The organism is Tardiphaga sp. 172_B4_N1_3, assembly GCF_052076035.1.
GTDB classification, from domain to species: Bacteria; Pseudomonadota; Alphaproteobacteria; order Rhizobiales; family Xanthobacteraceae; genus Tardiphaga; species Tardiphaga robiniae.
Genome location: NZ_CP197238.1, coordinates 4602499 through 4715543, shown reverse-complemented (window position 1 = coordinate 4715543; position 113045 = coordinate 4602499). Strand labels below are relative to the sequence as shown.

Annotated in this window: 113 protein-coding genes, 1 tRNA gene and 2 pseudogenes (2 of these 116 only partly in view); 78 read left to right on the top strand and 38 right to left on the bottom strand. The window is 60.8% G+C overall.

Annotated features, from left to right (window positions below):
* Both AB7783_RS22300 and AB7783_RS22295 read right to left on the bottom strand, forming a co-directional pair.
* A protein-coding gene (locus AB7783_RS22300; protein WP_441278827.1) for a 3-keto-disaccharide hydrolase crosses the window boundary here: on the bottom strand, nt 1-194 show its 5' portion. 409 nt of this gene lie to the left of the window's left edge; only the first 194 of its 603 coding nucleotides appear in the window; it begins with the start codon at nt 192-194; its stop codon lies off the left edge, out of view.
* Between the two features lie 65 nt (nt 195-259).
* Nucleotides 260-1180 (bottom strand): LysR substrate-binding domain-containing protein, encoded by a 921-nt coding sequence (locus AB7783_RS22295; RefSeq protein WP_441278826.1) that lies wholly within the window; start codon nt 1178-1180, stop codon nt 260-262.
* A 72-nt stretch (nt 1181-1252) separates the two neighbouring features.
* On the opposite strand from AB7783_RS22295, the pseudogene AB7783_RS22290 reads away from it, so the two are divergent.
* A pseudogene (locus AB7783_RS22290) lies at nt 1253-1528 on the top strand (DUF1127 domain-containing protein); the annotation flags it as partial.
* A 96-nt stretch (nt 1529-1624) separates the two neighbouring features.
* Nucleotides 1625-1912 carry a DUF1330 domain-containing protein gene (locus tag AB7783_RS22285; protein WP_244628685.1) on the top strand — a complete coding sequence of 96 codons (288 nt, stop codon included), beginning with the start codon at nt 1625-1627 and terminating at the stop codon, nt 1910-1912.
* A gap of 6 nt (nt 1913-1918) precedes the next feature.
* Here AB7783_RS22285 and AB7783_RS22280 read toward each other — a convergent pair whose 3' ends face one another.
* Entirely contained in the window at nt 1919-3283 is a 1365-nt protein-coding gene (locus AB7783_RS22280; protein WP_439074221.1) for an MmgE/PrpD family protein, read from the bottom strand.
* A gap of 129 nt (nt 3284-3412) precedes the next feature.
* Here AB7783_RS22280 and AB7783_RS22275 point away from each other — a divergent pair, with 129 nt between their 5' ends.
* On the top strand, nt 3413-4552 hold the full coding sequence (locus AB7783_RS22275) for an FUSC family protein (protein ID WP_089263364.1): 1140 nt from the start codon (nt 3413-3415) through the stop codon (nt 4550-4552).
* On the opposite strand, the gene AB7783_RS22270 is transcribed toward AB7783_RS22275, so the two are convergent.
* Both AB7783_RS22270 and AB7783_RS22265 read right to left on the bottom strand, forming a co-directional pair.
* The gene (locus AB7783_RS22270; protein ID WP_441278825.1) at nt 4536-5078 is read right to left on the bottom strand and encodes a hypothetical protein; all 543 of its coding nucleotides are present in this window, start codon (nt 5076-5078) and stop codon (nt 4536-4538) included. The genes AB7783_RS22275 and AB7783_RS22270 overlap by 17 nt on opposite strands.
* Before the next feature lie 7 nt (nt 5079-5085).
* Nucleotides 5086-5559 (bottom strand): DUF2867 domain-containing protein, encoded by a 474-nt coding sequence (locus AB7783_RS22265; RefSeq protein WP_089263368.1) that lies wholly within the window; start codon nt 5557-5559, stop codon nt 5086-5088.
* Between the two features lie 158 nt (nt 5560-5717).
* Between AB7783_RS22265 and AB7783_RS22260 the strand changes: the two genes are divergently transcribed.
* From AB7783_RS22260 to ccoS, 10 genes are all read left to right on the top strand, one after another.
* Entirely contained in the window at nt 5718-6677 is a 960-nt protein-coding gene (locus tag AB7783_RS22260; protein ID WP_441278824.1) for a tripartite tricarboxylate transporter substrate-binding protein, read from the top strand.
* A 93-nt stretch (nt 6678-6770) separates the two neighbouring features.
* Nucleotides 6771-7145: a nuclear transport factor 2 family protein gene (locus AB7783_RS22255; protein WP_068729987.1), complete on the top strand. Its 375-nt coding sequence runs from the start codon at nt 6771-6773 to the stop codon at nt 7143-7145.
* 240 nt (nt 7146-7385) lie between these two features.
* Nucleotides 7386-9044: a cytochrome-c oxidase, cbb3-type subunit I gene (gene ccoN, locus AB7783_RS22250; RefSeq protein WP_441278823.1), complete on the top strand. Its 1659-nt coding sequence runs from the start codon at nt 7386-7388 to the stop codon at nt 9042-9044.
* A gap of 2 nt (nt 9045-9046) precedes the next feature.
* On the top strand, nt 9047-9787 hold the full coding sequence (ccoO, locus tag AB7783_RS22245; protein ID WP_170849621.1) for a cytochrome-c oxidase, cbb3-type subunit II: 741 nt from the start codon (nt 9047-9049) through the stop codon (nt 9785-9787).
* Nucleotides 9788-9789: 2 nt separating this feature from the next.
* A complete protein-coding gene (locus AB7783_RS22240) occupies nt 9790-9975 on the top strand; it encodes a cbb3-type cytochrome oxidase subunit 3 (protein WP_439065348.1) in 186 nt (61 codons plus the stop codon).
* Nucleotides 9966-10847 (top strand): cytochrome-c oxidase, cbb3-type subunit III, encoded by an 882-nt coding sequence (ccoP, locus tag AB7783_RS22235; RefSeq protein WP_441278822.1) that lies wholly within the window; start codon nt 9966-9968, stop codon nt 10845-10847. Before AB7783_RS22240 ends, ccoP begins: the two co-directional genes overlap by 10 nt.
* On the top strand, nt 10844-11059 hold the full coding sequence (locus AB7783_RS22230) for a hypothetical protein (RefSeq protein WP_441278821.1): 216 nt from the start codon (nt 10844-10846) through the stop codon (nt 11057-11059). The genes ccoP and AB7783_RS22230 overlap by 4 nt, the downstream gene beginning before the upstream one ends.
* Nucleotides 11060-11075: 16 nt before the next feature.
* On the top strand, nt 11076-11876 hold the full coding sequence (locus tag AB7783_RS22225; RefSeq protein WP_439065345.1) for a DUF2189 domain-containing protein: 801 nt from the start codon (nt 11076-11078) through the stop codon (nt 11874-11876).
* Between the two features lie 70 nt (nt 11877-11946).
* Nucleotides 11947-14211 carry a cation-translocating P-type ATPase gene (locus AB7783_RS22220; RefSeq protein ID WP_441278820.1) on the top strand — a complete coding sequence of 755 codons (2265 nt, stop codon included), beginning with the start codon at nt 11947-11949 and terminating at the stop codon, nt 14209-14211.
* Nucleotides 14208-14363 carry a cbb3-type cytochrome oxidase assembly protein CcoS gene (gene ccoS / locus AB7783_RS22215; protein ID WP_089263381.1) on the top strand — a complete coding sequence of 52 codons (156 nt, stop codon included), beginning with the start codon at nt 14208-14210 and terminating at the stop codon, nt 14361-14363. Before AB7783_RS22220 ends, ccoS begins: the two co-directional genes overlap by 4 nt.
* 101 nt (nt 14364-14464) lie before the next feature.
* On the opposite strand, the gene AB7783_RS22210 is transcribed toward ccoS, so the two are convergent.
* Nucleotides 14465-15799, bottom strand: coding sequence for an MFS transporter (locus AB7783_RS22210; protein ID WP_089263383.1), 1335 nt, complete (start codon nt 15797-15799; stop codon nt 14465-14467).
* Nucleotides 15800-15976: 177 nt separating this feature from the next.
* On the opposite strand from AB7783_RS22210, the gene cyoA reads away from it, so the two are divergent.
* From cyoA to AB7783_RS22175, 7 genes are all read left to right on the top strand, one after another.
* Nucleotides 15977-17143, top strand: a complete 1167-nt coding sequence (gene cyoA / locus AB7783_RS22205; protein WP_170849649.1) for a ubiquinol oxidase subunit II — start codon at nt 15977-15979, stop codon at nt 17141-17143.
* A 14-nt stretch (nt 17144-17157) separates the two neighbouring features.
* Nucleotides 17158-19182, top strand: a complete 2025-nt coding sequence (cyoB, locus tag AB7783_RS22200; RefSeq protein WP_439060134.1) for a cytochrome o ubiquinol oxidase subunit I — start codon at nt 17158-17160, stop codon at nt 19180-19182.
* Nucleotides 19179-19811: a cytochrome o ubiquinol oxidase subunit III gene (gene cyoC, locus AB7783_RS22195; protein ID WP_089263389.1), complete on the top strand. Its 633-nt coding sequence runs from the start codon at nt 19179-19181 to the stop codon at nt 19809-19811. Before cyoB ends, cyoC begins: the two co-directional genes overlap by 4 nt.
* Nucleotides 19808-20197, top strand: coding sequence for a cytochrome o ubiquinol oxidase subunit IV (cyoD, locus tag AB7783_RS22190; protein WP_093757703.1), 390 nt, complete (start codon nt 19808-19810; stop codon nt 20195-20197). Before cyoC ends, cyoD begins: the two co-directional genes overlap by 4 nt.
* Complete coding sequence (locus AB7783_RS22185; RefSeq protein ID WP_441278819.1) at nt 20197-21018, top strand: SURF1 family protein; 822 nt, start codon at nt 20197-20199, stop codon at nt 21016-21018. The genes cyoD and AB7783_RS22185 overlap by 1 nt, the downstream gene beginning before the upstream one ends.
* A gap of 174 nt (nt 21019-21192) precedes the next feature.
* Nucleotides 21193-22476: an ATP-binding protein gene (locus AB7783_RS22180; RefSeq protein WP_441279748.1), complete on the top strand. Its 1284-nt coding sequence runs from the start codon at nt 21193-21195 to the stop codon at nt 22474-22476.
* Nucleotides 22466-22999, top strand: coding sequence for a response regulator transcription factor (locus AB7783_RS22175; RefSeq protein ID WP_231078731.1), 534 nt, complete (start codon nt 22466-22468; stop codon nt 22997-22999). Before AB7783_RS22180 ends, AB7783_RS22175 begins: the two co-directional genes overlap by 11 nt.
* Before the next feature lie 39 nt (nt 23000-23038).
* Here the strand turns inward: AB7783_RS22175 and AB7783_RS22170 are convergent, their stop codons facing one another.
* The 4 genes from AB7783_RS22170 to AB7783_RS22155 are packed head-to-tail and all read right to left on the bottom strand — an operon-like array spanning nt 23039 to nt 27176.
* Nucleotides 23039-24478, bottom strand: coding sequence for an amidohydrolase family protein (locus AB7783_RS22170; RefSeq protein ID WP_441278818.1), 1440 nt, complete (start codon nt 24476-24478; stop codon nt 23039-23041).
* A gap of 13 nt (nt 24479-24491) precedes the next feature.
* Nucleotides 24492-25517 (bottom strand): ABC transporter substrate-binding protein, encoded by a 1026-nt coding sequence (locus AB7783_RS22165; protein ID WP_441278817.1) that lies wholly within the window; start codon nt 25515-25517, stop codon nt 24492-24494.
* Between the two features lie 27 nt (nt 25518-25544).
* Complete coding sequence (locus tag AB7783_RS22160; RefSeq protein ID WP_441278816.1) at nt 25545-26318, bottom strand: ABC transporter permease; 774 nt, start codon at nt 26316-26318, stop codon at nt 25545-25547.
* Between the two features lie 3 nt (nt 26319-26321).
* Complete coding sequence (locus AB7783_RS22155) at nt 26322-27176, bottom strand: ABC transporter ATP-binding protein (RefSeq protein ID WP_441278815.1); 855 nt, start codon at nt 27174-27176, stop codon at nt 26322-26324.
* Nucleotides 27177-27341: 165 nt separating this feature from the next.
* On the opposite strand from AB7783_RS22155, the gene AB7783_RS22150 reads away from it, so the two are divergent.
* On the top strand, nt 27342-28043 hold the full coding sequence (locus AB7783_RS22150; protein WP_320445976.1) for a GntR family transcriptional regulator: 702 nt from the start codon (nt 27342-27344) through the stop codon (nt 28041-28043).
* A 14-nt stretch (nt 28044-28057) separates the two neighbouring features.
* On the opposite strand, the gene AB7783_RS22145 is transcribed toward AB7783_RS22150, so the two are convergent.
* Nucleotides 28058-29452, bottom strand: coding sequence for a PLP-dependent aminotransferase family protein (locus AB7783_RS22145; protein ID WP_441278814.1), 1395 nt, complete (start codon nt 29450-29452; stop codon nt 28058-28060).
* A gap of 275 nt (nt 29453-29727) precedes the next feature.
* Here AB7783_RS22145 and AB7783_RS22140 point away from each other — a divergent pair, with 275 nt between their 5' ends.
* The 4 genes from AB7783_RS22140 to AB7783_RS22125 all read left to right on the top strand — a co-directional run bounded on the left by AB7783_RS22140 (nt 29728) and on the right by AB7783_RS22125 (nt 34506).
* Nucleotides 29728-31038, top strand: a complete 1311-nt coding sequence (locus tag AB7783_RS22140) for a hydroxymethylglutaryl-CoA reductase, degradative (protein ID WP_441278813.1) — start codon at nt 29728-29730, stop codon at nt 31036-31038.
* Between the two features lie 165 nt (nt 31039-31203).
* Nucleotides 31204-32442, top strand: a complete 1239-nt coding sequence (locus AB7783_RS22135) for a CaiB/BaiF CoA transferase family protein (RefSeq protein WP_441278812.1) — start codon at nt 31204-31206, stop codon at nt 32440-32442.
* Nucleotides 32442-33200: an enoyl-CoA hydratase/isomerase family protein gene (locus AB7783_RS22130; protein WP_441278811.1), complete on the top strand. Its 759-nt coding sequence runs from the start codon at nt 32442-32444 to the stop codon at nt 33198-33200. Before AB7783_RS22135 ends, AB7783_RS22130 begins: the two co-directional genes overlap by 1 nt.
* Before the next feature lie 76 nt (nt 33201-33276).
* On the top strand, nt 33277-34506 hold the full coding sequence (locus AB7783_RS22125) for an ABC transporter substrate-binding protein (protein WP_441278810.1): 1230 nt from the start codon (nt 33277-33279) through the stop codon (nt 34504-34506).
* Between the two features lie 66 nt (nt 34507-34572).
* Here AB7783_RS22125 and gyrB read toward each other — a convergent pair whose 3' ends face one another.
* The 7 genes from gyrB to rpsT all read right to left on the bottom strand — a co-directional run bounded on the left by gyrB (nt 34573) and on the right by rpsT (nt 46408).
* The gene (gene gyrB / locus AB7783_RS22120) at nt 34573-37014 is read right to left on the bottom strand and encodes a DNA topoisomerase (ATP-hydrolyzing) subunit B (RefSeq protein ID WP_089263407.1); all 2442 of its coding nucleotides are present in this window, start codon (nt 37012-37014) and stop codon (nt 34573-34575) included.
* Nucleotides 37015-37240: 226 nt separating this feature from the next.
* Entirely contained in the window at nt 37241-38335 is a 1095-nt protein-coding gene (locus AB7783_RS22115; RefSeq protein ID WP_441278809.1) for an FUSC family protein, read from the bottom strand.
* Between the two features lie 153 nt (nt 38336-38488).
* Nucleotides 38489-40600, bottom strand: a complete 2112-nt coding sequence (locus AB7783_RS22110) for a hypothetical protein (protein WP_441278808.1) — start codon at nt 40598-40600, stop codon at nt 38489-38491.
* 160 nt (nt 40601-40760) lie between these two features.
* Nucleotides 40761-41909, bottom strand: coding sequence for a DNA replication/repair protein RecF (gene recF, locus AB7783_RS22105; RefSeq protein WP_089263410.1), 1149 nt, complete (start codon nt 41907-41909; stop codon nt 40761-40763).
* Nucleotides 41910-42119: 210 nt separating this feature from the next.
* Nucleotides 42120-43238, bottom strand: a complete 1119-nt coding sequence (gene dnaN, locus AB7783_RS22100; RefSeq protein ID WP_089263411.1) for a DNA polymerase III subunit beta — start codon at nt 43236-43238, stop codon at nt 42120-42122.
* Between the two features lie 244 nt (nt 43239-43482).
* Nucleotides 43483-44916, bottom strand: a complete 1434-nt coding sequence (gene dnaA, locus AB7783_RS22095; protein WP_089263412.1) for a chromosomal replication initiator protein DnaA — start codon at nt 44914-44916, stop codon at nt 43483-43485.
* 1225 nt (nt 44917-46141) lie between these two features.
* Nucleotides 46142-46408, bottom strand: coding sequence for a 30S ribosomal protein S20 (gene rpsT / locus AB7783_RS22090; RefSeq protein WP_068729934.1), 267 nt, complete (start codon nt 46406-46408; stop codon nt 46142-46144).
* Nucleotides 46409-46763: 355 nt separating this feature from the next.
* On the opposite strand from rpsT, the gene AB7783_RS22085 reads away from it, so the two are divergent.
* From AB7783_RS22085 to AB7783_RS22070, 4 genes are all read left to right on the top strand, one after another.
* Entirely contained in the window at nt 46764-47078 is a 315-nt protein-coding gene (locus AB7783_RS22085; RefSeq protein ID WP_441278807.1) for a hypothetical protein, read from the top strand.
* A gap of 185 nt (nt 47079-47263) precedes the next feature.
* A complete protein-coding gene (msrA, locus tag AB7783_RS22080; RefSeq protein WP_439078722.1) occupies nt 47264-47920 on the top strand; it encodes a peptide-methionine (S)-S-oxide reductase MsrA in 657 nt (218 codons plus the stop codon).
* A gap of 183 nt (nt 47921-48103) precedes the next feature.
* Nucleotides 48104-48730, top strand: a complete 627-nt coding sequence (locus AB7783_RS22075) for a polysaccharide biosynthesis/export family protein (RefSeq protein WP_089263414.1) — start codon at nt 48104-48106, stop codon at nt 48728-48730.
* A 227-nt stretch (nt 48731-48957) separates the two neighbouring features.
* Complete coding sequence (locus AB7783_RS22070) at nt 48958-49959, top strand: Bug family tripartite tricarboxylate transporter substrate binding protein (RefSeq protein WP_439078721.1); 1002 nt, start codon at nt 48958-48960, stop codon at nt 49957-49959.
* A gap of 162 nt (nt 49960-50121) precedes the next feature.
* Here AB7783_RS22070 and AB7783_RS22065 read toward each other — a convergent pair whose 3' ends face one another.
* Nucleotides 50122-50793, bottom strand: a complete 672-nt coding sequence (locus tag AB7783_RS22065; RefSeq protein WP_439078720.1) for a dienelactone hydrolase family protein — start codon at nt 50791-50793, stop codon at nt 50122-50124.
* Between the two features lie 75 nt (nt 50794-50868).
* Nucleotides 50869-51210, bottom strand: coding sequence for a hypothetical protein (locus AB7783_RS22060; protein ID WP_093757685.1), 342 nt, complete (start codon nt 51208-51210; stop codon nt 50869-50871).
* 214 nt (nt 51211-51424) lie between these two features.
* On the opposite strand from AB7783_RS22060, the gene AB7783_RS22055 reads away from it, so the two are divergent.
* Nucleotides 51425-52519, top strand: coding sequence for an HD-GYP domain-containing protein (locus AB7783_RS22055; RefSeq protein WP_089263417.1), 1095 nt, complete (start codon nt 51425-51427; stop codon nt 52517-52519).
* Between the two features lie 12 nt (nt 52520-52531).
* Here AB7783_RS22055 and AB7783_RS22050 read toward each other — a convergent pair whose 3' ends face one another.
* Nucleotides 52532-54100 (bottom strand): AMP-binding protein, encoded by a 1569-nt coding sequence (locus AB7783_RS22050; RefSeq protein ID WP_441278806.1) that lies wholly within the window; start codon nt 54098-54100, stop codon nt 52532-52534.
* A 149-nt stretch (nt 54101-54249) separates the two neighbouring features.
* Entirely contained in the window at nt 54250-54663 is a 414-nt protein-coding gene (locus tag AB7783_RS22045; RefSeq protein ID WP_320445961.1) for a VOC family protein, read from the bottom strand.
* 154 nt (nt 54664-54817) lie between these two features.
* On the opposite strand from AB7783_RS22045, the gene AB7783_RS22040 reads away from it, so the two are divergent.
* Nucleotides 54818-55807, top strand: a complete 990-nt coding sequence (locus AB7783_RS22040) for a Bug family tripartite tricarboxylate transporter substrate binding protein (RefSeq protein WP_089263420.1) — start codon at nt 54818-54820, stop codon at nt 55805-55807.
* Between the two features lie 158 nt (nt 55808-55965).
* On the top strand, nt 55966-56223 hold the full coding sequence (locus tag AB7783_RS22035; RefSeq protein ID WP_309941896.1) for a DUF3551 domain-containing protein: 258 nt from the start codon (nt 55966-55968) through the stop codon (nt 56221-56223).
* A 24-nt stretch (nt 56224-56247) separates the two neighbouring features.
* Here AB7783_RS22035 and AB7783_RS22030 read toward each other — a convergent pair whose 3' ends face one another.
* Complete coding sequence (locus AB7783_RS22030) at nt 56248-56928, bottom strand: spermidine synthase (RefSeq protein ID WP_439074250.1); 681 nt, start codon at nt 56926-56928, stop codon at nt 56248-56250.
* 425 nt (nt 56929-57353) lie between these two features.
* Between AB7783_RS22030 and AB7783_RS22025 the strand changes: the two genes are divergently transcribed.
* Together AB7783_RS22025 and hutH are read left to right on the top strand one after the other, a co-directional pair.
* Nucleotides 57354-57683, top strand: coding sequence for a GCG_CRPN prefix-to-repeats domain-containing protein (locus AB7783_RS22025; protein ID WP_231078751.1), 330 nt, complete (start codon nt 57354-57356; stop codon nt 57681-57683).
* A 160-nt stretch (nt 57684-57843) separates the two neighbouring features.
* A complete protein-coding gene (gene hutH, locus AB7783_RS22020) occupies nt 57844-59370 on the top strand; it encodes a histidine ammonia-lyase (protein WP_441278805.1) in 1527 nt (508 codons plus the stop codon).
* A 15-nt stretch (nt 59371-59385) separates the two neighbouring features.
* Here hutH and fliI read toward each other — a convergent pair whose 3' ends face one another.
* From fliI to AB7783_RS22005, 3 genes are read right to left on the bottom strand one after another with little or no spacing between them, the layout of a single operon-like run.
* Nucleotides 59386-60717: a flagellar protein export ATPase FliI gene (fliI, locus tag AB7783_RS22015; protein ID WP_089263423.1), complete on the bottom strand. Its 1332-nt coding sequence runs from the start codon at nt 60715-60717 to the stop codon at nt 59386-59388.
* A 28-nt stretch (nt 60718-60745) separates the two neighbouring features.
* Nucleotides 60746-61516, bottom strand: a complete 771-nt coding sequence (flgF, locus tag AB7783_RS22010; protein ID WP_089263424.1) for a flagellar basal-body rod protein FlgF — start codon at nt 61514-61516, stop codon at nt 60746-60748.
* Between the two features lies 1 nt (nt 61517).
* Nucleotides 61518-62300 (bottom strand): DUF1217 domain-containing protein, encoded by a 783-nt coding sequence (locus AB7783_RS22005; RefSeq protein WP_089263696.1) that lies wholly within the window; start codon nt 62298-62300, stop codon nt 61518-61520.
* Nucleotides 62301-62454: 154 nt separating this feature from the next.
* Here AB7783_RS22005 and motA point away from each other — a divergent pair, with 154 nt between their 5' ends.
* The 36 genes from motA (at nt 62455) to AB7783_RS21825 (ending at nt 91831) form a co-directional block, all read left to right on the top strand.
* The gene (gene motA / locus AB7783_RS22000; protein WP_256461226.1) at nt 62455-63360 is read left to right on the top strand and encodes a flagellar motor stator protein MotA; all 906 of its coding nucleotides are present in this window, start codon (nt 62455-62457) and stop codon (nt 63358-63360) included.
* Nucleotides 63360-64295: a FliM/FliN family flagellar motor switch protein gene (locus AB7783_RS21995; RefSeq protein WP_089263426.1), complete on the top strand. Its 936-nt coding sequence runs from the start codon at nt 63360-63362 to the stop codon at nt 64293-64295. Before motA ends, AB7783_RS21995 begins: the two co-directional genes overlap by 1 nt.
* Nucleotides 64276-64560: a hypothetical protein gene (locus tag AB7783_RS21990; RefSeq protein WP_089263427.1), complete on the top strand. Its 285-nt coding sequence runs from the start codon at nt 64276-64278 to the stop codon at nt 64558-64560. Before AB7783_RS21995 ends, AB7783_RS21990 begins: the two co-directional genes overlap by 20 nt.
* A 33-nt stretch (nt 64561-64593) precedes the next feature.
* The gene (fliN, locus tag AB7783_RS21985; protein WP_089263428.1) at nt 64594-64992 is read left to right on the top strand and encodes a flagellar motor switch protein FliN; all 399 of its coding nucleotides are present in this window, start codon (nt 64594-64596) and stop codon (nt 64990-64992) included.
* A gap of 12 nt (nt 64993-65004) precedes the next feature.
* Nucleotides 65005-66042: a flagellar motor switch protein FliG gene (locus AB7783_RS21980; protein WP_089263429.1), complete on the top strand. Its 1038-nt coding sequence runs from the start codon at nt 65005-65007 to the stop codon at nt 66040-66042.
* Nucleotides 66043-66054: 12 nt separating this feature from the next.
* Nucleotides 66055-67131, top strand: a complete 1077-nt coding sequence (gene flhB / locus AB7783_RS21975; protein WP_089263430.1) for a flagellar biosynthesis protein FlhB — start codon at nt 66055-66057, stop codon at nt 67129-67131.
* Between the two features lie 93 nt (nt 67132-67224).
* A complete protein-coding gene (gene flgB / locus AB7783_RS21970) occupies nt 67225-67602 on the top strand; it encodes a flagellar basal body rod protein FlgB (RefSeq protein WP_089263431.1) in 378 nt (125 codons plus the stop codon).
* Between the two features lie 11 nt (nt 67603-67613).
* Nucleotides 67614-68030 carry a flagellar basal body rod protein FlgC gene (flgC, locus tag AB7783_RS21965; protein WP_089263697.1) on the top strand — a complete coding sequence of 139 codons (417 nt, stop codon included), beginning with the start codon at nt 67614-67616 and terminating at the stop codon, nt 68028-68030.
* Between the two features lie 2 nt (nt 68031-68032).
* Nucleotides 68033-68353, top strand: coding sequence for a flagellar hook-basal body complex protein FliE (locus AB7783_RS21960; RefSeq protein WP_068729891.1), 321 nt, complete (start codon nt 68033-68035; stop codon nt 68351-68353).
* Between the two features lie 9 nt (nt 68354-68362).
* The gene (flgG, locus tag AB7783_RS21955) at nt 68363-69151 is read left to right on the top strand and encodes a flagellar basal-body rod protein FlgG (protein WP_089263432.1); all 789 of its coding nucleotides are present in this window, start codon (nt 68363-68365) and stop codon (nt 69149-69151) included.
* Nucleotides 69152-69175: 24 nt separating this feature from the next.
* Entirely contained in the window at nt 69176-69652 is a 477-nt protein-coding gene (flgA, locus tag AB7783_RS21950) for a flagellar basal body P-ring formation chaperone FlgA (RefSeq protein ID WP_093757673.1), read from the top strand.
* Complete coding sequence (gene flgI, locus AB7783_RS21945) at nt 69652-70752, top strand: flagellar basal body P-ring protein FlgI (RefSeq protein ID WP_176454519.1); 1101 nt, start codon at nt 69652-69654, stop codon at nt 70750-70752. The genes flgA and flgI overlap by 1 nt, the downstream gene beginning before the upstream one ends.
* A 66-nt stretch (nt 70753-70818) precedes the next feature.
* Nucleotides 70819-71475, top strand: a complete 657-nt coding sequence (locus AB7783_RS21940; protein WP_244558224.1) for a MotE family protein — start codon at nt 70819-70821, stop codon at nt 71473-71475.
* Between the two features lie 5 nt (nt 71476-71480).
* Nucleotides 71481-72176, top strand: a complete 696-nt coding sequence (gene flgH / locus AB7783_RS21935; RefSeq protein WP_089263698.1) for a flagellar basal body L-ring protein FlgH — start codon at nt 71481-71483, stop codon at nt 72174-72176.
* Between the two features lie 12 nt (nt 72177-72188).
* Nucleotides 72189-72674, top strand: a complete 486-nt coding sequence (locus AB7783_RS21930) for a flagellar basal body-associated FliL family protein (RefSeq protein ID WP_441278804.1) — start codon at nt 72189-72191, stop codon at nt 72672-72674.
* Nucleotides 72671-73405: a flagellar type III secretion system pore protein FliP gene (gene fliP, locus AB7783_RS21925; RefSeq protein ID WP_068729883.1), complete on the top strand. Its 735-nt coding sequence runs from the start codon at nt 72671-72673 to the stop codon at nt 73403-73405. The genes AB7783_RS21930 and fliP overlap by 4 nt, the downstream gene beginning before the upstream one ends.
* A 222-nt stretch (nt 73406-73627) precedes the next feature.
* Nucleotides 73628-74929, top strand: coding sequence for a flagellin N-terminal helical domain-containing protein (locus AB7783_RS21920; protein WP_439083848.1), 1302 nt, complete (start codon nt 73628-73630; stop codon nt 74927-74929).
* 129 nt (nt 74930-75058) lie between these two features.
* Nucleotides 75059-76702 carry a flagellar basal-body MS-ring/collar protein FliF gene (fliF, locus tag AB7783_RS21915; RefSeq protein ID WP_093757669.1) on the top strand — a complete coding sequence of 548 codons (1644 nt, stop codon included), beginning with the start codon at nt 75059-75061 and terminating at the stop codon, nt 76700-76702.
* Nucleotides 76699-77394, top strand: a complete 696-nt coding sequence (locus tag AB7783_RS21910; RefSeq protein ID WP_441278803.1) for a hypothetical protein — start codon at nt 76699-76701, stop codon at nt 77392-77394. Before fliF ends, AB7783_RS21910 begins: the two co-directional genes overlap by 4 nt.
* Before the next feature lies 1 nt (nt 77395).
* Nucleotides 77396-78733: a MotB family protein gene (locus tag AB7783_RS21905; RefSeq protein ID WP_441278802.1), complete on the top strand. Its 1338-nt coding sequence runs from the start codon at nt 77396-77398 to the stop codon at nt 78731-78733.
* A complete protein-coding gene (locus AB7783_RS21900) occupies nt 78730-79917 on the top strand; it encodes a chemotaxis protein (RefSeq protein WP_441278801.1) in 1188 nt (395 codons plus the stop codon). The genes AB7783_RS21905 and AB7783_RS21900 overlap by 4 nt, the downstream gene beginning before the upstream one ends.
* Nucleotides 79914-81146, top strand: coding sequence for a flagellar hook-length control protein FliK (gene fliK, locus AB7783_RS21895; protein ID WP_441278800.1), 1233 nt, complete (start codon nt 79914-79916; stop codon nt 81144-81146). The genes AB7783_RS21900 and fliK overlap by 4 nt, the downstream gene beginning before the upstream one ends.
* A gap of 43 nt (nt 81147-81189) precedes the next feature.
* Nucleotides 81190-81675 (top strand): transglycosylase SLT domain-containing protein, encoded by a 486-nt coding sequence (locus tag AB7783_RS21890; RefSeq protein WP_441278799.1) that lies wholly within the window; start codon nt 81190-81192, stop codon nt 81673-81675.
* Nucleotides 81676-81749: 74 nt separating this feature from the next.
* Nucleotides 81750-83000 (top strand): flagellar hook protein FlgE, encoded by a 1251-nt coding sequence (locus AB7783_RS21885; RefSeq protein ID WP_120287537.1) that lies wholly within the window; start codon nt 81750-81752, stop codon nt 82998-83000.
* A gap of 32 nt (nt 83001-83032) precedes the next feature.
* Nucleotides 83033-84502, top strand: coding sequence for a flagellar hook-associated protein FlgK (gene flgK, locus AB7783_RS21880; protein WP_441278798.1), 1470 nt, complete (start codon nt 83033-83035; stop codon nt 84500-84502).
* A 5-nt stretch (nt 84503-84507) separates the two neighbouring features.
* Nucleotides 84508-85551 (top strand): flagellar hook-associated family protein, encoded by a 1044-nt coding sequence (locus AB7783_RS21875; protein WP_441278797.1) that lies wholly within the window; start codon nt 84508-84510, stop codon nt 85549-85551.
* Nucleotides 85552-85591: 40 nt separating this feature from the next.
* Nucleotides 85592-85939: a flagellar biosynthesis regulator FlaF gene (gene flaF / locus AB7783_RS21870; RefSeq protein ID WP_068729866.1), complete on the top strand. Its 348-nt coding sequence runs from the start codon at nt 85592-85594 to the stop codon at nt 85937-85939.
* Nucleotides 85940-85947: 8 nt separating this feature from the next.
* The gene (gene flbT / locus AB7783_RS21865) at nt 85948-86355 is read left to right on the top strand and encodes a flagellar biosynthesis repressor FlbT (RefSeq protein WP_441279747.1); all 408 of its coding nucleotides are present in this window, start codon (nt 85948-85950) and stop codon (nt 86353-86355) included.
* A gap of 15 nt (nt 86356-86370) precedes the next feature.
* Nucleotides 86371-86778, top strand: coding sequence for a flagellar hook assembly protein FlgD (flgD, locus tag AB7783_RS21860; protein WP_441278796.1), 408 nt, complete (start codon nt 86371-86373; stop codon nt 86776-86778).
* A 3-nt stretch (nt 86779-86781) separates the two neighbouring features.
* The gene (gene fliQ / locus AB7783_RS21855) at nt 86782-87048 is read left to right on the top strand and encodes a flagellar biosynthesis protein FliQ (protein ID WP_089263448.1); all 267 of its coding nucleotides are present in this window, start codon (nt 86782-86784) and stop codon (nt 87046-87048) included.
* Nucleotides 87049-87123: 75 nt separating this feature from the next.
* Entirely contained in the window at nt 87124-89211 is a 2088-nt protein-coding gene (flhA, locus tag AB7783_RS21850; protein WP_441278795.1) for a flagellar biosynthesis protein FlhA, read from the top strand.
* Entirely contained in the window at nt 89208-89954 is a 747-nt protein-coding gene (gene fliR / locus AB7783_RS21845) for a flagellar biosynthesis protein FliR (protein ID WP_441278794.1), read from the top strand. Before flhA ends, fliR begins: the two co-directional genes overlap by 4 nt.
* Nucleotides 89955-89960: 6 nt before the next feature.
* Nucleotides 89961-90356: a hypothetical protein gene (locus AB7783_RS21840; protein ID WP_089263451.1), complete on the top strand. Its 396-nt coding sequence runs from the start codon at nt 89961-89963 to the stop codon at nt 90354-90356.
* A 36-nt stretch (nt 90357-90392) separates the two neighbouring features.
* Nucleotides 90393-90857: a rod-binding protein gene (locus AB7783_RS21835; protein ID WP_309941951.1), complete on the top strand. Its 465-nt coding sequence runs from the start codon at nt 90393-90395 to the stop codon at nt 90855-90857.
* A 33-nt stretch (nt 90858-90890) separates the two neighbouring features.
* A complete protein-coding gene (locus AB7783_RS21830; RefSeq protein ID WP_441230991.1) occupies nt 90891-91382 on the top strand; it encodes a hypothetical protein in 492 nt (163 codons plus the stop codon).
* Complete coding sequence (locus tag AB7783_RS21825; protein ID WP_089263453.1) at nt 91379-91831, top strand: hypothetical protein; 453 nt, start codon at nt 91379-91381, stop codon at nt 91829-91831. Before AB7783_RS21830 ends, AB7783_RS21825 begins: the two co-directional genes overlap by 4 nt.
* 169 nt (nt 91832-92000) lie before the next feature.
* Here AB7783_RS21825 and AB7783_RS21820 read toward each other — a convergent pair whose 3' ends face one another.
* The 3 genes from AB7783_RS21820 to AB7783_RS21810 form a co-directional block, all read right to left on the bottom strand.
* Entirely contained in the window at nt 92001-92714 is a 714-nt protein-coding gene (locus AB7783_RS21820; RefSeq protein ID WP_089263454.1) for a response regulator transcription factor, read from the bottom strand.
* A 902-nt stretch (nt 92715-93616) separates the two neighbouring features.
* Entirely contained in the window at nt 93617-94501 is an 885-nt protein-coding gene (locus AB7783_RS21815; RefSeq protein ID WP_175369204.1) for a hypothetical protein, read from the bottom strand.
* Nucleotides 94502-94972: 471 nt separating this feature from the next.
* Nucleotides 94973-95629, bottom strand: a complete 657-nt coding sequence (locus AB7783_RS21810) for a hypothetical protein (protein WP_439074267.1) — start codon at nt 95627-95629, stop codon at nt 94973-94975.
* Between the two features lie 487 nt (nt 95630-96116).
* Here AB7783_RS21810 and AB7783_RS21805 point away from each other — a divergent pair, with 487 nt between their 5' ends.
* A complete protein-coding gene (locus AB7783_RS21805; RefSeq protein ID WP_441278793.1) occupies nt 96117-97199 on the top strand; it encodes a glycosyltransferase family 1 protein in 1083 nt (360 codons plus the stop codon).
* A gap of 84 nt (nt 97200-97283) precedes the next feature.
* On the opposite strand, the gene AB7783_RS21800 is transcribed toward AB7783_RS21805, so the two are convergent.
* Nucleotides 97284-97360: transfer RNA gene (locus AB7783_RS21800), tRNA-Arg, on the bottom strand.
* A 383-nt stretch (nt 97361-97743) separates the two neighbouring features.
* On the opposite strand from AB7783_RS21800, the gene AB7783_RS21795 reads away from it, so the two are divergent.
* The 3 genes from AB7783_RS21795 to AB7783_RS21785 all read left to right on the top strand — a co-directional run bounded on the left by AB7783_RS21795 (nt 97744) and on the right by AB7783_RS21785 (nt 100909).
* Entirely contained in the window at nt 97744-98556 is an 813-nt protein-coding gene (locus AB7783_RS21795; protein ID WP_441278792.1) for a class I SAM-dependent methyltransferase, read from the top strand.
* A 186-nt stretch (nt 98557-98742) separates the two neighbouring features.
* Nucleotides 98743-99708, top strand: a complete 966-nt coding sequence (locus AB7783_RS21790; protein WP_309941967.1) for an amidohydrolase family protein — start codon at nt 98743-98745, stop codon at nt 99706-99708.
* Between the two features lie 112 nt (nt 99709-99820).
* The gene (locus AB7783_RS21785; RefSeq protein WP_120287525.1) at nt 99821-100909 is read left to right on the top strand and encodes an acyltransferase family protein; all 1089 of its coding nucleotides are present in this window, start codon (nt 99821-99823) and stop codon (nt 100907-100909) included.
* Nucleotides 100910-100917: 8 nt separating this feature from the next.
* On the opposite strand, the gene AB7783_RS21780 is transcribed toward AB7783_RS21785, so the two are convergent.
* From AB7783_RS21780 to AB7783_RS21760, 5 genes are all read right to left on the bottom strand, one after another.
* On the bottom strand, nt 100918-101418 hold the full coding sequence (locus AB7783_RS21780) for a hypothetical protein (RefSeq protein WP_175369198.1): 501 nt from the start codon (nt 101416-101418) through the stop codon (nt 100918-100920).
* 46 nt (nt 101419-101464) lie between these two features.
* The gene (locus AB7783_RS21775) at nt 101465-101641 is read right to left on the bottom strand and encodes a hypothetical protein (protein WP_231078773.1); all 177 of its coding nucleotides are present in this window, start codon (nt 101639-101641) and stop codon (nt 101465-101467) included.
* Between the two features lie 208 nt (nt 101642-101849).
* Nucleotides 101850-102911, bottom strand: coding sequence for a polysaccharide deacetylase family protein (locus AB7783_RS21770; protein WP_441278791.1), 1062 nt, complete (start codon nt 102909-102911; stop codon nt 101850-101852).
* A gap of 115 nt (nt 102912-103026) precedes the next feature.
* Nucleotides 103027-103431 (bottom strand): YccF domain-containing protein, encoded by a 405-nt coding sequence (locus tag AB7783_RS21765; RefSeq protein WP_441278790.1) that lies wholly within the window; start codon nt 103429-103431, stop codon nt 103027-103029.
* 94 nt (nt 103432-103525) lie between these two features.
* Complete coding sequence (locus AB7783_RS21760; protein ID WP_441279746.1) at nt 103526-105247, bottom strand: putative bifunctional diguanylate cyclase/phosphodiesterase; 1722 nt, start codon at nt 105245-105247, stop codon at nt 103526-103528.
* 612 nt (nt 105248-105859) lie between these two features.
* On the opposite strand from AB7783_RS21760, the gene ssuD reads away from it, so the two are divergent.
* The 4 genes and pseudogenes from ssuD to AB7783_RS21740 all read left to right on the top strand — a co-directional run bounded on the left by ssuD (nt 105860) and on the right by AB7783_RS21740 (nt 109354).
* On the top strand, nt 105860-107017 hold the full coding sequence (gene ssuD / locus AB7783_RS21755) for an FMNH2-dependent alkanesulfonate monooxygenase (RefSeq protein WP_068730429.1): 1158 nt from the start codon (nt 105860-105862) through the stop codon (nt 107015-107017).
* Between the two features lie 18 nt (nt 107018-107035).
* Nucleotides 107036-107842: an aliphatic sulfonate ABC transporter permease SsuC gene (gene ssuC, locus AB7783_RS21750; protein WP_089263466.1), complete on the top strand. Its 807-nt coding sequence runs from the start codon at nt 107036-107038 to the stop codon at nt 107840-107842.
* Between the two features lie 239 nt (nt 107843-108081).
* Nucleotides 108082-108726, top strand: a pseudogene (locus AB7783_RS21745) (ATP-binding cassette domain-containing protein); the annotation flags it as partial.
* A gap of 25 nt (nt 108727-108751) precedes the next feature.
* Nucleotides 108752-109354 (top strand): flavin reductase family protein, encoded by a 603-nt coding sequence (locus tag AB7783_RS21740; RefSeq protein ID WP_439074332.1) that lies wholly within the window; start codon nt 108752-108754, stop codon nt 109352-109354.
* An 83-nt stretch (nt 109355-109437) separates the two neighbouring features.
* Here AB7783_RS21740 and AB7783_RS21735 read toward each other — a convergent pair whose 3' ends face one another.
* The 3 genes in view from AB7783_RS21735 to AB7783_RS21725 are tightly spaced (at most 10 nt apart) and all read right to left on the bottom strand, a layout consistent with a single transcriptional unit that may run on beyond the window.
* Nucleotides 109438-111663: a CHASE2 domain-containing protein gene (locus tag AB7783_RS21735; RefSeq protein ID WP_441278789.1), complete on the bottom strand. Its 2226-nt coding sequence runs from the start codon at nt 111661-111663 to the stop codon at nt 109438-109440.
* Nucleotides 111664-111673: 10 nt separating this feature from the next.
* Entirely contained in the window at nt 111674-112981 is a 1308-nt protein-coding gene (locus tag AB7783_RS21730; protein WP_441278788.1) for an HlyD family type I secretion periplasmic adaptor subunit, read from the bottom strand.
* Nucleotides 112978-113045: the 3' portion of a type I secretion system permease/ATPase gene (locus AB7783_RS21725; RefSeq protein ID WP_120288067.1), read on the bottom strand. The gene runs 1690 nt beyond the window's last position; the window shows 68 of its 1758 coding nt (coding positions 1691-1758); the start codon falls outside the window, past its right edge; it ends in the stop codon at nt 112978-112980. Before AB7783_RS21725 ends, AB7783_RS21730 begins: the two co-directional genes overlap by 4 nt.

Here is a 113045-nt window from a genome sequence, read left to right as displayed (position 1 = left end):
GAGAGCAGCTTGTCGGCGGCGAGCGCGCCGTCCTTCATCTCCCAATTGGCGTCGCCGACCTTGTCCCAGTCGCCCATCTTGGTGCTGTCGACCAGCGTGACCCAGCCATCAGACTGGCTCATGGCAGGCTGGATTGTCGTAAGAGCCGCAACGCCGATGACGAATCCGGCCGCAATCGCTGTAACGCGCAACATAAAGGTCTCCTCCCGTTTGCTTTTTATTGGCGTGACGTTAGCCACGGGCGAATGCGGTTGTAAATCTACTTCACATTGTGCGGTGCGCTAACGCTTGATGCCTTGCGCTTAGCTGCTGGGCCGCGGGTCGTTCGTTCGTCCAGCAGCACTTTTTGCATTGCTTGGACGTTCGGTGAAGCTGCGCCCTTGCGCCAGATCAGCACGGTCTCGGCGTGATTCTCGCCGCGTGGCAGGCGATGCACGGTGAGCCGCTTGCCCTCCGGGAATGTCGACAGCACGCTTTCCGGCAGCAGCGCGATGCCCATACCCGCGACTACGCAGCCGAGCATGGCGTGATAGGAGCCGAGTTCGATGGTGCGCTCGGGCATCTCGCCGCGCTTTGCATACCAGTCTTCCAGCCGCTTGCGATGCGGGCAGCCGTTCTCGAACACCAGTACCGAGCGTGGCGCGCTATCCTTGCGGCCGATCGGCGGATGGCGTGGCGACGACACGATCACCGGCTCCTCGTCGAACGCATGCATGCGGTCGAACGGCGCCGCGGCGATCGGCTCCGCCACGAAGGCGGCATCGAGATCGCCGGCGAGGATGCCCTTCGCGAGCGTCTCCGGATTGCCGATGCGCATTTCGAGCTGCACGCCGGGATAGCGGCGGTGAAATTCATGGAGCGGTCCGGGCAAGCGCACCGCTGCTGTGCTCTCCATGGCGCCGAGGCGGAAGACGCCCCGCGGCCGCGGGTCCTGCACCGCGTCGCGGGCCTCGTCGGCGAGCGCCAGCAGCCGGTCGGCATAGCCGAGCAGCGTTTGGCCCGCGGGCGTTAGATGCAGGCGCTTGCCTTCGCGCACGAACAGCGCCGTGCCGAGATCATCCTCAAGCTGACGCACCCGCGTCGTCACGTTGGACTGCACGCGGTGCAACCGCTCCGCGGCGCGCGTCACACCGCCTTCGCGCACAACGGCGCGGAAGATGCGCAGCTCGGACAGATCCATGCATCTCTCCATGAGATCGAAATGATCTTGATTATTCATTTTATGGGATGAAAAGCGCCGGGTAAACCCGTCATGGCCAACGTCACTCATAAGCGGAAAGGGGCGGACATGATCGACAATGAACCCGAACCGCACGCGCACGATCCGCGCTACCTGACGCCGCTGCAATGGACCGCGCTGAAGCGATCCATCATCCGGGGTATCCACGTCGAGCGTGGCCGGATGTTGCGTTCGGTTGCGATCGCCGTCGTCGCAGCCCTGCGTCACGGCTGGCGATGCCTGCGCGAGCGGCAACAGGCACGTGACCAACTACGCTCCATGAGCGATTACGAATTGCGCGATATCGGCGTGACCCGCGCCGGCATTGATGCCGTGATCCGCCACGGCAATGACGATGCGACGCAGGACGCGCCACAACGATCACATCAAAACTGGAGAGCCATGATGTCAAAAGCCTACTGGATTGTCCGCGTCTCAGTGCGCGACGAGAGCCGCTATCCGGACTATCTCGCCGCGGCCAAGCCGGCGTTCGACAAGTTCGGTGCACGGTTCATCGTGCGCGGCGGCGCCTTCGAAACCATGGAAGGCGTCGCCCGGGATCGCAATGTGGTGGTAGAATTCGCCGACCGCACGACCGCAACGGCCTGCTACCGTAGCCCGGAATACGAAACCGCCAGATCCATCCGGCAAAAATACGCCGAGGCCGATTTCATCATCATCGACGGCGCCTGATGTCCGTTAGCGTCCCATCGCCGTCGCCGTTGCCACGCGGTCGAAAGTCTCGAGCGAGAGGATCGCATCCGCAAATTTCTCGGCGCGATTATTCAGCACGGGGCGCGCGAGCTGCAGGAACTTCTGCTGCATGGCGGCGGCATCGGGAAACGATGTCGGCTCGCCCGATGGATCGGCATAGATGCGCTCATGCACGCCATCCTCGGTGGTGATGCTGACGCGGGCGCCGAACGGATGGCGCTTGCCTTCGAGGCGTTCGTCCTGAACCACGTCGAAGCGGTCGGCCAGCGTGTTGATCGCGCTGTCGCCGAGGCGCTTGTAGTCGTCCCAGCCGAAGCTGCCCTGGTCGAGCGCGAGCGCGCCGGTGAAGAACATCGAGAACTGGCCGCCAACGATGGAGGTCGGATGGCGCTTGGTGGCGGCGTCGCCGGTCAGCGTGATGCCGTTGCGATGCAATCCAATCTCGACGCGCTTGACCTGCTCGGGCGTCAGATTGTGCTCGCGCCGCATCGCCACCAATGCGTCGATGGCCGCATGCGTATAGCGGCAGCTCGGATAGGGCTTGATACCGATCTTCATGGTCTCATAGACCGAACCGAGATCGGCCACGGCCTTCTCCGGATGCGCATTGTCACTGTAACCGACCAGGAGGCCATGCTTGCCCTCGACGGATTCGGTCGCGCCGATGAATTCGTTGCGCGCCAAGGTCGCGGCGATCACGCCGTTCATGGCGGCCGCGCCGACCTGATAGCGCTTGTTCCAGGCGCCGTTGACGAGGAATTGCAGCGAACCCGCCGCCTGGCTGCCCGACACGCCGAAGGCCGAGATGAGCTGATCCTTCGATAGCCCGAACAATTTTCCGGCTGCAGCGGCAGCGCCGTAGGTGCCGGCGGTGGCAGTGGGGTGGAAGCCCTTGGCATAATGCGAGGTCGGATCGAGCGCGTTGCCCAGCCGGCAGCAGACTTCATAGCCGGCGACGATGGCTGTCAGCACCGCTCTGCCGGATGCGCCGACCATTTCGCCGACGGCAAAGGCGGCGGGTACCACGGGAGCGCTGGGATGCAGCGAGGAATCAGCATGGGTATCGTCGAAATCGAGCGAGTGGCCGAGCGCGCCGTTGAGCAGGGCGGCCACGGCCGGTGTCCAGGTCTTGCTGTCGCCGAACACGGTGGATTCGCCCTTGCCGTCCAGCGACAGGGCCTCCAGCATCTTCAGCAGTGAGGGGGTAGATTCGGCCTCGCTGCGGGCACGGATGGTGCTGCCGAGATAATCGAGGGTGAGGACCTTGGCGCGTTCCAGCACGTCCTGCGGAATGTCGTCGAATTTCAGGTCCGCGACATAAGCGGCAAGCGTTGCGGTCTCATTGGCCATTGTGTTTCCTCACTCTTGTTGAAATAGCCTTAGGCGGACCAAATCGGCGTTTCAAGCGGCCATGGCGACGCGTGGATCAGCCATGCTGAAACTGGTTCGTCAAAATCCGTTTCAGGGATCAATTCTGACATGTCCGCATCGAAGCGAATTCTCGGCTTCCTGAAACGGGTGGTTGCCTTCTTCCGGGCGCGAAAGGTCGAACTCGGCCTCGGCGTCCGGGTGACCACGGCGGCGCTTGCTGCGCTGATCATAGCCCTGACCGTCGGGCTGAAACTGCCGCTGTGGGCTGTGCTGACGGCGATCATTGTCACCCAGATGAGTGTCGGGCGGTCGCTGAAGGCAACACGTGATTATCTGGTCGGCACGATCGGCGGCGCCATCTATGGCGGCGCGGTTGCGATCCTGATCCCGCATTCCAATGAAGGTGCGCTGCTCGCGGTGCTTGTGCTCTCCGTGGCGCCACTGGCCTTCATCGCGGCGATCAATCCGAGCCTCAATGTCGCGACCGTGACGGCCATCATCGTGCTGCTGCTGCCGATGATGAACCACAACACGCCGCTGGAATCCGCCATCGATCGTGTGCTCGAAGTCACGGTCGGTGCCGTCACAGGTCTTCTGGTGTCGTTCCTGGTGCTGCCGTCGCGGGCGCATAGCCAAGTCCGGGCCAGTTCGGCGGAAGCGCTCGATCTGATCGCAACGGCGTTGACCGAACTGCTGGCCTCATTGACGCGCGGGCGCGACAATGAGGCACTGCACCGGTTGCAGGACGGCATCGGCCATGCGCTCACCAATCTGAATGCGATCGGAGCCGAAGCCGAACGGGAGCGTGCCGCGCATTTGTCCCGCGGACCCGATACAGGTCCCTTGCTGCGTACGACGCTGCGGCTGCGGCATGACCTGGTCATGATCGGGCGGTCCACGGTGGTGCCGTTGCCATCCGCGTTGCAGGTCAGGCTGGCGGGTCCGCTGTCGCGGGTCAGCGATGCGATGACGACGTTTCTGCATTCGACCGCCGTAGCACTGCGCAGCGGCACCGGCGCGCCGGCGATCTGGCCGGTGCAGACCGCACTACAGGCTTATGCAGGAGAGGTCGGTGCGCTTCGGCAAGAGGGGCTAACGCGCGGATTACCCGGCGATGTGGCTGAGCGCTTCTTTGCGATCGGCTTTTCGCTGGAACAAATGCGACAGAATTTGAAGGATCTCGAACGTTGCGTCGCCGAATGGGCCGAGACGGATCCGGTGAGCAAGGAGCCTACTGACGCGACTTGAGCAATGCCAAGGCGTGGAGCTGCAGCTTTTCCGGGTCGCGCTCCCCGCGCGATGCTTCATCGAGAATACTGCTCGAGAGCAACTGCACGGCGTCCGATGAAATCCGCAGCGGCAATTCATCGAGGCAGCAATCCAGCGCTGTGGACATCGCAGCGACCGTCTCCGGGCCGAACGACTGGTTTCGTTGGTCGTCAGCTTGGGGCGCCAGATCCGGAGATGCGACGTCACGAATGCGGGCGGAAAGCCGCGCCGCCTCGGCGAGTACGCGGAGGTAAATCAATCCGGCCTCGCTGAGCGCCTTTTCATCGATCTGTCCTGACCGCGCCACGGCGACAATCCGCGCGGCAAGGCGGCGGCGGTTCTCGGGCGTGTCCGCGGACTCGCCTTCATGCGTCACAAAGGGCTGCCAAGCGGCGTCAAACGCGTGCGCCAGCGTGACTTTCAGCTCCTCGTTCTGCGGATCAATCTCTGTAAATGGCATATGGGCTAACGGGCTGCGATGACCCAGGTTCCCCACGGCTGCCACGGCAAATTCAGCGCGTGACCTGCCGCAGCATGGAACGGACCACCATTCGGTGAAACGGCTTGATGACCGTCAGGTAGATGCGTCCGAGCCAGTTATGCATCAGCACGACGGTCGTTGCCGTAACGCGCTGGCCGGTACCGTCCGCTGCGACATCGACCACGACGCGAAAATCGAGATGATTGTCATTGAAGCCCGCGATCAGACGCTGCGGCGTCTCGCTGAGCACAGGGAAAAAGCCGACCTTGTCGACATTGGCGTGACGCGCGGATTGCGCCGTCTTCAGCCCGAAGGGCGCAACGATCAGATCCCGCAGCCGCATCAAGGCGTCCACCCAGGGCGGAGAATGGCTGAGCATGCGGGTGGCGGCGTCGCGGGCGGTCAGGTCCGTCGTCTCGGTCGTGATACTGAAGGCGTCGGCGAATTGTGCGCCGGTCAGCAGGCTCTTGGTATCGATCGTTGGGTGAACCATGGAGATGGTCATAGGACCTCCGTAGACGTCAAGGAACGGCGCCGCACGCCGTCGGTTACGCCGCTCTGCAGCATAACATGTCTTTGCATCCGGCGCCGGATACTCCCTAAGATCACGGAAAAATCAGGCAAAGATCTACTTAGACAAGACCTGGTCAGGGAGGATTTGGGATGGCTTGGTTCAGGCTTGCTCCGCTCTGTCTGGTGCTGATCGCGCCGCTGTGTGCATCCGCGCAGGATTATCCCACCCGTCCCATCACGCTCGTTGTGCCATTCGCTGCCGGCGGCAGTTCCGATGTCAACGCACGGCTGATTGCCGAACAGATGAGCCGGCATCTCGGTCAGCCCATCGTGATCGAAAATATCGGCGGTGCGGGCGGGGCCGTGGCGCTGGCTCGCGTCGCGCAGGCCCCGCCTGACGGCTACACCATCGTGCAGGGCAATAGCGGCACCAATACTGCGGTCTACCTGTTCACGCCCGATGTGAAATTCGCGCCGTCGGATTTTGCAGGCATCGGCATGTTCAACAAGAGTTCGGCTATGGTTGCCATCCGGCGCAATTTTCCGGCGGAGAATCTCGCGCAATTCCTCGTCCACGCGAAGCAGAACCCCGGCAAGCTGAATATCGGCCACTCCGGTGTGGGCTCGCAGAACTATCTGTTCTGCAAGGCTTTCGTTCAGGCCGCGGGCATCGATGTCACGCTGGTCGGCTATCGCGGCGGCGGTCCGGCCCTGAATGATCTGATAGGTGGGCAGATCGATGGCATCTGCGATTCCTCGGCCTCTGTGACGCCGGCCATCCAGAGCGGCCTCATTCGCGCGATTGCGCTGGCATCCAGAACGCGCTTGCCGCATCTGCCTGACGTTCCGACCGCCAGCGAGGCCGGGTTGCCGCAATTTGAAATATCCGGCTGGTATGCGCTGTTCGCGCCGAAGGGCACGCCTGCGCCGATCATAGCGAAGCTCAATGCCGCGATGCGCGCTGCCGTTGCCAATCCCGATTATCAGAAACGCCTCGATGATCTCGGCTCGATGCCCGCCGCAGATGCCGAAATGGCGCCGGCCTACCTCGCGGCCTTCGTGCCGCAGGAGATCGAACGTTTTCGAAAGATGCTGGGCGACAGCAAGTGATCTAAGGCCGGATCACCTATGCAACGGTATAGTATGGCCGTCATCGCTTTCGTGTTATAAGAATTTCAGTGCGGCTGTCGGTGGGGGAATAACTTGGCTTACGATCGTTCGACCGTTGAAGCGGTGATCCAGCATTATTTCGACGGCCTCTACGAGGCTGATGCCGACAAGCTTGGCGCAATCTTTCATCCGACCGCGGACCTGCGCTGGGTCGAAAATGGCGAGCTGAAAGTGCTGACCATGCCGGACTGGATGGCCATGGTTCGTACGCGGACCTCGGGCAAGGTCGATGGCAAGACCCGCGATGACCTCATTGTCACCATTGATCGCTCCGACGACAAGACGGCCTTCATCAAGGTGCGTTGCCAGCTGCCGCCGCGTTACTTCACCGATTACCTGATCGCGATGAAGCTGGCCGATGGCTGGCAGATCGTCTCGAAATCCTATCGCTACGACGTGAAGGACTAACAGGCGCAGGCATCCTGTCTGCGCCTGTAGAAGAGACGCGCAGGTTCGGTTGCGCGACATTGGTTGTAAGTATCAAAAATTGCGATTGATCCCGGTCGGAATCCGTTCGCGGGCTTGACCTAAGTCAATCGCTGTGGCGGCGGAGTGAGCTAGTCGTGATGGTGTGAAGATGCTCTGTGCCGATCGGGCGCTGCGCGTCCTGCCTGACGAGCCGCCGCGAGACGAGCTGGGGATGACCGGATGATCGCGCAATTGACCAAATCGGAGCGGCAGCTCGCGCTCGTCATCCTGCTGGCTCTCACGATTTGCGGCCTCGCGATGGCGATCGCCGGCCGCCAGGACCCGCTCGGCGTCCATGGTGCGATTGTCATGCTGGCGGGGATCGCCGGCATCTTCGGTGTCATTTATGTCTATTACGAGCCAGAGCCGGACGAGGCCCGGCTCGCGCTGTATTACGATGACCCTACCAAATTGGCGATCATTCTGGCGATGATCTGGGCCGTCATCGGCATGTTCATCGGCGACTGGGTTGCCTGGCAGCTGGTGTTTCCCAATCTGACGTTCGATGCCGGCTGGTCGAGCTTCGGCCGCATCCGCCCCGCGCATACCAGCGCAGTCATCTTCGGCTTCGGCGGCAATGGGCTGATTGGCACCTCGCTCTATGTGCTGCAGCGGACTTCGCGCGCGCGGTTGCCCGATCAGATCAGCCCGTGGTTCGTGTTGCTCGGCTACAATCTGTTCTGCGTGCTCGCCGCCACCGGCTACTTCATGGGCGTCACCCAGTCGAAGGAATATGCCGAGCCGGAATGGTGTGCCGACCTCCTGCTGGAAATCGTCTGGATCGTCTATTTCGTCATCTATATGCGGACGCTGGCGCGGCGGAAGGAGCCGCATATCTACGTCGCCAATTGGTACTACATGGCCTTCATCCTGGTGGTGGCGATCCTGCATACCGTCAATAATCTTGCGATGCCGGTCTCGTTCGGTCACGCCAAGAGCTATTCGGCCTTTTCCGGCGTGCAGGATGCGATGACCCAATGGTGGTACGGCCACAACGCCGTCGCCTTCTTTCTCACCTCCGGCTTCCTCGGCATGATGTATTACTATCTGCCGGTGCGGGCGGGACGGCCGATCTATTCCTACCGGATGTCGATCATCTCGTTCTGGGGCATCACCTTCATGTATATGTGGGTGGGCTCCCATCACCTGCATTACACAGCGCTGCCGCAATGGGTCCAGACGCTCGGCATGACTTTCTCGCTGATGCTGCTGATTCCGTCCTGGGGCTCCGCCGGCAATGCCCTGCTGACGCTGAACGGCGCCTGGTACAAGGTGCGCGACGATGCGACGCTGCGTTTCATGATGGTGGCTGCGGTGTTCTACGGCCTCACCACGTTCGAGGGATCGTTCATGGCGATCCGCTCGGTGAACTCGCTGTCGCATTACACCGACTGGACCGTGGGTCATGTCCATGCCGGCGCGCTCGGCTGGGTGGCCATGATCACCTTCGGTTCGATCTATGCGTCGGTGCCGTGGCTGTGGAAGCGCGAGCGGATGTATTCGCCCGCGCTTGTCGAATGGCACTTCTGGCTCGCTGTCGCCGGCCTCTTCACATACGTCTTCGCGATGTGGAATTCAGGTATCATCCAGGGCTTGATGTGGCGCACCTATAACAGCAGCGGCACGCTGTCTTATTCCTTTATCGAGACAGTGATCGCGATGAAGCCCTATTACGTTGCGCGCGCGGTCGGCGGGTTCTTCTTCTTCGCTGGTGCGGTGATCGGTCTCTACAACATCGTCATGACCATCCGCACTGCTGGTCAGCCGGCCGATGAACGCGCCGCAGATCGTCCGGTGGCACGGCCCGCTGGCGTGCCTGCGCTGCAGCCGGGAGAATAGCGATGGGTTTGTTCGGCCTGCACTACAAGCTCGAACGCAAGACGATGAGTCTTGCCATCGGTATCATCATTGCCGCCAGCATCGGCGGCCTCATCGAGATCGTGCCGCTGTTCACGATCCATCAGACCGTGGAAGATGCGCCGGACATGCGCGTCTACACGCCGCTCGAGATCGCCGGCCGCAACATCTATATCCGTGAAGGTTGCTATGCCTGCCATTCGCAGATGATCCGCACATTGCGCGACGAGGTTGAGCGCTACGGACCATATTCGCTCGCGGTCGAATCCAAATACGATCACCCGATGCTGTGGGGCTCGAAGCGTACCGGACCGGATATCGCGCGCCTCGGCGGCAAGTATTCCGACGAATGGCATGTCAAGCATCTGATCAATCCGCGCGACGTGGTGCCGGAATCCGTGATGCCGCCTTATGCCTATCTCACGCGCGCCAAGGCGCGGATCGACGATCTCGGCCTGCATCTGACCGCACTGCGCAAGGTCGGCGTGCCCTATACGGACGAGATGATCGCCAACGCATCCAACGATGCCTATGGCCAGACCTCGCCCGATACGCCCTTCGCCGAAGGCGTCACCAAGCGCTATGGCGAGGCGACCAATGTGCGCGCCTTCGATGGCCAGCCCGGCGAGCCCACCGAGATGGATGCGCTGGTCGCTTACTTGCAGATCTTGGGCAAGCTGACTGATGCGGCCCACAAGGCTAAAACGGCTGCGGCGGGAGAGTGACGATGGAGCACGAGGCCACTGTCTGGTTCGCGAAGTCCTTCGGGCTGTTCTATCTGATCGCCATGTCGATCGGCGTGGTGGTCTATGCATATTGGCCGAAGAACAAAAAGTCGTTCGACTCTGCGGCGCAGTCGATCCTCGATCCTTCCGTTGAGGACAAGCCATACGAGGCGAAGCGATGGCAGTAGAGGAACGCGATCCCGTCTCCGGCTATCTCACCACCGGTCACGAATGGAATGGCATCAAGGAACTGAACACGCCGGTGCCGCGTGCGGTGGTCTTCTTTCTCTGGGCGACCTTTCTCTATTCGGTCGTGTACTGGATCCTGATGCCGGCCTGGCCGATCGGCGTGACCTATACCAAGGGCCTGCTCGGGATCGACCAGCGCAACGTCGTGGCCGAGCAGATCAAGGACGCGGCCTCGGACCGCGCCAAGTGGAGCAAGCTGATTGAGACCGAAAGCTTCGAAGCTATCCAGGCCGATCCGAAGTTGATGAAGATCGTGCGGCAGACCGGCGCGACTTTGTTCGGCGATAATTGCGCTACCTGTCATGGCCGCACCGCCGAGGGCGGCAACGGCTTTCCAACGCTGGTGTCGCAGGCCTTCCTGTGGGGCGGCACGCCCGATGCGATCGCCGAGACGATCCGCGTTGGCATCAATTCGCCGCACAAGGACTCGCGGACCTCGCAGATGCCGGCCTTCGGCCGCGACGGGATGCTGAAGCGCGAGCAGATCGACGATGTCGTCGACTATGTCCGCAGCCTGTCGAATCCCGCGGTGGCCAAGGCGATCGCGCCCGCGAAACTCGCCAGCGGCAAGGCGGTGTTCACCGACAATTGCGTCGCCTGCCACGGCGAGAACGCGACCGGCAATATCGAACTCGGTGCGCCGAACCTGCGCGACAATTTCTGGATCTATAGCGGCGACGCCCAGTCGGTCTTCACGACTGTCTGGGGGGGCCGGCAAGGTCACATGCCGAGCTGGGATTCCCGGCTGTCGGCGCTCGATCGCAAGATTCTCGCGCTCTATCTCGTCAATCTCAGGGCTGCCGGACCATGAGCGCAGCAACGATGAAGCACGTCAACGCGAAGGTCTGGGTCTGGATGGCGATTGCTGCCGGTCTGCTTCTGGTGCTGATGGCCAATGCGCACATGGTCTATGTAGCGTTCTCGTCGCAGCCCGACTGTATCGATCACGTCAAGCGCGGTGCCAGTGTCGCGGAAGCTGGCAAATTCAGTGCGGCGTCCTCGTCATGCACACCGCGTCATTGAGATTGCGAGGTCGAAGATGACTCTTCCAGCCGTTGCTCCTCCGCTACCACCCTCGGTGTCGTGGAATCGCCATGTCGCGCCATCCGTCGCCTTTGACTGGCTCAAAGCCGGCTGGCGCGATCTGACAATTATCCCGTCGGTGAGCCTCAGCTATGGCGTGCTGGTTTTTGCGGTCTCGGTCGTCCTGGTCGGCGGGTTGTTCGCCTTCGGCTGGGACTACATCCTGTTTCCGGCCTTTGCCGGCTTCATGGTGGTCGGGCCGGTGCTCGCCATCGGACTCTATGAGAAGAGTCGCCGGATCGCCGCCCATGAGCGTGTCTCGCTGTTGCAGATGATTCTCGTCCGGCCGAAGTCGGGCGGGCAGCTGCTGTTCGCGGGCCTTTTGTTGTGCTCGCTGATGCTGGTCTGGATCCGCGCCGCGGTGATCATCTACGCGTTGTTTTTCGGCATGAACCCGTTTCCCGGCCTCGATGGCGTCGCTTCCATGCTGTTCACCACACCCGTCGGCTGGGCGATGCTGATCGCCGGCACTGCGGTCGGCGGCATCTTTGCGGCATTCTCCTTTGCGATCAGCGTGTTCGCCATTCCCATGCTGCTCAACGAACGCGTCGATGCGCTCACCGCCATGGGCACCAGCATGGGGATGGTCTGGGCCAATCTGCCGGTCATGCTGACCTGGGCGGGAATCGCGCTGGCTTTGTTCTTGATCAATGTCATGACCGGCCTGCTCGGTATGATCGTCGTGTTTCCCGTGCTCGGTCACGGGACATGGCACGCCTATGTGGCGATGAAGCCGGGTGTCGAGGTGACTGGCTAAAGCATGATCCGGAAAAGCGGGAACCGGTTTTCCGAAAGGATCATGTGTAAAGTGAGAAACGAGGTCTCCGATGAGTTGCTGTGGCTCAGGAGCAGAATTGGCCATACTGGCGGCGCCGGATCCGCGCGAAGTCCTGCTGGTCAGCCGTACCATTGCCGGCGGTTTGAGGCAGACCGATCTCTCGGTGCCGGACGTTCATTGCGGCGCCTGTATTCGCACGGTCGAACAGGCGCTCGGTGCGCTTGACGGCGTGACATGGGCACGCGTCAATCTTTCTACGAAGCGCGTCACCATCAAATGGCGCGCCGATGCCGCACCGCCGCCTTTCATCGAAACGCTGCGCAATGTCGGCTATGAAGCGCATCTGTTCGAAGTCGATGGCGATGCCACGGATACGACGCTGTCAGAACTGATCCGTGCGCTCGCGGTATCGGGCTTTGCGGCCAGCAATATCATGCTGCTGTCGGTCTCGGTGTGGTCCGGCGCCGAGCCTGCGACGCGCGATCTGTTCCACGGCATCTCTGCGCTGATCGCGCTGCCGACGCTGATCTATTCCGGCCGCGTGTTCTTTCGCTCGGCCTGGCAGGCGCTGCGTCACGGTCGCACCAATATGGATGTGCCAATCTCGCTCGGCGTGTTGCTGGCTTTCGGCATGAGCCTGTACGAAACCGCGATCCATGGGCCGCATGCTTATTTCGATGCCTCCGTGACACTGCTGTTCTTTCTACTGATCGGCCGCACCCTCGATCACATGATGCGCGAGCGCGCACGCGTTGCTGTGAAGGGGCTCGCGCGTCTGGCGGCGCGGGGCGCGTTGGTTCTGCAGAGTGACGGTGCGCAGACCTATCTGCCGGTCGGCGAAATCACGCCGGGTATGACCATCATGCTCGCTGCCGGCGAGCGCGTGCCGGTCGATTCGCAGGTCACCAAAGGTTTGTCCGAGCTCGATGTTTCGCTGGTCACCGGCGAGAGCGTGCCGCAGCCGGCACTGCCGGGGTCGATACTGCGCGCCGGCACATTGAATCTGACGGGACCGCTGACGATTGCTGCGATGGCCTCTGCCAACGAGTCGTTCCTCGCCGAGATGCTGCGGATGATGGAAGCCGCGGAGCAGGGCCGGTCGGTCTATCGCCGGATCGCCGATCGTGCGGCCGGGCTTTATGCGCCGGTGGTGCATCTCACCGCAGCTATCACACTCGTCGGCTGGCTCATCGTGTCCGGCGACGTACATCGCGCGATCACCATCGCGGTGGCGGTGCTGATCATCACCTGTCCCTGCGCGCTTGGCCTCGCGGTGCCGATGGTGCAGGTGGTTGCTGCGCGGCGGCTGTTTGAGAGCGGCATCATGATCAAGGACGGCGGCGCGCTGGAGCGCCTCGCCGAGGTCGATACTGTGGTGTTCGACAAAACGGGTACGCTGACGCTCGGCAATCCCCGTGTCGTCAATGCGGACACTATCGCGCCCGCAACGCTGGCGCTGGCCAGCGCGGTCGCCGCATATTCGCGGCATCCTTATTCGCGCGCGCTTGCTGCAGCCGTTCCGACGGCGCAGAGGCCGATTGCGCTCGATGATGTTTCCGAACATCCGGGCTGCGGCATGGAAGCGCATCTCGGCGGCAGCGTGCTGCGCCTCGGGCGGCCGGAATGGGCCCTCACTGATACCAGCGGCATGGATCTCGATGGCTCTTCCGTCGTGTTGTCGCGCGATGGGCGATGCGTGGCGGATTTCCGCTTCGAGGATCGGTTGCGTGCGGGCGCGGCTGAAACGGTCTTCGCGTTGAAGCGCGATGGGCTCGCTGTCGAAGTCGTCTCGGGCGATCGCGAGACGCCGGTGCGGACACTCGCTGCAGGCATGGGCGTGCCATATTTCGCCGGCGTGCTGCCGGGCGGCAAGGCAGCGCATGTGGTGGAGCTGGCGGCTTCAGGCAAGAAGGTGCTCATGGTTGGCGACGGTCTCAATGACACGCCGGCGCTGATGGCCGCGCATGCGTCGATGGCTCCGGCATCGGCCGCCGATGTCGGGCGCAACGCCGCAGATCTCGTCTTCCTGCGCGAGGATCTGTCGGCCGTGTCTCAGGCAATCGCGGTCTCGCGCGAGGCAGGGCATCTCGTGCGGCAGAATCTCGCGCTGGCAGTCGGCTACAATCTCATTGCGGTGCCGATCGCGATCATGGGCCATGTCACGCCGCTGGTTGCGGCGATCGCGATGTCCGGTTCGTCCATCGTGGTTGTCGCCAATGCGCTGCGGCTGCGTGGCCGCGGCAAGTCCGACAAGTCTCAGGACGCGAGCGCATCAACGCCGCGAATGGCGGTCAGAATGGAGCCGGCGGAATGACAGACTATTTCTATCTGATTCCGATCGCCATCGGGCTTGGCCTGTGCGGCCTCGCGGCGTTCCTGTGGTCGCTGAAATCAGGCCAGTATGACGATCTGCAGGGCGCCGCCGAACGCATCCTGCATCAGGATGATGTGCCACTGTCGCATTAGCGAAGTAGATGCCGGTTCGCGTCAGGGAAACGAGTCAAAACAAAAAGAAAGAGCCCCGGTTCTGCTCAGAACCGGGGCTCTTTCTTTAGCGGCAGTGTTGCTTACGGCTGGATCGCCGAGGCGTCGCGGCTGGCGAACTGCCGGTTGATCGAGATCGCAAGCAGGGTCACGACCGCGCCCGACAGCAGATACACGCCCGACGAGGACAGGCCGAAGCGGCTCGACATCACCAGCGCCACGAATGGTGCGAAGCCGGCGCCGAACAGCCAGGCAAGGTCGGTGGTGAGCGCCGAACCGGTGTAGCGGAAGCGCTTCGAGAAGCTCGATGCGACCGAGCCCGAAGATTGACCGAGCGACAGGCCGAGCAGGATGAAGCCGGTCACCATGAAGGCGAGTTCGCCGACGATGCCGCCGTCCAGCATCTGCGGTGCGAAGCCGCTGAACACGGCGATGGCAATCGCCGAACCGGTCAGCAGCGTGCGGCGGCCGACCTTGTCGGCGACATAGCCTGACACGATCATGGCGATGATGCCGAACACGGCGCCGATACATTCGACGATCAGGAAGCGGCCGGGTGCTTCGCGGGTGAACAGGAACACCCATGAGAGCGGGAATACTGTGACCATGTGGAACAGTGCGAAGCTCGCCAGCGGTGCGAAGGCGCCGATCACCACGGTGCGGCCCTGCTGGGCAATCGTCTCGGTGATCGAGGACGGCTCGAGTTCGCGGGCTTCGAACAGTTCGGTGTAGCCCGGCGTCACCACCATGCGCAGGCGCGCGAACAGGGCGACGACGTTGATGGCGAAAGCAACGAAGAACGGATAGCGCCAGCCCCAGTCGAGAAAGTCGTCAGCGGACAGCGTGTCGACGAAGAAGGCGAACAGCGCGCTCGCCACCAGAAGGCCGATCGGCGCGCCGAGCTGCGGGATCATGGCGTACCAGCCCTTCTTGCCTTCCGGCGCATTCAGCGCCAGCAGCGAAGCAAGGCCGTCCCAGGTGCCGCCCCAGGAAATGCCCTGGCCGATACGCGCAGCAGCCAGTAGCCAGGCCGATGCGACGCCGATGGATTCGTGACCGGGCAGGAAGGCGATGGCGACGGTGGCCACGCCTAGCAGGAACAGCGCGATAGTCAGTTTGGCGCCTTTGCCCTGGCTGCGATCGATGGCCGTGAAGATCATCGTGCCGATCGGGCGGGCGATGAATGCCAGCGAAAAGATCGCAAAGGAATAGAGAGTGCCGGTCAGAGGATCGAGATAGGGGAAGACGAGCTTCGGAAACACCAGCACCGAAGCGATCGCATAGACGAAGAAGTCAAAGAACTCGGAGGTCCGGCCGATGATGACGCCAATGGCGATCTCGCCCGGGTTAACCGCTCCGTGGCCATCCGCGTGCAGAAGGCGTGCGTCCCGTTCGATCGTCGATGACGTCTGCGCCATTTTTTCTATCCGTCGGTGGTGTGTTGAAGGTCATGCAATCGACGCCCAAAGGGCGACGCGAAGTTGACGATTTGTCGCGAACCGCGTCTTCGGACCATTGGACAAATTGTCCAATGTTGCCCTGCAGCAAATACGCCTAACCGTGCGCGCGACGGACATTATTGAATGGGTAACACCTTGAGCCGCCTACGGATACTTCTTTTGCTGCCCTTGGTTGCCTTGCTGGGCGGATGCAATTTCGTCGTGATGAATCCTGCGGGTGACATCGCAGTGCAGCAACGCGATCTCGTGGTCATTTCCACGGTGTTGATGCTGCTGATCATCGTGCCGGTGATGGCTCTGATCGTGTTCTTCGCCTGGAAGTACCGGCAGTCGAATGCCGACGCGAAATACGAGCCGGACTGGGATCACTCGACCCATCTCGAGCTCGTCATCTGGTCGATGCCCCTCCTCATCATCATCTGTCTCGGCGCCGTGACCTGGTCCAGCACGCATCTGCTAGACCCGTATCGTCGGCTCGACCGGATTGCGCCCGGCAATGCTGCGAGCCTTCTTGAGCCGCTGCAGGTCGAAGTCGTCGCGCTCGACTGGAAGTGGCTGTTCTTCTACCCGGAATACGGCATTGCTACGGTCAATGAACTGGCCGCGCCGGTCGATCGTCCGGTGCGCTTCAAGATCACTGCTTCGTCGGTGATGAACTCTTTCTATATCCCCGCGCTCGCCGGCCAGATCTACGCGATGCCCGGTATGGAAACCAAGCTGCACGCGGTCATCAACAAGGCTGGCGTTTATGACGGTTTCTCGGCGAACTATAGCGGCGCCGGCTTCTCCGGCATGCGCTTCAAGTTCCATGGCGTCGATCAGGCCGGCTTTGATGCCTGGATCGCCAAGGCCAAGGCGAGCAATGAGACGCTGAGCCGCGAGGCCTATCTGGATCTCGAAAAGCCCAGCGAGAATGTGCCGGTGCGTCTCTACAAGGAAGTCGCGCCTGACCTCTACAAGGCGATCCTCAACATGTGCGCCCAGCCCGGCAAGATGTGCATGAGTGAAATGATGGCGATGGATGCGAAGGGGGGCCTCGGCCTCGCCAGCGCCCGCAACATCCTGCCGCTGAAATACAATATTTCGATGCTTGACGGCTCCAGCTCGACCAAGAACTATGTCGCCAGCGTCTGCACCCTCGCCGAGGCCGCACGCGAAGCAGCCGATCACCGCTCGACGACGACTCCACTCGACCCGACGCCGGTCACCGGTGCTGGTCTCGCGCGCCCGGGTGCCGCCCCCGCGCCATTCAATTTCACGCCTGCGCCGCCGCCTGCCGAGCGGCGCGCTTCCAACACCTGATCGGGTCGATCTAAATGTCTGATACAGCCGCACTGGCAAATACCGGGCTTGCGAAGTTCATCTTCGGCCGCCTGACGCTTGAGTCGTTTCCATATCATGAGCCGATTCTGGTCGCGACTTTCGCGATGGTCGCGCTCGGCGGCATCGTGCTGCTCGGCGCGCTGACCTATTTCAAGCTGTGGGGCTATCTCTGGAAGGAGTGGTTCACCAGCGTGGACCACAAGAAGATCGGCATCATGTATATGGTGCTGGGCATCGTCATGCTGCTGCGCGGTTTCGCCGACGCGATCATGATGCGCGCCCAGCAAGCCATGGCCTTCAACGGCTCCGAAGGTTTCTTGCCCGCCCATCACTACGATCAGGTGTTCACGGCGCATGGCGTGATCATGATCTTCTTCGTCGCGATGCCGCTGGTCACCGGCCTGATGAACTACATCGTGCCGCTGCAGATCGGTGCGCGCGACGTGTCGTTCCCGTTCCTGAACAATTTCAGCTTCTGGATGACCACCGGTGGCGCCATCCTTGTCATGATGTCGCTGTTCGTCGGTGAATTCGCCAAGACCGGTTGGCTGGCTTATCCGCCGTTGTCGAATCTCGGTTACAGTCCGGATGTCGGCGTCGACTATTATATCTGGGCGCTGCAGGTCGCCGGTGTCGGCACGACGCTATCGGGCATCAATCTGATCGCGACCATCGTGAAGATGCGTGCGCCCGGCATGACCATGATGAAGATGCCGATCTTCACCTGGACCTCGCTCTGCACCAACGTCCTGATCGTCGCGTCCTTCCCGATCCTGACCGCCGTGCTCGCGCTGCTCTCGCTGGATCGTTACGTCGGGACCAACTTCTTCACGAACGATCTCGGCGGCAACCCGATGATGTATGTGAACCTGATCTGGATCTGGGGCCATCCGGAGGTTTACATCCTGATCCTGCCGCTGTTCGGCGTGTTCTCGGAAGTGACCTCGACCTTCTCGGGCAAGAAGCTGTTTGGCTACACCTCGATGGTCTACGCCACGCTGGTCATCACGATCTTGTCCTATCTGGTCTGGTTGCATCACTTCTTCACCATGGGCTCGGGCGCCAGCGTGAATTCCTTCTTCGGCATCACGACGATGATCATCTCGATCCCGACGGGCGCGAAGATATTCAACTGGCTGTTCACAATGTATCGCGGCCGCATCCGGTTCGAACTGCCGATGATGTGGACGATTGCCTTCATGCTGACCTTCGTGATCGGCGGCATGACCGGCGTTCTGCTCGCAGTACCGCCGGCCGACTTCGTCCTGCATAACAGCCTGTTCCTGATCGCTCACTTCCACAACGTGATCATCGGTGGCGTGGTGTTCGGCATCTTCGCTGCCATCAACTTCTGGTTCCCGAAGGCCTTCGGCTTCAAGCTCGATCAGTTCTGGGGCAAAGTCTCGTTCTGGGGCTGGGTCCTCGGCTTTTACTTCGCCTTCATGCCGCTCTATGTGCTTGGTCTGATGGGCGTCACCCGCCGCCTGCGCACCTTCGACGATCCGTCGCTGCAGATTTGGTTCGTCATCGCCGCCTTCGGTGCGGTTCTGATCGCGATCGGCATCGGTGCTTTCCTCGTCCAGATCGCCGTCAGCATCTGGAATCGCGAGAAGCTGCGCGATACCACGGGCGATCCCTGGAACGGGCGCACGCTGGAATGGGCAACGTCGTCGCCGCCGCCGGATTACAACTTCGCTTTCACCCCGGTCATTCACGACAATGACTCGTGGTGGGACATGAAGCGCCGCGGTTATACGCGCCCGCTGGAGGGCTTCAGGCCGATCCATATGCCGAAGAACACCGGCACCGGCGTGATCCTCTCGATCTTGGCCACGGCGATGGGCTTCGCCCTGATCTGGTACATGTGGTGGCTCGCGGCCCTGAGCTTCGTTGCCATCGTCGGCGTCGCGATCTTCCATACCTTCAACTACAACCGTGACTTCCACATTCCGTTGGAGGACGTCATCCGTACCGAAGGCGAGCGTACGAAACTTCTCGCAGTGCAGGCCGCGTCATGAACGTACCGACCCAAACGATAAACGGCACTGAAGTGCCGGTCTTCTACGTCGTCGATGAACACGATCATCCGGCCGGTTCCAGCACCATGCTGGGCTTCTGGCTCTACCTGATGAGCGATTGCCTCATTTTCGCGATGCTGTTTGCTACCTTCGGCGTGCTCGGCGGTAGCTATGCCGCGGGGCCGGGGCCGAAGGATTTGTTCGACCTCAAGCTCGTCGCGCTCAATACCGCGATGCTGCTGTTCTCGTCGATCACCTACGGCTTCGCGATGCTGGAAATGATGAAGGGCAGAGTGAAGTCGACCCAAATGTGGCTCGGCATCACCGGCCTGTTCGGCCTCGCGTTCCTCTGCATCGAACTCTATGAGTTCCATCACATGATCCACGAAGGTGCTGGCCCCTGGCGGAGCGCCTTCCTGTCGTCCTTCTTCACGCTGGTAGGCACCCACGGCCTGCACGTCACCTTCGGCATCATCTGGCTGGTGACGCTGATGGTGCAGGTTGCCCGTTTCGGCCTGATCGAGGCGAACCAGCGGCGGTTGATGTGCCTGAGCATGTTCTGGCATTTCCTCGACGTCGTCTGGATCGGCGTCTTCACCTTTGTTTATCTGCTGGGAGTGCTGCGATGAGCGCCGATGCACATGCCGCGCACGGACATGGTCACGATGACCACGGCCACGATGACGGCCGCGACCATGGTTCGTTCAAGTCGTATATGACTGGCTTCGTCCTCTCGGTCATCCTTACCGCCATTCCATTCTGGCTGGTGATGACGGGCGCGATCGAGAACAAGAACTGGACCATCGCGATCGTCGTTGCGTTCGCTGTGGTGCAGATCGTGGTTCACATGGTCTACTTCCTGCACATGAACACGACGTCGGATGCCGGCTGGACCATGATGGCGCTGATCTTCACGATCATCATCGTCGTGATTGCGCTGAGCGGTTCGCTCTGGGTGATGTACCACCTCAACGTCAACATGATGCCGGTTCACGACATGAGGAATATGCCCTGATGGCCACGGCGCGCGCCAACGACGGGATCGTCGTAGGCCGCCCGGCCAGACAGGAGTCGTCTGAATCGAAAATGGAATCCGGGCGGTCGCCACGTAGCGCGACAACCCTCATGGTGCTGGGCCTGCTGGCACTGCTCGGTATCGCGGGATTGACCGCGCTGGGCATCTGGCAGGTCGAACGCCGCGCCTGGAAACTGGATCTGATCGCACGTGTCGATCAGCGCAGCCACGCCGCGCCCGAAGCTGCACCCGGGCCTGCGGCGTGGCCTGCGATCAATCGCAATGACGATGAATATCGTCGCGTCAGCGTCACCGGGCGGTTTGTGCCGGGCGCCGATACTCTGGTGCAGGCTGTCTCGGATCTCGGCGCCGGTTTCTGGGTGCTGACGCCGCTGCGCACCGAGGCCGGATACGCTGTGCTGGTGAATCGGGGCTTCGTCAGCCCGGACGAGCGCAAAGCCGGCGCATTCGCGGCGCCCGCGACGTCGGTGTTGGTGACGGGCCTGTTGCGCGTCACCGAACCGAAGGGCGGGTTCCTGCGCTCAAATGATCCCGCTGCCCAGCGCTGGTATTCCCGCGACGTCGAAGCGATTGCCGCCAGCCAGACGCTCGGCGCCGTCGCCCCCTATTTCATCGATTCCAATGCCGCGCTGGACGCACCGGGTCAGCCCCATGGTGGCCTGACCGTGATCGCCTTCCCGAACAACCACGTGGTCTATGCCATCACCTGGTTCGGCCTCGGTTTGATGCTGGCCGGCGGTGCCCTGTTCGTCGCTCGCGACGAGTGGCGGATTCGGAAAAAATCACTACCTCGCGTATGACGTCTTGGATGATGCGCCGGTCCGATTGAGGCTGGCCGATCAAGCTGACGGGGCGAGATGCCGGGTTTGGGAGCAGAGAGCAAGGTGGGCGCACCAGACGTCACTGGCGTCAGTGGGGTTGCCGCGTCACCGGTCGACGCGACGGGTGTCACCACACCCGTTGCGGTCACGGCTCTGCCGCTCGACGAGACCACCAATATCAAGAACATCAATCTGCTGATCCAGTTGCGCTGGATCGCAGTGGTCGGGCAGGTCCTGACCATCGGCTTCGTGCACCTGGTGATGGGCATTTCGCTACCGCTGATGGCCATGGTCATGGTGCTGTGTGGCTCAGTATTCCTGAACGTCATCAGCCAGGAGTGGCTGCGCCAGCAGACCGACGCGCGTGACCGCGAACTGCTCCTGCTTTTGCTGCTCGACGTCGCGGCGCTGACCGCCCAGCTTTATCTGAGCGGCGGCGCCACAAATCCATTCATATCGCTCTATCTCCTGCAGGTTACGCTCGGGGCGATGTTGCTGAACGGCCGCTCGACCTGGGTCGTTGTTGTTGTTGCCTGTCTGTGCTTCGCCGGGCTGATTGTATTTCATCGCCCCCTCGATCTGCCGGACGCGCTGCGCAACGATCTGTTCCAGTTGCACATCATCGGTATGTTGATCTGCTTCGTACTCGACGCGGCGCTGATCGTCGTTTTCATGACGCGCATTGCAGAAAACTTGCGCGAGCGCGACGAGGGTCTGGCAGCGCTGCGTCAGCAGGCCGCGGAGGAAGATCATATCGTGCGCATGGGTCTGCTCGCCTCTGGTGCCGCGCATGAACTCGGTACGCCGCTGGCATCGCTGTCGGTGATCCTCAGTGACTGGCGCCGGATGCCGGAACTTGCAGGCAACCCGGAGCTGATGGAAGAGATCAGCGAGATGCAGGCCGATGTGCAGCGCTGCAAGTCGATCGTCACCGGCATTCTCATGTCGGCCGGCGATATGCGCGGCGAGGCGCCGGTTGTGACGACCGTCAACGGCTTCTTCGGCGAACTGGTCGAGGACTGGCGCGGCGCGCGCTCGATCAACACGCTGGTCTATGAGAACCGGTTCGGCGAGGACATGCCGATCGTGTCGGACTCGGCGTTGAAGCAGATGATCTTCAACGTGCTCGATAACGCCAACGAGGTATCGCCGCTCTGGGTTCGCCTCGCTATCGAGCGCGATGGCGATTCGCTGGTGCTGAAGGTCAGCGACATGGGACCGGGTTTCGCCAAGGAGATGCTGGCGAATTTCGGCAAGCCCTATAATTCAAGTAAGGGCCAGTCCGGGCGCGGGCTCGGTCTGTTTCTGGTGGTCAATGCCGTCCGCAAATTGGGCGGTACGGTGGTGGCGGAGAATCGTCCTGTGGGCGGTGCCCTCGTGACGTTGTCGCTACCACTATCCGCCCTCGCGATTGGAGCGCGCAAACATGTCGGATGAACGTCTGCTGGTCATTGTCGAGGATGACGAGGGTTTCGCGCGCACGCTGAAGCGATCGTTCGAGCGTCGCGGTTACACCGTGCTGCATTCCGAGGGCTTCGAGACCTTGACCGAGGTGCTCGGCGACAAGGTGCCGGGCTATGCGGTGGTCGATCTCAAGCTCGGCGGAGCCTCGGGCCTGGCTTGTGTCGAGGCGTTGCATGCGCTGAGCCCTGAGATGCTGATCGTAGTGCTCACCGGCTATGCCAGCATTGCCACGGCGGTGGAGGCGATCAAGCTCGGCGCGTGTCATTACCTCGCCAAGCCTTCGAACACCGACGATATTGAGGAAGCGTTTCAGAAGGCGACCGGCGATGTGCAAGTGGCGCTCACGGAACGTCCGACCTCGATCAAGACGCTGGAATGGGAACGCATCCACCAGACGCTGGTGGAGAGCGATTTCAACATTTCGGAGACGGCGCGCCGCCTCGGCATGCATCGCCGCACGCTGGCACGAAAGCTGGAAAAACGTCAGGTGAACTGAAGCCGCTGAAGGTTTGGTGAGCTAGCAGCGCCCCCGCTGCTAGCAACACCCCTGTTGCCGGAACCAGTGCGACACGGCGCTTTCGAACGGTGCCCAGGCGCGTTCGAACGCCTTGAACTGGGGCACGCTCTTGCGATAGAGCCCGCGCAACTCGGTCTCCATGGCCTCTAGGTCGACGCCGGTCGGCTTGCCATCGCGGCTGATGGTGCGCCCGTCGACCACGACATCGCGAACGCAGCTGCTGTTGCCGCGGGCAAACAGCATGTCGATCGGATCGACCGGCATGATGGCATCGCGGTCGAGTTGGCCAATATCGAGAACAACGAAATCTGCGGCTTCTCCGGCCGCGAGTGTACCGGGTCCCGGCGCGCCGATCGACCTGCGGCCATTGCGGATGGCGAGCGTGAGAAACTCCGCGCGGCTCCACGTGCGGTCGAAACCGAGGCCGTCATGCGCCATCTGCACGAGACGCATTTCGCGGATCGCATCATCGTCCTCGTCGAGCGCAACGCCGTCGATGCCCACGGCGATCCGGCAGCCGCGGCGATGTGCATCGGCAATGGGTGCAAGACCGGAATGCAGATGCAGATTGGAGCTGAAATTCGTCACGATGGTCGCGCCGGACTCGGCGATCATGTCGAGTTCGTTCGGCCGGGCATGGATGCAATGCGCCAGTGTCAGGCGGTTGGACAGCAGGCCGATATCTTTCAGGTAGCGCACAATGCCGCTCGGAAAAGCGCGGTCGGCCCATTGCTGCTGATAGATGGTCTCGAGCAGATGCATATGGACGCGCCGGCCGGTCGCCGCGGAGCGCTCGGCGATGGCTTCGAGCAGCGCAGGCGAGCACCACTGGACGCCGGCCGGACCGTATTGCACATCGATCATCGGACCAGCGATGGCTGCATGAATGGCTTCGACACGGTCGAGATATTCGGATGGTGTCGGGCTCGGACGAATGAACATGTCCTGGATCGTGCTGCGATCGTCCTCAGGCAATACGGCGAGCACGTCGGCGCTATCGCCATAGACGATCGGATTCTGGTCGCGTACGGCCAGCGCGAAGGCCAGCCGGATGCCGACATCGTTTGCGGCCTTTGCGATGGCGATCGACTCATCGAGAATCGGCATCTTGCCGCTGGGGCGAGTGTAATGAATCATCGCGCCGCCGCAGCCTGCGCGCGCCGAACGGGCGAGCGAGACAGCGGCGACGAGATAGGGATCGGGCGGCGTGCCGAAGGCCGAACGTGCGATCCACGATTCCAGCGGCATGTTCGATGCGCCGAAGGATGTCATCGATGGACGCGCGTGGTCGTGGGCATTGACCAGCGCCGGGATGACCAGATGGTTCGTCTGCGGCGAAATGCTTGCGCCGGCTGAGACCTTCGTGATCAGGCCATCCGTATAATGGATGCAGGCCTGAGGCACGAGACCGCGATCTGTGCCGGTGAAGACATTCGTCGCAGACGCAACCTGGGTCATGCCACGCGCCCGTTTAGTTCGCGGTGTAGACCAGTTCGCGGTCCTTGCGTTCCGGCAGGAACTCGCGCGAGAAGATTTCCTTCGGGGTCGGCGTGCGCTTCAGATCGTAACCTTCGACGACCATGCCGATGGCGCGGGTCATGCGGTCATCCTTGATATCGCCGACGCCGATTTCCTTCATCTCGGGCGAGACCATCAGCTTGTCGAAGGAATATTGCAGGCGGCGCTTTTCGACGGGAACATCGACGAGATTGTCGAAGGCGACGACCGACGCCATGCCGGCGTTCTGATCCTTGGCGACGGCGATGTTAGCCTTGTTGATCGCGCGGACCAGACCGGCAACAGCCTTGGGATTCGAAGCCAATAGCTTCTGCGATACCATCACGCCGTTGGAATACAGGTCGAGGCCGAATTCACCGAAGGAGAACCACTTATAATCCTTCTCGGGATCCTGGCGGTTCAGGACGAGATTGAAATAGCTGGTAATGTTGAACACCAGCGCGGCGTCGATATCGCCCTTGATCAGCATCGGCTCCTGCAGATTGGGAGCCATATTGGTGACCTTGATCTTGTCGGCCGCGAGGCCGTTCTTCTGGATGAAGACAGGCAACAGACGCGTCGTCGGCGTGCCCTGCGCGCCGCCGAGCGTGTGGCCTTCGAAATCCTTGATCGTTTTGATGCCGCTGGTGTTCTTGGTGACGATCGAGAAGGGAGGCTGGTTCCACATCATATAGACCATCACCGGCGCGTCCTGTGGGCGCGTCGAGGAGTTCTGGATGATGGCATTGACGTCGCCGAAGCCGGCATCCCAGGCGCCGGACATGATACGGGTCACGGTCGCGCCCGAGCCTTCGCCCTGATCGATGACAACGTTCAGGCCCTCTTCCTTGAAGTAGCCTTTGTCCTTGGCATAGAAGAACGCCGCGTCACTGCCCTGGGTTTTCCAGCCCAGCGTGAACTTGATGGTCGTCTCTTGAGCGAAGGCGGAGCCTGTGAGCAGGACGCTGCCGACTGCGAGGGCGGTCAATCTCTTCAACATGACATTCTCCTGGTTGATGTGGGTGGATTAGGTCGCAACGAGATCGTTCTTGCGCGTGGCCCAGCCGGTCACACGCGCCTCGATCAGAGAGAAAATGACGTAGAGCGCCACGCCGAGGATCGCGAGAATGAACAGGCAGGCGAACACCAGCGGGACGTTGAAGTTCGACGATGCGCTCATCATCACATTGCCGATGCCGCGATTCGACGCGACGGTCTCGGCCAGCACGGCACCAACGAAGGCGTAGCTCACCGCGACCTTCAGCGACGCGAAGAAGAACGGCATGGTGCGCGGCAGGCCGACATTCCAGAGAATGTCCATCTTGCTGGCGCCGAGTGCCTTCAGCACGTCTTCCAGCTCGGGTTCGGTGGTCGCGAGGCCGGTCGCGATATTGACGACGATGGGAAAGAAGCAGATCGACAGCGCGGTAAGAATCGCAGGCACGGAGCCCGAGCCGAACCACAACACGAAGATCGGCACGACGGCGACCTTCGGAATCGACGAGAAGCCGACCAGCAGCGGATAGGCGGTGTCATAGGCGACTTTCGAGACGCCGATGACTGCGCCCAGCACGACGCCGAGGCCGACGCCAAGGACGAAGCCGGCCATGGTCGTGCCGAGCGTCTGCAGAATATGCGGCCACAGGATCGGGAAGCGCGCGATCAGTGTTGCGATGATTTCCGTCGGACGCGGAAGAACCAGATCCGACACGCCCGACATGGCGCAAAATAACTGCCATGCGACGAAGAAGATGACGATCAGTCCGAACGACCAGAGTTTTTGACGCAGGCCTACACTCATGACCTATGCCTCCTGCGCTTCGGGAGCGCTGCTCCGGGCGTTGACGATGAGTTCACGAAGGCGCTGATTGAGTGCAACGAAATCAGGCTCGAAAGTCATGGGGATGGTGCGCGGCCGTGGGAAATCCACCGGCCTGTCGTCGAGGATGCGGCCCGGTCGTGCGCTCATCACGCAGATGCGGCTGGCCAGGAAGCCGGCTTCGCGGAGGTCATGCGTGACCAGTAGCACAGTCGGTTTGTGTTGCAGCCAGAGGCTCTGCAGGATCGACCAGAGTTCTTCCTTGGTGAACTGGTCGAGCGCGCCGAACGGCTCGTCGAGCAGCAGCATGCGCGGCTCATGGATCAGCGCGCGGCACAGATTGGCCCGCTGCAGCATGCCTCCGGACAGCTGCCACGGATACTTGTTGCCGAAATCCTTGAGGCCGACCTGGGCCAGCAATGCATGCGCCTTGTCGCGAAATTCGCCTTTGCGCTTGTGTCGATACTCCGACCGGAACGGCTCCACGATCTTGAGCGGAAGCATGATGTTCCGCTCGATGGTCAGCCAGGGCAGCATGGTCGGGTTCTGGAACGCCATCCCAATCCGCAACGCCTTGGCGGCGACCTCACGCCCGCCGACGATGACGACGCCGGTAGTGGGGCGGAGCAGATTACTGACGAGCTTGAGGATCGTCGACTTGCCGCAGCCGGAGGGGCCGACAAGGGCAAGGAATTCGCCGTCGGGGATGATAAGGTTCGTCTCCGCAAGCGCCGGCGTGGCGGTCGGGCCGCGGCCGAACGTTACTGAGGTCGCGGACAGCTCAACGGCGACCGGTCTGCGCTGGCCCTCGGTGGGTCCATTTTCTTGCATACTTGTCATGGCGATAAGTGCATGCAATTGGGGTGCCACTTGAGTCCGGAGCGAAACGTTGTCATTTTACGTTCGCTCGCCATTCCCTGAGGAATTATTGGGCAGTCACTCTCCTCGATTGCATGCACTTCGGGCACGGCCCGGAATGCCAAAATCGCGACAGGTTCGATCTGAATGCCAGAAGCGCCGAATTCAAAAGACAAGGTTGGGGTGATCTGCCGTGCGCTGCGGCGGGCAATCATCGAGCAGGCCCTGGAACCCGGCGCCAAGCTTCCCGAGGACTCCCTGGGTGAGCGCTTTGGTGTCAGCCGCACCATTGCGCGCTATGCACTCGGGCAACTGGCGTCCGAGGGGCTTGTGGAGCTGCGACGTAACCGCATTGCCGTGGTCGTGACGCCGAGCTGGCAGGACGCGCGGGACATCTTCGACATCCGGATGGATCTCGAACGGCTGATCGTCCGCAAGATCGCCGGCAAGCTCAGCAGCAGTCAGATCGCGCGCCTCAAGGCGCATGTCGAGGCGGAGCGCGAGGCGCATGACGGGCCGAACGCCGTGTCCATTCGCCTGGCGACTGAATTTCATATCATGCTGGCGTCGATGACCAACAGCCCGGTGCTGGTCCGCTATGTCAGCGAGATCGCCTATCGCTGCTGTCTGACACTGTCGCTGTTCAGTCGCCCACATTCGTCGGAATGCGGCATCACCGAGCACATCGCGATCATCGAAGCGCTGCAGGAGGGCGACGCCAACAAAGCGATGTCGCTGATGCATTCGCATCTGGACTCGGTTGCCAACCGCGCGCTGGTGGAGCCGACCCCGGCGCGGGGCCGGGATCTGCTCGACGTACTGGCCCCCTATACCGAGGAAGCGACCTGAAGGCGTCGCGGCGTCTATTGCAGCCGGCGCAGCAGAAATTCATAGAATTTTGGATTGTCCGCCCGCGACACATTGATTCTGATCGCCCGCGCCAGCCGACTGTTCTTGTCGAGGCAGAACAGGCTTCCCGGCGCGATGAAGATGCTGTCCTTCGCGCCTTCGCGCGCCAGCGCCATATCGTCGATTCCGTCCGGCAGCAGCAGATACAGGTAATAGCCCGTGCGTGCGTCGGTATAGAGCTGATGTCCGCCGCGCACGAGATTGGCGCGCACTTGGCCCATGGCGGCTTCACTCCGCTGTCCCAGCCGCTTCAGGTGCCGTTCATAGTGGCCGTCCGCGAGCAGTCGGTGCAGCAGCCGCTCCACATGGCCGGAACTGTTGACGGTGGTAAGCATCTTCAATTCGGCCAGTGTTGCGATGCGGTCGCTGCGGGCCGCGATGAAGCCCGATCGCAGGCTTGCCGACAGCGTCTTCGAGAAGGTCCCGATCGAGAGCACATTGTTCAGCTGATCGAGCGTCGCCAGCCGGCTGTTCGTCGCCATCGGCAGATCGGCAAACGGGTCGTCCTCGACGATCACGAGGTTTGATCGCATCGCCGTCTGAAGCACCGCATGCGCCACGGGCAGCGTGATCGACCCTCCAGTCGGATTGTGACCAAGCGACTGCGTGAAAAACAGCTTCGGCCGCTCCGACTGGATCTTTGCGGCGAGGTCGTCGACATCCGGCCCATCCGCCAGGCGGCGAACGCCCACGATGCGAACCTGCGCCAGCGTGAGCTTTGCGAACAGAGGATAATAGCCGGGCTCGTCCACCAGCACCGTATCGCCAGGCGACAGCATCGCGCGGATGATCAGGTCGAGCGCGTGATTGGCTCCGAATGTGAGCAGGAGTCCGTCTTCCTTCACCGCGATTTGTTGGGCTTGCAGCCGCAATGCGATCTGTTGCCGGAGCGGCAGGAATCCGAGCGCGGAGCCATAGGCGTCAGCGGCGGCTGGCAGGATCCGTCCGGTCCCGCTCAGATGGCGCTTGATCTCCGATTGCTCCGTCCACGACGCCGGCGGCCGTCCGTCGCCGACGCGGATCTCGAAATTCTGCGAGAGCTGGGCACTTAGCAGCGATGCGATGTCGACGGCTTCGCTCACGTGTTTCGGTCGCCCGCCATCATCGCCGCGATAGATGACCACGAAACCGGAGCCTGCCTTTGCTGCGACGAGATTGCCAAGCACCAGTCGGTCATAGGCTTCGACCACGGTGTTCTTCGACACGCCAAATTCCCCGGCGGCTTTTCTGATCGAGGGCAGGCGGTTGCCTTCCGACAATGCGCCGGAGAGGATTTGCACACGCAACCGGCCGGCCAAAGTCTCGGCCAGCGTTGTGCTGCGGTCGGAAGGCTCACGAGAAGCAGTCAAGCAATGCCTCCAGGTGCAGTGCTGGACGATCCATCAGAACCGTACCTTTCTCCAAGAGCGACAAGATTGAATTCAATCGTCCAGTCTCATGTCTTCGCGCAGATGGACTTAGTCTGCGTTCCATTTGCACGGAAGAATGCTGCATCCGCGAATACAGAGGTCATATCGCCATGGGTACAGTCTAGGACAATATTTCAGAACTGTCTCTTTCGGACGTCATCCGCGGATGCCTAACGTGCCGCCAACAGAAGACCCTGTGTGTGGGAGGCGCCGCAATGGCCGGTTCGAAGTCGGGCGAACAGCCTGGAAAGATCAATTCGCGTTTGGAAAATCTGCGCAATCTCGCGCCTGCCGAAAGGCTGGCCCGTGTGATCGACGCGACCTCGCTCGGTGATACCGAGCGCGCGGCCTTCGGCCCCGGTGCGCTGCCGCTCGAACTCGCCAATGGCATGATCGAGAATGTCATCGGCACGTTCGAACTGCCGGTCGGTATCGCCACCAATTTCACCGTGAACGGCCGCGACTACCTGATTCCGATGGCGGTCGAGGAGCCGTCGGTGGTGGCCGCGGCATCCTATATGGCACGCATCGTTCGCAAATGCGGCGGTTTCCAGACCTCAAGCTCCGCGCCGATCATGCGTGCGCAGGTGCAGGTGCTGGGCGTGACCGACGTGCACGGCGCCCGTGCGCGCGTGCTACGCGAGCGCGATGCCATCCTTGAGGCGGCCAATGCCAAAGACAAGGTGCTGATCTCGCTCGGCGGCGGCTGCCGCGACGTCGAGGTGCATGTGTTCGAAAACACATCGGTAGGGCCGATGATGGCCGTGCATCTCATCGTCGACGTGCGCGATGCCATGGGCGCGAACACCGTCAACACGATGGCTGAGACGGTCGCGCCGCTGATCGAGAAGATCACCGGCGGCGAGGTTCGCCTTCGTATTTTGTCGAATTACGCGGATCTGCGCATCGCGCGTGCCATGGTGCGCGTCACGCCGGAAGCGCTGAAGACCGACGAATACAGCGGCGAGCGGATCGCCCGCGGCATCGTCGAGGCCTGCGCGTTTGCGATCGTCGATCCCTACCGCGCTGCGACCCACAACAAGGGCATTATGAACGGTATCGATCCCGTGGTGGTCGCCACCGGCAATGACTGGCGCGCCATCGAGGCCGGCGCCCATGTCTGGGCTTCGCGCTCCGGCCGCTACACCTCGCTCACCAATTGGGAAATCGATGGCAGGGGCAATCTCGTCGGCACCATTGAGATGCCGATGGCGCTCGGCCTCGTCGGCGGTGCCACCAAGACCCATCCCGCCGCGCGAGCGGCCCTGAAGATACTTGGCGTGCAGAGTGCGCAAGAACTGGCGGAAGTCGCCGTTGCGGTCGGTCTGGCGCAGAACATGGGTGCGCTTCGTGCACTGGCCACCGAAGGCATCCAGAAGGGGCACATGGCACTGCATGCGCGCAACATCGCCATCGTCGCCGGCGCCACCGGTGACGAGATCGAGAAGGTCGCCGTCGCGCTCGCCGCCAATCACGACGTGCGTGTTGATCGCGCCAAGGAAGTTCTCGAGAAGCTGCGTTCGTAAAAAGTGGAGGCGTTCTAACGCCACTTTGTGCAACGCAACTTCGTGCAGGCGTCACGCTTTCACGCCCGGCGGGTACGAAAATGTATCTTCGATACTCATGCTCTTGTACGAAAACCACGCGTGCCGATGTTGTCGGCGGATATTCGTATGGACTGGGAGGATGATGTGAACACTGCAGAAAAGATAGATGGGCTCAAGGAGCGCAACGGTCCTCTCAAGGGCGTGACGGTGCTTGACGTCACGCGTGTTGTCGCAGGTCCATTCTGCTCGATGTTGTTCGCAGACCTGGGTGCCACCGTGATCAAGGTGGAGCATCCCGGAGAGCCGGATTATGCGCGGACCTTTCCACCCTTCGTCGGCCACGACGATGAGCAACTCAGCGCCTTCTTCACACAGTTCAACCGCAACAAGAGGGGCATCACGCTCAATCTCAAATCCGACGATGGCAAGGCCCTGCTGAAGAAGCTGGTGCAGAAGGCCGACATCCTCGTTGAGAACTTCCGTCCCGGCACGATGGACAAGCTTGGCCTCAGCTACGAGGTGCTGCGCGAACTCAATCCCAGGCTCGTCTACACCGCTATCAGTGGCTTCGGTCGCACAGGTCCAAATTCATCCAAGCCGGCCTATGACAATACGGGGCAGGCGGCCGGCGGCCTGTGGTCGATGAATGGCTATGCCGATATGCCGCCGGTGCGCGTCGGCACGATCATCGGCGACCTCGCCGCTTCCCTCTATGCGGCTATCGGAACGCTCGCAGCATTGCGAGAGGCGGAGAAGACCGGCGTCGGTCAGGTGGTCGATGTATCTCAGCAAGACTCCGTGCTGACACTGACCGAGAACGCCGTGGTCCGTTACACCGCGCAGAAAGAGGTCGCCTCGCCACTGGGCAACGATCATCCGTTCGTTCGGCCCTATGGTCAGTTTCCTTGCAAGGACGGCTACGTTTTCTTCGGCGGCTACACCGACAAGTTCTGGGCGATTACCTGCGCGCTGTTCGGCGAGCCGGAACAGGCCAAAGATCCTGCCATCGATACGATGGAGAAGCGGTTCGATCACGCGGTGGCAGAGACCAGGGTCAAGCCACTGCTGGAACGCTGGTTCGCGAACTACACCAAGGCCGAACTCGAGGAGATGGCCGGCGACAAGATTCCGCTCAGCGCCATCAAGACCATCGCCGAAGTGGTCGAAGACCCGCACATCGCTGCGCGTAACATGATCGTCGACGTTCCGATCGCCGGAAAGCTGATCGGCATGTTCGGTCTGCCGATCAAGCTATCCGGTGCGGGACAGATGTCGTTCGAAAAAGCGCCGCTGCCTGGCGAGGACAATGCAGAGGTTCTCTCCCGGTTGGCGGATGTCACGGCGGCCGAACTGGTGCGTCTCAAGGCGTCGGGAGCGATCTGATGGCGATTGATTTCACCAAGGACAGTCACGTCGCAACGGTCCGGATCAACCGGCCGGACAAGATGAATGCGCTGACGCTCGCCATGTATGACGACCTCGGCCGCGCATTCCACGCCATCAAGGATGACGATGAGATCCGGGCCGTGGTGCTGACCGGTGCGGGCGATCGCGCCTTCTGCGTCGGTGCTGACCTCCGGGAGTCTATTCCTGCACTTGCGGCGGACACGATCGACATCTCTGCCTGGGATTCGGCCCACATCAAGTTTCCCGGATTCTATAAGCCGGTCATCAGCGCCATTCGCGGCATGTGCATGGGCGGCGGGTTCGAGATCATGCTGGCGACGGACATCCGGATCGCGGCGCGCGGCGCTGTCTTTCAACTGCCTGAACCGAAGCACGGTTTCGTGCCGGCGGGAGGCACGCTCGTGCGCCTGGTCCGGCAGATCGGCTACGCGCATGCCATGGAGATCATGCTGACGGCGGAGCGCTTTTCCGCGGATGACATGCTTGCCAAAGGCGTCGTCAACCGGGTTGTCGATTCCGAACAAGTCGAACTGCTGGCCTATGAGATGGCAACCAAGATCGCGGCACTGAGTCCGATCGCCATCCAGACCATCAAGGAAGCGGCGCTGACGCTTCAGGACCTGCCGCTCGCAGAAGCATTTCGCGCGGAGGCCGCGCTCGGTCAGCGCACCTTCACGAGTGCGGATGCCAAGCGTGGCCTGGCTGCGTTTGCGAACAGAGGAAATGAGAAGTGACGATGCGATAGGTCCCTGGAGAGATCGCGCGTCGCAGGCGTATTGAAAAATCAAAAACGTAAAAGGGGTGGAGGATATGAGACGATCTGAACTGGGTGTGTGCTTTACGACGGCGATTGCCAGCGTTTTTCTTTGCACCGTCTCTGCTTTGGCGCAGAACGCACAGGTCTCGGATGGCGTCGTCCGTGTCGGCGTGATCGAGGATATGTCGGGCGTCTATGCCGACATTACCGGCAAGGGTGCCGTGACTGCGGCGCAGATGGCCGTGGAGGATTTCGGCGGCAAGGTCCTCGGCATGCCGGTCGAAGTCGTATTCGCAGATCACCAGAACAAGCCGGACATTGCCGCCAACGCTGCACGCAAATGGTTCGATACCGACAAGGTCGATGCCATTCTCGACGTTGCGTCGTCATCGCCTGCCTTGGCCGTGCTCGAGATCGCCAAGGAGAAGAAGAAGATCATCACGCTGAGCTCGCCGGGATCGACCCGGATCACGAACGAGGTGTGTGGAGCCTATGTGGTTCATTGGGCCTATGACACATTCGCTATCGCGAACAGCACAGGCAAGGCGCTTGTCAGCCAGGGTTTCGATACCTGGTATTTCGTGACGGCGGACTATGCGTTCGGTCAAGGCCTCGAGAAGGACACCGGCGATGTCGTCAAGGCATCGGGCGGCAAGGTCGCCGGTGCGACGAAACACCCGGTCGGGACCGCGGACTTCGCCTCCGTCCTGCTGCAGGCGCAGTCGTCCAAGGCCAAGGTGGTGGCGCTCGCCAATGCCGGCGGGGACACCATCAATTCGATCAAGCAGGCGGCAGAGTTCGGCTTGACGGCAGGCGGCCAGAAGCTCTCGGCGCTGGCGGGATTTATCAACGACGTTCACGGTCTCGGATTGAAAGAGGCTCAGGGGCTGACGATCACCGAGGCGTCGTATTGGGACATGAACGACGAGACGCGGAAATGGTCGAAGCGCTTCTACGGGAAGGTGAACGCCATGCCGAACATGCTTCAGACCGGCACATATTCATCGGTACTGCATTATCTGAAAGCCGTGCAGGCCGCCGGCACCGACAGCACCGAAGAGGTGATGAAGAAGATGCGTGAACTGCCCGTCAATGACGTGTTCTACAAGAACGGCAAGATCCGCGAAGATGGTCGTATGGTCCACGACATGTATCTGTTCGAGGTGAAGAAGCCGAATGAGTCCAAGGCACCATGGGACTATTACAAACTGCTCGCCACGGTACCCGCCGATCAGGCGTTTCAGCCGTTGGCGCAGTCGCGCTGCCCGCTGGTGAAGAAGTAAGATAAACGCAAAAAGGCCCGCCAGAATGGCGGGCCTTTTCAGTTTTATCTCTGGGGTGCGATACGCTTACACGTCCACATTCGCGCTGAGCGAATTGTCCTGGATGAATTCGCGGCGCGGTTCGACCACATCGCCCATCAGTTTGGTGAAGATGTCGTCGGCCTCGTCGACTTCCTTGACCCGGACTTGCAGCAGCGAACGCTCATTGGTGTCGAGCGTGGTTTCCCAGAGCTGGCCGGGGTTCATCTCGCCCAGACCTTTGTAGCGCTGCAGGGCCACGCCCTTGCGGCCGGCGTCGGTGACGGCCTCGAACAGCGAGACGGGGCCGTGAATCGGGAATTCGATGTCCTTGCGGCGCAGGACGCCGGATTTCGGATAGGCTTCCTGCAGGCTGCCGGCATATTCGTCGAGCTTGCGCGCATCGGCGGAGCCGAGCAGGGCGTCGTCGATAAAGGAGACGTCCTTCACACCGCGAATCGTACGTTCGAAGAAGAAGCCCTGGCCTTCGCGGAATTCACCGATCCAGCCACGCTCGACTTCGTCGGCCAGCGCGTCCAGTCGCTTGGCGATGTAGTCGGCAGCGGCATTGGCGGTGGCGAGATCAGCGGTGACCCGCGGATTGAGCACGCCAGCGATTGCGGCCTGCTCGACGACTTTGCGATTATAGCGCGAGTGCAGATTGTTGAGAGTGCCGCGGATGATGCGGGCATCTTCCACCAGCGCTAGCAGATCGCGGCCTGTGCGATCCTCGCCCGAAGCGAGCTTGAAGATGCAGTCGTCGAGACCGGTATCGATCAGGTAATCTTCCAGCGCCCGCTCGTCCTTGAGGTATTGCTCGGACTTGCCGCGCGTCACTTTGTAAAGCGGCGGCTGCGCGATGTAGAGATAGCCGCCTTCGATCAGCGTCGGCATCTGGCGGAAGAAGAACGTCAGCAGCAGCGTGCGGATATGCGCGCCATCGACGTCGGCGTCCGTCATCAGGATGATCTTGTGATAACGCAGTTTCGACAGGTCGAAGTCGTCGCGGCCGATGCCGGTGCCGAGCGCCGTGATCAGCGTGCCGATCTGTTCGGAGCCGAGCATCTTGTCGAAGCGCGCGCGCTCGACATTGAGGATCTTGCCGCGCAGCGGCAACACGGCCTGGAATTCGCGGTTGCGGCCCTGTTTCGCGGAGCCGCCCGCCGAGTCACCCTCGACGATGAACAGTTCGGACTTGGCGGGATCGCGCTCCTGGCAGTCAGCCAGCTTGCCGGGCAGGGAGGCGATATCCAGCGCGCCCTTGCGCCGGGTCAGTTCGCGGGCCTTGCGCGCGGCTTCGCGGGCGGCGCCGGCCTCGATCACCTTACTGACGATGATCTTGGCTTCGGTCGGATGTTCCTCAAACCACGAGGCAAGGGCTTCGTTGAGAACGTTCTCGACCACCGGACGCACTTCCGAGGACACCAGCTTGTCCTTGGTCTGCGACGAAAATTTCGGATCGGGCACTTTCACTGACAGCACGGCAGTGAGACCTTCGCGGCAATCGTCGCCTGTCAGCGCGATCTTTTCCTTCTTGGCGACAACTTCGGCATAGCCGTTGACTTGGCGCGTCAGCGCGCCACGGAAACCGGCCAGATGGGTACCACCGTCGCGCTGCGGGATGTTGTTGGTAAAACACAGCACGTTCTCGTGGTAGCTGTCGTTCCACCACATTGCGACTTCGACACTGATGCCGCTCTGTTCGGCGCGCATTACGATCGGCGTCGGCACCATCGCCTTCTTGTTGCGGTCGAGATATTTGACGAATTCCTCGACGCCGCCCTCATACATCATGTTCTCGGTCTTCTCGACCGGATGACGCAGATCCGACAATCTGATGTTGACGCCGGAATTCAGGAAGGCGAGCTCGCGCAGACGATGTTCGAGTGTCGCGAAATCATATTCGAGTGTCGTGAATGTTTCCGCCGAGGCATAGAACGTCACTTCGGTGCCGCGCCTGCCATTGGCATCGCCGACCACCGAGAGCGGCGCCACCGCGTCGCCATGGGCGAATTCGATGCGGTGCTCTTTGTCGTTGCGCCAGACGCGAAGGATCAGCTTGCTCGACAGCGCGTTGACGACGGACACGCCGACGCCATGCAGACCGCCGGATACCTTGTAGGAGTTTTGGTCGAATTTTCCGCCGGCATGGAGCTGGGTCATGATGACCTCGGCCGCCGAAATGCCTTCGCCCTTGTGAATGTCCACGGGAATGCCGCGACCGTCGTCGCGCACCGTCACCGAGCCATCGGCATTCAGAATAACTTCGACGGCGCTGGCGTGACCCGCAAGCGCTTCGTCGATCGCGTTGTCGACGACTTCATAGACCATGTGATGCAGGCCGGAACCGTCGTCCGTATCGCCGATATACATGCCCGGGCGCTTGCGGACGGCGTCGAGTCCCTTCAGGACCCGGATCGATTCCGCACCGTATTCGATGGGAATGGCATGCTCAGTGTCGGCGATGGGTTGCCGGGCTGGTTCAGTCATGTAGGGGCCTTCGAAGGTGTGCCGAATCAGCGCGGAAAACGGCGCTTGAATCGCTCTATTTGTGCCATGAAAGGCGCATTGCGCCTAGCGCAAAGTAACGCGCAGCAAGCTATTGAATAAATAGGTTTTTTTGGCGTCATTTCAAGCCGATTTGAGGCCGTTTTCGTAGCCTGATTTCGCGCCTGTTCCGGGCGTCGAAATGCCCGGCTTGCGTGCATCCGAGAAGCTATTTTTCGGCCAATCCCTCAGCCGGTTTGGCGGGGGTCCCCTTCAGGCCGCGCCGGGCGATCAAATGCGCGGCCAGCACGACCGGCTCCAGCAACACCATCCCGAACAGAATGCCAAACAGGCGGTCATAGCCGGGCTCCAGGGCGGCATTGGCGTAGTTGTCAGGCACCAGCACCACGAGGAAGGCCAAAGTGAATTGCAGGCCCGCATAACTCATGGAGGGCGGGCCATTTTCGATGTGACGGCCGATCATGACGCCGAGCACGAGTCCGATGGTCATCACGACGGGCGAATGTTGGCTGACCAGCAGGATCGCGCTGGCCAGCAGACCGCCCGCGAGACAGCCGACCAGCCGGTTCATCATGCGCGAGGAAACCGGGCTGAGCATGCCGTCCGCCAGCGATGCCGCCGGCACCAGCATGACCGCGAAGATCGTGATGCTGGATTGGCTGAGCGACGGGATGCCGAGCCACTGCCAGGCCCACGGGATCAGCGCCAATGCAATGCCGCCGACCAGAGCGTGACGCGCCACCGTGGTGTGCCATTGCCGCGTCGGCTGGTCGACCGGCTTGGCGCGCAGATTGTTGTCCGGATTCGGTAGCGCGCGCCGCACTGTCCAGGTCGAGATCGCACTCACGATGACGCAAGCGGTGGTACCGGCCAGCACTTCGAGCACGCGCGTCGAGGCAAAGCGCAGGATCGGCTCGCGCGCATGCTCCATGCCTTCGATCAGCACCATCAGGAAAGTGAGGCCGGTGAATAGCCAGGCATAGGCGCGGCGGCCGACGATGGCGAAATAGAGGGTGATGCTGCCACCGATCAGAAGACCGAGACTCAGCAACACCGGCTGGCGCAGCAGCAAAGGCGCAGCGGCAAGTGCGAGTCCTGCGCCAGCAAGCGTCCCAATCACGCGGAGGATGCCGCGCGTAAAACTTTCGGCGACATGCGAGCGCATTACCATGTATCCGGAGAACGCGGCCCAGCCGACATTCTCCGCGCCGATGGCGTGCGACAAGACGATCGCCAGCAGCACCGAACAGATGCATTCGGCCTCGTCGATCATGCGCGGTCCGGGAATCGGAAGCGAACGCATTTCGGTTCCGAACGCGCGTGCGATCCGCGACAGATGAATGGCCAAAAATACCAGCATGGCCAGATATTTATGCTGTCGAACGTGGTCTACAACGGACGATTTCTCATGGCCCAATGCAGTGGCGGACGCGCGCGCTGGCGCGCTTGCACGTCCTTAGTAGAGCTGCAGCGGGAGGATATCCCGACCGTCAGGGCCAACCATCAGGCCCCAGCTGTCGTTGGCCGCCACCTTGATCGTGCTGTCATGCGCGGGCTTGCCCGCGGCCTTGATCGTGACCTTGTAGGCGCCGGGCGGCAGTTCCATCGTCGGCCCGTTCGGGTTTTGCGGTCCGCCCACGCCGGGCGCGACCTTGATCGTCTTGTTATTGACGCTGACCGACACTTCCGCGTCACCCATATTGCCGAACAGCAGCCGAACCTTGCCCAGTGCAGGCAGGATGCCCGCCTTCGTCGCTTCTGCGGGATGGCGCACCACCAGACTGACCGTGGTCTCGTCGTTGCGGCGTTCCAGCTTCAGCATGGCCGGCCCATCGGGGGCCTTGAAGGCGAGCGTGGCGCTGTCCGGCTTGATGACAGCGCTCTTCGTGTCTTCCTGCCACTGTCGCTGCGTGAGTTCGCGTCGGTAGAACGCCAGAACCGAGTCCAGTCCCGCAGGCACAGATGCACTCAACTCATGTCTGAACGGCGCGCCGCCTGGCAGCCCTGAAGTACCCAGTGATCGCAACGTCCGCTGCTTCGGCGTGGGATAATCGGTGTCGCCATCGGACTCGAGAACCTGTTCGGCGCTCTTGGCGTTGCCCGTGGTGGTGGCAACGGCCGCGACAGGCGCGCCCTTCAGGCCCGAGCCTGCCGCCGTGACATTGACCTTCGGGCCCATCTGCATCGCCGTCATTGAGATGCTCTGCTTGGCCTTGCTGAAATTCAACACCACCATATTGGGATTGTTGATGACTGACGGCGTGCTCTTCCAGCCGAGCGTCTTCATTCCGCTGCGGTAAAAATCCGCCAGCGCGCTGACGCTTGATGAGCTGGTGAATGCGAGCCTGCCATCGGCGCCGTCGAAGTCGATCTCGCTGGCGGTGTCGGGGACGGGAATCGGTGTGCTCGAACCGTCCATCGCACGCAACGCAGTTTCCGGCCCACGCGCGGCTTGTGCCGCGGCGCGCTTCGCATCCGCTTCGGCAATAGCCGCTTGCCCGAACGCGAGTGCATCCTTGATAAAGCGGTCGTCTGCTTCCTTCTTGGCCTTGGCGCGCGCTGCGATCACCGATGGCAGAACCTGTACGTCGATCTGCACGGTGGTCAGATCGTATTTGCGACCGATCTGCAGCGTTGCCGTCTCTTCCGGCGAGGTGAATGCGAGCGAGGCGCGATCGGCGGTGACGACGGTGTCCTTGCTCTGTTCGACCCAGCCCTTCTTGCCGAGTTCGCGGCGATAGAAGGCCAGCACCGGGCCAAGTTCAGCCGGGATCAGCGCATGCGCCTCACGCTTGATGGAATCCGCGCTGCCCGTGGTTCCTGCGGATTTAATGCGTTCCGGTCGCGGCAGGCCTGCGGATTCAGGGCCCGCAGCGAGATCTTGCGGAAGCGCGAAGGGCGCGACGCGAATTTCGACGCTGGTCTTGTTATCGGCGCTCCGCTGCAAGGTCAGCATCACCGGCAATTGCCGCGTGTTGCCGTCACGAGAAAAATAGACGCGCACGCCATTCGCGATCGTCTCGTCGATCTTCGCATTCGGCCAACGCGCCTCGGCTGCGGCCGCGGACAGCGGCGACCAGCCCAATGTAGCGAGTTCTTTCTGAAAGAAGGCGAGCGTCGCATCAACGGTTTCAGCCGTCGTGCATCCAAGATACGGCCGCCGTTCGTCATAGACGATATCGGTCGCGCGATCGGGGAAAGGCAGGTTCACTTCCAGGCGCTGCGAGCTGTAGCTGACCCCCGACCGATCGGTTCTACTGCCGTCGCTCATAAAAGAGGCCGACACACCCTGCGCACCCTTCTTGTACCAGCGACTGCGATCTGATCCCTCGAGTGGCGGCGTGTAGACGATCCAGCCATCGGCTGCGAGTAATTTTCCGATGTTGGCAATGGTGTCCGCGACGTTGCCTGCGCCGAAATAGCTGGCGCTGAGATTGGGGTATTTGGTGGCTTCAGGCCGGGCCATCGCGCCTTCGATATGTGGCAGCGTTCTCACATCCACCAGGCCGTCTTCGGCACGACAGGCCAGCGAGCCGCCAGCGATGGCGGTGCTGACGAGCAGGGCCAACAGGCAGTGTCTGGCCGGGAGCTGTATCCCGCGCTTGCTTGAAAACATCACTGAAAGCCTCCGGCGTTTGCTTGCGTGCATGCAAAAGCGCTGCCCACAAGGGCAGCGACATTATTTGCGCGGGGCACTTAGAGTGAGTTGTAGGAGGTGTTGCTTTGGTTCAACCGGCCGGCTGGCGCCGCGCGATATGCCCATTGGCGACGTCGAAAATCTCGCCGGATGGGCCGATATCTGCGAAAGCAACAGGATCGGCGCCGGTCATCCAAACCTGGGCGCCCAATTTCGAGAGTTCGCCGAACAGCGACTTGCGCCGATCAGGGTCGAGATGGGCGACAACTTCGTCAAGTAACAGGAGCGGCGTGATACCGGTCATCTCCGCGACCAGCGTGGCGTGGGCGAGGATGAGCCCGATCAACAGGGCCTTCTGTTCGCCGGTGGAGGCATCGCGCGCCGGCATGTTTTTCGGCGCATAGATCACCTGCAGATCGGTGAGATGCGGGCCGTCGAGCGTGCGGCCGGCGGCGGCATCACGCGGGCGACCATCGCGCAAGATCTGGCGATAGCGATCTTCCACCGCTGTGGCCGGTTCATTGACCAGCGCATTCTCCATCCAGCCGTCGAGCATGATGAGTGCGGATGGAAAGGCCGATGCTTCGCCGCGCACGCGCAGCATCTCTGCGAGCCGCATTGCAGTCTGGCCGCGTGTCGCGGCAACGGCGACCGCGAGTTCAGCGGTCTCGCGCTCGATGGCATCGAGCCAGTGGGCGTCGCCGTTCCGGTCTTCGAGCAAGCGGTTGCGCGAACGCAGGCTACGCTCGAGTGCAGAGACGCGACCGGAGTGATCCTTGTCAATGGCCAGTACGAGGCGGTCGAAGAAGCGTCGGCGTTCGGAGGCGGCGCCCATGAACAGCTGGTCCATGGCTGGCGTCAGCCACACCATGCGCAGGTGATCGCCGAATGCGGTGGCCGAGCCTACCGGCTCACGGTCGATACGACAGCGACGGCTGGTGGACGCACCTTCTGCCGCGGGGGCATCGATGCCGGTGCCGAGTGTGGCGAGACCAACCTCACCCTCGACTGTCGCCGAGACTGCCCAGGAACCGTCGCCTTCGTTATTCGCAACGTCTTCGAGCGTCGCGCGGCGCAGGCCGCGGCCGGGCGACAGAAACGAGATCGCTTCGATGCAATTGGTCTTGCCGGCGCCGTTCGGACCGACGAGGGCGACCATATCCGCCGACGTCTCCAGCGACGCCGCGCGATAGCTGCGGAAATTGGTGAGCGACAGGCGATGGATGCGGGAGGCGGTCATTCGTGAATATGGGACTCAGCTAAAGTCGTCGCAACGCTCCGCGCCAATCTCCGTCGTCATCCCCGCCTAGTGCGCCGAAGGCGCATGCGGGGCGGGGATCCATGACCACGGCCGGCACAATTAAAACGGCAGAGTCGTGGCTACCTAGCTGCAACTAGTTCTTCGGAGGCTATGGGTCCCCGCTTTCGCGGGGACGACACCTGAAGAAACTCACACCCGCATCGGCATCAGCACATAGAGGGCACCCTTGGCGTCCTTGTCCTGCACCAGCGTCGGCGAACCGGGATCGGCAAGGCGCAGCACGGCGACTTCGCCTTCGATCTGGGCGGCGATGTCGAGCAGATAGCGCGAGTTGAAGCCGATATCGAGCGCGTCGGAGGCGTATTCGACCTCAAGCTCTTCGGTCGCACTGCCCGAGTCCGGATTGGTCACGGACAGCACCAGCTTGCCCGCGGACAGCGCGAGTTTCACGGCGCGGCCGCGCTCGCTGGAGATTGTCGAGACGCGGTCGACCGCATTCTCGAAATCCTTCTTGTCGATCACCAGCTCCTTGTCGTTGTTCTGCGGGATCACGCGGCCATAGTCGGGGAAGGTGCCGTCGATCAGTTTCGAGGTCAGAACCACATTGCCGAGCGTGAAGCGGATCTTGCCCTGCGACAGCTCGATGGTGATCTCGGCTTCCAGATCCTCGATCAGGCGCTGCACTTCACCGACCGTCTTGCGCGGCACGATGACGCCCGGCATGCCGTCGGCGCCCTTGGGCAGCTTGAGGTCGATCTGCGCCAGACGATGACCGTCGGTGGCGACGGCACGCAGGGTCGCCGCGGTCGCGGTGCCGGCGGCGTGGAGATAGATGCCGTTGAGATAATAGCGGGTCTCTTCGGTGGAGATCGCAAACTGCGTGCGGTCGATCAGGCGCTTGACGTCGGAGGCCGGTAGCGCAAACGAGTGCGTCATTTCGCCGGCGGCGAGATCCGGGAAATCGTTCTCGGGTAGGGTCTGCAGCGTGAAGCGCGAACGGCCGGCGCGGATCGCCATCACCGAGCGGTCGCCATCGGCTTCGAGCACGATCTGCGAGCCATCCGGCAGTTTGCGGACGATGTCGTAGAACATATGCGCGGGCACGGTGGTGGAACCGGCGGTGCCGACTTCGGCGGCCAGGGTTTCCGTGACTTCAAGGTCGAGGTCGGTGGCCTTTAGCGACAGCCGGGCATTTTCGGCACGGATCAGCACGTTGCCCAGGATCGGAATCGTGTTGCGGCGCTCGACCACGCGATGCACGTGGCTCAGCGACTTCAGGAGTTGCGCGCGTTCGACGGTGACCTTCATAACAAAACCCGCCCGATTCAATCCGGTGTCGTGTGGAAATGCCTGGCGGCCCGAATGGGCGCCGCGGCGATGACACCCGCAAGCTCGATCAAGTGGATTTTGCTCAATCCCGCGGGGGACCGCAAGGTGGCGTGGATGGCCGGGAAGCGCAAGAGAGATGCGCTTCCGGCCCCCAATGTTTTGACGGTTAACACCCTCGTCCTGCCCCGGCGCACGCTTTGGCGCGTCGGGGGCGGGGACGCTTTTACTCCTGCAGTTGGCGCTTCAGCGTCTCGACCTCATCCTGCAGGGCCACGTCCTTGCCGACCAGCGCCTCGATCTTGCGTACGGCATGCAGAACCGTGGTGTGATCGCGGCCACCGAAGCGGCGGCCGATTTCCGGCAGCGAGCGCAGCGTCAGGGTCTTGGCCAGATACATCGCAACCTGACGGGGGCGCACGACATTGGCGGTGCGGCGCGACGACAGGAGGTCGGACCGGCTGACATTGTACTGACGCGCGACGACACGCTGGATGTCCTCGATCTTGATCCGCTTCGGCTCCTGCGGGCGGATCAGGTCGCGCACTTCGCGTTCGGCCATTTCCAGCGTCACCGGCGTGGCGTTCAGCTTCGAATGCGCCAGCAGGCGGTTGATTGCGCCTTCGAGATCGCGGCCATTGTGGGTGATGGTGCGGGCCAGATAGTCCAGCACCGGTTCCGGTACGTCGAACGAGGCATGATGTGCACGGGCCGCAGCAACGCGCGACTTCAGGATGCCTAGGCGCAGCTCTTCGCCGAGCGAGCTCATTTCGACGACGAGACCGCCGGCGAGGCGCGAACGCACGCGTTCGTCAAGGCTTTCCAGATCCGACGGCGGACGATCGGCGGCGATCACCACCTGGCGGCCGGCATCGATCAGCGCGTTCAGTGTGTGACAGAATTCGGCCTGCGTGGTCTTGCCCTGCAGGAACTGCATGTCGTCGATCACCAGCACGTCGATGCCGCGTAGCGCTTCCTTGAAGGCGAGCGCCGTCTGCGTCTTCAGCGCAGCGACGAAGCCGTACATGAACTTCTCGGCGGTGAGATACAGCACCTTGCGGTCGGGGCCGGAATTGCCAGCCCAAGTCACGGCCTGCAACAGATGGGTTTTGCCGAGGCCGACGCCGGCATGGATGTAAAGCGGGTTGAACATCACCGGATCGCCGCGGCGACCTTCGGCGACCTGACGCGCGGCAGCATGGGCCAACGTGTTGGCGCGGCCGAGCACGAAGCTCGCAAAAGTCAGGCGCGGATCGAGCGGCGAGCCGCCGAGTGCTTCATGGCTTGCGGACACCGGCGCGGTGGCCGTAGCGCGGAGTTCGGGCGCGGGACGGTTGTTGAACGTCTCCGTGCGGCGCGCTTCGGTCGGCGCTGCGGCTTCCTTGTTGGCGGGCGCAACGTTGCGCATCGCCGAACGCACCGTGAGATCGACGCGATGAACTTGCGGCATCTCGGCCTGCCAGGCGTTCAGCACGCGCTCGGCGTAGTGGGCCTGGATCCAGCTCTTCAGGAATCGGGTGGGTACCGAAAGATGGACGCTGTCGTCCTGCACGCTTTCGAGATCCATCCGCGCGAACCAGCTGGAGTAAACGTCTTCGCCAACCGTCGACCGCAGCCGACCTTTCACGCGAGACCAGTGATCCTGTTCCATATTAGCCATTGTCAGAGAACTTTTCAGATAGAGTGAGTGTCCGGCACAACGCTGCCGATGAATGTCCGCGTATGGAGACGCGGTGCGACCTCGTGTGACGCGTCGTCTTCGGGCACAGCTCCGCCAACGGCCATCCGGCCGAGGTCAGATCAGTGATGTCGAAGAGGACCTCGTCGCGAGGTCAGCGCGTACTGGAGGGTCTGTCGGGAACGTGGGCGGAGGTGTGGATCGCGGTATCTGAACGAGACGCAGATCGCGGTCGCTGGAATGCTGTCGTGGTCGATTTGCGCATAAAGCCTCCCCCGCTCACCGCGGTCGCTCGCGGCAAGATGTCAGTTCACATGTGGTTCAAAGTCAGTCCGCAACGCTGAACATCGAAACTCGTTCAGTCGCATTCCCGTATCGTCGTCTTGCCCGCTCGCCTGCCCGCTTACTTCCGCACCGTCAGCTTTGCTGGTTGCGATTGGCCGGTGCGCATTTCTTTTCAAAGCATCCGAATGGATACCCGAGAAATTTCGACACAGAACAACCCTTCCCATATTGCTATGGGCTGCGATCCGATCAAAGCTTGGAAGGTGTCGCTAACCTGAAGACCGTCGCTGATCCTAAGGTCCGTCCTGGTTCTTAAATCGCTCTGATCTGAAGAACCGCGGGCGCCGCGAGTGATTAAAGAAATACAGCACGCCCGGTTTCTCGCAACGGAATCATTTTTCAGGTGCCCCGCAAAAGCCTCACTTGCGCAGCCCGGAACACGTCGTGATTTTTTTGACGATGCGTCAAGGTTTTGAATCAACGCGCTGAATCGTAATGTGACAGTGCCGTTGCAGATTCGATCCAGCGAAAAAAGAAATTCATAATTCATTTACGAATGAAGGGGCCGAGTCCGCGTTTTCAAACTGGTCCGCTTCGCTATGCCGATAAGTGATTAGAGCCGCGCGTTTTTTTCTGTGCGTTGAGTCAGGGTAACCCTAGACATCGGACTCGCGCTGGCGGCGTGGCGCTGTTGCTTTTTCAGAATCACGCTGACGCAAGCGATAACGCGGATTGGCACTCGGTGTGATGCGTTGTGCGTTCCGGCTGTGCCGTTGAAGAGACATGACGAGACGCGCATCGCGCAAGCGCGCGGCGGTCTTTGCGCTTCATCAGAATTTGTGACGCGATAGCGCGAACGCATTGCGGTATAAAAAAAGCCCGGCGTGAAGCCGGGCTTTTTGGAAAGAATGTTGTCGTCAGATTACTGCGCGAGCTTCGCGATCTGATGGACGAGACGCGAGACCTTGCGGCTTGCGAGATTCTTGTGAACGAGGTTGCGCTGAGCAGCCTTCATCAGTTCGGGCTCGGCGAGCTTCATCGCCTTCAGCGCCGCTTCGCGGTCGCCGCTCTTGATCGCCGCCTCGACGGTGCGGACTGCACCGCGCATCTGGGTGCGGCGGGACTTGTTGACGATGGTGCGGCGGGCAATCTTGCGCGTCGCCTTCTTGGCGGAGGTCGTATTGGCCATATCTCACTATCCTTCAGCAGCGTCCCGTCTCGGGCGCCGGGCTGATTGACGTCTGCCGCTCGACTGCGGCCAACGCTGATCTGTTTCCGGGGTGTTCCTGAAAATGCTATCCCCGGAGCGGCAAAGCTCACGCGTTTCGAAACTCACGGGGCGCGCCGCTCAAAGAACAGCGGCGGCGGGATTGCGCCCACCGCCATTGGCGCTCCTTATAGAGTGCCCGATTTCCACCGTCAACGCCTTCCGGCTGCGCCTTTAGACGAAAAACAGCCGCAGAGTGGCGGTTAAGTTGCTGATGAGGTTGAATTTCTCGGGTTTGCCCGGTATTGCCGGGGGTGAGAGCGATGAGGGGATTCGGATGATCCGCGGGTTTTTCCGCCTGATAGGGCTGTTATTGCTGGCCGGTGGGTTCGTGTTCCTGGTCTATGATGGGGCGCGCTCGATTGCCGATCAGGCGCTGCGGCTGACCCGGCTCGGGGAGTTCTGGAACGACGTCAACCAGGCCAGCCAGCGTTCCTTCCAGGCGATGGTCGATGCCAATGCGCCGTTCCTCAGCGGGCTTCTCAAATTGCTGCTCAACCAGCCGGCCTGGGCCGTCATGGGCGTGCTCGGCATCGTGCTGATGCTGTTGTTTCGGCCAAGCAAGCCGTTGATCGGCTATTCGCGGAATTGAACGGCGCTCGACGACGTAACACACCTGCCGTTTCCCTCGTAGATACCTATATTGCGACCTGAGATACGCCGCGCGGCAGGAGTGAATCCGGTTCTGCCTCGCAGGTGCTGTTGGCCCCCAAGATCTGCGCGTTCGTCCAGCGAGCCGGAGTCCACTTCGTTCGCGAGCGCGCCGGGAGATGACTCATGTTGTTCATGCGCAAGACCACTGCATTGCCGACCGCGGCCGAAGCGCTGCCCGGTCGCGATACGCCGATCCCCACCGCCAAGCATCACTTCGTCAATGGCAGCAACATCCAGCCGCCCTATCCGGAAGCAGTTGAGCAGGCGGTGTTCGGGCTCGGTTGCTTCTGGGGCGCTGAGCGCAAGTTCTGGGAGCTCGGCGACGGCATTTACACGACCGCGGTCGGTTACGCCGGCGGCTTCACGCCGAACCCGACCTATGAAGAGACCTGCTCGGGCCGTACCGGTCACACCGAAGCAGTGCTGGTGGTGTTCGATCCGAAGAAGATTTCTTACGAGCAGTTGCTGAAGACGTTCTGGGAGAGCCACGATCCGACCCAGGGCATGCGTCAGGGCAACGACATCGGCTCGCAATATCGTTCCGCGATCTACACCTTCAGCGATGCACAGCGCGATGCCGTCGCAGCGTCGAAGGCGGCGTATCAGAAGGCACTGTCGGCGAAGGGCCTCGGCACCATCACCACCGAGATTGCGCCGGCCGGGAAGTTCTACTTTGCCGAGGACTATCACCAGCAGTATCTGGCAAAGAATCCTGGCGGCTATTGCGGTCTCGGCGGCACCGGTGTGTCGTGCCCGATCGGGGTCGGCGTCACGGCCTGAGCTGACCACGGCTAAGTGTAGATAAACAACGTCAAAAGCCCGCTTTCGGAGCTCCCGAAGGCGGGTTTTTTGCTGCCTGATGGAAGGCCATGACAACGGAATTTTAACCATAAGAGGCCAAAACCGAGGCTGCCTCTATGAGGGATATGTCCAGTGTCGTCTGCCCGCGCGTTTCGTCTGCCCATGATTGTCGCGGTTGCCGCGCTGGCTTTGTCCGGCTGCATGCGGAGACCGGGTCCTGTTGCAGTGGTTGCGCCGGCTGCCGATCTCGACACGCTCGCTTACGGTCGCCCGGGTTACGGGCCGGCAGCAGTGCCGGTTGCTTATGCTCCCCCGGTCTCGACCTATGATGCGCAGTACAAGCTCGATGCCGGCGACAAGCTGCGCGTCGTGGTTTACGGTCAGGAAGGTCTCACCAATTCCTACGCCATCGATGCCGGTGGCGCGATCACCATGCCGCTGATCGGCCGCGTGCCGGCGCGCGGCATGACGCCCGCTGGGCTGGCTGCGAGCATCACCGGCCGCCTGCGTAATGGCTTCATTCGCGAGCCGTCGGTGGCTGTCGAAATCGAAGCCTACCGTCCGTTCTTCATCCTCGGTGAAGTTGCCGCTCCTGGACAGTATCCCTACGTGCCCAATATGAGCGTCGAGAGCGCGATCGCCATTGCCGGTGGCTTCTCGCCACGCGCCAAGCGTGATGAAGTCACGCTGACCCATACCACCGTCGAGGGCTCGTACCGCGCCGTGGTGCCATTGGGCACGCCGATCAATCCCGGTGATACGGTGCTGGTCAGCGAGCGCTGGTTCTGATCGCACGCATCGATCGCGGTCATCACCTCACACGCGATTTTCTCCGCTTCACGGAATAGACGCGCTTTCCCGCGATGAAATTGGCTGCGATGTATCGGCGCATTGGCGTCAGGATACGCGTTGCTCTGTATCAGAATCGTCTCCCGCCCTGTAGCAATGATCAAGCGAGGTCAACTCGCTGAAATGCGCCGCCATGTCGGCACATATGGATATCAGGGGGAGAAGAGATGAAGACCAGTCCGTCGGTCAACGTGATGCGCGGCGTCACTCTGGCAGCCATCGTGGCGCTGGGAGCGGCGCTGTCTTCGCAAGCATTTGCGCAGACCGCGCAATCCTATCCCGATCGGCGCATTACTTTCGTCGTGCCCTATGCGCCCGGCGGTGCCACCGATGTCGCGGCGCGCCTACTGGCGCAGAAGCTGCAGGAGTCCTGGAAGCAGGCCGTCACCGTGGAGAACAAGCCGGGCGCCGGTGGCGTGATCGGCAACGATTTCGCTGCCAAGGCTCCGGGCGACGGCTACACGGTGCTGATCGCAATCACGCAGATCATCCAGGCGCCGAGCCTGATGTCGAAATTGCCCTACGATGCGTTCAAGGATCTCGCGCCCGTCACGCAGGTCGCGATCTCGCCGATCGTGCTCGTCGTGCCCGAAGCGCAGCCGATGAAGTCGGTGAAGGAACTGGTCGATCTTGCTAAATCCAGTCCCGGAAAATATCCGTACGGCACTTTCGGCAACGCCACCACGTCGCATCTTTATGGCGAGCTTCTGAAGAAGAACACCGGCATTGATATGACCCATGTGCCGTATCGTGGCGCGGCGCCGCTCTTGAACGATCTGCTCGGCAATCAGGTCACGGCGGCCTTCCTCGACTTCACCACGGCCGGTCCGCAGCTCGAAGCCGGCAAGATCCGTCCGCTCGCAGTGGGCGGCGAGAAACGCAAGCCCAAGCTGCCGAACGTGCAGACCATGGCCGAACTCGGCTATCCCGGTTTCGAGGCTGAAGGCTGGGTCGGCGTCTTCGTGCCAGCAGCGACGCCGAAGGACATTGTGAGTAAGCTGTCGGCCGAGCTCGGTCGCATCATCAATTCGCCGGAGGGGACCGCCGGCCTGCAGGCGGTCAATCTCGTTCCGGTCGGTGATAGCCCCGAGTCCTTCGAGAAGAGCCTGCGTCGCGACTTTGAGCGCTGGGCAACGGTGGCAAAGACAGCGGGCGTGAAGGGCGAGTGACGTTCCAATCTCTCCCGACTGGCAGGGAAAGATCGAGGCTGCTCCCTCTCAGTCGTCATACCCGGGCTTGACCCGGGTATCCAGCTTTGCCCAAGCGCCTGTTGGTGCCGCAAAGGTGGATTGCGGGGTCAAGCCCGGCAATGACGTGGAGAGGGTGGCGGCTTACTTCAGATGCTTCGCGAGGAACGCGAGGCTCCGTTCTCTCGCAACATCCGCGCTGGCCTTGTTGTAGCTGGCGCGCTGATCGCAATTAAAGCCGTGTTCGGCCCCGTCATAGACGAAGATCTCCACATCCGGCCGCTTGGCGCGGATGGTCTCGACGTCCGACAGCGGAATGCCGTGATCCTTTTCACCGAAATGCAGCTGCGTCGGTACGGTCGGCTTGTCGTCGGCAAAGCGCACCACGGCGCCGCCGTAATAGCCAATGGCGGCGCTGAGGCCGGTCAGCTTCGTGGCTGCGGCGAAAGCAACACTGCCGCCAAGGCAGAAGCCGATGATGCCGACATTGCCGACATCCCCAACGGAATCGATCGCGGCCTGGGTATCGCGCAGCATCGCGGGCCAATCCGGATTAGCAACGAACTTGCGCGCGATGGCGATTTCCTCGGGCGAATAACCGGACTGGAAGTTGGGTTCGGTGCGATCGAAGATCGACGGCGCCACCGCCACATAGCCTTGCACAGCGAAGCGATCGCAGACCGTGCGGATGTGGTCGTTTACGCCGAAGATCTCCTGGATCACCACCACGGCGCCCTTGGGCTTGCCCTCAGGCTGGGTGCGGTAGGCGCCGAGTTTGAAGCCGTCAGATGCAGTCAGCGTGATGTCTTGTCCCACGAGGTATTCCATATCGTTGTTAAGGGGTGAGGTCTGTTTGGCGCGGACGATAGCACGGGTCTACTCACAAAGCGGCTACTGCCACATCCAATGCCGGCCCCAGTCGCCCTTCCAGCCGGTCAGGCGTCCCTTGCGAAACTGGAGATAGAGGCGGTCGCGGCGGTCGAAGAAGCCGCTGCCGCCGAAGGTGCGGATCGCCAGATAGATCTCATCGCCCGGTCGGCCGCTGACATAGGTTAGCGGGGTGCCCAAGATACGGGCGGCGTCGTCCGCCGCCATCCCAAAAGCCAGCGGGGTGGCGTTCGAAAGGGTTGCCGTGAATGGCAGATCGGGCCTCGTCCCGGCGGGCTGCCCGTGGGCTGGAACCGTGACGGCGAGGGCGGTCGCGACGCCGAGGATGAACCTGATGGTCTTCATGGCGCGATTGTTTTCCGGATCGGATTCTGGCGCAAGGCGGCATTGCTTAAAGTTTTCGCGAAAGCCCTAACCGACTGATAGTGCTATCCGCCGGAATGAAACCTTCCGGGGGGCGATCAGGAAGCATTAACAATACCCATTAAGCTTCAAGAACCCTGTTCCAAGGTATGTATGTCCTGCTTGCGGCCCGTTCGCCGCAATAGATCGAGGGCATATGACCGCTTCAGTCAACCAATCGCCGGCGCGCCGCCGACTGCTTCTGGCATCGGACCGCAGCGATCACAGCAGCGAACTCGTCGATATCCTGCAGAAGGTCGGCGAAGTCGATGTTGTCCCAACGTCAGCCATTCCGGAGACACCGCCCAGCGAGCTGTCGGGTATCGTGGTCGATATCAATCTGCGCTCGGCAGAGGCCGTGCAGCGCGTGCGCAACAAGCTGCGCCACAAATCCTATGAAGCGATACCGCGCCTGTTCGTGCTGGCCGACTCGCTGCATCACGGATCCATGCAGGCCTGGGCGCTCGGCGCCACCGATACGATCGCGCGGCCGTTCGATGCACGTGGCATCATGCAGCGTATTCGCGCGGCATTTCCAAACCCGCATGACGAGGACTTCTCCGCCCGCGGCAAGGCGCTGAATCGCGGCGTCGAGGCGGCGCATGCGGTCATGGTCAAGATCTTCGAGAAATTGCCGGCGGGCGTGCCGCTCACCTTCAACGACGTGATGCAGGCAGAGAACCAGATTCTGAAGGCCATCAAGCGTACATCGCTGCGCGAATGGCTGGCCGCAGTCGGCCGTCATCACAATCACAGCTATCGTCACTGCCTGTTCGTGACGGGGTTCGCGGTGGCCTTTGCGCAGCATCTCGGCATGCGCGACGAAGATCAGCGCCGTCTCACGCGCGCAGCTCTCGTGCACGACGTGGGCAAGGCGTTTATCCCGGTGTCGATTCTGGACAAGCCGGGCAAGCTCACCGAGGACGAGACGCTCGAGATGCGCAAACATCCGCGTCTCGGCTTCGAAGCGCTGGTGGCGCAGGGCAGCTTTCCGCGCGAGATGCTCGACGTGGTGCTGCATCACCACGAATTCCTAGATGGCAGTGGCTACCCCGATGCGCTGGCCGGCGACCAGATCAGCGACATCGTGCGCCTGATGACCATCGTCGACATCCATGCGGCTCTGGTGGAGCGGCGCGCCTATCGCATGGCCTTCACGCATGCCAAGGCGTTCGAGATCATGGAGCAGATGGGCGACAAGATCGACCAGCAACTGCTGCAGGTGTTCCGCCCGGTGGCGCTCGGCGCGTAAGCGCCGTTCGCCTCAGGCCAGCAGCTTGCGCAACTCGGCCTTGGCGACTTTCTCGAGAGTTGAACGTGGCATCTCGTCCACGAAATGGATTTCGCGGGGCACTTTGAAATCCGCCAGCCCGCTCTTGCAGGCCGCCATGACATTGTCATGCAGCGCGGGTGGCGCCTGCGCGACGCCGGCATGCGGGATGATGAAAACCACCGGCACTTCATCCAGCATCGGATGTTTCTTGCCGACGACGGCCGCCTCGCGAACGCCGGGCACCGTGATGACGACTTGCTCGATCTCGGACGCGGCAACGTTCTCGCCGCCAACTTTCAGCATGTCCTTCGCACGGTCACCAAACTTGATATAGCCGCGCTCGAGTAGCGTGACGCGGTCGCCAGTGATGAAGAAGCCGTTGGTGTCGAAACTGTCTGAGGTCGCAGCTTCGTTGTGCAGATACTCCTTGAACAGCGACAGGCCGGGAATGCCCTTGATCGTGAGATTGCCGGTCTCGCCCACGGCGGTCGGCGTGCCGTCGTCATTGGTGACGCGGATGCCATATTCGGTTGCGGCGCGGCCGATGGCCATCGGCGTATTGGGCTGGTCGACCTCGCCAATAATGCCGTGGGTGATGGTCTCGGTCATGCCCCACCAGCCGACGATCTTGACGCCGAATTTGGCGAAGGCCGGCGGATTGCAGAACGAGGCTCCCCACAGACGGAAGTGATGATGCTTCGGCACGTCGTGCTCGAGCAGCGCCTTCATGCAGAACGGGATCGTCGACAGCCAGGTCGCGCGATGTTCGAGCGCCACGTTCCAGAACCGGCGCGCGGAAAAACGCGGCTGAAGCACTAGGGAGGCACCGACCCACAACGTCGACAGCATCGAATAGGCCAGCGCATTGGTATGAAACAGCGGCAGATAAGTCATATGCGTATCAAACGCATGGAGGTGCTGATGCGCGGCGTTCACCTTGCCGCCCCACAGCGCATTGGCATGGGTCCACAGCACCGCTTTGGGCCGCGATGTGGTGCCAGACGTATACTGGACGCTACAATGCGCCCACGGGTCGACCGGGCGGCGCGGGCGATCGGCGCTGTCGGCGAACAGGGATTCGAACCGCTCAGCCTTGCCCACCGCATGGCCGTCGGCCGACGCGCCGGCGTTGTGCGACGTCACCGCGATCCAGCGCAGCTTGCGGCAATTGGCGGCGACGAGTTCGGCATAGGATGGTTGCGTGATAGCGGCGACCGCGCCGCAGTGATCCGCGAAATATTCGATCTCCGCAGCCGACGAACGGGTATTCGTGGTGACCGCGATGGCGCCGAGTTCGACACAGGCGAACCAGGCCAGCAACATCTCGACGCAATTGTCGAGATGGATCAGCACATAGTCGCCCTGGACGATGCCGCGCCTGGCGAGGCCTGCGGCAAGTGCGCCGACGCGATCGTAGAATTCGCCATAGGTCCATGGCCGCGCCGGTGCATCGAATGGCGACCAGATGATGAAAGGGTGATCGCGACGCGTCTCGGCGTGCATGCGCAGCAGCCACGGCACGTCCATGCCGTCGAACGGGCCGATCGAACCGGGAATCATGGCAGGATTCGTCGCGGGGTGGGGCATGCATCCTCCGTCGAAAGCCGCCGGAGCGACCGCTTACGCGGGTGCGGCTTTCTTATTCTTGTTTTTACGGAAGATGTTGTGCCATCGGCGGCGGCGGTGCGCAAACCGCAACGCGTGCAGGATCAGCCTATTTCGTAAGACGAAATTTCAATCAGGCTGCCATCGGGATCCCGGCAATAGACCGAGCGCAAGGTGCCGCGCGCGCCCTGTTTGGCCACCGGGCCTTCCTCGATAGCAACATCGCAAGCGCCGAGATGCGCAACCACGGCGTCGGGCGGTGATGCAGTGAGAAAACAGAGGTCGTCGCTGCCGGCCATCTCATGATCCGCCGTGAACCACTCGACCTTATCGGCGCCGATCGGCCGCAGATTGATCTTTTGCGCGCCAAAACTCACCGATGTGCGCGGCAACTTGCCCGGACCGGGATCGAACACCTTCACCTCCATGCCCAGGACGCGTTGATACCAGGTGGCGGAGCGCCGGACGTCAGTGACATTCAGGACGAGATGGTCGAGGGCCGTGACGGTGAGGGACATGAAATGGTCCTTGGCGTTGCCTTGACGTTTCTTTGGGCTGGTGCCGCAGTAGTGTCGCACTGGTCGATAGTTGAATTGTTTGGTAGATACGGCCGTTGTCAATTCAACACACGCTGACCGCGCGCAAAGTTGCGGCAGCCGGAGGGAATAAAATATGACGTCACGTCGTGCCGCGATCGGTCTGATTGCGCTTGGCTTTTCTGCTTTTACTGCAACCGCTCTCGTTCCCGTCAGCTCGGCGCTGGCCGTGGATTATCCGACGCGGCCAGTACGTTTCGTTGTCGGCTATCCCGCTGGCGGTGCAACCGATATTCTAGCTCGGCTGATCGGGCAGAAGCTATCCGAGCGAACCGGTCAGCAATTCGTCGTCGAAAATAAGCCGGGCGCGGGCAACAATATCGGCACCGAATCTGTCGTGAATGCAGAACCCGACGGCTACACGATCCTGCTGGTCAATCCGGCGAACTACATCAACGCCACGCTTTATGGGAAGCTGAGCTTCAATTTCGTGCGTGATATCGCGCCTGTCGCCGCCTTCCATCGCACCGCCAATGTGATGACCGTCAACAAGGACATCACGGCGAAGACCGTCGGGGAATTCATCGCCTATGTGAAGGCCAATCCGGGCAAGGTGAACATGGCGTCGTCGGGTAACGGCACCTCGGTGCATCTATCCGGTGAGATGTTCATGATGCTGTCGGGCGCCAAGATGCAGCATGTGCCCTATCGCGGTGCTGCGCCGGCGATCACCGACATGCTCGGCGGTCAGGTCCAGGTGATCTTCGACAACATGCCGTCAATCATCCAGCATATCCGCTCGGGCAGCCTTCGTGCGCTGGCGGTGACGACCACCGAGAAGTCGTCGCTGTTGCCCGATGTGCCGACCGTCGCGGAAACCGTGCCGGGTTATGAGGCCAGCGCTTTGTTCGGCATGGGTGCGCCGAAGAAGACGCCGCCGGAGATTATCGCCAAGCTCAACGCGGACGTTAATGCGGTGCTGGCGGATCCGGCCGTCAAGGCCAAGCTGATCGATCTCGGCGGCGAACCGCTGATCGGACCGCCAGAAGCCTTCGGTAAGATGATCGTCGCGGAGACCGAGAAGTGGGAGAAAGTGGTCAAGGCTGCGGGCCTTAAGGTCGAATGAACCCATGCGGCACTATGGTGTCTAACCCTTGTGATTCCGCCAGCGTAAGCGCGTGATCACAAGACCGGGATGTACCGGAGCTTGCGGGAACGTTCATCCGCAGGCTCTGTTGCTTTCTGGGGATGTCACAGGACCGCTGCCGCGGAGGAGAAGACGTGATGCGCAATCTGATGCTGGCCGTGTTGGCTGTTGGTGGTGTTTCGGCCATGGCTTCCAGCCCTGCAGCTGCCGCCCCGGCCTATCCCTATTGCATCCAATCGCAGGCTTTTGGGACCGATTGCTCCTATCCGAGCTATGAAGCGTGCCAGGCCACCGCATCGGGTCGCGGCGTCGACTGCATCGTCAATCCGCGTCTGGCGTTCAGCCCGCAGCCCTATAGTGAACCGCGCCGCAGTCGGCGTTCGGTTGCCTATTAAAACCCATCTTCGTGGCGGCGACGGCTATGTTTTTGGCTTCGTCGCCAGCCAGATGACATGACGGGCGCCACCGCGTGTGCCGGTGGCGCGGATCTTGATTTCCTCGGCGTTGAAGCCTGCCTTGCCGAGGAGCGCCGTGAATTTGTCATATGGAAATGACGACCAGACGGCCAGTACGCCGCCCGGACTGAGCGCGGCCTGGGCCGCGCGCAACCCTTTCAGGTCATAGAGCGCATCGTTCGATTTTCGTGTCAGGCCTTCGGGCCCGTTATCGACGTCGAGCAGGATCGCATCATATTTGCCACGTGCACCAGCGATGGCTTTAACGACATCGCCTTCGACAATTTCCACACGCGGATCACTCAGGCTGTCGCCAGACAGCTCGGCCATTGGGCCACGCGCCCAGGCGACGATCGCGGGCACGAGTTCGACCACGGTGATCTTCGCCTTCGGGCCGAGCACCTTTAGCGCAGCGCGCAATGTAAAGCCCATGCCATAGCCGCCGATCAAAAGCCGCGGCGCCTTCATATCCTTGAGGCGAAAGCAGGTGAGTGTCGCCAGCGCTTCCTCGGAGCCGAACAGCCGACTGCTCATCAACTCGTTCTGGCCGAGCTTGATGGTGAACTCTTGCCCGCGCTGCATCAGGCGCAGCGGCACGCCGCCGCCGGGTACTTCGGTCGTATCGATCAGTTTCCAGGGTAGCACGGGTGTCTTTCATCAAGCGATTGCGCGGCGGCCCGTGGTAGCGCGAGAACCGAGCTCCACGCAACTCAGCTATCATGCAAAGGCCTTGCGGCAATTGAAGTCGCTCGTGTCGCAGCACTTCGATCGCAGCGGGATCGGATGCAGGGTTCCGGTCTCTGGAATAGCTCCAACACGTCGCTGCATCTTCGTTTAAAGGGAACTACACTGATGTAGCACTTCGCGCGGCAGCTCCGTTCGCCGTTCTTAACGGGCGGATAACTAACCGAACGGGTTGTGCCGGTGCATTGATAGAACGGAATTGCCAACGGTATCTGGTGCCTCTAAGCAGAATGAAGACCAATGCATCTTCGGGTTGCGCATCGCGCGGCAAGGCGAAGACGCTTTCGTCGGGGCCGAGTGATCTTCAACTCATCGAGAGGAATAGAATGACCAAAATTCTGCACATGATGGCGGCATGTCTCGTCGCCATGTTCATCGTCTCGACGCAGGCAAGTGCTGCGCCGATGATGGGCCAGAGCATCGCTGTCGAAGCGCACGTGATCCCGGTTGCGGGTGGTTGCGGTCCGAACGGCTGGCGCGGTCCCTATGGTGGCTGCCGCTATACGCCTTATTACGGCCCGCTCCCAGGCGGCTATTATCAGGAAGCTCCCGTGATGGGTAACGGCTGCCCTCCCGGTTACTGGCGCGGTCCGTGGGGCCACTGCCGCAACACGCCCTATCACGGCAACCTGCCGGGCGGCGGCTGGAAGCCATAAGCCAAACGTGACGCTGCGTCGCACGTCGCAGCCCACGGTCTGACTGTCGATCAGCTGAAAGGCCAGCCGCACGGCTGGCCTTTTTGTTGTGCGCAAACATTGAAGCGCAGCGTTGAATGTGTTGCCTTGGGCCATCTACGGATGGCCTGGAGACACTTTAATGACGATGCGTTTCACACCGGGTACGGTGACGCTGGCGGACTGGCGGTCGATCTATAGGGGGGCAGTACCGGTTCTCGATGACAGCTGTATTCCACGCATCAATGCTAGTGTTGAGGCAGTTGCCCGGATCGTCGCCAAGGGCGAACCCGTCTATGGCATCAATACAGGCTTCGGAAAGCTTGCTCATGTCGGCATAGCAGCCGAAAGCATCACGGCCCTCCAGAAAAACATCGTGCTGTCACATTGCGTGGGCGTCGGCGATCCAGCGCCAGCGCCGGTGGTGCGGCTGATGATGTGCCTCAAGCTTGCGAGCCTGGCACAGGGTTTCTCCGGCGTCCGCATGGAGACGGTCCAGTTGCTCAGCGCCATGATTGCGCATGACATCACGCCCATCGTGCCCGCGCAGGGATCAGTCGGTGCCTCCGGCGATCTGGCCCCGCTCGCGCATATGGCGTCGGTCATGATCGGCGTCGGCGAGGCGCTGACGACGTCCGGGCGATTGCCGGCGACGGAGGCGCTCGCTAGTGCGGGTGTGCAGCCGATCGAGCTGCGGGCCAAGGAAGGACTGGCGCTGCTGAACGGCACGCAGTTCTCGACGGCCTATGCACTGGCGGGATTGTTCGAGGCCGAAATCCTATTCAGGACCGCACTCGTCAGTGGTGCCTTGTCCACCGACGCCGCGCGTGGCTCGGATACGCCGTTCGATCCACGCATCCATCAACTGCGCAAACATGAAGGGCAGATCGTGTCGGCCCAGGCATTGAAGGAACTTCTCGCCGGCAGCGCGATTCGCGAGTCGCACCGCACCGGCGACGTCCGTGTTCAGGATCCTTATTGCCTCCGCTGTCAGCCGCAGGTGATGGGCGCCGCGCTGGACGTTTTGCGACAAGTGGCCACCACGCTTCTCACTGAAGCGAATGGCGTCTCTGACAACCCTCTGGTCTTTGCCGACGACGATATCGCGATCTCCGGTGGCAATTTTCATGCGGCGCCGGTTGCTTTTGCGGCGGATATGATGGCGCTTGCGATCTGCGAGATCGGATCGATCTCTGAGCGCCGGATCGCCATGCTGGTGGATCCGGTGCTATCCGGTGTGCCCGCGTTCCTGACACCGAAGCCGGGGCTTAATTCCGGTTTCATGATCGCGCAAGTGACGGCCGCGGCGCTGGTATCTGAGAACAAGCAGCGGGCCTATCCGGCCAGCGTCGATTCGATTCCGACATCGGCCAATCAGGAAGATCATGTTTCGATGGCGGCGCATGCGGCACGGCGGCTGTTGCCGATGATCGAGAATGCGATGGCCGTCATTGCCATCGAGCTGCTGGCGGGCGCGCAAGGCTGTGATTTCCATGCGCCGCTCAAGTCCAGCGATCGTCTGGAAAACGTTCGAGCACGGATCCGGGCAGACGTCGCCCATCTCGACGAGGATCGATATTTTCACGACGACATTCAGAAGTCGCTGCGCCTTGTGCGATCCGGTGCGATCGTCGCGGCAGCGAATCTCGATACGATCCCGGGTGTCTAGAACGCGGGAGCGCAGTTACCCGATTGCGGTCTTGATCACGCTGAGCAATTCCTGGAACGGCTCGGCGCAGGACGGGTCGGTCGGGTGCTGTTGCAGCACGTCGTAGATCTTGGGCACGAGCTGGACGGCCTGATCGAGTTCACTGTCGCGGCCGGGCTGATAGCCGCCCATCAGGCGAAGGTCGCGGGTGTCCTCAAAGCGGGCGATCATGGCGCGCAGCTTACGCACCAGATTAGCTTCCTCCGGCGACCACACATGCTGGCCGAGGCGCGAGACCGATGACAGCACATTGACGGCCGGATAGCGGCCCTGATCGGCAACGTCGCGGTCGAGCATGATGTGCCCGTCCAGTGTACCACGCACCGTATCCGCCACAGGTTCGTTGTGATCGTCACCATCGACCAGCACGGCAAACACGCCCGTAATGGAGCCCTGGCCTTCGAGGCCCGGTCCCGAACGCTCCAGCAGCCGCGGAAGTTCGCTGAAGACACTCGGCGCATAGCCGCGTGCGATCGCCGGCTCGCCGGTAGCGAGCGCGACTTCACGGGATGCGTGGGCGAAGCGCGTTACCGAATCGACGATCAACAGCACCGATTCACCGCGATCGCGGAAATATTCGGCGATGGTCATCGCTGTCTTCGGCGCCAGTCGACGCATCATCGGGCTTTCGTCGCTCGTCGAGACGACTGTGATCGCGCGGGTCTTGTGATGGACCAGCGATTCTTCGAGAAATTCACGTACTTCTCGTCCACGCTCGCCGACCAGTGCAGTGACTACCGTGTCGAAGCCGGCGCTGCGTGCCAGCATCGAAAGAAGGGTGGTTTTGCCGACGCCGGAACCGGCGAAAATGCCGATGCGCTGGCCGATACAGAGCGGTGTGAAGAGATCCACGACGCGGACGCCGGTACGGAGCGGCTTGCTCACGCGGGAGCGGCTCATCGCCGGTGGGGGATTGGCATCCGTTTGCATCTCGCGCTCGCCGACCGGCATGTCGCCGGCGCCATCCAGTGGCTCACCAAGGGCATTGATGACGCGACCTTTCCAGGCCGGATGTGGAGACAGCGTCTTGGGAGGCATTCGGAAGGCGGGAACGCCGAGGCCGGCAGCAAAGTGGGAATCGAACGGTTTGGCCGTTACGCCGTCAGTATCGATCCGCACGACCTCACCGAGATGAACCTGCTTGTCGATTTCCAGTCCGATCAATTCACCGAGCCTGACATAGCGCGACAGGCCGGAGACGCGAAAATGCGTCGGCGTCACCTCGGACACCATGCCACCGACACGAACCGTGGGCACGTCCCTGCGCAGGGTTGCGATGGTCGATTCGAGTTTTTCAAGCGCGTTCATCGAGCTCTCCCGCCGGTCACATCAGGCATCAGGCTTTTGGATCGCCCAGCGTGCGAATGGCGTTCTGCATGGTACTTTCGGAATTGTCGATCAATGAGCTGACGCTCTGGAAGGTGCGCTGTGCGGTCATCATCTGTGTGAGTTCTGTCAGAGGATCGACATTTGATCCTTCGACGTAGCCCTGCTGAAAGCCGACCGTGACGAAATCGAGCGCAGTGGTCGCCGGCTTGCTCGGAATCACGCCCGACGTTCCGAATCGTTCCAGCTTTGCGTCCGGGGCGATATCGAACAGGCCGAGCTGACCGACCTGGATGCGACCCTGCGAAATGGTGCCATCGCGCACAATCGTTAGCGGGCCAGCATCGGGATCGACGATGATCGGCGTGCCGCCAGAATCGAGGATTGGATAGCCGGTGAGGGTCTGAAGCTGCCCGTTGATGTCGATCTGCATGCGGCCATCGCGCGTATAGACGGTGCCGTTCGGCCCAGCAAACGCCATCCACGTCGTGTGGCCGGGATCGGGGCCGCCGGGGTACGCGGCCATGCTATTTCCGGTGATCGCCACGTCCAGGGTATTGCCAGTCTGGGTAATAGCGCCTTCCTTGCGCGAGATAAAGTTTTCGCCGGGCGAGGAGAACGCGACCGCCTGCGTTGCTGCGCGCGACATTGCAGTCTCGAACTTCACCGCGTCGGCACGGAACGCGGCGGTTTTCATATTGGCCATGTTGTTGGCAATGGTTTCGAGTCGCTTCTCAAGCGAGACCTGGGCCGAGAGGCTGACATAGAGCGCTGATTGCATTTTATCGTCCGATTTTCAGGTTCTGCAGGGTGGTCAGCACGTCCGTGCTGAGGCCCATTTCTAGCGGCTGCGTGATAAGGGTGCTTGAAGCCGATTGGGCGGTGGACGTTCCGTTCTCCATCTCCCACATCACCGAAAAACGCTGCAGGAACGACTGCAGCTTTTCGGGGGTCTGGAAATCCGCGATGCCGACTTTCGCGCTGAGCATATTCGCCTGTTTGTCGACATCCGCCATCGAGGTCATCGGTGAGATGCCAAGCGCGATCTGGGCGACCTTGATCAACGCCGGATCAGCGAGAATCTGATAGATGCTGGTGATCTTGGGCGCCTTGCGCTCGAAATAGAGTGCCAGACGAACGCCTTCATTTTGCGATCCGGCGTCTTCCTCGAGTTGCTGCCGAACGTATTTCTCGACGGTGCCGACCTGCGCGGCGGTCGTGCTCGTCGCCTGGTCACCCAGCTTGGCGAAGTCGAATGCGGTGGCGAATTCGCGGTAGCGGGCGTCGGAAAGCTTGTTGGCGAATGTGGTCGAGCTGGCAACACCTTCCGTAAGAACCTTGCGCATGAACGCCTTGGCATAGGTCATGTCGCTCAACCCGTACGCCTTCATGGCATAGCTGAACAACCGATAGTCGCCGATGAATTCGTCGATCGTATTCACATCGCGGATGTGTGACAGGTAGTATTCTGTGTCCTTCGACACGTCCGGCTTCTCCATCGTCTGCTGCAACGATTTGACGATATTCTTGGAGATCAGCTGGTAGCTTGCGATTGTCGAGACCATCGGCAGTGGGTTCCCAGTCTGCGGGCGCATGCGGCGAGACTGGCCTCAAACTCCCCGCACAAGCTTGCGCGGGGCTGGCCGGCGCAGGCCGATGTCAGCCTCGTGCAAGCATCGTTGCCTAAGTGAATCGTATCCTCAATTTGGAGCGGTGCGCTTGAGCATTCTCTTTGGCGTCATTATCACACTCGCCAGTCTGATCGGCGGCTTCACCGCGATGGGCGGGCATCTCAGCGTGATATGGCAGCCCTGGGAGTTCGTCATCATCATGGGGATGTCGCTGGGCACCTATGTCATTGCGAATCCCTGGAAAACTGTGGTCGACACCGGCCGCGCCACCGTGCAGGCGTTGACGGTCGCAGTGCCGAAGCAACGCCATTACCTCGATCTGCTCGGGCTTCTGCATTCTCTGATGCGTGAGGTACGAAACAAGGGTCGCAACGAGGTGGAAGCTCATATCGACGATCCATCATCGTCAGAAATATTCACTGCCTTCCCGACCGTTCTCGCCAATGAGCCGCTTCTGCACTTCATCTGCGACTACTTCCGCCTGATCATCATGGGCAGCGCGCGGCCGCATGAGATCGAAGCGCTGATGGACGAGGAAATCGAAACCATCATTCGCAGCAAGATGAAACCATATGGCTCGCTGATGATGGTGGCCGAAGGACTGCCGGCGCTCGGTATCGTCGCCGCGGTACTCGGCGTCATCAAGGCGATGGGCGCTCTCGACCAATCCCCGAAATTGCTCGGCGGCTTCATCGGCGCAGCTCTGGTCGGCACATTTGCCGGCATCTTCTTGTCCTACGGTCTTGTCGCGCCGCTGGCCCACAAGATCAAGCTGGTGCGCGAGCAGCGCGCGCGGATGTATGTAATCGTCAAGCAGTCACTGCTCGCCTTCATGAACGGAGCCCTGCCGCAGATCGCGATCGAACACGGCCGCAAGATGATCGGCCCCGGTGAACGCCCGTCGATTGATGTCGTCGAAAGCGAAACCATCTCCGGCGGTCCCGCGAAGGCGGCACCTGCTGAATCCTCGGCGAAAGCGGGAGCACGGGCCTGATGTCAGAAGTAAAGTCAGGCCGCGTAGATCAAGGATCAGATCAACTTTTAGGGGCTGCCGGAATTTCCGTCGAACGCATGCCGATGCTGCATGTGATTTTCGACCAGATGACGAATCTTTGTGCCGAAAGCCTGCGATCCATGTCGCCCTCGCAGTCGTATTTCTCGCTGAGCAGCGTGGGCAGCGATCGCCTCTCCGATATCCTCGATCGCTATGAGGGCGAAGCCATTGCCGCGGTGTTCTATGCGCAAGCATGGGATGCGCGCATCCTGATTGGTTTCGATCGCGATTTCGTCTACACCATGATCGAGCTCCTGTTCGGCGCCGATGGTGCGGAGCCGCCGCTGGATATGCCGCGGGTATTCTCGAATGTGGAGTTGCATGTCGCGCAATCGCTGTTCGAGCGCTTTGGCAAGGCGTTGCAGGCGTCATTCGACCGCGCTTCCGACGTGACGTTCAACCTGGAACGTGTCGAGACGCGCATGGACTATCTTGCGATCGGCCGCCTCAACAACATGGCCGTGTGTGCGAAGATCCTGCTGCAGGGTCTCGATCGCGGCGGCGAGATGTTCATCGTCATTCCGCACGCAGCGCTTAATCCGATCCGGCAGTCGCTGTCGCAGATCGTATCCGGTGAGTCGGCATCCACCGATCCGAACTGGAGCCGTCAGTTGCACAGCGAGATCAAGCGGACCGAAGTGGTGCTGAAGGCGGTTCTCGAAGAGCGACAGTTTACTCTCGGCGAGGTCGCGAAATTTCACGTCGGCCAGGTGCTCAAGCTAAACGCCACGCCGGACACAATGGTTCGCCTCGAATGCAATGATCAACGCTTGTTCTGGTGCCAGCTCGGCCAGATGAATGGCGTCTATTCACTGCAGGTCAAGGAATCGGCCGACCAAAAACGGGAATTTATCGATGGTATCCTCGCTCGTTGACATCATCCTTTTTGCGGCTCTGCTCTTCACGAGCATCCGCGTTACCAAGATGCATCGTGAACTCGTGAAGTTGCGCGCACATCAGGGGGAGTTCACTGCGGTGGTCGGCAAGACCAACGAGACGGTGGACGACATGGTAGTGATGGTACGCGAATTCAGTTCGGACGGACGGCAAATGGTTCAGGCGCTTGGCGACAAAATAGATGAGGCGCGCAAGGCCATCGCGGAAATCGATACGCGCACTGCGGCACAAAATCCGGCTTAGGCCACGATCTGAGTTTTCAAGAAGGCAGGGGATATGAAGCAACCATTCGATATCGATCCGGTAAGCGCAGCGACCGCTACAGGCGCCGACCCGCTCAAGGCTGACGGCGCGTCGTTCGGAAAACTGGCAGATCTTGCAGCTCGCGCTGCCGAGGAAACCAGCCGGCTGACAAATCTTGAACCTATCCTGCGCATCCCGGTCACGGTGCAGGTGCTGCTCGGCTCAGCGACCATGCCGGTCGCGGATCTGATGAAGCTTGGCCGCGGCGCGGTGATCCCGCTTGATCACCGTGTGGGCGAACCTGTCGAGGTCGTCGTCAACGGACGCATCGTCGCGCGCGGCGCGGTCGTTGTCGTGGAAGATGAAAATTCGCGTTTCGGTGTATCGCTGACGGAAATCGTCGGAGGAGCGGCCGGGGATCCGGACGCTTAAAGAGATTTTCCCATGGCATTCAATGCACCTGCTAAGCGCGCCGGCACCAGCATCAAACCGCTGGGTGGCACCGAGAAGGCGGCGGCTCTTTTGCTGGCAATGGGGCGTGAGCTCTCGGGCGGCCTGCTTCGGGAGTTCGATCCCGAAGAGATCAAACTGGTCACGCGGGCTGCGGCTGAGCTCAAGCCCATCTCAGGGCCTGAGCTCGAAGCGATCATCGAGGAATTCGCTCAGAATTTCTCGGAAGGTCCGAATATCTTTGGCACTGTCGGCGAGCTGGAGAAGCTGCTGAATGGCGTGCTGCCGCCGGACCAGATCACTGACATCATTTCCGAAGTTCTGGGCAACAAGACCAAGTCAGTTTGGGAGCGCATCTCTCTCGTCTCGGAAAGCCTGCTTGCCAACTATCTTCTCAAGGAGCATCCGCAAACCGCTGCACTCATTCTCTCGCGGGTGAAGCCGGCATGTGCTGCCCGCGTGATGAGTCATCTTCCGCCGGATATCCGGCACGACCTGATGCGGCGCATGCTCAGCCTCAAGCCTGTTGTCGAGGATGCCATGGGCATTATCGAGAAAACGATGCACGAAGACTTCATGATCAATTTCGCTCGAAACCTGGCGTCCGACACCTATCCGCGCATGGCTGACATCATCAACAAGATGGAGCGGACGCAGATGGAGGAATCGCTGAAGAACCTCACCGAATCGCGACCGAAGTCCGCCGAAATTCTGAAGGGCATGCTGTTTACCTTCGACGATATCGTCAACCTCACGGCCAAGGCACGCATGCTGATCTTCGATCAGGTGCCGACCGATCGCGTGGTGATGGCGCTCAAGGGATCGGATACAACATTCCGCGAGCTCATTCTGTCGTCGCTCGCCTCGCGCACCCGCCGTCTGGTGGACCACGAACTGGCAAACGGTATTCCTGCGAATCAGCGTGAGATCCTGGACGCGCGGCGCGCCATTACCGACCTTGCGCTCGATATGGCCGGACGCGGCGAAATCGAACTCAATCCCGATCAAGAAGATCAGCCGGTATTCACCTAAAGATAGAGCATTGTGTCTGACGAACCCGATAAGGACAGTAAAACCGAAGAGGCGACAGAGAAGAAGGTTCGTGATTCCGTCGAGAAGGGCCAAATCCCGGTCTCGCGCGAAGCGCCGATTTTCGCCTCGATGCTCGCGCTATTAATTATTCAAAGCTTTCTGACCACCGACAACGTGAGAAAGCTGACATTCACTTTAGCCCGATTGATCGACGATCCGTCGGGCATCCGCATCCGTAATGGAACGGATGCTATCGAGTTGCTCTCGGCGGTCGGTATGAGTGCGGCGGGACTGGTTATTCCGATTGTTATCGTCCTGATGCTGGCCGGGCTGGCGTCATCTTTCCTGCAGAACGCACCGCGAATTGTGTTCGATCGCATCCAGCCGGAAGCCTCGCGCATCTCAATAGCGAAAGGTTGGGGCAGAATCTTCGGTGCGCAGGGACGTGTGGAATTCGGAAAGTCGGTTTTCAAGTTCGTCGCTATCAGTCTGGTCGTGATGATCGTCCTGCGGGCTGAGGAGGCCGTGGCCGTGAATGCATTGTTTAGCGATCCGGCGGCCGTTCCGGAATTGGTGCTGACTACCGCAATGCGGCTTGTCTCCGCCATCAGCATTGCGACCATTGTCCTGGTGTCGCTCGATCTCGTCTGGGCACGCTTCCATTGGCGCCGCGAACTGCGCATGACGAAGCAGGAGATCAAGGACGAGTTCAAGCAGGCCGAAGGCGATCCGATCGTCAAATCGCGGTTGCGTTCGTTGGCACGCGATCGCGCTCGCAAGTCGATGCTGGCGGCCGTTCCGCGCGCCACGCTGGTGATCGCGAATCCCACGCATTACGCGATTGCGCTGAAGTACAAGCAGGGCGAAGACGCTGCGCCGACGGTGCTTGCAAAGGGGCAGGACCTGATCGCGCTGAAGATCAGGGAAATAGCCGAGAAGAATGGTGTTCCGGTGGTGGAAGACAAGATGCTGGCGCGCTCGATGTACGATGTCGCATACATCGACAAGATGATTCCGTCGGAGTTCTTCCGCCCTGTCGCAGAAATCATCTACTTCCTGCATTCGCGAAAGCAGAAGACGAATGCGTAAGCGTTCCGCGCATGTCGTGATGCGCATCTCCAGCCTCGGACAAGTTTCCATTTGTAAACCATGATGAAGGAATCATGTTTGCCTGGGGGATAAGTGGGACCCGTCTATCTCTTCGATGTTGCCTCATCGCATGAGCGATGGCTGTCGCTGCGGCAGTCCGCAATCTCGGCGAATGTCGCCAATGCGAACACGCCGGGCTATCGCGCGCAGGACATTGAACCGTTCAACAAGATTCTCGATTCGAAAGTCGTGCCTGTGACGGTGACGTCGCCGGCGCACATCACGACCGGCTCTTCGGTTGAGGCCCAGGGCATGCGCAAGGAAAAGAGCTGGGAGACCGTTCACTCCGGCAACTCTGTCAGCCTTGAACAGGAAATGCTGAAGGCTGGCGATATCAATCGCGATTATTCGCTGAATACGGCGATCGTCAAATCGTTTCATCGCATGTTCATGACAAGCATGAAGACCTGAGGGAAATGACGATGATTGATCCGTTGCAAGCATCTGTTCAGATCGCAAGTTCCGGCCTCGAAGCGCAGTCGACCCGCTTGCGTGTCGTGTCGGAGAACCTTGCTAACGCCAATTCAACCGGGCGCACGCCAGGCTCGGATCCGTATCGCCGCAAGACCACGACCTTCACAGCCGAGATGGACCGTGCCGCTGGTGTGCGCATGGTCAAGGTGAAGGATGTCGGAACCGATCAGGCGCCGTTCCGCGTGGACTATGAGCCAGGCCACCCGGCTGCCGATCCAACGGGTTATGTAAAGTTGCCCAATGTGAACTCGTTGATTGAAATGGGCGACATGCGGGAAACCAACCGGTCCTTCGAGGCCAACCTACAGGTCATCAAACAAGTGAGATCCATGGTGTCGATGACCATCGATCTCTTGAGGAGCTAACCATGCTTGAAGCGGTATCCTCAGTCATCAGCAGTGCTGGTGAGCTCGCCAAAACCAGCGAAGTCATCAATTCCGCGACACCCGCGGTGCAGCCCGGTGCGGCCACCGTCGGTTTCAACAACGTCCTCGAACAGGTCGCAGCCGATGCCATCGGTTCGATCAAGGCCGGCGAAGCCGCGTCAATCCAGTCCATCCACGGCAAGCTCTCGGCACAGAAGGTGGTCGAGGCGGTCATGTCTGCCGAACGGTCATTGCAGATGGCTGTCGCCGTCCGCGACAAGGTCGTTCAGGCGTATCAAGAAGTCAGCCGAATGGCGATTTGAGGTTTAATCATGAGAGCTCTGGCCATTGCTGCCACCGGTATGGGCGCGCAGCAGCTTAATGTCGAAGTGATCGCGAACAATATCGCGAATATCAATACGACCTCGTACAAGCGCTCCCGCGCGGAGTTCACCGATCTGTTCTATCAGATCGACCGCGCACAGGGCGTGCCCAACCGAAGCGGTGAGGGTGCGGTGCCCGAAGGCGCGAAGCTCGGTCTAGGCGTCCGTTCGGCTGCCGTGCGCAAGCTGCATCTGCAGGGCGCAATGGCGCAGACTGGCAACACATATGACATGGCCATCAATGGCCGCGGCTGGTTCCAGATTGCTGGCCCCAATGGAGAGACACTCTACACACGTGCCGGTGCATTCAACCTGAATGAAAACCGCCAGCTGGTGACGCCTGATGGCTATCTGGTGACGCCTGCGATCATTGTCCCGCAGAACGCTGTGGATGTCACTGTGAACGAGTCCGGCCAGGTCTTTGCGAAGGTCGACGGGACCGTTGCGCCTGTTCAGCTCGGGCAACTCTCGCTTGCGAACTTCTCCAATGAAGCCGGTCTGGACCCACTCGGCGGAAATCTCTATCGCGAGACGGTCTCATCCGGCGTGCCAGTTGTCGGTTTCGCGGGCGACATTGGCTACGGCAAGCTGCATCAACACTATCTCGAGAGCTCGAACGTCGATCCGGTGAAGGAAATCACCGAGCTGATCTCGGCGCAGCGTTCCTATGAAATGAACTCAAAAGTCATTCAGGCGGCTGACGAGATGGCATCAACCATCTCGAAGGGCATGCGGTAATCCACAGAACGGGATCTCGGCCTGATGCGCGCAGTTACCATCATTACCCGCTGGGTCGTGAGCCTCGTGCTCGCGGCCGGCATCACGGGCGTCGCAAATGCTGCGGAAGATGCCGTCCGCTATCCCGTGCCGGCCACGGCGATCTATCCCGGTGACGTCATCCGGGATGAGATGATCATGGATCGCAATTTTGCGCCCAATATTCAGGGCGCAAGTGCCTTCATCAACGACCGTGCGTCCCTCGTTGGCCGCATTGCGCGTCGTACACTGTTGGCGGGGCACCTGATTCCGATCAACGGTCTCGAAGATCTGAAGGCCGTCACCCGCGGCGCTGTGGTGAAGGTGCTCGTCGAGGATGATGGACTCATTATCGTCACCTATGCAACATCCCTGCAGTCCGGCAGTGCCGGCATGATGGTGCAGCTTCGCAACCTCGATACCGGCGTCACTATCCGGGGCATCGTCCAGCAGGACGGATCAGTACGGATTCAGAACGGATGATGCTGCGTCTCCTTTGTGGTCTCCTGCTTTCGCTTTCGATCTCGGCGGCAGATGCCGCTGTGCGTGTGAAGGACATCGCCAATCTCAAGGGCGTGCGGGAAAACCAAATCCTCGGCTATGGCCTTGTGATCGGCCTCAAGGGCACCGGTGACACGTTGCGCAACGCGCCGTTCACCGAACAATCGTTGCAATCGATGCTCGACAATATGGGCATCAATATCCGTGGCACCTCGTTGCGCACGCGCAACGTGGCCGCCGTCGTTGTGACGGCCGACCTGCCGCCGTTCGTCGCAGGTGGTTCGCGAATCGACGTCGCGATCTCGTCGCTGGGCGACGCGTCATCCTTGCTTGGCGGAACGCTGGTGATGACACAATTGCGCGGCGCTGATGGTGAAACCTATGCCGTCGCGCAAGGCGCTATCGCCGTTGGCGGCTACAACGTCGAAGGCGCCGCACAAACGCTCAGCCAGGGTGTGGCCACGGCTGGCCGCATCCCAAATGGTGCGCTGATCGAACGAGAGGTTAAGGGCCGCTTCAGCGAGATGGAATCGCTCATTCTTGAGCTAAAGAATCCGGATTTCGTCACCGCAACGCGTATCATGGACGCGATCAACGCACATAGCAGCGGCCGTTACCAGAAGGTCGTGGCCTTCGAGCGCGATTATCGCACCATCGTGCTGTCGCGCCCACGCTCGACCGCGCCGGTGCGGTTTATCGCCGAAATCGAGGAGCTGCTGGTCGAGCCGGATTCGCCGGCGCGAGTGGTGGTCGACGAACGCACGGGAACGGTGGTCATCGGCCGGAATGTACAGATTTCGACGGTAGCGGTCACCCACGGAAATCTGTCGGTGCGAATCACCGAAGCGCCGATCGTGTCGCAACCGTCGCCGTTTGCCCGTCGTGGCGAGACCGTGGTGGTGCCGCAGACCTTCATCGAAGCGAACGAGCCAGGCGCCAAAATCGCGATTCTGCGCGGCGCCGATTTGCAGCGTCTGGTGCGTGGTCTCAATCAGATCGGGCTGAAGCCGCAGGGGATCATCGCGATCTTGCAGGCGATCAAGGCGGCCGGTGCGCTTCAGGCGGAACTCGTCATCCAGTAAGGCGCGGGTCAGCGTCACGCAAGCCAAAGCGTGCAACGCTCGCTCAGCTGAATCACGAGAACACGAATGGCGCGCGTCGCAAATCGATCGATCAAGTTTCTCATGCTGGTCGGTATGGTGCTGTCCACACAGGCATCGGCCGAACCCGAGCAGAAGCTCTCAAAGCCGCTGAACCTCGGTGAATTTGCAAAGACACCGCAAGTCGCGCGCCCACGCCCGGCTGCCAACAAGCAGGACCCGGTGGTGCGTCCGCCAGCCGATTCGGCGCTGATCACGGGCGCAATTGACAAAAAGGATAGCGCAGCCGCGAACTCCCAGGAATCCGACGTCGCGCGCTTTTGCAGCAATATCGCAGACCAGGCACTCGATGCCCGGGTGGCGTGGCAGCAGAAAGAGCTGGAAGCGACGGAATCCAAGCTGAAGCTGCGCATTGCCGAACTTGAGGCCAAGCGTGCCGAATATGAGGAATGGCTGAAGTTGCGCGAAGAATTCCTCAAAAAGGCGGAAGATAACGTCGTCGAAATCTACTCGCGCATGAATCCGGAAGCTGCGGCGCAGCAGATTGCCAGCATGGCTGATGACACGGCAGCTGCTGTTCTCGCCAAGCTGCGCGTTCGCGTTGCCAGCGCGATCCTCAATGAAATGGAACCGGCACGTGGCGCACATCTCGCTGACACGCTTGCCGGGATGCGTCGCACCGACGACGGGAAAGCCAAGAAATGATGTGGTTGAGAGTGATTCTGATTCCGGTCGCACTGTCGTGCCTGACCGGTTGCGCCAGTAATCTCGCCGAGGTTGGCCAGGCGCCCTACATGTCGCCGATCGGCAACGGTATGCAGGTTGATGCGCGCGCAATTCCGATCGAGCGGCGCGCGTATCGTAGCGCGGGCCCTCACTCGATCTGGAATGACCGCAAGGACCTCTATCGTGATTCGCGGGCAACGCGGGTCGGCGATCTTCTGACCGTGAATATTCTGATGAACGACAAGGCGATTCTCGACAACAAGACGGATCGGTCGCGGGACTCGCAGATCAAGGTGGAGTCCGACTATTCGGCCAATATTGCCAAATGGCTATCGGCCGGAAATTTCGACACCAACGTCAAATCCCAATCATCGAACAAGGGCGCTGGCAAGATCGACCGCAATGAAGAAGTGCGCTTCTCGGTGGCCGCAGTCGTTGTCGATGTGTTGCCGAACGGAAATCTCCTGGTTAGCGGCTCGCAGGAGATGCGCGTCAATTACGAAATGCGCATCGTCAATGTCGGCGGCATCGTGCGCCCGATCGACATCAGCCGCAACAACACCATCGCCTATGAGAAGATCGCCGAAGCCCGCATTTCGTATGGCGGGCGCGGCCGGTCCATGGAAGTGCAGCAGCCGAACTGGGGTCAACAGGTCTACGACCAGGTCGCGCCGTTCTGATGGGAATCGATCATGGCCGATAACACAGCGAATGAAGGCCAGCGCCCCGGGATCATGCAGTGGCTTGGCGCCCTGCTGCTCGTCACCGCGCTGTCGGTTGGGGCAGGAGCCCTTGCAAGCCTTCAGTTGATGTCGACGTTCCAGCGTATCAGCGAGAACCAGAAGGAGGCGCCTGAAAAACCGATCTCGTCGGCCTTCAATGCCAATGATCGTCTGCGCAAGATCACGCCCGTCGTGACCAATCTGGCGGCGCCACCAAATGCCTGGATTCGCATGGAGGCATCGATCGTGACCGATAAATTGACCGAGGAGGAGGCGAGTATCGTTGTCGCCCGCATCGGCGAGGATGTTGCAGCCTATCTACGCACGCTCACACCCGCGCAGATCGAGGGCGCCCGCGGCCTGCAATATCTGCGCGAAGACCTGAATGAGCGCGCGCTTACGCGTTCGAGCGGCAGGGTTCGTGAGTTGATTATCGAGACGCTGGTGGTGCAATGAAGCGTATCATTCCGATCCTGCTCCTGGTGCTTCTGCCGACGGCTGCAGTGGCGCAGGTTCCGGATCTGTCGACCTTGCTTCCGCAGGGCGAGGGTAGTGCGAGCGGCCGAATCATCCAGATGGTCGCGCTGCTGACGGTGCTGTCACTGGCGCCGGGCCTGCTCATCATGGTGACGAGCTTCACGCGCTTCGTCGTCGCACTCTCATTCCTGCGCACAGGGCTTGGCCTGCAAACCACGCCGGCCAATATCGTGATGATCAGCCTTGCGCTGTTCCTCACATTCTATGTGATGGCACCGACCTTCGATCGCGCGTGGCAGAACGGCCTTCAACCCCTGATGAAGAATGAGATCACAGAGCAGGAAGCCTATTCGCGTGTCACAGATCCGTTTCGGGATTTCATGCTGCAGCACGTACGTGAAAAGGATCTGCAAACCTTCGAGAACCTTGCTGCCGAAAGTATGAAGATCAAACTCGAAGGTCAGCGGATCGATCTGCGAATCATCATTCCGGCTTTCATGGTGTCGGAGCTTCGCCGCGCATTCGAGATCGGATTTCTTGTCGTCATGCCATTTCTGGTGATCGACATGATCGTTGCAACACTAACGATGTCGATGGGCATGATGATGATGCCGCCCACGGTATTCGCGCTACCGTTCAAGGTACTATTCTTCGTATTGATCGACGGCTGGAATTTGCTCGCAGTTGGTCTTGTGAAGTCGTTTCTCTAGATCATTTGATTCATTACGAGGTAAGTGACGAATCAAATGATCGCTGTTAACTATACGAGCGGCCGCTCCCTTCAGCTTTGGGTAAGGTTTGGCGGCTAGCTTGCAATTCACGACAGGTTGGGTCGATCAGATATCGACATTCCAAAGGCATGATGCCGCCCTCTCGTACCGGTGAAAGTCCGGTATGTCCCCAGCAAATCAATCAAATTAAAGGGACATACGATGTCTAGCTTGATGACCAACTCCCAGGCCATGACCGCGCTGCAGACTCTGCGCTCGGTCGATGCCAACCTCTCCACCACGATGAACCGCATCTCGACCGGCTATCGCGTGGCGACCGCGTCGGACAACGCCGCTTACTGGTCGATCGCTACCACGATGCGTTCGGACGTTCAGGCTCTGGGCGCCGTGCAGGACGCTCTCGGTCTCGGCGCTGCGACCATCGACACGATGTATACCGGCCTCGAAGGCACGGTCGACGTCGTCTCGTCGATCAAGGAAAAACTGGTTGCTGCCCGTACCCCGGGTGTTGACCGCGCCAAGATCCAGAGCGAAATCACCGAACTGCAGAAGCAGCTGAAGAACACCGCCGACTCGGCCGTGTTCAACGGTGAAAACTGGATCTCGGTCGACTCGCAGGACCCCACCTACAACTCAACCAAGTCGGTCGTGTCGTCCTTCTCCCGCGCCGGCGGTGTCGTTTCGGTGGACACGCTCACCATCGACCTCGACGCCATCAAGCTCTACGATACAACGCTGGACGCGGCCTACATCACGGCTCACGCTGCCGCCACGACGACGACCCTCGTTTTCGATCCGGCCACCGTTGGTGACGCGGCGGCCGTTCCGCCGACGACCACTGGCACGATCGCTTTCGCCGTCACGCCTGCTGGTGGAACTGCCACGACGACCACGATCAACGTGTCGCAGACTTCCACGATTCAGGACGTCGCCAAGGCACTTAACGGCTTGGGCATCCAAGGCCTTACTGTTGGTGTCAATGCCGATGGCAAGACGCTCGAGATCAAGAACGGCAGCACGACCGCGATCGCCACCACCAACACCAATGGCGGCGCGACCGGCGGTACCGTCACGGCGCAGCCAGCGGCTACGGCTAACGTGGCGTCCCAAAAGGGCGTTCTCGACCAGACCTACGACGTCTACAAGAATGGTGGCTGGACTACCTTCAGCGTCGCTAATCTGGACATTTCGAAGTTCACCGATAGCGCCTCCGATCTGACTGCGCTCGAGACTTACATCTCTGGTACAGACAAAGCGCTGAGCAAGATCACCGATGCCGCCACCAATCTCGGCGCCATCAAGAACCGCATCGGTCTGCAGCAGGACTTCGTGAAGACCCTGACTGACTCGCTCGATCGCGGTATCGGCCAGCTCGTCGACGCCGACATGAACGCCGAATCGACTCGCCTCCAGGCCTTGCAGACGCAGCAGCAGCTGGGCATCCAGGCGCTGTCGATTGCCAACGCCGGCAGCCAGAGCATCCTGTCGCTGTTCCGCGGCTAATCGCTCTCGAATCGTGAATGGGAATGGCCGCGACCGTCATAGGTCGCGGCCATTTCGCTTTCCAGCTCTCCGTAACCCTCGGACAAGCTTCACAATCGATGATCGATTCGGAAGTGGGCAGGGGTATTTATGGTCAATCGCGAGCACGCACAGAAGCTCTGGAACAATCTGCTTGAGCTGGGTACGAAGCGTCTCATTCTGCTCGCGGTGGTTGGCCTCGCTGTGTTTGGCGGCGTTGGCGGCGGCGCGTACTACATAAGCCGACCGGAATACAATGTTCTCTATTCGGGTCTTAGCCGCGAGGACGTGACGCGTGTCAGCTCGGTGCTGCGCGACGCGAATATCGCTTTCGATCTGAATACGGCGGGCGATACCGTCTACGTTCGTCCCGGACAGACCGCGCAGGCGCGTACGCTGCTGGCCGACAAGGGCCTGCCCAGCACCACCGGCGGCGGTTATGAGCTGTTCGACAAGATTGGCTCGCTCGGCCTGACGTCGTTCATGCAGGAAATCACGCGCGTGCGTGCGCTCGAGGGCGAGATTGCGCGGACGATCCAGGTTCTCAAAGGTGTCAAGGCAGCCCGCGTCCATATCGTGATGCCTGCGCGTGGCTCATTCCGGCGTGAGCAGTCGCCGCCATCGGCTTCGGTCGTATTGCGAACCGATGGTCCGGCGGATGCACGCACGGCACGTTCGGTGCGTCATCTCGTAGCCGCGGCTGTGCCGGGAATGACCGCGGATAAGGTCACCGTGCTCGACAGTGACGGTTCGCTGCTTTCGGACGACGACGGCAGCGGCAGCGTCGGGGCAACGCCGACTACGATGGCCAATTTGCAGAAGGTTGTCAGCCGCTCGATCCAGGAGAATGTGAGCCGGGCACTGACACCCTATCTGGGGCTCGATAACTTCGAGGTCAGCGTTGCGACCCAGCTGTCGACCGACAAGAAACAGACCAATGAGACGGTCTACGATCCGGATTCGCGGGTGCAGCGCTCCGTACGCGCTGTGCGAGAGAAGGAAACGTCGCAGAGCCTCGATCGGCAGCAACCGACAACCGTTCAGCAGAACCTGCCAGATCAGCAGGTCAATGCGACCGGCGCCAAGAATCAGAATGACGAGAAGCAGCGCCGCGAAGACATCACCAATTACGAAGTGTCGTCGAAGACGGTGACGACTACGAGTGATGGTTTTGTGGTGAACAAGATGTTTCTCGCCGTTCTGGTCAACCGGCCGCGCCTCATTGCGAGCCTTGGCGACAAGGTGAGCGATGCTGCGATCGAAGCCAAAGTCGCGGAGATCTCGCAGATTGCTGCGACCGCAGCTGGCATCGATCGCCCGCGCGGCGACCAGATTCAGGTTTCGGCGGTCGAATTCATGGAAGGTGCGCGCGATCTCGCGCCGGTGCCGTCGATCACCTTCACAGAGGTGATGATGCGCCAAGCGGGCAGTCTCGTGAGTGCCATCACCATTCTAGCCGTGGCCGGCATGCTGATCTGGTTCGGTCTGCGCCCGGCGATCAATACGATCCTGGCCAGCGCGAAAACGGACGAGACAACGCAGTTCCAGGCGGAGACGAATGCACTCCTCAGTGGCGGCAGCACGATGGCGACCGCGGCTCTGTCAGGAGGCGAGGCTCCGCCCAACCTCATTCAGGACGTCTCGAGCAGTATGCAGAATACGCCGCAGAAGCGGTTGGAACAGATTATCCAGCTTGATGAGAAGCAGGCGGCAGCGATTCTGAAACAATGGATCAGGCAAGAGGAAGCGGTATGAGCGCAGAGCAAGTCGCACGTCTGATCGCCGATTTCGATCGACCGGAGCCGCCAAAAACACGCAGCCGCGTCGTTCCGTTCGACCATCTGCATCACTCCAGCGTGCAGCCGCAGCATCAGCCGCTTCTGCAGAAGACAAAGCAGCAACCGTCGTTTCAACCGCAGCCGCAGATGCAGCCAAAGCCGCCTCTCGTGCAGGAGGATGATGGCTACGAGCGCGGTCGCGCCGAAGGTTACGCAAGTGCACTCGCCGAATTCGAGCAGCGCCTGGAGCAGGAGAAGCAGGCACTTGCGGTGCAGGCCGCCGAAGAACGGCAGCAATTGCTCAACGAGACAGCGGCCAAGCTCGCCGGCGATATCACCGAAATGGGCGACCAGTTGCAGGGAAGAATCGCTGGCGTAGCCGCGCGGCTTCTCGAGCCGCTCATCAGTAACGCCGTACAGAAACAGGCAGTCACTGCGTTCATCGAGCATTTGTCGTCGATCACGACCGATAGCCGCCGCCCGGTTCTGCGCATTACCGGTCCATCGGACTTGCTCGAATTGATCCGCAGCAAGCTCGGCGTCCGCGCCATTGCATCGGAGTTGCGTGCCGGCCCCGAAACAGAAGCGTCGATTGTCGTCGACCAGATCGTGCTTGAGACTCAGCTCAAGATATGGACCGAGCGCTTGAAAATGGCGGTCCAAAGCTGAGATGGCCGATCCGCTTCCGCCAGAAATAGTGATCATTCGCCGCCGCAGTTCGCTTGAGAGCGGCGAGACGAAGAACAGTGTCTGGAAAATCGCTTACGCCGACTTCATGACGGCGATGATGGCATTCTTCCTGGTGATGTGGCTGATCAATGCCACCAATCAGGAAACGCGCGAAAGCGTGGCTACCTACTTTAACCCGATCAAGCTGACGGACTCGACGCCGGATCGCAAGGGCATCAACGACGCCCGGCGGGTTGACCCCGGCAAGGCCGTGGAAGGCGAGAGCAAGTGGCCGCATCCGGAACCAGGTCAGCCGACGGATTCGCTCACGCGTCCGCAGCCCCCGCAGCCACGCTATGGCGAGGCGACGTTGTTTCGCGATCCTTATGCGGTGCTGTCGGAGATTGCCGGCGGTCCACCGCGTCCGGGGCAGACCAGCGCGGCGCTCGACCCAAATCGCAAGGAAGGGCTGAAGGGCGGAGAGGCCTATCGAGATCCGTTCGACCCGATCAACTGGCCGATGGCGTCGATCTCGTCGCTCGAGAAGAAGCTGTCGGGACGCAAGGACGCGGGCAGCCTACCATTCGGCGAAGATGTTGCTGCCGCGGCGAGCGAGGGTCAGGAGCCGCGCCCGCTCGATGCCAAGCCTGATGCCACCGGCACCCCGGGTCAGGAAATGTCCGGATCGAATTCAACTCCCGCGAAATCCGACAAGCAGGAGGCACCGAAGCCCGCCGGGTTGTTTGCCGACGATGGCGACAAGTCCAATCCGGCAGCGGGTCGCCCGCAACCGGCGCAGGCTGACAAGACCGCAGCACCGGCCGACAAATCCCAAGCGCAGCCTGACAAGGCGCCCGCCCAGGCCGAAAAGGCCCAGCCGATGGACGCCGCCAAGCTCCAGGCCGCGATCTCGGCGGCATTGGCCACCATTGGACCGGCGCGTCCGGTTGCCGAAGTGAGGGAGACTCCCGAGGGACTCCTGATCAATCTGACGGACGACGTGAATTACGGAATGTTTGCCAACGGCTCGGCCGAACCCACGCCCGGTCTCGTTCGTGCGCTCGACAAGATCACGCCGATGATCGCGCAGAACCGCGGCCAGGTCATCGTGCGCGGTCACACCGATAGCCGCGTCTATCGGACGTCGGAATATGACAATTGGCGGCTTTCGACGGCGCGTGCGCATATGGCGTATCACATGCTGGTGCGCGGCGGCCTCGACGCCGGGCGGGTCGAGCGCATCGAGGGCTATGCGGACCGCCGGCCGAAAATTCAGAATGATCCGCTCGCCGCGCAGAACCGGCGCATCGAGCTTCTGATCCGTGCCTCCGTGTTATGACCAGCGCCAGGATCATCGCAGCAACGCTTCTAGTCTGTCTTGGCAGCGCACATGCGCAGTCGGCCGACGACCAGATGCGCGAGCCGTATCAGATGGTTCGTTCATTACAGATGCTGCAAGATCAGATCGCGCGCGGCGATCTCGACGCCCACAATTCCCAACCCGCCCTGCTGAAACGCCTGGGTGAGAACTTCCTGAAAGCCGATGCGGCCGTCTGGAAGGAGCCGCGCAATTCGCGCGCAGCTGTCACCTTCCTCTTGAGTGGCGGGTCGCCGCAAGTGGTCGCGAGCCTCCGCTCTCGCAACGTGCTGAATATTGACGAGACCATTGTCGATGGCGCCATCGCCTATGTCGAAGGGCGCACGGACGAAGCGAAATCGAAGCTCGCCAATATCAAGCCACGCAGCCTGCCTGCGGCACTCGGTGCGGAGATTGCGCTGGTGCAATCGGCACTGGTTGCGCAGGACGACCTGAAGGTCGCGATCGCATTGCTCGACGAGGTGCGGTTGATGATGCCGGGCACGCTGGTCGAGGAAGCGGCACTGCGTCGCGAGATTTTCATCGTCGGACAGGACGACGACTTCGACAAGTTCGAAGCCCTCGCGGTGCGCTATTTTCGCCGATATCGGCATTCTATCTATGCGGGAAATTTCCGCCAGCGCTTTGCGCTCTCTGTTGCACGCTTCAGCTTCGTGCAGCGTCCCGATCGTTTCCCGCGTCTTGTCGCCGTGCTCGATCATCTCGATCGGGCGAGCCAGCGGGCACTCTATCTTCTGATTGCAAGAACGGCATTGGTTCGCGGCAAGACTGAAATGACGGTGCTTGCCGCCGACCGCGTATTCGCATTGTCCGATGACGACAGTGCCGAGCGCGTACGCGCGCGCCTGTATCGTGCCGCGGCACGCGTTGCCACATCTGCACACAGTACGGCAATCGCCGAGCTTGAGCAGATCGACAAGGCAAAACTATCCGAACGTGATGTCGAACTGCAAACCGCTGCGCTTGCCATTGGGCTGAATGTTCGAAAGGCGCTGCCGGAGGCAAAAGCCAAGAGCGACGGAAGCAGCGAAGCGAAGACGGCTATGCGGCCGCGCATTGATTTCAGCCGCTCTCTCGCTGCCGTCGATCGGGCGCAAAAGCTGCTCGATGCGTCGCAGGAGCAATTAAAGGAGAAGGTCCGATGAACAATGCTGATCTCCTGATGGCAGCGCTTCGCCAGACAGCGGCCGGAAAGGCTGGGACGAAAGGCGGATTGAACGGCGGTGCCCATGCCAAGGACGGCAAGGAGAAGGCCGATCATTTTCGCGAGCAGCTCCGCCTGGTCTCAAAGGAGACCAAAACAGTCACGCCGCATGTTGCCAAGACAGCTGATGACGCGAAAATCGTCGACGCAAAGCCGATACTCGACGCGGCATCTGTTCTTGCGGAATTGACGGGTGAAGTCGCGCAAAAGCCAAACGTCAGCGACGATCAAGCCGATGACGACGATTCAAAGGCCACGAGGGGCGAGGAGAGCGCGACAAAATCTGCACCCTGGCGCGGACCGGATCCCGCGCTCAGCGCGGTAATGGCCAAACTCGATCATGCACACTCACCTTTGCCCAGCGATGACAAGGCGGTGTCTCGCATCTCGGTACCGGACGTGAAGACAGATGATGCTCCGCGCGATCCCGCGAAGCTCATTCAGGCCGCAACGGCCGACGTGCCTGACGCCGATGCGGCTGCCACGCAACGGTTTACGTTGGCGGTCGAGACGACGGATACCAAGCCGCTTCCGGTCGCGAAGGCGGTCGTCCGTGAGCAAGAGACGCATTTCGAGCCCGTGCAACAGGTCACGACGCTGCAGAAGATCGTCGATCGAATGGCGACTGATCTGGCGACCGTCGCATCACCTGAAGGGGCTCGCGCGGCCGACGCGCCGGGGCTCGAAACGAACAAGACCGCGGATAGCCGGCCGGTGCGCATGATGACGCTCGAACTCGATCCGCCCAATCTCGGTTCTGTCACCGTGAAGATGCGGCTTGCCGGCGATTCCGTGGAGATTCATCTCACTGCGGATCGCTACGAGACCACGCAGATGCTGCGACAGGAGCGCGGTGCGCTCACCGACGCCATGCAGTCGGCTGGGTACTCGTTCGATATCGCAGCGATCGACCATACCCGCACCCCCGACTCAAATCTGAACAACGGTCAGCAGCAGCAGCAGCAACAACAGATGCCGTCCGATCATCGCTCTTCGCTGCCGTCGTCGGGCGGATCGCAGGCGGATGGTGGTTCTTCGGGCCGGTCATCCGGCGATTCGCAGAACGGCACACGGCATAACAGGCAGGATCATGAGCAATCGCCAAGGCCGGCAGAACGGCAGCAGGATCAGAATAGCAGCCGGGTTCGCAGCAGCACTGTTTATATCTAGCGTTGCGACCAATGCGCGGGCCGAAGGTCCGTGCGAGCGGGAGATGGCACGAGCGGCACGCCGCCATAATGTACCACTCGGCGTGCTCTTTGCTGTCGGACTCAGCGAGACTGGACGCAAGGGCGTGCTGAATCCCTATGCGCTCAATGTCGATGGCCGGACGGTGCTCGCCACCGATCTGCGCAACGCCGTTGCGCGCTTCGCCGAGGAGAAAAGCAAGGGCGCGAAGCTGGTCGATCTCGGCTGCATGCAGATCAATCACCGCTATCACGGCGAGAAGTTTCCCAGTGTGGAAGCGATGTTCGATCCCGCGCGCAATGTCGATTATGCCGCGCGATTTCTGAAAGATCTGCGTGAGCGCGAGGGAAACTGGACGATGGCTGTCGCGCGCTACAACGCCGGTCCGACTAACGTTGTCGGCCAAAGACGCTACATCTGCAGTGTCATCGGCAGCCTTGTCGCCAGCGGATTTGGGTCGTGGACGAGCAAGGCCCGCGATTTTTGCGCCGAGCGCACTGCGTCACGATGACCCTGTGGATAACCGCCAGCCTCGCGCAAGCAACTTCAACTCTAATACTTCACACGTGAAACGGAGGATAATCGATGAGTCTGTATGGGGTGATGCGCACAGGCGGCTCCGGCATGAACGCGCAGTCGAACAAACTGGCGACGGTCGCTGACAATATCGCCAACGTGAATACCACAGGCTACAAGCGCGCCTCGACGGAATTCTCCTCCCTTATCCTTCGCAGCGGAACCGGAAACTACAATTCCGGCAGCGTCGAGACGCAGGTTCGTTACGCGATCTCTGATCCCGGTACGGCGAATTACACGACTTCTGCGACCGATATGATGATTCAGGGCAATGGCTTTTTCGTCGTCAGCGATGCGGGTGGCACGCCTTACCTCACGCGCGCTGGCTCTTTCGTTCCGGATGGCCAGGGCAATCTCTACAATACCGGTGGCTACTATCTGATGGGCTACAACATCAAGAATGGTGCCCAGCCGAACGTCGTTGCCAACGGCCTCGGCAATCTCGAGGTCGTAAACATCGCGCAGCAGTCCTTGCTGGGAAATCCGACGACCCAGGCAGGTATCAGTAGCGCCAACCTGGATTCCAATGCTGCGATCAGCGCCGGACCGCCGAACTTTACGTCGAAAACGTCGGTCATCACCTACGATAATATTGGAAATGCGGTGAAACTTGACATGTATATGTTCAAGACAGCCGCCAATACATGGGATGTGCAGATCTACAACAGCGCAGGCGCGGCAGCAGGCGGCGGCTTCCCCTATGCAGCCGGGTCGCAGCTGGGCACCACCCAGACATTTACCTTCGACGTCAGCGCCACCGGCAAGGGCCGCCTCGCTGCCGCGAGCCCGACCTCGATGGCCTTCACAATCCCGGGCGGCTCGCCCGTCACTTTCGATATGTCGAGTATGACGCAGGTCGCGGACGAGTTCCAGTTCAAGGCCACGACCAACGGCAACGCGCCGAGCGCGCTCGACCGTGTGGAGGTGAGCTCAGACGGCACCATGTATTCGATCTTCGACGACGGCACGCGAATCGCGAGCTACAAGATCCCGCTGGCGACGGTACCGAGTCCCGACAATCTCTCGCCCGAAGTCGGGAATGTCTATTCGATCAGCACCAACTCCGGCAACATCCAGGTCGATTTCGCGGGCAATAGCGGTCTCGGTACCATCAAGCCGGAAGCGCTCGAAGCATCCAACGTCGATCTGGCCAACGAGCTCACGGCGATGATCGAGTCGCAGCGTGGCTACACCGCGAATTCCAAGGTGTTCCAGACCGGCGCTGACCTGCTCGACGTACTCGTCAACCTGAAGCGCTAGCGCACAGCGCGGATCACTGACGGGAGTCTCCAATGTCACTTACGGTCGCACTCAATTCGGCCCGCTCGTCGCTTATGGCGTCGGGCGTCCAGTCTTCCGTCATCTCGCGCAACGTCGCCGGCCTGCATCAGGACGGCTACTCCCGCAAGAATGCTCTGATCGTTTCCCAGCCGGGCAGCGGTGTCTATGTCAGTGGTATTCAGCGGGCCGCCAGCGCCGGCTTGTTCAACAATGTCGTCAAGGCGGTATCGAACACCGCACAGCAGGATGCCCTTTATAACGGTCTGCAGAAGGTTGCGGCTGTCACCATCGACGACCCCGAGCTCGATCAGTCTGCCGCGGCGCAACTGGCCAAGCTGAAAAGCGCCCTGCAGCAATATGCATCGGCGCCGGATAACGTAACGTTCGCGAATTCCGCCGTCACGGCGGCCAAAAATGTTGCCGCATCGCTGAACGATTCGACCAACACCGTGCAGACTGTTCGCGCGGATGCCGACGCCGAAATGGCGACGTCGGTCGGGAATATCAATCAGCTTCTGGCGCAATTCGAGACGGTCAATACGGCGATCATCAAGGGAACGATCTCTGGCTCCGACGTCACCGACTACCTTGATACGCGCGATAGTATCCTGTCGAAGCTGTCCCAGGAGGTTGGGATCACGTTTGCCACCCGCGCAAACAATGACATGGTTGTCTATACGGATTCCGGGGTCACGTTGTTCGAGCGTACCGCTCGCTCCGTAACCTTCGCTCCGACAAATTCCTACACGGCCACCACAACGGGTAACGCTGTGGTCATCGATGGCGTTCCCGTTACCGGCGCTAACGCGATCATGCCGATCGGCTCCGGCAAGCTCGCTGGTCTCGCGACGCTTCGCGACGGCAAGATGGTGACCTATCAGAATCAGCTCGACGAAGTTGCGCGCGCCGTGATCGAGATTTTTGCCGAGAAGGATCAGAGTGCTGCCGCTGGACCAGACCAAACCGGCCTCTTCACCTATGCCGGTGGACCCGGAATGCCGACCACGGGCGTGATCAATACCGGACTCGCCGGCACGATCAAGGTGACAGCCTTGGTCGATCAGGCCCTTGGCGGCAATCCGAGCCTGATCCGCGATGGTGGGATCAATGGCGTTAATTACGTCTACAATGCCGGCGGTGAGGCGGGTTTCTTCGCCCGCATTCAAGGCCTCGTCGATGGCATGGCGGCATCCCGAACCTATGATCCGGCCGCGCTCGGCAAGCCTAGCGGCAGCCTCGTCGACTTTGCCGGCTCCTCGGTGAGTTGGCTGGAATCGCAACGCAAGAGCGTCGGCGACGACGCCACCTATAGCCAGACGCTCCTGGAGCGCAGCGCCGATGCGTTGTCGAACGTCAATGGCGTCAACATGGATGATGAGATGACCTTCATGTTGCAGGTCGAGCGCACTTTCTCGGCATCGTCGAAGCTGATCTCAACGATTGACGACATGCTGAAAGAACTTCTGATGGCGGTGGGGTAATCGATATGGCTACAAATTTCATTTCATCGAACTCGATTTCGACCACCCTGCGCATCTCCGCGTCGAAAAGCCAGGTGGCGATCTCAAAGGCCACCAAGGAGGCGACGACAGGAAGGCTCGCTGACGTCGGGGGGAGTCTTGGTGCACTCACGGGTCGCGACGTGACCCTGCGTGCGGAGCTTCTCGATATGGAGAAAATCGTCGATACCAATGCACTCGTGAGTGCCCGCCTGGACGTCACGCAGGAGCGTGTTTCGCAATTGATCGAGACGGCACAGTCCTTCCAGAAGGATCTGCTGGCGGCGCGCAATTCGGCAAATGGCGGCGTCATCATCGCCCAGCCGGCGGCGTCGAACCTCCAGTCGCTTCTTACGACGCTCAATGTTTCGATGGACGGGCAATATCTGTTCGCCGGCATCAACACGGCGCAACAGCCGATGACGCCTTATCAGACCGGTTCAGCCAGCAAGACGGCGATCGATGCGGCTTTTACTGCCGCCTTTGGTTTTCCGCCCGGTGACGTGGCTGCCGTAAATATAACCCCCGCCGCCATGAATAACTTCCTCGACAATGCGTTTGCGACCGAATTCGACGATCCGGCCTGGGGAGCGAACTGGTCTTCGGCATCCGATCAGGTCATGCGCAGTCGCATCTCTACGACACAAACCGTCGATTCTTCCGCCAGCGCCAATGACAAGGCATTCCGGAACCTGGCGATGGCCTACACGATGCTCAGCGGGCTTGGTCTGGAAACTCTGAATCAGAGCGCGTTCCAGGCCGTTACAGACAAGGCGCTGCTGCTGGTCGGCGGTTCGGTGTCCGACCTTGCGAGTGTCGGTGCACGCCTCGGAACCGCGCAGGAACAGACAACAAATGCTACCAGTCGTCTCAAGGTGCAGACCGACATCGTCAACAAGCAGATCAACGCGATGGAAGTGGTCGATCCGGAAGAGGCATCCGTCCGGGTCAACTCTCTGAAAAATCAGTTGGAGATGTCGCATGCGCTGACCGCGCAAATTCAGAACCTCAGCATCCTCAATTATCTCTGATAGGTGGGCTGATCTATGAAGCAACAGGTTATCGATTGAAATGACACTGGCAGGTTACGACGCGGAAATCGAGGATAGCGGCCGCGAGGCGCGATCCAGGGAACAACAAGCGCTGAATCACGGAATTAAACTACTTCAGAAAATCCAGAGCGGAGCGCTTGCTTCATCCGAAGAAACAGACGCCTTACTCTATATTCGTAATCTCTGGACCTTCTTCATACAAGATCTGTCGAATCCACGAAACGGCCTGCCGGAGCAGTTGCGAGCGCAACTGATTTCGATTGGTCTCTGGGTCATCAAGGAAGCCGAGCGCCTCCGGGAAGGGCAGTTGTCGGACGTGAGCGATCTCGTTGCGATCAATATCGTCATCCGGGATTCGCTGGCATGAAGAAGCCAATGTGCATATCGCTGCGATCGGGCGAGAAAATCTATATTAACGGCGCAGTTCTGCGGGTCGATCGCAAGGTGACGCTGGAACTGATCAACGACGTGACCTTCCTGCTGGAAAGCCAGGTCATGCAGGTCGCCGATGCGACAACGCCGCTTCGGCAGCTCTATTTCGTCGTGCAACTGATGTTGATGAGCCCGAGCGATATCGAACAGGCGCGTGCGGTCTTTGGACATCAGCGCTGCGCGATCTACGCGGCGGCCGACAACAAGGAATTGTTGCAGGGCCTCGATGCGATCGAGGAGCTCGTCGAGGCGAAGCGCTATTACGAGGCGTTGCGGAAGATACGGGTTCTGTTCGAAGTCGAACAGGCGATCCTGAGCGGCGCCGACATGCTGCTGCCGGTCGTAGCCTAACCAAGGGAGAGCGAGATGATCGTCAACGGCGTAGATACCGCGAAATCCACAACAAACACGACGTCGACGACGTCGTCGACCAACATGATCGACTACAATGGCTTCCTGCAGCTTCTGATCGCGCAGATGCGCAACCAGGATCCCACCAATCCGACCGATTCAACCGAATATATGAGCCAGCTTGCACAGCTGTCGTCCGTCGAGCAGGCGGTTCAGACCAATGCAAAGCTCGATACGCTGCTGTCGACCAGCGCAATGTCTCAGGCTGAAGGGCTGATCGGCCGCACCGCGTCGTTCACGGACGAATCCGGCACGAACACGACCGGCAAGATCAAGGAAGTCTATATCATTCAGGGCGGTGCGGTCGCGACGCTCGAGAACGGGGTCAAGGTTTCTCTTGGACCCGGCATCACGATCAGCTGAGCCATGAACGAGCGCGACGCCCTCGATATCGCCCAACAGGCGATCTGGACCATCATCGTTGCCGCCGGCCCGGCGGTCGGTTCCGCGATGTTCGTCGGCATCGTCATTGCCCTCCTGCAGGCGCTGACCCAGGTACAGGAAATGACGCTGACCTTCATCCCCAAGATCGTGGTGATGTTAATCGTGGTCGCCGTCACCGGCTCCTTCATGGGAGCCCACATCTTTGCCTTCACCGAAGTGCTCTACGGCCGGATCGAGCGCGGCTTCTAGCCGCCACAGTCTTCACCATCTTCACGCAAGGTCGGCGCTGCACAGTGCGGCCATGATATTCGCGCGAGACTTGCCATGGCCGACGTAATGATTTCAGCCCTGCCGGCCGAACGGCGGGCCGGCACGGACGTGGCCTTTGCATTCGGCATCGTCACCATTCTGGTGATGCTGGTGCTGCCGGTTCCGACGATCCTGATCGACCTCGGCCTGGCCTTCTCGATTGCGTTGTCCGCGCTGATCCTAATGGTGTCGCTGTGGATTCAGCGGCCGCTGGATTTCTCGGCATTTCCGACCGTGCTACTGATCGCGACCATCCTGCGTTTGGCGCTCAACGTCGCGACCACACGCGTGATCCTGTCGCATGGCGGTGAGGGAGAACACGCCGCCGGCTATGTCGTCGCCGGCTTCGCCAAATTCGTGATGGGCGGTGATTTCGTCATCGGTCTGATCATCTTTGCAATTCTCGTTACCGTGAATTTCGTAGTGATCACCAAGGGTGCGACGCGTATCGCCGAAGTCGGTGCTCGTTTTTCGCTTGACGCCATTCCGGGCAAGCAAATGGCGATCGACGCCGACCTGTCGGCGGGTCTGATCGATGACAAGGAAGCGCAGCGCCGGCGCCACGAGCTGGAGGAGGAGAGTTCGTTCTTCGGCGCCATGGATGGTGCCTCGAAATTCGTGCGCGGCGACGCCATTGCCGGCCTAATCATCACTGCCATCAACATCTTTGGTGGCATCATCATCGGCGTCACTCATCATGGCATGGAACTGTCACGCGCCGCTGACGTCTTCACCAAGCTCTCCGTTGGTGACGGCCTGGTCTCGCAGATCCCCGCGCTGATCGTGTCGCTCTCGGCCGGTCTGCTCGTCTCCAAGGGCGGCACCCGCGGCTCTGCCGAGCAGATGGTGCTGAAGCAGCTCGGAAAGTATCCGCGCGCCCAGTCAGTTGCCGCGATGATGATGTTTGCGCTCGGTCTGCTCCCCGGCCTGCCATTCCTGCCCTTCGCGCTGCTTGGCAGCGCCATGGCCTTCATGAGCTTTACGCTCCCGCGCCAGCAGGCCGCCCGCGCGAAGGTGGAACAGGCGCGCGTCGCGCAGGTTCAGGAAAAGGTGCAGATCGAGAACAGGGATTCCGTCAAGGAATTGCTCAAGACCTCCGATGTCGAGCTCTGCGTCGGTAGCCAGCTTGCGATCCAGATGCTGAATGCCCATGGGGAATTGGCGCATCGCGTCGCCAAGGTTCGGCGGCGTTTCGCTGCCCAATATGGCTTCGTCATTCCCGAGATCAAGCTGACCGACGACCTCTCCATCGGGCCGAAGTCATATCGTATCAAGATCTACGGCACCGTCGTGGCCCATCACGAATTGCGCATTGGCGAGTCCCTCGTGTTGTTTGACGGCGATAGGAAGCCCGATGTTCCGGGCGACGAGACGATCGAGCCCGCTTTCGGCATGAAGGCGATGTGGGTTCCGGAGACTTTCATCGACGAAGTCAAACAGGATGGCTTCAAGATCGCGGACAATATCTCGGTGCTGCTCACGCATCTCAGCGAGGTCGTCCGCAACAATCTGGCCCAGCTCCTTACCTACAAGGACACCCGCGCACTGATCGATCGGCTCGATCCCGAATACAAGCGGTTGATCGAGGATATGGTGCCATCGCAGATTTCCTATTCAGGGCTGCAGGCGGTGTTCAAGCTTCTGCTGGCAGAGCGTATCTCGATCCGCAATCTGCACCTCATTCTGGAAGCCATCGCCGAGATCGCGCCGCATGTGCGTCGGTCCGAGCATGTGGCCGAGCACGTACGGATGCGTATTGCGCAGCAGATCTGCGGCGATTTCGCCGACAACGGCGTGCTCAAGGTGCTCCGCCTTGGCAATCGCTGGGACCTCGCCTTTCATCAAAGCATCAAGCGCGACGGCAAGGGTGAGATCGTGGAATTCGACGCCGATCCGCGGCTGGTCGAGCAATTTGCGGATGACGTGTCGGTTGCAGTTCGTAAGGCGGCCGCGAATGGCGATACCGCGGTGCTGGTCGCGCCGCCTGACGTCCGTCCTTATGTGCGCATGATCACCGAACGTATGTTCCCCACGCTGCCGGTGCTGTCGCATGTGGAGATTGCGCGGGGGGCCGAGGTGATGTCGCTCGGAGCCGTGTCTTGATCGCAAGCAGCTCCGCCTCCATCCTGGCCACGTTCCTGATCTTTTGCCGCATCGGAACTTGCATGATGGTGGCGCCGGGCTATTCCCGCGTCAATATCCCGACACAGATCCGGTTGTTCCTCGCCATCAGCGTCACCTTGATGCTCACACCTCTGCTGGAGTCTACGGTCCGGCCTGCTGTGGAAGCGGCAACGGCGCCGGACCTCCTCCGCTTGATCATGTCCGAGCTGATGGTGGGCCTTGTCATCGGACTCACTGCACGCATGTTCTTCGCGGCGCTGGAAACGATGGCTACATTCGTCGCGTCGGGGATCGGTCTGACCCTCCCTGGTGTCGCCGACGATGGCGAGCATGTGCCGGCGCTGGTGCCGCTGATCACGCTGACTGCGACGGTGGTCTTCTTTGTAACCGACCAGCATTGGGAATTGTTGCGCGGCCTGGTCGGGTCCTATCAGATCTGGTTGCCGGCAACCGGGATCAGCGCCGAGGGCGGGTTAACGCAACTCGTAGATCATCTCTCCATGGCCTTTACGCTGGCGCTCCGGGTCGCCAGTCCCTTCGTCGTCTATGCTGTCATCGTCAATTTCGCGGTTGGTCTCGCCAATAAACTGACGCCAAGCATTCCCGTCTACTTTATCTCGATTCCCTTTGTACTCACTGGCGGTCTGCTGCTGCTCTATCTCACGGGCCGCGAAATGGTGCTGCAATTCAGCATCGCTTTCGCATCCTGGCTGTCCGGGTGACGAACCATGCAGAAGCGCGACCACAAGATCCGCCGTATCGCCGCCGTGCAGGCAAGGCTGCACCGGATTGCCGAGTGGCAGCTGATGGAATGCCAGGCACGGGAGAACCAGCTCGAGGAGAAGCAGCGCCTCATTCTGGAAGGGTTCAATGATGAGAGCAAGCTTCCGGATTTGGCCGTGCAGACCGCCAGCCAAAGTCTGCGCGCCGCTAGCATCGAGCAAGGCGTCGTAGCCAAGACCAGGGAAAGACTGGCGGCGCACGCGCGCGACGAAGGCCGCAAGCTGAAACATGCGCTGAAGATGGTGAAGTCGGCGGTCGGGCGCACGGTTCGGGCCGACGAAAAGCGGGTTCTGGACGACGAAATCGACAAGGCCGCACGGCGGTCGATCGAGGGAGCATAGACCGATGGGAATTCTGACAGTTGCGCAGGGTATGTCATGACAGTCGCCCCGGTATCTAATGATCTGATCGCGGATGTCATGAAGGCGGCCGATCCGGCCGCCCAGCGCGTAGCGGCGACCAGGCTCGAGCGGATGGCGCCGGCAGACAAAGCGAATTTTGCATCCGCGATCGCCGAAGAGTTCGCTGCGGGCCAGACGGCGCAGAGCGCGACGGCTGTACCGATCAGCGGCGGAGAGGTCGCGACGACGCCGATCATCCGGAAGGCAGAAGGAAGCAATCCGACTTATCGCAAGTTCGAAGCCTTCGTGCTGCAGATGTTCGTGGAAACGATGCTGCCGAAGGACGCCGAGGACGTCTTCGGCAAGGGTACTGCCGGCAATATCTGGCGTTCGATGCTCGCCGAGCAGATCGGCAATGAAATGGCCAAGGGCAACGGCGTCGGCATCGCCAAGCAACTGGCAAAATCGCGCCCGACATCGGCTCCCACCTCCGAAGGCTAACGGCCGATTCCGGCCATGACAGTAGAGATCGACATGGAACAGATCGAACAGCAGACCTCAATCATCCCCGTCGAAGCGCAGGCTCTGGCCCTGCCTGAGAATGACCTTCCTGAATCGGCGGCACAGGAAGCCCCGATTTTCGGCGAGGCGGACGATGTGCCTGGCCAATGGCTCGGCACCCAAAGCAGCGCGCTGAGCGCGATCGATCGGCTGAAAGCGACCATCGACGAGGAGACGGAGAAGCTTGAGGTTCGCGCGGTAGTGGATTTCGACGGCTTCAGCCAGCGCAAGAACCGTGGCCTGCTCGAACTGACTCGGGCAATGCGGCTGACTCAGGACATCAAGAATGATCCGCGCGTCACGCCGCAACTCACACTGTTGCGTGCGAGCCTGATCCGTAATCAAGCTGCGTTGCAGATCCATCTCGATGCAGTGCGTGAGGTCTCGGCCATCATCGCGCGTTCGATCCAGGAGGTTGAATCGGACGGCACCTACTCACTGGCGATCGCAGGCAAGCGCAAATGATGAAGCTGCTGATCACGGGCATTTGGGCCTGCCTCGTCACTGTGGGTACCAGTTTCGGGATCTCCTACTGGAAGGAGACTGCGGCTGCATTGCCCGCGAAGCAGGACCAACCTGAAGGTCTGGTCTATGAAAAGGTCAAGGTGATCAATGTGCCGATGATCGCCGACGGCAGCGTTCAGGGCTATATCGTCACCCAGCTCGTCTTCACTGCTAACGCCAAAGTCCTGCGTCAGCTTCCGGTGCCGCCGGAGCCGTTCGTCGTCGATGAAGCATTCCGTATGATCTATGGCGACCAGAAGCTCGATTTCAAGAATCTCGGTCGTTACGACCTCACACAATTCGCGCAGACGGTGCGCGCGCAGGTCAACAAGCGTCTGCAGACGGAGGCGCTGCAGGAAGTCCTAGTGCAGGATTTCAATTATGTGTCGAAGGATCAGATTCGCCGCTGAGACTACAACGGGTGGTCATCGCTGTGGTACGGTGACGCTCGATGATCTAGCGTGGTGGATGTGTGGTACTTCGCGTTGCGCGAGAAGCTCTGTGTCTTGCACAGCAGTTCGAGGAGGCGGTGGACGCCAACGCCGTGGTCGGCGTCCTCTTGCGCGTAAGGCGTGAGCCTTAGTTCGCCTTTGAAACAGGCGCTTCGTTAGCGGGACGAGACTTCAGATCGTCCAATCGGTAACCCATATAACGCTTCGATTCGATCGGGTCGAAGCCGAGATGATCGCGTAGCTTCTTGCGCAGCTTGCTCACATGGCTCTCGATCACATTCTCATCGAAGCTCGCATCGAACAGACCGTAGATAGCGTTGAAGAGCTGGGTCTTCGTCAGCCATTTGCCCTGATGCCCGACCAGGTGTTCGAGAATGCGTAGTTCGCGTCGTGGCAGAATCAAAGTGCGACCGGCAACCTCCGGGTCGCGGCCATCGAGAAAGACACGAATTACGCTCGTTTGTGCCGGTTCATGCTGATCGATGGTGCGGCGGCGAATAACTGCCGTTCGTGCCATGATCTCCCGGACGTGGACCGGTGCGTGAACGACGTCATCGACGCCAGCTTCGAATAACTCAATGGTCTGCTTGAGGTGCTTCAGGCTGTTGAGCGCAATAATCGGCGCCCGTGACCTGTTGCGGATACTGGATGGGATGCTCGTCCGATCCGGACAATCGCCCAGCAGAAAGGCCCGAATGACAGTTAAATCATTACCAACGGCACATTCCAGCCAATCGCGAAAGTCTGTAGAAGTGAAGCCAATCGATACAACCCCTTCGCGATCAAACCCGGCCGCATAGCCTTGTGTGACGCCCTCTCGGTCATCGATTACAACAAACATTTTAATCCCCTGCGTGTTCGCCTTGATATCGTTATGGGGTCGAATTAGGCGCACTCGCCCCATTTTTGTCTTGAAGACGCAACACAACAGTTACTTGAGCGGATGGATGGGCCTTTGAGCGATTCGCTGACTTGCAAATGGGAGGCCCGGTCGCTTTTTACGGGATACCCAATGCTGTGATGCGGTCAGCTCACATTCTCCGGCTTGCATTCATCCGTAGTTTCAGAGAGCTCCCTCTCGCTATGTGAACACGACATGACATCTCATGGTCGTGCACGGTCGGTGGCAGAACCGAACCAGCGCTAATGTCAAAACGGGGGAGGTGGCCGATCGCGTGCCGTATCGTCGATATCTGGCGCTTTGATCGGCTGAACTTGCCCGAGTTGTCACACACGCGAATCGGCATACTGGTCATCAAGATGATACCGCATCATCAAGTAGTCGAGGTGCACAAATTTGCAAAGAGTCGTGCATGCAAACCATGCAGTTGAAGCAAACTAACAAGTGGATAATTCATGAAGGGCGACGATTTAGTCGGCCCCTTTTTGCATCGAACTATCTCACAGCGTGTCGTCACAGATGCAATCGCGACTTCACCGGTTTGAACCAGTGCAGTACCACACGGAAAAACGCATTGATTGTCGTGCGCGGGCATATGGAGCGAGAGTCTGTTCGTCATGTGCGGGGCAGCAACATGCGATTGCGTGGGTCCGATATCAGTCGGCATCGGCCAATACTGATATCCGCTCTCAAGAGCGTGCCATATAGGGCGCTCGGATCGCTCGATACGAATCCGAAGTTGCCGATCTTGTCGGCGTCGTCCTTGGTAGTCATCCAGCGTGTCACGAGCATCCTGCCTGTGCGTGGCCGTTAGTATCGATCAGTCAGATCGAGGCATCAATTCAGCGACCTGAAAGGATGACGCCTCTGCTGGTCAGAACCTGCCAGCGGTTGTTTTCGTTCTTGATTTCCTGGATCCGCCCGAGAGCAGGGACATCCTGCCCCGGCACGACCTCAATCACGCCGGTCTTCCCCTCGAGCACTGCGACGCCATCATAGGCGCGGCGCACGTGCCAGCCGGGAATAACTTCGCGTGACGTATTTGCTGGCCGTTGCGCCTGAGGCTGCACCGTGCCGGTGATATCGGCAGTATTCGCCAGCGTGGCTGCGACCTGTACCGCTTGCGCTTTCTCATCGGCAATGCGTGCAAATTTCGCAGCCAGAGCGGTTTGTTCGCGGTCGGCACGATCTTGTGCGCGGCTTGCCTGTTCGGCGGCCTGCGTACGGGCAGCTTCAGCGGCAGCGCGACTGCTCGCCACATCGCCGGTCATCTCCGCAACTTGCCGTCGTAGCTGCGCGACGGAATCGCGAATGCTGCGAAGATCCGCATCAGATACGGCTGAAGATGTCATCGGCCGCAGGAGCAGATAGGCAATCGCGCCAGCGGAAACGAGCGTTGACAGGCCGACGACCATCGCCAGGGAGAAGAATGGAGCTTTCCATGCCGGCGATTGTAACGGTCTTGCGACAATACGGGCGGGCGGCACAGTGAAGCGCACCTTTGCCTTGATCGGCTCTTCGCGGGTGGAAATGCGAGCGCGTTGCATATTCGCCCGCGCTTCGCTGGCCAGAAGCTCGTCGATCGCAGCGGCAGCAGCGATATGAGGTTTTGGCGTGGAGTGTGAATTCGGTGATTGCTCACGAAACAGGCTGCCGTTTTCCACAGCGGTCGACTGTGAATCCGACGGTTTCTTGGACATCGTCATGCTGATCTTTGCATTGGTCATGACTGTCTGCAGTGGCAATCAAATCGTAAGAGCGGCGTAACAAGCGAAGCTTGCGCGAAGCCGTCGAGATAGATGTGTGCGCAAACGATCAACCGACGGTCGATCTTCATCGCACGACGATGCAGATCGTTCGAACGATGATCGGGTGCCGTCCGCACTGATATGTCGTGCACAAGAGCGCATAGGAGTTGTGTAGTTATCGGTGTGGTCTTCGTGTGGTCACGAGATGCTAGCCGCTCATCTCACGATCGTCACGGGGTGGCGATTTGATCGAAGAATGGAGAATGGCGCACGCACGATCAATGAGATGCGAGACAATCAAATTAAAGTCGACCCAAAGAATATTGAAATTGATTCGTAAAAATATAGATGAGTCGAGCTGCCTCACTCCAAAGTCTATCAGATCAAATCGGTAAATCCGCGCATTGAGTTAAATGCCGTAAATCTTGATAATAGATCGATAGGGGCTATTCATCGGTTGATGAAGTGGCGTTTTAAGAAACCGACACTATTGCCGTGGCCATGGATATCGATCTCAAAAGCCTTCGCGATTACGTGAAATTGTTGAAAGCCGAGCGGCAGGATTCGCCGATCGGCAAGATCAAATCCGGCGCGACTGAAATTATTCGAAAGAACCTTCGGGAACTGGAGCGGATGCACCGTGAAGACGGCGCAACGTGGACCGAAATTGCTGCGGGCCTTGCTGCGCAGGGCGTTACCCAGGGTGATGGTCAGCCCATCACTGGCCGTCGCCTCACAGCTCTGATGCATAATATCAGGGTGCAGGAAGAACGGAGTCTCGCCCGGGGGAAGGCGCTTGGTGATGCGCCTGATCAGGATCCGCCCGAACCACAAGGTACTGCCGACTGAGTCTCGTTGCGAATTGTCAAATTCGATCCATTCAAAATGAGTCCCTTGTTGACGACCTTCTGTCACCAAGATCGTTGGAGTGGATCGAGTTGAAAGAGGACGGGCATGGTGCTCCCGCCGCATTGCGGCATGGGCTCTGCCTTTCGCATTCGCTCGACATTGATTGTCTTGTTGGCGCCTGTCCTTCAGCTCCGACAGTTCGGTTATCTGACGTGCCGACGCTCGGCCTTGTCCACCCTGATATGCGATCAGCTTCATGACCCGCCAGGTATGGATCCAGTCCGCCGCGCGCTCAGGATGTCATGCTTCATCATGTCCTGTAGAGGATGTGGCTGCAGCGCGTGGTGCACCCAGTTGAAGACATGGAATATGGGTGGTGGCGCGGGGGTCGCTCATCGACTGATCCTGCCGCGTCAGCGGTTGCGGTGCGGAAAGCGAAAATTGGAATGCCCGCCGACCTTCAACAGGTTGAGCAGCAGTCCCCGCCGAGTGTTGTAGATACTGCAGCCGGTGCAGCAAGCGGATGAAGGGTGTCGGATCGCAGGCGGCTTTGGGAGAGGCTAAAAGGCGCCTTGAGGCCAGCTCGCCAAAAACGCTTGCAGACGGGCATGTTGCAGCCTTCTTCGCCCTCGTCAGACGCGCTTTTTTGTTGCATTCATGTCGTGTCGCGCATCAATCCGTGATGGTGATACCCGTTCTATTGCAACTCCCGTGAGCTGGCCTCGTCTGTTAAGGAATTCCATCGGTGAGTGCGACGGCAGAAAGCCCAAATAGGACCAGACCGAGAATCCTCGAATTGGGCTCCTGGCACTACTGCAAGGATATCTATCCCGAAGAGACGGATGTGCTTTGGACGGGGGAACGTCCGATCCCTCGCGGGCGAGCGGCGAAAGGCTTTGCCGACTGCACGCCCTGGCGATTCATCAAAGCGATGCGTGAGGCGCGACGCGGGAAATACAACCTGATCATCGTCTATATGCCACTACGCCCGGCGTGGCATCCGCGCTACTGGCTACGCGCTTTCTTCCGGCAGCCGCTTCGCCCGCTCTCCGCGATGACAAGAGTGTTCGGCGTCTCTTGGCTACGATTCGTGAAGCCTCCCGTGCCGATCGCCGTTCTGGATATGAACGACGCCTTCATCGTCGGCTCGCATAACTTTTTTCTGCTCGACAAGGCTACCGCGGCTTTTAAACGCGAGCTTCCCGTCGATCGGTGGCACATTCTCTGCCACTCGGCCCATCCGGCACTTCCGACGCGGCGCATACGGCGCAATCGGCGCTGGAACGAACGTCTGGCGAAGATCCGCCCCATTTCGCTTCCTGCAACAAGGATCGATACCGATAGCGAACCTCCGGAAAAGACATCTGACGTGTTTTTCGTTGGCGAGGTTGCGGAAAATTCGTGGGTGCGCCGTGTCGGTCTTTCAGAACTCGAGGCGTTGAGAAGCAAGGGTCTCAAGGTCGATATTCCGCATGAGAGGCTACCGCATGACGAGTTCCTGCGGCGGCTTTCCAGCGCATGGCTGGCCTGGTCGCCGTCGGGCTATAGCTGGGAGTGCTATCGAACCGCCGAGGCGGCGCAATGCCTGACGGTGCCGGTTCTCAACTATCCGACGGTCGAGCGTCACGCGCCCGTTCGAGAACACGAGCATGTTCTGCTGTACGACGTAACCCCGGGCAGTCTGTCGGCCGTGATCGAGCGCGGACTGAGCGACAAGCCGCATCTGCGCCAGATGGCACTGGATCTGCGCGAGCATGTTCGCAAATATCATCTGCAGGACGCGATGGTCGATTATGTCATCGACGAGACGCTGCGTGCTGATGGTTGAACGGCTTTAACGGAGGCAAAGCTCTGAGGCGCAATCCGTTGGGCTTGACCCCGCAAAGGCCGCCTAGCGCGGCGCGGCAAGATCTGGCGCACCCGACACGATTCGAACGTGTGACCTTTGCCTTCGGAGGGCAACGCTCTATCCAGCTGAGCTACGGGTGCTTGAGCGTCCATTTAGCCGATTGACCGGGCGGCGGCAACGGCTGGCCGGGGCCGGATTCGGCGAAAATGGCTCGGTTAGAGGGCTCGGCGCCTTCTTTCAGGCGATGGTCACACGTTCGAAGCGTGCCGGGATGCGCAGAAGCGCTCGCGCCGCGGGTGTGGCGGGTATTTCGCGCGGGCGAAGGGACGAGGTTGTGCCCGTGATTGTCCTGGAACCCCGCCCATTTGCTCAATCACCCGGTGTTTGGCAACGGGACGTCGTCCGATTGCGAATGCTGAACCTAGAACAGGAGCCGAGTGACATAACTGCGGCTACCTAGGCGCCATTCTGCGAACCGACCCAGGCGCCGGCCGTTCCCGCGTTGAACATCGGAGGACGTCCCATGAATGCGAACCAGGCTCTTTGGGAGAAAGGCGATTTCACCCGTATCGCGGAGACGATGCGCGCCAGCGGCGAGGCGCTCGTTGCGTCGATCGGGATCACGCGCGGAAGTGACGTGCTCGATCTTGGATGCGGAGACGGAACGACGGCAATTCCCGCAGCAAAAGCCGGGGCAAACGTCACAGGCGTCGATATCGCGCGCAATCTGGTGGACGCTGGCAACAGGCGCGCGATGGCGGAAGGGCTTACGTGTCGTTTTCAGGAAGGCGATGCGTCGAATCTGAAAGATATCAAGGACGACAGTTTCGATCTCGTTGTCAGCATCTTTGGCGCGATGTTCGCGCCCAGGCCATCGGATGTCGCCAGGGAAATGGTTCGCGTCACGCGGCCAGGCGGCCGGATTGTGATGGGAAACTGGATCCCGAACGATCCCACTCTGGTGGCGCAGATCCTCAAGATCAGCTCGTCCTATTCGCCGCCGCCGCCGGAAGGGTTCGTAAGTCCCATGACCTGGGGGCTCGAGGACAATGTTGTCGAGCGCTTCACCTCGGCCGGCATTCCGAAGCCAAATATCTCATTCGCTCGTGACTCCTACGAATTCAACTTTGCCGGACCGCCGGCAAAGTTCGTCGACCAGTTCAAGGCATATTACGGCCCGACCATGAATGCCTTCGATGCGGCTGAAAAAGACGGTCGCGCCGATACCTTGAAGGGCGAGCTTGTAAAGCTGTTCGAGAGCCAGAACAGAAGCTCTGATCCTTCGAGGACATCGGTGAAAGCTACGTTCTTGCGCGTGACTGTCCGCAAACCGTGACATGACTGCAAGCGAGCTGCTGCACAGCCAATTTGTGCATGGGGCTGTGCAGCAGGCGGGCAATCCCCATCGTGTTTGCTCTGCAGCATGTGGAAGTACACTTGACATGGATCACGAAACGATCACGTTGGCCTCAATCAAGTGAACGCCGGCCCAAAATGGCGTCACGACCTCAGGGAGGAACCAATGTTCACAAGACGCGGTGTTCTGCTCTCTTCAATCGCGGGAGCGGTCGTGCTCAGCAATAGATTTGCGGTTGGCAAGGCCGCGCAGCCGGCGACGCCGGTGAATTTCCAGGTGCCTGCAGACGCCTGCGACTGTCACACCCATATTCATGGCGATCCCGAAAAATTCCCGTTTTTTGCAGGCCGCGTCTACACGCCGGAACTGGCGTCGCCGGAGGAAATGGCGGCGCTGCACAAGGCACTCGGCGTCAAGCGCGTGGTGATCGTCACGCCCAGCATCTACGGCACTGATAATTCGGCGACCCTGTTCGGCATGAAGGCGCGGGGCAACGATGCGCGCGGCGTTGCTGTTATCGATGACAAGACACCGGAGAGCGAGCTCGACGCCATGAAGGCCGCCGGCATTCGCGGCATGCGGATCAATCTTGCGACCAGCGGCGTGAGCGACCCCGCCATCGGCAAGCAGCGTCTGCTGGCTGCGATCGAGCGCATGAAGACGCGCGGCTGGCACATCCAGATGTTCACCAATCTGCCATTGGTATCTGCGATCAAGGAGGTTGTTGCCAGTGCGCCGATGCCGCTGGTGTTCGATCATTTCGGCGGCGCGGAAGCCAAGCTCGGGCTGGATCAGCCGGGCTTTGCGGACCTGCTCGACCTCGTCAAAGCCGGCAAGGCCTATGTGAAGATTTCCGGCGCCTACCGCGCTTCGACGCAAGGGCCGGATTACCCGGACGTCGCACCGCTGGCGAAGGCGCTGATCGCCGCCAATCCGGAGCGGATCATCTGGGGCACCGACTGGCCGCATCCGGATTCGGTGACGCCGGCTGGCAGGAAGCCGACCGAGGTCACGCCGCTCTTTCAGATTGACGACGGCCGCCTGCTGAACCAGCTCGCGGTGTGGGCGCCCGACGCGGCACTTCGCAAGACAATCCTCGTCGACAATCCCGCACGGCTTTACGGCTTCTGACCGCTGGCGTCACCTCGCCGCCTTCTTTGTCCCGCAAGAGTTCCGGATCGGCGGAACTCTAGTCTCTGCCAGAGGTTTGCCCCCGACCGCGACGGGCGGTCGAGGGAGCCCCATGCTGTCAAATCTGCAGGTGTTGCGCGGCATAGCTGCCCTTGGCGTGGTGTTTTTCCACACCGGCTACAAGTTCGCGGGCGATTGGCACACCGAATTCTTCGGGGTCTCCACCTTCTTCGTCATCTCCGGCTTCATCATGTGTTTCATCACCCGGAAGGGTGATGACGATTTTCTCGCTAAGCGCCTGGAGCGGATCGCTCCGCTCTATTGGCTGTGCACAGCCGTGCTTCTTGTCGTGATGTTCGGATCTGCGCTGCTTGAGGCAGAGACATGGGCAAAGCCGTTGGATGGCCGTTCGTCCGAGCCGCTCTGGGCCTATGTCGGCCGTAGCCTGATGTTCGCGCCGATCGGTGACAAATATCCGATCCTGAATGTCGGTTGGTCGCTGAACTACGAGGTGTATTTTTATCTGATCTTCGCAGCCGCGCTTGTGATCAGCCGCCGTCTGGCGCCGCTGATCGTTGTCGGATGCCTGGTGGCGTTGAACTATGCCGCGGCCGCCGTCTGCACGGCGGCTGCCTGCCACTATCTGTCCTTCGACTATACGAAGTTCTTCATCGCCGGGATCGCGATCTTCTATGCGTTGCAGGTTTTTGCTCCCGCTGCACCACAACGCTCCATTGTCTGGATCGGCGCCGCACTCGTCACACTCTGCTATGGGTCCCAATTCGTGGGACCGCTATGGGCAAACAGCGTCACGCCGTCGGTCTATATGGCGCTCGCCGCAGCCGCGCCGGTCGTGATTGTCGCCAGTGCGCTGTTTGTCGAATATGCCGGCGGTGCCATAACCTGGCAGCCGCTTATTCTGATCGGCAATGCGTCCTACGCCATCTATCTCACGCATCCGATCGTTTTCGACGTCATGAAAACAGGGAATGAGCGATGGCTTCAGCTGCCGACGCCCGAAGCATCGACAATGATGATGCTGTGTTATGTCGCCATAGCCGGCGGCGCGGGCATCATCGTGCATCTCACAATTGAAAACCCACTGCTTCGCGTGATCAGGCGCAGGCGGCAACCGGGCATCAAAACACTCGTGTCAGGCAGTGGGCTTGATGCTGTGGGTCGACAGCATCAAGCCGCATAGGTTCTGCCTCAGCTCCGGATCATATTGATCGAGACGTCGCGGATCTGACCCTTGGAGCTGATCGAGACCAGCTGCTTGTTGCCCTTGGTCGTCAGCGTCAGGTTGGCGGCGAAGCCGGCGGCCTCGACGAAGACATCGATCTGGCCACCGCCGGCGCTGCCCTGCAGATTGCCGAAGATATTGCGGCTGGCTTCGCCCCAGGTGCCGGTCACCTGATTACCCTGGCTCTTCACATCGCTGCTGAGTTCGAACTTGTAGCTGTCGCTGGCGCAGCGGAGGGACTGTTTCAGCGCGGTACCGCCGACGACGTTGTAGGTGGCGCGGCAGCGAATTTGTTCGGAGGAGCCATCCGACAGCGACACGGTGCCGCTGCCGCTCCACGATCCGTCAAAGCCGGCAAAAGGGCTCGCCGACTGGGCATGGCTCGCCGTCGCCGACAGCATCAGGATTGCGCCGACAGTGGCGGCCTTGAGGGTGTGTCCGATCAGATTTGCGCTGAATGAGGTCATGGTGATGGCTTTCTGTGTCTGGGGATATCGGAGGGGAGCGGTGCGATCAGGCGCGACGCGTGAGCGTCAGATAGGCGAATTTCGCGGTCGCCGGATCTGGGGCGATCTGCGCGCCGTTGTAGGAAAAGGTGCCGATACCCGGCAGGTCGTTCATCGCGGTGCCGGAGAATGACGGGCCGGCAAAGGCGAACGAGAAGGCGACGATGAAACCGATGATGCGCATCTGACTGTCCCTGTTGGGCGGCGCTGTGTGCCGCTTCGTTGGACAGATGGATAACCATGCCCGGTTTCAGGCGGTCTGCGTCGAGGCTGATAATGGTTTCGTCGGGGGATCGTTTTGTTTCGCCGCGCGCCTTGCCACGAAACACAAAAAGGCCGGGGCAGCGGTGCCGCCCCGGCCTCGATTGGGTTCAACCCGAGTGGATCAGGTGTTAGTCGACCGTCTGGATCACGTTGGAAATCGGGCGCGCATTGCTGGTTTTCACCGGCTGCAGTTCGGCGGCGATGGCGGCGTCGTAGCTTGCGATGGTCGGCAGCGTGTCCTTGGCGCGGATATGCACGATCTTGTAGCCGCCGGCCTTGAGCTGGGCGAGCAGGTCCGGCACGGCAGCCGCAGACCACTTGTGCAGGTCGTGCATCAGGATGATGCCCTTGCCCTTCTTTTTCAGCTTTTCCATCACCGAAGCGACGAGCTTGCCGGCATTGTGGATGCGGAAATCCTCGGAATCGATGTCGATGGAGAAGGCGGCGATGTTGCGTTCGGCGAGATAGGCCTTCAGCTCCGCATTCTGGCGCAGCTGCGGGAAACGGAAGAAGGGTGACAGCGGCTGGCCGGCCATCAGCGTGATGGCGCTGATGCCGCGCTCGATCTCGTCCTTGGCTTCCTGCGGGGTCTTGGTCGCCAGATTCTGGTGCGACCAGGTATGGGTACCGACCGAATGGCCAGCCGCGATCACCTGCTTCAACACCGCAGGATGCCAGGTGGCATGCTTACCAATCGGGAAGAACACGGCCTGAACGCATTGCGCGCTGAGCGCCGCCAGCACGGCGGGCGTCGTCACCGGCCACGGGCCATCATCGAAGGTCAGCACGACTTCGCCGGTCTGCAGGAAGTCATAGTCGCGATATTGCGACATACCGAGGCCGGGGCCACCGGTGGTGTCGATCTGTACGGTGCGTGACACGCCAAGCGCGTTCGGATTGTTGCAGACGGGCTTGGCGATGGCCGGGCGTTTTTCCATGGCCGGAGCGGCGGGCATCGGCGTGGCGGCCGGTGCGGCTGCGACAGCCTGCACACGCGGCGGCGGTTCGGTCGGTGCGGCCGAATTCGACTTCGGCGCGCGCGTGTCGATCGAGGCGGTGGTGAGCTCGCCTTTATCCGCTTTCGCGCTGGTCTGAGCGCCGGCGGGCCCGAAGAAATGCCAGGCGCCAGTGCCCGCGGCGACAACCGCCGTGAAAGAACCTGCAACGATCAAAAAAGGAAGCTTACGCATAATCACTCCGGCGCCCGAGGCCCACCTCGTTTCACCATTGAGCGAAATAGTTAATCACGCGTATGCGCGGCGCACTCTCAACGAGAAAATTTGAATTTGTTCAACGCAATGCGCGTTAGGCCGGTACGATGACCTTGCCGATCGGCCATAGCGCGATGCCGGCGAGCTTCAGATGTGCCCAGGCAAAGGGAATGCCGACGATGGTGATCGCCAGGGCCAGCGCCGCCAGGAGATGGCCGATCGCCAGCCACCAGCCGGCCAGCACCAGCCAGATCACATTGCCGATCAGGCCGAACACACCCGTGCCGATGTCGCCGCGGCCGGTGACGGCCTCGCGGTCAACGGCGCGCTGGCCGAACGGCAGCAGCGTATAGGCGGCGATATTGAAGGCGGCGCGGGCCCAGGGCAGGCCGATGATGGTGATGGCCATCGCAACGGCCGCGATTAGCCAGCCGACTGCCATTCCCAATCCGCCGAACACGATCCAGAGGATATTCAGAAACAGCGGGACGACGGGCATGGGGGCTCTCTGGTGATGCGTAGCGCGTGGTTTTCAGTCCCTTAACAGATGGGATGTGGTTACGGGATGACAATGACGGGGAGAGGGCGGTGCCTCAATAACCCCGGCCGCCGGAGCGGGAATAGGCGGGGCGGGCATCTGCTGCCGGACGAGCCGATGATGCACCGCGTAGGTCGCTACTGGTGCGTGCCTGTGGCTGCAGTTCTTCCAGAAAAATCGGCTTGGAGAAATAATAGCCCTGCGCATAGCGGATCTTGGTCGCGGCTTGAAGATAGGCCAGTTCTTCGAAGGTCTCGACGCCTTCCGCGATCACGGTCATGCCTAGCGCTTCGCTCAGCGACTCGATGGCGCGGAGGATGCCCTGGCTGCGCGGGCGCTTGTGAATGTCCGTAATGAAGGAGCGGTCGATCTTGATCTCGTCGGCGGTGATATCGGCCAGCGCCGACAGCGACGAATAGCCGACGCCGAAATCGTCGATGGAGATGCCGACGCCAAGCGCGCGGAACATCGGCAGGATGTCGTCCTGGAAATGCGTCTTGGCGACGAATGCGTCTTCGGTCACTTCGACCATGAAGCGCGTCGGGCAGCCGGTCTCCTCGATCGCCCTTGCAAAGGCGCGCATGAATTCCGGATTGCCGGCCTGTTTGGCGGCGACATTGATGCTGATACTGGCCGTGGCGCCGAAGGTCTCGTCGATCAGGTCGATCGACTTCATGATCTCGGCGAGCACCAGATGGGTGAGCTCGTCAATCAGGCCGAGTTCGACTGCCAGATTGATGAAGGTGCTGGGCGCCTGGATCACGCCATCGTCGTTACGCAGGCGCACTAGGGCCTCGATACCCTTGATCTCCAGGCTGCGGATATCGACCTTCGGCTGGAACGCGCAGCAGAACCGCTTGTCGAGAATCGCCAGCCGCAATGACTGTTCGGTGGCCATGCGAGTCAGCGCCTCGCTCTCCATGCTGGAGTCGAAGAACACCGCAGCGCCCTTGGTCTCATTCTTCACGCGATACATTGCGATATCGGCGTTCTGATGCAGCGCGTCGTAGTTGCGGCCGTGTTCGGGATAGAGGCTGACACCGATCGAGGCGGAGGCGAATACTTCGGAGCCGTCGATGAAGAACGGCGCACGCAGCCGCTGCACCAGCAGCTCGAGATATTCGGCGACCTCCTGCTGGCTCTGGATCGGGTTCAGTAGCAGCAGGAATTCATCACCGGAGATGCGCGACAGCATGTCGGTGCCGCGCAGGTCGAGCGCCAGCCGCTTGGCGAACTGTACCAGCAGCGCATCACCGACGCTGTGACCGTAATAGTCGTTGATGTGCTTGAAATTGTCGATGTCGAGGAAGGCCAGCGCGAAATGCGATGTCTCGCCGGAATGGCCAATGATGTCGCCGACATGTTTTTCGATCACGCGCCGCGTCGGCAGATCGGTCAGCTCGTCGTAATAAGCGCGACGAAACAGCTCTTCTTCCATCTCTTTCTGCCGGCTCACGTCGGTAGCGCTGGACAGCAGCACGCTTCGATCACCGATACGCGCCGGACGATGCGTGGTCAGGAACACGCGCCGGTCGCGTTCGGAATTGACGCGTTCCTCGAACACCGCGGAGCGGCCGGACTGCAGCAGGTCGAGTGCAGTCGTGCGCCGATGCGTCAGTGCCTGCACCAAAAAATGCGATTGCGGATCGGGTCTGTTGAATTGGTCTGCCGATGCATTGAACTGGATTGCCGCGGCGTCATTCACCAGCAGAAAGTCGCCCCGATCGTCTTGCACAGTGACGGAGGCCGGCAGCATGCGTACGATCTCACGCAGCATCTCCAATTCGCGTGCGGCATCGCTATCCACGAATCCGGTAGCAGCCTCGGTGGAAGAGGTTGCGGTGGGGCGGTCGTTGTCCATTGGAGAGGCCGACGAGCCTGGGGCGGATGCGTTCTGCATGATGGCCGAGCCTCGCAAAACGCCTTGTCGATTTGGTTAAATCGGTTCGCAAAACGCGGGTAGTTGTGTAAATGCCGCGCGATTTGGAGCGGTAGCGGTGCTGACGTCATTAACAAAGCGTCAATGCCGCCGGCGAAAGCGCCAGATTGCTCAATGACGGCCTGCACGATCATTCTCATGATGAGCCTTTGAGCAAAACAATCTGAGTGTCACACACCGCGATCTCAGCATGAAATTCTCCACTGGGTCGCGCTGATCGCCGGTCGAGCTCTTGCATTCCGACCCACGCGGTTGTGATCGCTGCAGGATGCAGGATTGGCGGAGAAAAATGCGCTGCATATGCCCGGAAGTTTGAAAGGAACGCCTCGTCATTGACGTAAGTCACAGTGCGCGCGTCGCTATTTTCCCGGGCCACTCGACAGACTTATGTCATGACACCATCCTCTCGCGGTGCCGCAATGGTCGCCCGATGCGAGAGAGACGTCACCGATGAGCAATCCATCCAAAGCCAATGTTCTCTGGTTCCTGCCGACCCACGGCGATGGACGCTATTTGGCATCGACCCATGGTGCGCGCGACATCGACTTCAAATATCTCCGTCAGATCGCGCAGGCCGCCGATCAGCTGGGCTATTTCGGCGTGCTGCTGCCTACGGGGCGCAGCTGCGAGGATTCATGGGTGGTCGCGTCCGCTGTGGCCCCGTGGACCGAACAGCTTCGCTATCTCGTGGCCGTCCGGCCGGGCCTGCAATCGCCGAGCGTCGCCGCGCGCATGACCGCAACGCTGGACCGCGTCACCAACGGTCGTCTCCTGATCAATGTCGTGACCGGCGGCGATCCCGTCGAGAACAAGGGCGACGGCATCTTCCTGCCGCATGACGAGCGTTATGCCGTCACCCGCGAATTCCTCAACGTTTATAATGACCTGCTGGCCGGCAAGACCGTCAATGTCCAGGGCAAGCATATCCAGATCGAGGACGGTCGCCTGATCTTCCCGCCGGTGCAGTCGCCGCGCCCGCCGCTGTATTTCGGCGGCTCTTCGGATGCGGGCATCGATGTCGCGGTGGACACCGTCGACAAATATCTCACCTGGGGCGAGCCGCCGGCGCTGGTCGCCGAGAAGGTTGCGCGCGTCAAGGCTGCTGCAGAGAAGCGCGGCCGCAAGCTGTCTTTCGGCATCCGTCTTCATGTGGTCGTGCGCGAGACCAACGAGGCGGCGTGGAAGGCTGCCGACGAACTCATTCAGTATGTTACCGATGATGTCATCGCCAATGCGCAGAAGACATTGGCCCGGCAGGATTCGGTCGGCCAGCAGCGCATGATGCAGCTGCATGGCGGACGTCGCGACAAGCTTGAGATCAGTCCGAATCTCTGGGCCGGCGTTGGCCTTGTGCGTGGCGGCGCCGGTACGGCGCTGGTCGGCGATGCGCAGACGGTGGCGGCGCGCATCAAGGAATATCAGGACGTCGGCGTCGATACCTTCATCATGTCCGGCTATCCGCATCTCGAAGAAGCCTATCGCTTCGCCGAGCTCGTCTTCCCGCTGCTGTCGCTGCAACAGCACGACAATGTCACATCGCTACGAACGCGCACCGGCCCGGTCGGTGAAATCGTTGCCAATGAGCACCGCGCGCAGAGCGCCTCGTAATTCCAACAGGCACCCATCATGAGCATTGTTGAAATCCTTCCCCGCGTTCGCAGCTTTCGCTTGCCGCGCATCGATGGCCTGACCCAATGGATCGTGCCACTGGTCATCCTGCTCGTCTGGCAGGCCGCTTGCGTCACCGGTTACGTGCCGGCGCGGGTAATGCCGGCGCCGACCGATGTTGCCTTGGCTGGCTGGAAGCTGCTGATTTCGGGCGAACTCGCCCAGAATATCTGGGTGTCGTTCTGGCGCGCATCTGTCGGTTTCCTGATCGGCGGCAGCATCGGCTTTGCTTTCGGTCTGGCCAACGGTCTGTCTCAGCTCAGCAGCAAGCTCACCGACACGACGCTGCAGATGGTGCGCAACGTGCCCCATCTGGCGCTGATCCCGCTGGTCATCCTGTGGTTCGGCATCGATGAGTCGGCCAAGCTGTTCCTGGTTGCGCTTGGCGTATTTTTCCCGATCTATCTCAACACGCTGCACGGCATTCGTACGGTCGATCCGCAGCTGATCGAGATGGGCCGCATCTACGGCATGCGCAATAGCGAGCTGTTCCGCCGCGTGATCTTCCCGGGCGCGCTGCCGTCGATCTTCGTCGGCGTGCGCTTCGCGCTCGGCATCATGTGGCTGACGCTGATCGTGGCGGAAACCATCGCGGCTTCGTCGGGCCTTGGCTACATGGCGATGCAGGCGCGCGAATTCATGCAGATCGATGTCGTGGTGCTCAGCATCCTGATCTATGCGCTGCTGGGCAAGGTGGCCGACAGCGCCTCGCGCGCGCTGGAACGGCTGACATTGTCCTGGCACCCGGCTTTTCAGAAACATTGAGCGAAATTCGGAAGCGAGAATTTGAAATGACCGTGCAACAGTCTCTTCGCCTCAGCCATGCCGATGCTCAGGTCATCGATGCGCCCGTCGATTTCGAACAGGCCCGCGCCACGCAGGCGCGGCGTCCGTCCGAGCAGAAGTCCCGTGGACTGTCGCTGACCATTCGTGGTCTCCGCAAATCCTTCGGCAGCAATGAAGTGCTGCGCGGCGTCGATCTGCATATTCCTGCCGGCCAGTTCGTCGCCATTGTCGGCCAGAGCGGCTGCGGCAAGAGCACGCTGCTCCGCTTGATCGCAGGCCTCGACGCGCCGACTGCCGGCACGATCAGCTTTGGTGAGGAAACCCGCCCGGAGGACATCCGCGTGATGTTCCAGGAACCGCGCCTGTTGCCATGGGCCAGCGTGCTCTCGAATGTGGAAGTTGGCCTGGGGACCGACCGGACATCGGCCGATGCCAAGGCACGCGCTGAAAGTGCATTGACGGAAGTCGGCCTCGCCGAGAAGCGCGATCAATGGCCGTCCGTGTTGTCTGGCGGCCAGAAGCAGCGTGTCGCGTTGGCGCGGGCGCTGGTCAGCCATCCGCGTGTGCTGGCGCTCGACGAGCCGCTCGGCGCACTCGATGCGCTGACCCGTATTTCGATGCAGCAGTTGCTCGGTCGCGTGTGGCATGACCAGACCTTCACCTCGATTCTCGTGACGCATGACGTGTCCGAGGCCGTGGCGTTAGCAGATCGCGTGCTTGTGATTGAAGACGGCCGCATCGCGCACGATATCAATGTCGATATCGCCCGGCCGCGGCAGCGCGGCTCGGCAGATCTTGCGGCGCTGGAAGGTTCGATCCTGCGCAATCTGCTCGGCCCGGGAGCCGACGCCACTGGCTTGTGAGACTATTGTGACCTGCGAGGCTGCCATGAATTCCGTCGTTCGTAACATCACCGTCGATCGCGAGATTTCCTCTGATCGCGGGGTCTCTTCGCAAGAATTCCGTGGCGCCATGCGAGTGCTGGCCGGCGGCGTCAGCGTGATCACCGTCGGGCGTGGCAAAGACATCACGGGCATGACGGTGACATCGGTCTCGTCGCTGTCGGTCGATCCACCGACGCTGATCGTCAGCGTCAACAGGGAGTCGTCGTCCTGGCCACTGCTGCAGCGCTACGGCGCCTTCGGTGTCAACATTTTGTCGGCTGATCAGCTCGACGTGGCCGAGCGATTTTCGGGCAAGGGCGGATTGAAGGGCGCAGAACGTTTCGTTGGCGCGCAATGGGTTACCCGGGCAACCGGCGTGCCGCTGCTGGCCGGCAGCCTTGCGGCAATCGACTGCGACGTCGAGGAAGTCATCGAGCGCCATTCCCACGCCATCGTCATCGGCCGCGTCCGCGATGTCATCACCTCGGTCCCGCACACCGCGCTGACCTATTGGGACGGGCAATATGTGGCGATCGACCAGAACGAAGACAATCTGAAGCTGGCCGAAGTCAGCGTGCCCAGCATGCGGGCACTGCGCGAAATCTGATCCGTAGATTGTAGGGTGGGTTAGCGCAGCGTAACCCACCGCCCGGTGGCGCAATACGCTTTGCTATTGTGCCCTACGTGGGATTACTTCGTCAGCAATGCAAACGAGCCGTTCCAGTCCGCTGGTGGCGGGGTCTCCTGATAGGCGCGGATGCGCTTCTCATAGAGATCGTAGAGCTTCTCGAGCGCATTCGCGACATCGGAATTGCGGCCGCGCTCGACGGCGTACAATGCGCCGTCCCAGTCGCGACTACGATAGCAAGCCAGCATTTCGATGGTCACGTTGCGTAGCGTCTGGAAGCGCTCCGAATGCGTCACGTCCTCACGTCCGGCGATGGCGTAGATCACTTCCGGTTCTTTCTTGCCCTTCACCATGATGAAGTCGAGTTCGAGAATGGCGAACTTGTCCTTGACGGCGAGCGCGGTCTTCGAGCCGACGATGATCGGAAAGCCGTATTCCTTTGACTGGCCTTCGAGACGCGAGGCCAGATTGACGCTGTCGCCGAGCACCGAATAGTCGAAGCGCAGATCCGATCCCATATTGCCGACGACGCAGATGCCGGTATTGAGGCCGATGCCGACATTGATCGGGATATAGACGTGGCCGCCGTTCTCGGCCTCGGTCTGGCGCAGTCTGTTCAGTGCGTCGATGCGATCCAGCATGTCGAGCGCGGCGTGGCAGGCATTGATCTGGTGCTGATCGTCGTCGAGCGGTGCATTCCAGAACGCCATGATTGCGTCGCCCATATATTTGTCGATGGTACCCTTGCGATCGAGGATTGCATTGGTCAGCGGCGTCAGAAAGCGGTTCATCAGCGTGGTCAGGCCATGCGGATCGTGCTTGTAGGATTCCGAGATCGTAGTGAAGCCGCGTACGTCCGAGAACATGATGGTCATTTCGCGTTCCTCGCCGCCGAGCACCAGTTTCTCCGGCGACTGGGCGAGCTGAGCCACCAGCGCCGGCGACAGATACTGGCTGAAGGCTGAGCGGATGCGGCGGCGCTGCGCCTGCTCGCGCACGAAATTGCTGAAGATCAGCGTGAGATAGATCAGTGTGGTCGAGAGCAAGGGATAGGTGAAGTCGATCAGCAGGCGGTGCTGCGTGTAGAAATACCAGGATGTACCGGCGAGCAACGCCGCAAACACGGCGCCCATGATGATAAGGGTGACGGGGCCGAACATCGGGGCGAGCCAGATCACGATAATGCCGAGAATGATCGCGATGCATAGTTCGGCGCCACGCGTATAGGCGGGTTGCGACAGCACGGTCTTCGTGAGCGCACTCTCCAGCACCTGCGCATGAACCTCGACGCCGGGAATCACTGCATCGAGCGGTGTCGTTTTGGTGTCGAGCAAGCCGACCGCCGAGGTGCCGATCAGCACCAGATGCCGTGCGATCATGCCGGGCTGCACCGTGCCATCGAGCACGTCGGATGCCGAGACATAGATGCTCGGATCGCGCTTGGCGAAATGTACCCAGATCCGTCCTTCGCTATCGGTCGGAATTTCGAGACCCTTGACCGCAATGCTCTTGATGCCGGCGCGGTCGGATTTGATAAGGATCGTATCGGTGCCGGTAATGGCGCGCAGCATCTCGAAGCTCAGTGACGGCATGACTATGCCCTGCGCCTGCATCATCACGGGCACACGGCGCACGAGGCCGTCCCGCTCCTGACTGATCGTGAACAGGCCGCGTCCCATGGCGGCCTTTTCCAGCAGGTCGATATTCCGGATCAGTCCGGGAAACGCCAGCATGAACGGCTGCGGATCGCCGCCGAGCATGGCCAATCCTGTCAGGGGCAGAGACTTGTCGAGTTCCGAAACGACATAGGGCAGACCGGACTCGCCAAGCACCACGCGCCCACGCCGGATGGCGTCGGCCAGCACCTGATCGTTGCTGGGCAATGCTTTCAGCCGGATGCGCGTCTCGTCATCGAGTCCTGTAAAACTCTCCGCCGCGAGAGCAGGATTCAGCCGGTCCGGTTCGGGGAATACAATGTCGAAGCCGGTCACGACGGCGCCGAGCTGGTTCAACCTGGTGACAAGCTCGGCGATACGCGTGCGCGGCCATGGCCACTGGCCATATTTTGCGAGGCTCTTTTCGTCGATATCCACGATCGTAACGGGCTTCGCGGTTTTCACCCGCGGCTGGATCACTTGATAGGTATCGAAGACCCGCAGCCGCAATTCCTCGATCGCGGGCGGATCAGCGATGCGCAGCAGCGCGAGGCCCAGCAGCAAGACAAGACAGAACGCACGTGCCCAACCGAACCGCTGCGCCAGCCGTGTCACTCGCCGCATGCGCTTCATGGGTGTCGGGTCATTTTTCGCGGAAGGCGCGCATCAACTGATCGCTCAGCGGCTTGGCGAGATAGGACAGCATAGTGCGGTCGCCGGTCTGCACGAAGGCTTCGACAGGCATGCCGGGGATCAGGCGCACATCGCCGAGCTTGGCGACTTCCGATGCCGGCATTGAAATCCGGATCGTGTAATAGCTCTGTCCGGTGCGCTGGTCCGTCGTTGTATCCGGCGAGACGCGGCTGACCGCGCCGTTGAGCTCCGGCGTGGTGCGCTGGTTGAAGGCGGAGAGTCGCAGCAGAGTCTTCTGGCCGATCTGCAGCTTGTCGATATCCTGCGGATTGACCCGGGCTTCCACCGACAGATTGTCGGTCTGCGGCACGATCAGCATGATGGCGTCGCCTGCCGTGATGACACCGCCGATCGTATGCACGGTGGACTGCAGCACCATGCCGTCCTGCGGCGCGCGGATGTCGATGCGGCGCAGCTGGTCCTCGGCGGTGACCTTGCGTTCGACGAATTCGCCGATCTTGTCATTGGTCTCGCGCAGGTCCTTGGAGACTTCGCTGACCAGGTCCTTGTCGATCTGGAAAATCTGCAGCTCGATCTCGGTAATCTTGCCCTTGGCTTGGGCGCGGGCGGCGATGAACTGCGCGCGTTCGCCGGCGAGGCGCGCGGCGTCGCGTTCCAGCACGGTCAGGCGCGAGATCTGCACCAGCTGCTGGTCGAACAATCCGCGGACGCCGACTAATTCCTTTTCCACGAGCGCGATTTCTCGGGTCTTGGCAGTCTCCTGCGCGGTGAGGCCGGCGATCTCCTCGTTGAGCTGCGCGATGCGCTCGCGAAGCTGCTGCTTCTGGCCGACGCGGCCGGTCGAGCGCACATTGAACAGCTTCGTTTCGCTGGCGATGACATTCTTCACGTCGTCATCTGCGATCTGCTCGATAAGCTGCGGTGGAAACGTAATACGATCGACGCCGCGCTGCTCGGCTTCCAGCCGCGCCGCGCGTGCCCACAATCCGTTGAGGTTCTTGGTGACGATAGCAAGGCCGGCTTTGGTGACGGTATCGTCCAGGCGCACGACGACATCGCCGGCCTTTACCAGGTCGCCGTCGCGGGCGCGCACTTCGCCCACGACGCCGCCGGTCGGGTGCTGGACTTTCTTGACGTTGGAATCGACGACCACCGAGCCGGGCGCGATCAGGGCGCCGGAGATCTGCGCGGTCGACGCCCAGCCGCCTAAACCGCCTGCGAGCACGAGCACAACGACGAGGCCGATAATGAGGTGGATGCGGATCGAGCGGCGCGATCCTGTGAGCGGCGCAGTCATGGCTTGGCTACTCCGCCGTCGGCGACGATCTTGATCGGCTGTGCTGCCGGGCGCTGCAGCACCT

Bases quoted from the DNA above. Each gene is read 5' to 3' on its own strand.
- cyoD (WP_093757703.1), top strand. From the start codon at position 19,808: ATGAGCGCCGATGCACATGCCGCGCACGGACATGGTCACGATGACCAC.
- AB7783_RS21760 (WP_441279746.1), bottom strand. From the start codon at position 105,247: ATGCTGCGTGAGATCGTACGCATGCTGCCGGCCTCCGTCACTGTGCAA.
- ccoO (WP_170849621.1), top strand. From the start codon at position 9,047: ATGGGTTTGTTCGGCCTGCACTACAAGCTCGAACGCAAGACGATGAGT.
- AB7783_RS22275 (WP_089263364.1), top strand. From the start codon at position 3,413: ATGTCCGCATCGAAGCGAATTCTCGGCTTCCTGAAACGGGTGGTTGCC.
- AB7783_RS21910 (WP_441278803.1), top strand. From the start codon at position 76,699: ATGAGCGCAGAGCAAGTCGCACGTCTGATCGCCGATTTCGATCGACCG.
- flgC (WP_089263697.1), top strand. From the start codon at position 67,614: ATGATTGATCCGTTGCAAGCATCTGTTCAGATCGCAAGTTCCGGCCTC.
- fliK (WP_441278800.1), top strand. From the start codon at position 79,914: ATGAACAATGCTGATCTCCTGATGGCAGCGCTTCGCCAGACAGCGGCC.
- flgI (WP_176454519.1), top strand. From the start codon at position 69,652: ATGCTGCGTCTCCTTTGTGGTCTCCTGCTTTCGCTTTCGATCTCGGCG.
- AB7783_RS21820 (WP_089263454.1), bottom strand. From the start codon at position 92,714: ATGTTTGTTGTAATCGATGACCGAGAGGGCGTCACACAAGGCTATGCG.
- ccoN (WP_441278823.1), top strand. From the start codon at position 7,386: ATGATCGCGCAATTGACCAAATCGGAGCGGCAGCTCGCGCTCGTCATC.
- AB7783_RS21920 (WP_439083848.1), top strand. From the start codon at position 73,628: ATGTCTAGCTTGATGACCAACTCCCAGGCCATGACCGCGCTGCAGACT.
- gyrB (WP_089263407.1), bottom strand. From the start codon at position 37,014: ATGACTGAACCAGCCCGGCAACCCATCGCCGACACTGAGCATGCCATT.
- AB7783_RS22050 (WP_441278806.1), bottom strand. From the start codon at position 54,100: ATGATTCCCGGTTCGATCGGCCCGTTCGACGGCATGGACGTGCCGTGG.
- flhA (WP_441278795.1), top strand. From the start codon at position 87,124: ATGGCCGACGTAATGATTTCAGCCCTGCCGGCCGAACGGCGGGCCGGC.
- dnaA (WP_089263412.1), bottom strand. From the start codon at position 44,916: ATGGCTAATATGGAACAGGATCACTGGTCTCGCGTGAAAGGTCGGCTG.
- AB7783_RS22070 (WP_439078721.1), top strand. From the start codon at position 48,958: ATGAAGACCAGTCCGTCGGTCAACGTGATGCGCGGCGTCACTCTGGCA.
- AB7783_RS22230 (WP_441278821.1), top strand. From the start codon at position 10,844: ATGAGCGCAGCAACGATGAAGCACGTCAACGCGAAGGTCTGGGTCTGG.
- AB7783_RS21740 (WP_439074332.1), top strand. From the start codon at position 108,752: ATGAATTCCGTCGTTCGTAACATCACCGTCGATCGCGAGATTTCCTCT.
- AB7783_RS22155 (WP_441278815.1), bottom strand. From the start codon at position 27,176: ATGACAAGTATGCAAGAAAATGGACCCACCGAGGGCCAGCGCAGACCG.
- AB7783_RS22260 (WP_441278824.1), top strand. From the start codon at position 5,718: ATGGCTTGGTTCAGGCTTGCTCCGCTCTGTCTGGTGCTGATCGCGCCG.
- ccoP (WP_441278822.1), top strand. From the start codon at position 9,966: ATGGCAGTAGAGGAACGCGATCCCGTCTCCGGCTATCTCACCACCGGT.
- flbT (WP_441279747.1), top strand. From the start codon at position 85,948: ATGTGCATATCGCTGCGATCGGGCGAGAAAATCTATATTAACGGCGCA.
- AB7783_RS21840 (WP_089263451.1), top strand. From the start codon at position 89,961: ATGCAGAAGCGCGACCACAAGATCCGCCGTATCGCCGCCGTGCAGGCA.
- fliP (WP_068729883.1), top strand. From the start codon at position 72,671: ATGAAGCGTATCATTCCGATCCTGCTCCTGGTGCTTCTGCCGACGGCT.
- AB7783_RS22045 (WP_320445961.1), bottom strand. From the start codon at position 54,663: ATGTCCCTCACCGTCACGGCCCTCGACCATCTCGTCCTGAATGTCACT.
- AB7783_RS22140 (WP_441278813.1), top strand. From the start codon at position 29,728: ATGGCCGGTTCGAAGTCGGGCGAACAGCCTGGAAAGATCAATTCGCGT.
- AB7783_RS22265 (WP_089263368.1), bottom strand. From the start codon at position 5,559: ATGACCATCTCCATGGTTCACCCAACGATCGATACCAAGAGCCTGCTG.
- AB7783_RS21785 (WP_120287525.1), top strand. From the start codon at position 99,821: ATGCTGTCAAATCTGCAGGTGTTGCGCGGCATAGCTGCCCTTGGCGTG.
- flgA (WP_093757673.1), top strand. From the start codon at position 69,176: ATGCGCGCAGTTACCATCATTACCCGCTGGGTCGTGAGCCTCGTGCTC.
- AB7783_RS21765 (WP_441278790.1), bottom strand. From the start codon at position 103,431: ATGCCCGTCGTCCCGCTGTTTCTGAATATCCTCTGGATCGTGTTCGGC.
- AB7783_RS22040 (WP_089263420.1), top strand. From the start codon at position 54,818: ATGACGTCACGTCGTGCCGCGATCGGTCTGATTGCGCTTGGCTTTTCT.
- AB7783_RS22085 (WP_441278807.1), top strand. From the start codon at position 46,764: ATGATCCGCGGGTTTTTCCGCCTGATAGGGCTGTTATTGCTGGCCGGT.
- AB7783_RS22150 (WP_320445976.1), top strand. From the start codon at position 27,342: ATGCCAGAAGCGCCGAATTCAAAAGACAAGGTTGGGGTGATCTGCCGT.
- AB7783_RS22220 (WP_441278820.1), top strand. From the start codon at position 11,947: ATGAGTTGCTGTGGCTCAGGAGCAGAATTGGCCATACTGGCGGCGCCG.
- fliN (WP_089263428.1), top strand. From the start codon at position 64,594: ATGAAGCAACCATTCGATATCGATCCGGTAAGCGCAGCGACCGCTACA.
- fliF (WP_093757669.1), top strand. From the start codon at position 75,059: ATGGTCAATCGCGAGCACGCACAGAAGCTCTGGAACAATCTGCTTGAG.
- AB7783_RS21775 (WP_231078773.1), bottom strand. From the start codon at position 101,641: ATGCGCATCATCGGTTTCATCGTCGCCTTCTCGTTCGCCTTTGCCGGC.
- cyoC (WP_089263389.1), top strand. From the start codon at position 19,179: ATGAACGTACCGACCCAAACGATAAACGGCACTGAAGTGCCGGTCTTC.
- AB7783_RS22175 (WP_231078731.1), top strand. From the start codon at position 22,466: ATGTCGGATGAACGTCTGCTGGTCATTGTCGAGGATGACGAGGGTTTC.
- AB7783_RS22225 (WP_439065345.1), top strand. From the start codon at position 11,076: ATGACTCTTCCAGCCGTTGCTCCTCCGCTACCACCCTCGGTGTCGTGG.
- AB7783_RS21780 (WP_175369198.1), bottom strand. From the start codon at position 101,418: ATGACCTCATTCAGCGCAAATCTGATCGGACACACCCTCAAGGCCGCC.
- cyoB (WP_439060134.1), top strand. From the start codon at position 17,158: ATGTCTGATACAGCCGCACTGGCAAATACCGGGCTTGCGAAGTTCATC.
- hutH (WP_441278805.1), top strand. From the start codon at position 57,844: ATGACGATGCGTTTCACACCGGGTACGGTGACGCTGGCGGACTGGCGG.
- AB7783_RS22055 (WP_089263417.1), top strand. From the start codon at position 51,425: ATGACCGCTTCAGTCAACCAATCGCCGGCGCGCCGCCGACTGCTTCTG.
- AB7783_RS22185 (WP_441278819.1), top strand. From the start codon at position 20,197: ATGGCCACGGCGCGCGCCAACGACGGGATCGTCGTAGGCCGCCCGGCC.
- AB7783_RS21905 (WP_441278802.1), top strand. From the start codon at position 77,396: ATGGCCGATCCGCTTCCGCCAGAAATAGTGATCATTCGCCGCCGCAGT.
- AB7783_RS21960 (WP_068729891.1), top strand. From the start codon at position 68,033: ATGCTTGAAGCGGTATCCTCAGTCATCAGCAGTGCTGGTGAGCTCGCC.
- AB7783_RS22060 (WP_093757685.1), bottom strand. From the start codon at position 51,210: ATGAAGACCATCAGGTTCATCCTCGGCGTCGCGACCGCCCTCGCCGTC.
- AB7783_RS22240 (WP_439065348.1), top strand. From the start codon at position 9,790: ATGGAGCACGAGGCCACTGTCTGGTTCGCGAAGTCCTTCGGGCTGTTC.
- AB7783_RS21995 (WP_089263426.1), top strand. From the start codon at position 63,360: ATGTCAGAAGTAAAGTCAGGCCGCGTAGATCAAGGATCAGATCAACTT.
- AB7783_RS21830 (WP_441230991.1), top strand. From the start codon at position 90,891: ATGGAACAGATCGAACAGCAGACCTCAATCATCCCCGTCGAAGCGCAG.
- AB7783_RS22295 (WP_441278826.1), bottom strand. From the start codon at position 1,180: ATGGATCTGTCCGAGCTGCGCATCTTCCGCGCCGTTGTGCGCGAAGGC.
- fliI (WP_089263423.1), bottom strand. From the start codon at position 60,717: ATGAACGCGCTTGAAAAACTCGAATCGACCATCGCAACCCTGCGCAGG.
- AB7783_RS22005 (WP_089263696.1), bottom strand. From the start codon at position 62,300: ATGGTCTCGACAATCGCAAGCTACCAGCTGATCTCCAAGAATATCGTC.
- AB7783_RS22165 (WP_441278817.1), bottom strand. From the start codon at position 25,517: ATGTTGAAGAGATTGACCGCCCTCGCAGTCGGCAGCGTCCTGCTCACA.
- flgG (WP_089263432.1), top strand. From the start codon at position 68,363: ATGAGAGCTCTGGCCATTGCTGCCACCGGTATGGGCGCGCAGCAGCTT.
- AB7783_RS21930 (WP_441278804.1), top strand. From the start codon at position 72,189: ATGGCCGATAACACAGCGAATGAAGGCCAGCGCCCCGGGATCATGCAG.
- flgK (WP_441278798.1), top strand. From the start codon at position 83,033: ATGTCACTTACGGTCGCACTCAATTCGGCCCGCTCGTCGCTTATGGCG.
- AB7783_RS21875 (WP_441278797.1), top strand. From the start codon at position 84,508: ATGGCTACAAATTTCATTTCATCGAACTCGATTTCGACCACCCTGCGC.
- recF (WP_089263410.1), bottom strand. From the start codon at position 41,909: ATGACCGCCTCCCGCATCCATCGCCTGTCGCTCACCAATTTCCGCAGC.
- AB7783_RS21730 (WP_441278788.1), bottom strand. From the start codon at position 112,981: ATGACTGCGCCGCTCACAGGATCGCGCCGCTCGATCCGCATCCACCTC.
- AB7783_RS21735 (WP_441278789.1), bottom strand. From the start codon at position 111,663: ATGAAGCGCATGCGGCGAGTGACACGGCTGGCGCAGCGGTTCGGTTGG.
- flgD (WP_441278796.1), top strand. From the start codon at position 86,371: ATGATCGTCAACGGCGTAGATACCGCGAAATCCACAACAAACACGACG.
- flaF (WP_068729866.1), top strand. From the start codon at position 85,592: ATGACACTGGCAGGTTACGACGCGGAAATCGAGGATAGCGGCCGCGAG.
- AB7783_RS21825 (WP_089263453.1), top strand. From the start codon at position 91,379: ATGATGAAGCTGCTGATCACGGGCATTTGGGCCTGCCTCGTCACTGTG.
- AB7783_RS21815 (WP_175369204.1), bottom strand. From the start codon at position 94,501: ATGACCAATGCAAAGATCAGCATGACGATGTCCAAGAAACCGTCGGAT.
- msrA (WP_439078722.1), top strand. From the start codon at position 47,264: ATGTTGTTCATGCGCAAGACCACTGCATTGCCGACCGCGGCCGAAGCG.
- AB7783_RS22285 (WP_244628685.1), top strand. From the start codon at position 1,625: ATGTCAAAAGCCTACTGGATTGTCCGCGTCTCAGTGCGCGACGAGAGC.
- rpsT (WP_068729934.1), bottom strand. From the start codon at position 46,408: ATGGCCAATACGACCTCCGCCAAGAAGGCGACGCGCAAGATTGCCCGC.
- ssuC (WP_089263466.1), top strand. From the start codon at position 107,036: ATGAGCATTGTTGAAATCCTTCCCCGCGTTCGCAGCTTTCGCTTGCCG.
- AB7783_RS21835 (WP_309941951.1), top strand. From the start codon at position 90,393: ATGACAGTCGCCCCGGTATCTAATGATCTGATCGCGGATGTCATGAAG.
- AB7783_RS21790 (WP_309941967.1), top strand. From the start codon at position 98,743: ATGTTCACAAGACGCGGTGTTCTGCTCTCTTCAATCGCGGGAGCGGTC.
- AB7783_RS21795 (WP_441278792.1), top strand. From the start codon at position 97,744: ATGAATGCGAACCAGGCTCTTTGGGAGAAAGGCGATTTCACCCGTATC.
- AB7783_RS22130 (WP_441278811.1), top strand. From the start codon at position 32,442: ATGGCGATTGATTTCACCAAGGACAGTCACGTCGCAACGGTCCGGATC.
- AB7783_RS22035 (WP_309941896.1), top strand. From the start codon at position 55,966: ATGCGCAATCTGATGCTGGCCGTGTTGGCTGTTGGTGGTGTTTCGGCC.
- AB7783_RS22025 (WP_231078751.1), top strand. From the start codon at position 57,354: ATGACCAAAATTCTGCACATGATGGCGGCATGTCTCGTCGCCATGTTC.
- AB7783_RS21885 (WP_120287537.1), top strand. From the start codon at position 81,750: ATGAGTCTGTATGGGGTGATGCGCACAGGCGGCTCCGGCATGAACGCG.
- AB7783_RS22075 (WP_089263414.1), top strand. From the start codon at position 48,104: ATGATTGTCGCGGTTGCCGCGCTGGCTTTGTCCGGCTGCATGCGGAGA.
- flgF (WP_089263424.1), bottom strand. From the start codon at position 61,516: ATGCAATCAGCGCTCTATGTCAGCCTCTCGGCCCAGGTCTCGCTTGAG.
- AB7783_RS21980 (WP_089263429.1), top strand. From the start codon at position 65,005: ATGGCATTCAATGCACCTGCTAAGCGCGCCGGCACCAGCATCAAACCG.
- AB7783_RS21900 (WP_441278801.1), top strand. From the start codon at position 78,730: ATGACCAGCGCCAGGATCATCGCAGCAACGCTTCTAGTCTGTCTTGGC.
- ssuD (WP_068730429.1), top strand. From the start codon at position 105,860: ATGAGCAATCCATCCAAAGCCAATGTTCTCTGGTTCCTGCCGACCCAC.
- AB7783_RS22170 (WP_441278818.1), bottom strand. From the start codon at position 24,478: ATGACCCAGGTTGCGTCTGCGACGAATGTCTTCACCGGCACAGATCGC.
- AB7783_RS21770 (WP_441278791.1), bottom strand. From the start codon at position 102,911: ATGCGTAAGCTTCCTTTTTTGATCGTTGCAGGTTCTTTCACGGCGGTT.
- AB7783_RS22125 (WP_441278810.1), top strand. From the start codon at position 33,277: ATGAGACGATCTGAACTGGGTGTGTGCTTTACGACGGCGATTGCCAGC.
- AB7783_RS21890 (WP_441278799.1), top strand. From the start codon at position 81,190: ATGGCACGAGCGGCACGCCGCCATAATGTACCACTCGGCGTGCTCTTT.
- AB7783_RS22115 (WP_441278809.1), bottom strand. From the start codon at position 38,335: ATGCGTTCGCTTCCGATTCCCGGACCGCGCATGATCGACGAGGCCGAA.
- AB7783_RS22280 (WP_439074221.1), bottom strand. From the start codon at position 3,283: ATGGCCAATGAGACCGCAACGCTTGCCGCTTATGTCGCGGACCTGAAA.
- AB7783_RS21940 (WP_244558224.1), top strand. From the start codon at position 70,819: ATGGCGCGCGTCGCAAATCGATCGATCAAGTTTCTCATGCTGGTCGGT.
- ccoS (WP_089263381.1), top strand. From the start codon at position 14,208: ATGACAGACTATTTCTATCTGATTCCGATCGCCATCGGGCTTGGCCTG.
- fliQ (WP_089263448.1), top strand. From the start codon at position 86,782: ATGAACGAGCGCGACGCCCTCGATATCGCCCAACAGGCGATCTGGACC.
- AB7783_RS21810 (WP_439074267.1), bottom strand. From the start codon at position 95,629: ATGAAGCTGATCGCATATCAGGGTGGACAAGGCCGAGCGTCGGCACGT.
- AB7783_RS22160 (WP_441278816.1), bottom strand. From the start codon at position 26,318: ATGAGTGTAGGCCTGCGTCAAAAACTCTGGTCGTTCGGACTGATCGTC.
- dnaN (WP_089263411.1), bottom strand. From the start codon at position 43,238: ATGAAGGTCACCGTCGAACGCGCGCAACTCCTGAAGTCGCTGAGCCAC.
- AB7783_RS22210 (WP_089263383.1), bottom strand. From the start codon at position 15,799: ATGGCGCAGACGTCATCGACGATCGAACGGGACGCACGCCTTCTGCAC.
- AB7783_RS21990 (WP_089263427.1), top strand. From the start codon at position 64,276: ATGGTATCCTCGCTCGTTGACATCATCCTTTTTGCGGCTCTGCTCTTC.